Origin of the sequence: Salinispora mooreana (assembly GCF_000379065.1) — a bacterium.
GTDB classification, from domain to species: Bacteria; Actinomycetota; Actinomycetes; order Mycobacteriales; family Micromonosporaceae; genus Micromonospora; species Micromonospora mooreana.
The window spans coordinates 458,850-570,000 of record NZ_KB900614.1; the positions used below are offsets into that span (position 1 = coordinate 458,850).

121 protein-coding genes, 1 tRNA gene, 1 other RNA gene and 2 pseudogenes (1 of these 125 running past the window's edge) are annotated in these 111,151 nt (G+C 69.0%); 77 read left to right on the plus strand and 48 right to left on the minus strand.

Annotation, left to right across the window (positions count from 1 at the left end; translation table 11 throughout):
- The first annotated feature begins 119 nt into the window (after positions 1–119).
- The 3 genes from lipA to SALPAC6_RS0102100 all read left to right on the plus strand — a co-directional run bounded on the left by lipA (position 120) and on the right by SALPAC6_RS0102100 (position 3,704).
- The gene (gene lipA, locus SALPAC6_RS0102090) at positions 120–1,169 is read left to right on the plus strand and encodes a lipoyl synthase (protein WP_018251795.1); all 1,050 of its coding nucleotides are present in this window, start codon (positions 120–122) and stop codon (positions 1,167–1,169) included.
- Between the two features lie 139 nt (positions 1,170–1,308).
- Positions 1,309–2,919 (plus strand): hypothetical protein, encoded by a 1,611-nt coding sequence (locus SALPAC6_RS0102095; RefSeq protein ID WP_018251796.1) that lies wholly within the window; start codon positions 1,309–1,311, stop codon positions 2,917–2,919.
- A 95-nt stretch (positions 2,920–3,014) separates the two neighbouring features.
- Positions 3,015–3,704, plus strand: a complete 690-nt coding sequence (locus SALPAC6_RS0102100; RefSeq protein ID WP_018251797.1) for a DUF4191 domain-containing protein — start codon at positions 3,015–3,017, stop codon at positions 3,702–3,704.
- A 72-nt stretch (positions 3,705–3,776) separates the two neighbouring features.
- Here the strand turns inward: SALPAC6_RS0102100 and SALPAC6_RS0102105 are convergent, their stop codons facing one another.
- Positions 3,777–4,172: an RDD family protein gene (locus tag SALPAC6_RS0102105; protein ID WP_026189248.1), complete on the minus strand. Its 396-nt coding sequence runs from the start codon at positions 4,170–4,172 to the stop codon at positions 3,777–3,779.
- Positions 4,173–4,434: 262 nt separating this feature from the next.
- Here SALPAC6_RS0102105 and glnA point away from each other — a divergent pair, with 262 nt between their 5' ends.
- Positions 4,435–5,859, plus strand: coding sequence for a type I glutamate--ammonia ligase (glnA, locus tag SALPAC6_RS0102110; protein ID WP_018216482.1), 1,425 nt, complete (start codon positions 4,435–4,437; stop codon positions 5,857–5,859).
- A 64-nt stretch (positions 5,860–5,923) separates the two neighbouring features.
- Here the strand turns inward: glnA and mptB are convergent, their stop codons facing one another.
- A complete protein-coding gene (gene mptB / locus SALPAC6_RS0102115) occupies positions 5,924–7,426 on the minus strand; it encodes a polyprenol phosphomannose-dependent alpha 1,6 mannosyltransferase MptB (RefSeq protein ID WP_033666315.1) in 1,503 nt (500 codons plus the stop codon).
- A gap of 108 nt (positions 7,427–7,534) precedes the next feature.
- Here mptB and SALPAC6_RS0102120 point away from each other — a divergent pair, with 108 nt between their 5' ends.
- On the plus strand, positions 7,535–9,157 hold the full coding sequence (locus tag SALPAC6_RS0102120) for a hypothetical protein (RefSeq protein WP_018251800.1): 1,623 nt from the start codon (positions 7,535–7,537) through the stop codon (positions 9,155–9,157).
- A gap of 100 nt (positions 9,158–9,257) precedes the next feature.
- Here SALPAC6_RS0102120 and SALPAC6_RS0102125 read toward each other — a convergent pair whose 3' ends face one another.
- Entirely contained in the window at positions 9,258–12,305 is a 3,048-nt protein-coding gene (locus SALPAC6_RS0102125; RefSeq protein ID WP_018251801.1) for a bifunctional [glutamine synthetase] adenylyltransferase/[glutamine synthetase]-adenylyl-L-tyrosine phosphorylase, read from the minus strand.
- On the minus strand, positions 12,302–13,096 hold the full coding sequence (locus SALPAC6_RS0102130; RefSeq protein ID WP_018251802.1) for a type 1 glutamine amidotransferase: 795 nt from the start codon (positions 13,094–13,096) through the stop codon (positions 12,302–12,304). The genes SALPAC6_RS0102125 and SALPAC6_RS0102130 overlap by 4 nt, the downstream gene beginning before the upstream one ends.
- Before the next feature lie 26 nt (positions 13,097–13,122).
- Here SALPAC6_RS0102130 and SALPAC6_RS0102135 point away from each other — a divergent pair, with 26 nt between their 5' ends.
- Both SALPAC6_RS0102135 and SALPAC6_RS0102145 read left to right on the plus strand, forming a co-directional pair.
- A complete protein-coding gene (locus SALPAC6_RS0102135; protein ID WP_018251803.1) occupies positions 13,123–14,052 on the plus strand; it encodes a S66 peptidase family protein in 930 nt (309 codons plus the stop codon).
- Positions 14,053–14,219: 167 nt separating this feature from the next.
- Complete coding sequence (locus tag SALPAC6_RS0102145; RefSeq protein ID WP_018251805.1) at positions 14,220–14,714, plus strand: hypothetical protein; 495 nt, start codon at positions 14,220–14,222, stop codon at positions 14,712–14,714.
- Between the two features lie 185 nt (positions 14,715–14,899).
- On the opposite strand, the gene SALPAC6_RS0102150 is transcribed toward SALPAC6_RS0102145, so the two are convergent.
- Positions 14,900–16,249 (minus strand): glutamine synthetase family protein, encoded by a 1,350-nt coding sequence (locus SALPAC6_RS0102150; protein ID WP_033666331.1) that lies wholly within the window; start codon positions 16,247–16,249, stop codon positions 14,900–14,902.
- Positions 16,250–16,454: 205 nt separating this feature from the next.
- On the opposite strand from SALPAC6_RS0102150, the gene SALPAC6_RS0102155 reads away from it, so the two are divergent.
- The 4 genes from SALPAC6_RS0102155 to SALPAC6_RS0102170 all read left to right on the plus strand — a co-directional run bounded on the left by SALPAC6_RS0102155 (position 16,455) and on the right by SALPAC6_RS0102170 (position 20,491).
- Entirely contained in the window at positions 16,455–18,251 is a 1,797-nt protein-coding gene (locus SALPAC6_RS0102155) for an NAD+ synthase (RefSeq protein WP_018251807.1), read from the plus strand.
- A 154-nt stretch (positions 18,252–18,405) separates the two neighbouring features.
- Positions 18,406–19,251: a 3-methyl-2-oxobutanoate hydroxymethyltransferase gene (gene panB / locus SALPAC6_RS0102160; protein ID WP_018251808.1), complete on the plus strand. Its 846-nt coding sequence runs from the start codon at positions 18,406–18,408 to the stop codon at positions 19,249–19,251.
- A 78-nt stretch (positions 19,252–19,329) separates the two neighbouring features.
- Entirely contained in the window at positions 19,330–19,809 is a 480-nt protein-coding gene (locus SALPAC6_RS0102165) for a hypothetical protein (RefSeq protein WP_018251809.1), read from the plus strand.
- A gap of 196 nt (positions 19,810–20,005) precedes the next feature.
- A complete protein-coding gene (locus SALPAC6_RS0102170; RefSeq protein ID WP_026189249.1) occupies positions 20,006–20,491 on the plus strand; it encodes a hypothetical protein in 486 nt (161 codons plus the stop codon).
- 162 nt (positions 20,492–20,653) lie between these two features.
- Here the strand turns inward: SALPAC6_RS0102170 and npdG are convergent, their stop codons facing one another.
- Together npdG and SALPAC6_RS0102180 are read right to left on the minus strand one after the other, a co-directional pair.
- The gene (gene npdG, locus SALPAC6_RS0102175) at positions 20,654–21,352 is read right to left on the minus strand and encodes an NADPH-dependent F420 reductase (RefSeq protein WP_018251811.1); all 699 of its coding nucleotides are present in this window, start codon (positions 21,350–21,352) and stop codon (positions 20,654–20,656) included.
- Between the two features lie 65 nt (positions 21,353–21,417).
- Positions 21,418–21,873, minus strand: coding sequence for a VOC family protein (locus SALPAC6_RS0102180; protein ID WP_018251812.1), 456 nt, complete (start codon positions 21,871–21,873; stop codon positions 21,418–21,420).
- Positions 21,874–21,960: 87 nt separating this feature from the next.
- Between SALPAC6_RS0102180 and SALPAC6_RS0102185 the strand changes: the two genes are divergently transcribed.
- Positions 21,961–22,749: a TetR/AcrR family transcriptional regulator gene (locus SALPAC6_RS0102185; protein ID WP_018251813.1), complete on the plus strand. Its 789-nt coding sequence runs from the start codon at positions 21,961–21,963 to the stop codon at positions 22,747–22,749.
- A 42-nt stretch (positions 22,750–22,791) separates the two neighbouring features.
- On the opposite strand, the gene SALPAC6_RS0102190 is transcribed toward SALPAC6_RS0102185, so the two are convergent.
- From SALPAC6_RS0102190 to SALPAC6_RS0102200, 3 genes are all read right to left on the minus strand, one after another.
- Positions 22,792–23,397: a class I SAM-dependent methyltransferase gene (locus SALPAC6_RS0102190; protein ID WP_018251814.1), complete on the minus strand. Its 606-nt coding sequence runs from the start codon at positions 23,395–23,397 to the stop codon at positions 22,792–22,794.
- A gap of 200 nt (positions 23,398–23,597) precedes the next feature.
- Positions 23,598–24,188, minus strand: coding sequence for a hypothetical protein (locus tag SALPAC6_RS0102195; RefSeq protein ID WP_026189250.1), 591 nt, complete (start codon positions 24,186–24,188; stop codon positions 23,598–23,600).
- Between the two features lie 570 nt (positions 24,189–24,758).
- Entirely contained in the window at positions 24,759–27,044 is a 2,286-nt protein-coding gene (locus SALPAC6_RS0102200) for an FG-GAP-like repeat-containing protein (RefSeq protein ID WP_223874367.1), read from the minus strand.
- Positions 27,045–27,299: 255 nt separating this feature from the next.
- On the opposite strand from SALPAC6_RS0102200, the gene SALPAC6_RS0102210 reads away from it, so the two are divergent.
- Entirely contained in the window at positions 27,300–27,536 is a 237-nt protein-coding gene (locus SALPAC6_RS0102210) for a hypothetical protein (protein WP_018251818.1), read from the plus strand.
- A gap of 186 nt (positions 27,537–27,722) precedes the next feature.
- Here the strand turns inward: SALPAC6_RS0102210 and SALPAC6_RS29895 are convergent, their stop codons facing one another.
- The 3 genes from SALPAC6_RS29895 to SALPAC6_RS0102215 all read right to left on the minus strand — a co-directional run bounded on the left by SALPAC6_RS29895 (position 27,723) and on the right by SALPAC6_RS0102215 (position 30,705).
- Positions 27,723–27,998 carry a hypothetical protein gene (locus SALPAC6_RS29895; protein WP_162561550.1) on the minus strand — a complete coding sequence of 92 codons (276 nt, stop codon included), beginning with the start codon at positions 27,996–27,998 and terminating at the stop codon, positions 27,723–27,725.
- 273 nt (positions 27,999–28,271) lie between these two features.
- On the minus strand, positions 28,272–28,868 hold the full coding sequence (locus tag SALPAC6_RS29295) for a hypothetical protein (RefSeq protein WP_162561549.1): 597 nt from the start codon (positions 28,866–28,868) through the stop codon (positions 28,272–28,274).
- 202 nt (positions 28,869–29,070) lie between these two features.
- Entirely contained in the window at positions 29,071–30,705 is a 1,635-nt protein-coding gene (locus SALPAC6_RS0102215; protein ID WP_018251820.1) for an IS1634 family transposase, read from the minus strand.
- 96 nt (positions 30,706–30,801) lie between these two features.
- Here SALPAC6_RS0102215 and SALPAC6_RS0102220 point away from each other — a divergent pair, with 96 nt between their 5' ends.
- Positions 30,802–31,740, plus strand: a complete 939-nt coding sequence (locus SALPAC6_RS0102220) for a glycosyltransferase family 2 protein (protein WP_223874413.1) — start codon at positions 30,802–30,804, stop codon at positions 31,738–31,740.
- A gap of 620 nt (positions 31,741–32,360) precedes the next feature.
- On the opposite strand, the gene SALPAC6_RS25235 is transcribed toward SALPAC6_RS0102220, so the two are convergent.
- From SALPAC6_RS25235 to rnpB, 3 genes and pseudogenes are all read right to left on the minus strand, one after another.
- Positions 32,361–32,672 carry a hypothetical protein gene (locus SALPAC6_RS25235; RefSeq protein ID WP_018251822.1) on the minus strand — a complete coding sequence of 104 codons (312 nt, stop codon included), beginning with the start codon at positions 32,670–32,672 and terminating at the stop codon, positions 32,361–32,363.
- Positions 32,673–32,676: 4 nt separating this feature from the next.
- A pseudogene (locus tag SALPAC6_RS25240) lies at positions 32,677–34,478 on the minus strand (IS481 family transposase).
- Between the two features lie 292 nt (positions 34,479–34,770).
- An RNA gene (rnpB, locus tag SALPAC6_RS27015) (RNase P RNA component class A) lies at positions 34,771–35,185 on the minus strand.
- 125 nt (positions 35,186–35,310) lie between these two features.
- On the opposite strand from rnpB, the gene SALPAC6_RS0102235 reads away from it, so the two are divergent.
- Positions 35,311–36,072, plus strand: coding sequence for a sulfite exporter TauE/SafE family protein (locus SALPAC6_RS0102235; RefSeq protein WP_018251824.1), 762 nt, complete (start codon positions 35,311–35,313; stop codon positions 36,070–36,072).
- Positions 36,073–36,141: 69 nt separating this feature from the next.
- Here the strand turns inward: SALPAC6_RS0102235 and SALPAC6_RS0102240 are convergent, their stop codons facing one another.
- From SALPAC6_RS0102240 to SALPAC6_RS0102260, 5 genes are read right to left on the minus strand one after another with little or no spacing between them, the layout of a single operon-like run.
- Positions 36,142–37,350, minus strand: coding sequence for a bifunctional RNase H/acid phosphatase (locus SALPAC6_RS0102240; protein WP_026189251.1), 1,209 nt, complete (start codon positions 37,348–37,350; stop codon positions 36,142–36,144).
- A 2-nt stretch (positions 37,351–37,352) separates the two neighbouring features.
- Entirely contained in the window at positions 37,353–38,090 is a 738-nt protein-coding gene (locus SALPAC6_RS0102245) for a zinc ribbon domain-containing protein (RefSeq protein WP_018251826.1), read from the minus strand.
- Positions 38,080–38,952: a Nif3-like dinuclear metal center hexameric protein gene (locus SALPAC6_RS0102250; RefSeq protein WP_033666845.1), complete on the minus strand. Its 873-nt coding sequence runs from the start codon at positions 38,950–38,952 to the stop codon at positions 38,080–38,082. The genes SALPAC6_RS0102245 and SALPAC6_RS0102250 overlap by 11 nt, the downstream gene beginning before the upstream one ends.
- A gap of 58 nt (positions 38,953–39,010) precedes the next feature.
- Positions 39,011–39,607, minus strand: coding sequence for a flavoprotein (locus SALPAC6_RS0102255; RefSeq protein ID WP_018251828.1), 597 nt, complete (start codon positions 39,605–39,607; stop codon positions 39,011–39,013).
- Positions 39,604–40,827, minus strand: a complete 1,224-nt coding sequence (locus tag SALPAC6_RS0102260) for a helix-turn-helix domain-containing protein (RefSeq protein ID WP_018251829.1) — start codon at positions 40,825–40,827, stop codon at positions 39,604–39,606. The genes SALPAC6_RS0102255 and SALPAC6_RS0102260 overlap by 4 nt, the downstream gene beginning before the upstream one ends.
- Positions 40,828–41,057: 230 nt before the next feature.
- On the opposite strand from SALPAC6_RS0102260, the gene SALPAC6_RS0102265 reads away from it, so the two are divergent.
- Positions 41,058–41,741: a bifunctional DNA primase/polymerase gene (locus SALPAC6_RS0102265; RefSeq protein WP_026189252.1), complete on the plus strand. Its 684-nt coding sequence runs from the start codon at positions 41,058–41,060 to the stop codon at positions 41,739–41,741.
- A gap of 460 nt (positions 41,742–42,201) precedes the next feature.
- Complete coding sequence (locus tag SALPAC6_RS0102270) at positions 42,202–42,459, plus strand: DUF3040 domain-containing protein (protein ID WP_018251831.1); 258 nt, start codon at positions 42,202–42,204, stop codon at positions 42,457–42,459.
- 26 nt (positions 42,460–42,485) lie between these two features.
- Here the strand turns inward: SALPAC6_RS0102270 and SALPAC6_RS0102275 are convergent, their stop codons facing one another.
- Both SALPAC6_RS0102275 and SALPAC6_RS0102280 read right to left on the minus strand, forming a co-directional pair.
- Positions 42,486–43,400, minus strand: coding sequence for an SWIM zinc finger family protein (locus tag SALPAC6_RS0102275; RefSeq protein WP_018251832.1), 915 nt, complete (start codon positions 43,398–43,400; stop codon positions 42,486–42,488).
- On the minus strand, positions 43,397–46,678 hold the full coding sequence (locus SALPAC6_RS0102280; RefSeq protein ID WP_018251833.1) for a DEAD/DEAH box helicase: 3,282 nt from the start codon (positions 46,676–46,678) through the stop codon (positions 43,397–43,399). The genes SALPAC6_RS0102275 and SALPAC6_RS0102280 overlap by 4 nt, the downstream gene beginning before the upstream one ends.
- Positions 46,679–46,830: 152 nt before the next feature.
- Here SALPAC6_RS0102280 and SALPAC6_RS0102285 point away from each other — a divergent pair, with 152 nt between their 5' ends.
- Positions 46,831–47,037, plus strand: a complete 207-nt coding sequence (locus SALPAC6_RS0102285) for a hypothetical protein (RefSeq protein WP_018251834.1) — start codon at positions 46,831–46,833, stop codon at positions 47,035–47,037.
- Between the two features lie 5 nt (positions 47,038–47,042).
- On the opposite strand, the gene SALPAC6_RS0102290 is transcribed toward SALPAC6_RS0102285, so the two are convergent.
- Both SALPAC6_RS0102290 and SALPAC6_RS0102295 read right to left on the minus strand, forming a co-directional pair.
- Complete coding sequence (locus tag SALPAC6_RS0102290; RefSeq protein WP_018251835.1) at positions 47,043–48,191, minus strand: polysaccharide pyruvyl transferase family protein; 1,149 nt, start codon at positions 48,189–48,191, stop codon at positions 47,043–47,045.
- Between the two features lie 134 nt (positions 48,192–48,325).
- Positions 48,326–49,123, minus strand: a complete 798-nt coding sequence (locus tag SALPAC6_RS0102295; RefSeq protein WP_018251836.1) for an alpha/beta fold hydrolase — start codon at positions 49,121–49,123, stop codon at positions 48,326–48,328.
- A 336-nt stretch (positions 49,124–49,459) separates the two neighbouring features.
- On the opposite strand from SALPAC6_RS0102295, the gene SALPAC6_RS0102300 reads away from it, so the two are divergent.
- Entirely contained in the window at positions 49,460–50,383 is a 924-nt protein-coding gene (locus SALPAC6_RS0102300; RefSeq protein ID WP_026189253.1) for a polysaccharide deacetylase family protein, read from the plus strand.
- A 245-nt stretch (positions 50,384–50,628) separates the two neighbouring features.
- On the plus strand, positions 50,629–51,267 hold the full coding sequence (locus SALPAC6_RS0102305; RefSeq protein ID WP_018251838.1) for a TMEM175 family protein: 639 nt from the start codon (positions 50,629–50,631) through the stop codon (positions 51,265–51,267).
- A gap of 375 nt (positions 51,268–51,642) precedes the next feature.
- Here the strand turns inward: SALPAC6_RS0102305 and SALPAC6_RS0102310 are convergent, their stop codons facing one another.
- Positions 51,643–52,062, minus strand: a complete 420-nt coding sequence (locus tag SALPAC6_RS0102310) for a transcriptional regulator (protein ID WP_223874375.1) — start codon at positions 52,060–52,062, stop codon at positions 51,643–51,645.
- Between the two features lie 207 nt (positions 52,063–52,269).
- Here SALPAC6_RS0102310 and SALPAC6_RS0102315 point away from each other — a divergent pair, with 207 nt between their 5' ends.
- The 40 genes and pseudogenes from SALPAC6_RS0102315 (at position 52,270) to SALPAC6_RS0102505 (ending at position 77,118) form a co-directional block, all read left to right on the plus strand.
- Positions 52,270–52,521, plus strand: a complete 252-nt coding sequence (locus tag SALPAC6_RS0102315; RefSeq protein WP_018251840.1) for a hypothetical protein — start codon at positions 52,270–52,272, stop codon at positions 52,519–52,521.
- The gene (locus SALPAC6_RS0102320; protein ID WP_018251841.1) at positions 52,518–52,775 is read left to right on the plus strand and encodes a hypothetical protein; all 258 of its coding nucleotides are present in this window, start codon (positions 52,518–52,520) and stop codon (positions 52,773–52,775) included. The genes SALPAC6_RS0102315 and SALPAC6_RS0102320 overlap by 4 nt, the downstream gene beginning before the upstream one ends.
- Positions 52,772–53,248: an HNH endonuclease signature motif containing protein gene (locus SALPAC6_RS0102325; protein WP_018251842.1), complete on the plus strand. Its 477-nt coding sequence runs from the start codon at positions 52,772–52,774 to the stop codon at positions 53,246–53,248. Before SALPAC6_RS0102320 ends, SALPAC6_RS0102325 begins: the two co-directional genes overlap by 4 nt.
- Complete coding sequence (locus SALPAC6_RS0102330) at positions 53,245–53,454, plus strand: hypothetical protein (protein ID WP_018251843.1); 210 nt, start codon at positions 53,245–53,247, stop codon at positions 53,452–53,454. The genes SALPAC6_RS0102325 and SALPAC6_RS0102330 overlap by 4 nt, the downstream gene beginning before the upstream one ends.
- Positions 53,455–53,526: 72 nt before the next feature.
- Positions 53,527–54,027 carry a hypothetical protein gene (locus SALPAC6_RS0102335; RefSeq protein ID WP_018251844.1) on the plus strand — a complete coding sequence of 167 codons (501 nt, stop codon included), beginning with the start codon at positions 53,527–53,529 and terminating at the stop codon, positions 54,025–54,027.
- On the plus strand, positions 54,024–54,281 hold the full coding sequence (locus SALPAC6_RS0102340) for a hypothetical protein (RefSeq protein ID WP_018251845.1): 258 nt from the start codon (positions 54,024–54,026) through the stop codon (positions 54,279–54,281). The genes SALPAC6_RS0102335 and SALPAC6_RS0102340 overlap by 4 nt, the downstream gene beginning before the upstream one ends.
- Complete coding sequence (locus SALPAC6_RS0102345) at positions 54,278–54,481, plus strand: hypothetical protein (protein ID WP_018251846.1); 204 nt, start codon at positions 54,278–54,280, stop codon at positions 54,479–54,481. The genes SALPAC6_RS0102340 and SALPAC6_RS0102345 overlap by 4 nt, the downstream gene beginning before the upstream one ends.
- Complete coding sequence (locus SALPAC6_RS0102350; protein ID WP_018251847.1) at positions 54,478–54,702, plus strand: hypothetical protein; 225 nt, start codon at positions 54,478–54,480, stop codon at positions 54,700–54,702. The genes SALPAC6_RS0102345 and SALPAC6_RS0102350 overlap by 4 nt, the downstream gene beginning before the upstream one ends.
- Before the next feature lies 1 nt (position 54,703).
- Positions 54,704–54,928 carry a hypothetical protein gene (locus tag SALPAC6_RS0102355; RefSeq protein WP_018251848.1) on the plus strand — a complete coding sequence of 75 codons (225 nt, stop codon included), beginning with the start codon at positions 54,704–54,706 and terminating at the stop codon, positions 54,926–54,928.
- A complete protein-coding gene (locus SALPAC6_RS0102360) occupies positions 54,925–55,212 on the plus strand; it encodes a hypothetical protein (protein ID WP_018251849.1) in 288 nt (95 codons plus the stop codon). Before SALPAC6_RS0102355 ends, SALPAC6_RS0102360 begins: the two co-directional genes overlap by 4 nt.
- Positions 55,209–55,367, plus strand: coding sequence for a hypothetical protein (locus SALPAC6_RS29615; protein ID WP_162561551.1), 159 nt, complete (start codon positions 55,209–55,211; stop codon positions 55,365–55,367). The genes SALPAC6_RS0102360 and SALPAC6_RS29615 overlap by 4 nt, the downstream gene beginning before the upstream one ends.
- Positions 55,364–55,699 (plus strand): hypothetical protein, encoded by a 336-nt coding sequence (locus tag SALPAC6_RS27095; RefSeq protein WP_162562057.1) that lies wholly within the window; start codon positions 55,364–55,366, stop codon positions 55,697–55,699. The genes SALPAC6_RS29615 and SALPAC6_RS27095 overlap by 4 nt, the downstream gene beginning before the upstream one ends.
- Positions 55,700–55,763: 64 nt before the next feature.
- The gene (locus SALPAC6_RS25245; RefSeq protein WP_018251851.1) at positions 55,764–56,114 is read left to right on the plus strand and encodes a hypothetical protein; all 351 of its coding nucleotides are present in this window, start codon (positions 55,764–55,766) and stop codon (positions 56,112–56,114) included.
- Between the two features lie 221 nt (positions 56,115–56,335).
- Positions 56,336–57,034, plus strand: a complete 699-nt coding sequence (locus SALPAC6_RS0102375; RefSeq protein ID WP_223874365.1) for a PD-(D/E)XK nuclease family protein — start codon at positions 56,336–56,338, stop codon at positions 57,032–57,034.
- Positions 57,035–57,119: 85 nt separating this feature from the next.
- Positions 57,120–57,740 carry a hypothetical protein gene (locus SALPAC6_RS0102380; protein WP_026189255.1) on the plus strand — a complete coding sequence of 207 codons (621 nt, stop codon included), beginning with the start codon at positions 57,120–57,122 and terminating at the stop codon, positions 57,738–57,740.
- Positions 57,741–57,859: 119 nt separating this feature from the next.
- Positions 57,860–60,181: an AAA family ATPase gene (locus SALPAC6_RS0102385; RefSeq protein ID WP_018251853.1), complete on the plus strand. Its 2,322-nt coding sequence runs from the start codon at positions 57,860–57,862 to the stop codon at positions 60,179–60,181.
- The gene (locus SALPAC6_RS25250; RefSeq protein WP_018251854.1) at positions 60,178–60,507 is read left to right on the plus strand and encodes a hypothetical protein; all 330 of its coding nucleotides are present in this window, start codon (positions 60,178–60,180) and stop codon (positions 60,505–60,507) included. Before SALPAC6_RS0102385 ends, SALPAC6_RS25250 begins: the two co-directional genes overlap by 4 nt.
- Entirely contained in the window at positions 60,507–60,866 is a 360-nt protein-coding gene (locus tag SALPAC6_RS0102395) for a hypothetical protein (RefSeq protein WP_018251855.1), read from the plus strand. Before SALPAC6_RS25250 ends, SALPAC6_RS0102395 begins: the two co-directional genes overlap by 1 nt.
- Positions 60,859–61,335: pseudogene (locus tag SALPAC6_RS0102400) on the plus strand (hypothetical protein); the annotation flags it as partial. The gene SALPAC6_RS0102395 and the pseudogene SALPAC6_RS0102400, both read left to right, overlap by 8 nt.
- 9 nt (positions 61,336–61,344) lie before the next feature.
- The gene (locus SALPAC6_RS0102405) at positions 61,345–62,937 is read left to right on the plus strand and encodes a DNA cytosine methyltransferase (protein ID WP_018251857.1); all 1,593 of its coding nucleotides are present in this window, start codon (positions 61,345–61,347) and stop codon (positions 62,935–62,937) included.
- Positions 62,934–63,560, plus strand: coding sequence for a hypothetical protein (locus SALPAC6_RS0102410; protein WP_018251858.1), 627 nt, complete (start codon positions 62,934–62,936; stop codon positions 63,558–63,560). Before SALPAC6_RS0102405 ends, SALPAC6_RS0102410 begins: the two co-directional genes overlap by 4 nt.
- Before the next feature lie 81 nt (positions 63,561–63,641).
- On the plus strand, positions 63,642–63,992 hold the full coding sequence (locus tag SALPAC6_RS0102415) for a PadR family transcriptional regulator (RefSeq protein ID WP_018251859.1): 351 nt from the start codon (positions 63,642–63,644) through the stop codon (positions 63,990–63,992).
- Complete coding sequence (locus tag SALPAC6_RS29900) at positions 63,989–65,047, plus strand: hypothetical protein (protein WP_018251860.1); 1,059 nt, start codon at positions 63,989–63,991, stop codon at positions 65,045–65,047. The genes SALPAC6_RS0102415 and SALPAC6_RS29900 overlap by 4 nt, the downstream gene beginning before the upstream one ends.
- Before the next feature lie 120 nt (positions 65,048–65,167).
- A complete protein-coding gene (locus SALPAC6_RS0102425; RefSeq protein WP_018251861.1) occupies positions 65,168–65,437 on the plus strand; it encodes a hypothetical protein in 270 nt (89 codons plus the stop codon).
- Between the two features lie 138 nt (positions 65,438–65,575).
- Positions 65,576–66,175, plus strand: coding sequence for a hypothetical protein (locus tag SALPAC6_RS0102430; protein ID WP_018251862.1), 600 nt, complete (start codon positions 65,576–65,578; stop codon positions 66,173–66,175).
- A gap of 62 nt (positions 66,176–66,237) precedes the next feature.
- On the plus strand, positions 66,238–66,750 hold the full coding sequence (locus SALPAC6_RS0102435) for a hypothetical protein (protein ID WP_018251863.1): 513 nt from the start codon (positions 66,238–66,240) through the stop codon (positions 66,748–66,750).
- Positions 66,740–68,005 (plus strand): PBSX family phage terminase large subunit, encoded by a 1,266-nt coding sequence (locus SALPAC6_RS0102440; RefSeq protein ID WP_018251864.1) that lies wholly within the window; start codon positions 66,740–66,742, stop codon positions 68,003–68,005. The genes SALPAC6_RS0102435 and SALPAC6_RS0102440 overlap by 11 nt, the downstream gene beginning before the upstream one ends.
- 15 nt (positions 68,006–68,020) lie before the next feature.
- Entirely contained in the window at positions 68,021–69,631 is a 1,611-nt protein-coding gene (locus tag SALPAC6_RS0102445; protein WP_018251865.1) for a hypothetical protein, read from the plus strand.
- Positions 69,632–69,635: 4 nt separating this feature from the next.
- Positions 69,636–71,546 (plus strand): phage minor capsid protein, encoded by a 1,911-nt coding sequence (locus SALPAC6_RS0102450; RefSeq protein ID WP_018251866.1) that lies wholly within the window; start codon positions 69,636–69,638, stop codon positions 71,544–71,546.
- Positions 71,543–71,803: a hypothetical protein gene (locus SALPAC6_RS0102455; protein WP_223874359.1), complete on the plus strand. Its 261-nt coding sequence runs from the start codon at positions 71,543–71,545 to the stop codon at positions 71,801–71,803. The genes SALPAC6_RS0102450 and SALPAC6_RS0102455 overlap by 4 nt, the downstream gene beginning before the upstream one ends.
- 85 nt (positions 71,804–71,888) lie before the next feature.
- The gene (locus SALPAC6_RS0102460; protein WP_020493532.1) at positions 71,889–72,602 is read left to right on the plus strand and encodes a hypothetical protein; all 714 of its coding nucleotides are present in this window, start codon (positions 71,889–71,891) and stop codon (positions 72,600–72,602) included.
- Between the two features lie 29 nt (positions 72,603–72,631).
- Positions 72,632–73,693, plus strand: a complete 1,062-nt coding sequence (locus tag SALPAC6_RS0102465) for a major capsid protein (RefSeq protein ID WP_018251869.1) — start codon at positions 72,632–72,634, stop codon at positions 73,691–73,693.
- Positions 73,693–74,010 carry a hypothetical protein gene (locus tag SALPAC6_RS0102470; protein WP_018251870.1) on the plus strand — a complete coding sequence of 106 codons (318 nt, stop codon included), beginning with the start codon at positions 73,693–73,695 and terminating at the stop codon, positions 74,008–74,010. Before SALPAC6_RS0102465 ends, SALPAC6_RS0102470 begins: the two co-directional genes overlap by 1 nt.
- 12 nt (positions 74,011–74,022) lie before the next feature.
- The gene (locus SALPAC6_RS0102475) at positions 74,023–74,430 is read left to right on the plus strand and encodes a hypothetical protein (protein ID WP_018251871.1); all 408 of its coding nucleotides are present in this window, start codon (positions 74,023–74,025) and stop codon (positions 74,428–74,430) included.
- Entirely contained in the window at positions 74,417–74,758 is a 342-nt protein-coding gene (locus SALPAC6_RS0102480; protein WP_018251872.1) for a hypothetical protein, read from the plus strand. Before SALPAC6_RS0102475 ends, SALPAC6_RS0102480 begins: the two co-directional genes overlap by 14 nt.
- Before the next feature lie 2 nt (positions 74,759–74,760).
- On the plus strand, positions 74,761–75,114 hold the full coding sequence (locus SALPAC6_RS0102485; RefSeq protein WP_018251873.1) for a hypothetical protein: 354 nt from the start codon (positions 74,761–74,763) through the stop codon (positions 75,112–75,114).
- A gap of 7 nt (positions 75,115–75,121) precedes the next feature.
- Complete coding sequence (locus SALPAC6_RS0102490) at positions 75,122–75,574, plus strand: minor capsid protein (protein ID WP_018251874.1); 453 nt, start codon at positions 75,122–75,124, stop codon at positions 75,572–75,574.
- Between the two features lie 19 nt (positions 75,575–75,593).
- Positions 75,594–76,364, plus strand: a complete 771-nt coding sequence (locus tag SALPAC6_RS0102495) for a phage tail tube protein (RefSeq protein WP_026189257.1) — start codon at positions 75,594–75,596, stop codon at positions 76,362–76,364.
- The gene (locus tag SALPAC6_RS0102500) at positions 76,364–76,912 is read left to right on the plus strand and encodes a DUF7426 family protein (protein WP_018251875.1); all 549 of its coding nucleotides are present in this window, start codon (positions 76,364–76,366) and stop codon (positions 76,910–76,912) included. Before SALPAC6_RS0102495 ends, SALPAC6_RS0102500 begins: the two co-directional genes overlap by 1 nt.
- Positions 76,909–77,118, plus strand: coding sequence for a hypothetical protein (locus SALPAC6_RS0102505; protein ID WP_018251876.1), 210 nt, complete (start codon positions 76,909–76,911; stop codon positions 77,116–77,118). The genes SALPAC6_RS0102500 and SALPAC6_RS0102505 overlap by 4 nt, the downstream gene beginning before the upstream one ends.
- Here the strand turns inward: SALPAC6_RS0102505 and SALPAC6_RS0102510 are convergent.
- Positions 77,112–77,762: a hypothetical protein gene (locus SALPAC6_RS0102510; protein WP_223874414.1), complete on the minus strand. Its 651-nt coding sequence runs from the start codon at positions 77,760–77,762 to the stop codon at positions 77,112–77,114. The two genes, SALPAC6_RS0102505 and SALPAC6_RS0102510, sit on opposite strands and share 7 nt — an antisense overlap.
- A gap of 140 nt (positions 77,763–77,902) precedes the next feature.
- On the opposite strand from SALPAC6_RS0102510, the gene SALPAC6_RS0102515 reads away from it, so the two are divergent.
- From SALPAC6_RS0102515 to SALPAC6_RS0102540, 6 genes are all read left to right on the plus strand, one after another.
- Positions 77,903–79,831, plus strand: a complete 1,929-nt coding sequence (locus SALPAC6_RS0102515; RefSeq protein ID WP_018251878.1) for a phage tail tape measure protein — start codon at positions 77,903–77,905, stop codon at positions 79,829–79,831.
- Positions 79,832–79,873: 42 nt separating this feature from the next.
- Positions 79,874–82,090, plus strand: coding sequence for a hypothetical protein (locus tag SALPAC6_RS0102520; protein WP_317889026.1), 2,217 nt, complete (start codon positions 79,874–79,876; stop codon positions 82,088–82,090).
- Between the two features lie 9 nt (positions 82,091–82,099).
- Entirely contained in the window at positions 82,100–82,408 is a 309-nt protein-coding gene (locus SALPAC6_RS25255) for an H-type lectin domain-containing protein (protein WP_018251880.1), read from the plus strand.
- Between the two features lie 141 nt (positions 82,409–82,549).
- Complete coding sequence (locus SALPAC6_RS0102530; RefSeq protein WP_018251881.1) at positions 82,550–83,368, plus strand: peptidoglycan-binding domain-containing protein; 819 nt, start codon at positions 82,550–82,552, stop codon at positions 83,366–83,368.
- 20 nt (positions 83,369–83,388) lie between these two features.
- Positions 83,389–83,706: a hypothetical protein gene (locus SALPAC6_RS0102535; RefSeq protein WP_018251882.1), complete on the plus strand. Its 318-nt coding sequence runs from the start codon at positions 83,389–83,391 to the stop codon at positions 83,704–83,706.
- The gene (locus SALPAC6_RS0102540) at positions 83,703–83,957 is read left to right on the plus strand and encodes a hypothetical protein (RefSeq protein WP_018251883.1); all 255 of its coding nucleotides are present in this window, start codon (positions 83,703–83,705) and stop codon (positions 83,955–83,957) included. The genes SALPAC6_RS0102535 and SALPAC6_RS0102540 overlap by 4 nt, the downstream gene beginning before the upstream one ends.
- A 205-nt stretch (positions 83,958–84,162) precedes the next feature.
- Here SALPAC6_RS0102540 and SALPAC6_RS0102545 read toward each other — a convergent pair whose 3' ends face one another.
- From SALPAC6_RS0102545 to SALPAC6_RS25270, 10 genes are all read right to left on the minus strand, one after another.
- A complete protein-coding gene (locus SALPAC6_RS0102545; protein ID WP_018251884.1) occupies positions 84,163–84,624 on the minus strand; it encodes a type II toxin-antitoxin system VapC family toxin in 462 nt (153 codons plus the stop codon).
- On the minus strand, positions 84,611–85,417 hold the full coding sequence (locus tag SALPAC6_RS0102550) for a hypothetical protein (RefSeq protein ID WP_018251885.1): 807 nt from the start codon (positions 85,415–85,417) through the stop codon (positions 84,611–84,613). Before SALPAC6_RS0102550 ends, SALPAC6_RS0102545 begins: the two co-directional genes overlap by 14 nt.
- A gap of 109 nt (positions 85,418–85,526) precedes the next feature.
- On the minus strand, positions 85,527–85,661 hold the full coding sequence (locus tag SALPAC6_RS30675) for a hypothetical protein (protein ID WP_018251886.1): 135 nt from the start codon (positions 85,659–85,661) through the stop codon (positions 85,527–85,529).
- A gap of 62 nt (positions 85,662–85,723) precedes the next feature.
- Entirely contained in the window at positions 85,724–85,915 is a 192-nt protein-coding gene (locus tag SALPAC6_RS0102560) for a DUF397 domain-containing protein (protein ID WP_026189258.1), read from the minus strand.
- Positions 85,916–85,917: 2 nt separating this feature from the next.
- Complete coding sequence (locus SALPAC6_RS25260) at positions 85,918–86,139, minus strand: hypothetical protein (RefSeq protein WP_018251888.1); 222 nt, start codon at positions 86,137–86,139, stop codon at positions 85,918–85,920.
- On the minus strand, positions 86,136–86,363 hold the full coding sequence (locus tag SALPAC6_RS0102565; RefSeq protein WP_018251889.1) for a hypothetical protein: 228 nt from the start codon (positions 86,361–86,363) through the stop codon (positions 86,136–86,138). The genes SALPAC6_RS25260 and SALPAC6_RS0102565 overlap by 4 nt, the downstream gene beginning before the upstream one ends.
- Positions 86,363–86,593: a hypothetical protein gene (locus tag SALPAC6_RS25265; protein ID WP_018251890.1), complete on the minus strand. Its 231-nt coding sequence runs from the start codon at positions 86,591–86,593 to the stop codon at positions 86,363–86,365. Before SALPAC6_RS25265 ends, SALPAC6_RS0102565 begins: the two co-directional genes overlap by 1 nt.
- 80 nt (positions 86,594–86,673) lie before the next feature.
- The gene (locus SALPAC6_RS0102575) at positions 86,674–87,534 is read right to left on the minus strand and encodes a helix-turn-helix domain-containing protein (protein WP_018251891.1); all 861 of its coding nucleotides are present in this window, start codon (positions 87,532–87,534) and stop codon (positions 86,674–86,676) included.
- Entirely contained in the window at positions 87,515–88,033 is a 519-nt protein-coding gene (locus SALPAC6_RS0102580) for a DUF6879 family protein (RefSeq protein ID WP_018251892.1), read from the minus strand. The genes SALPAC6_RS0102575 and SALPAC6_RS0102580 overlap by 20 nt, the downstream gene beginning before the upstream one ends.
- Positions 88,017–88,235, minus strand: a complete 219-nt coding sequence (locus SALPAC6_RS25270) for a hypothetical protein (RefSeq protein ID WP_018251893.1) — start codon at positions 88,233–88,235, stop codon at positions 88,017–88,019. Before SALPAC6_RS25270 ends, SALPAC6_RS0102580 begins: the two co-directional genes overlap by 17 nt.
- A 610-nt stretch (positions 88,236–88,845) precedes the next feature.
- Here SALPAC6_RS25270 and SALPAC6_RS29905 point away from each other — a divergent pair.
- Positions 88,846–89,037: a hypothetical protein gene (locus tag SALPAC6_RS29905; RefSeq protein ID WP_223874388.1), complete on the plus strand. Its 192-nt coding sequence runs from the start codon at positions 88,846–88,848 to the stop codon at positions 89,035–89,037.
- A 12-nt stretch (positions 89,038–89,049) separates the two neighbouring features.
- Here SALPAC6_RS29905 and SALPAC6_RS0102595 read toward each other — a convergent pair whose 3' ends face one another.
- The 7 genes from SALPAC6_RS0102595 to SALPAC6_RS0102625 form a co-directional block, all read right to left on the minus strand.
- Positions 89,050–89,880 carry a tyrosine-type recombinase/integrase gene (locus SALPAC6_RS0102595; protein ID WP_018251895.1) on the minus strand — a complete coding sequence of 277 codons (831 nt, stop codon included), beginning with the start codon at positions 89,878–89,880 and terminating at the stop codon, positions 89,050–89,052.
- Positions 89,881–90,122: 242 nt separating this feature from the next.
- Positions 90,123–90,194 (minus strand) — tRNA-Val (locus SALPAC6_RS0102600).
- 78 nt (positions 90,195–90,272) lie between these two features.
- On the minus strand, positions 90,273–90,740 hold the full coding sequence (locus tag SALPAC6_RS0102605; RefSeq protein ID WP_018251896.1) for a peroxiredoxin: 468 nt from the start codon (positions 90,738–90,740) through the stop codon (positions 90,273–90,275).
- 74 nt (positions 90,741–90,814) lie between these two features.
- The gene (locus SALPAC6_RS0102610) at positions 90,815–91,252 is read right to left on the minus strand and encodes a DUF3052 domain-containing protein (RefSeq protein WP_018251897.1); all 438 of its coding nucleotides are present in this window, start codon (positions 91,250–91,252) and stop codon (positions 90,815–90,817) included.
- Positions 91,253–91,360: 108 nt separating this feature from the next.
- Entirely contained in the window at positions 91,361–93,760 is a 2,400-nt protein-coding gene (locus SALPAC6_RS0102615) for a thiamine pyrophosphate-dependent enzyme (protein WP_018251898.1), read from the minus strand.
- 51 nt (positions 93,761–93,811) lie between these two features.
- Complete coding sequence (locus SALPAC6_RS0102620; protein ID WP_026189259.1) at positions 93,812–94,294, minus strand: MarR family winged helix-turn-helix transcriptional regulator; 483 nt, start codon at positions 94,292–94,294, stop codon at positions 93,812–93,814.
- Positions 94,295–94,462: 168 nt separating this feature from the next.
- Complete coding sequence (locus SALPAC6_RS0102625) at positions 94,463–94,867, minus strand: YjbQ family protein (RefSeq protein WP_026189260.1); 405 nt, start codon at positions 94,865–94,867, stop codon at positions 94,463–94,465.
- Between the two features lie 192 nt (positions 94,868–95,059).
- On the opposite strand from SALPAC6_RS0102625, the gene aceE reads away from it, so the two are divergent.
- Positions 95,060–97,798 carry a pyruvate dehydrogenase (acetyl-transferring), homodimeric type gene (gene aceE, locus SALPAC6_RS0102630; protein ID WP_018251901.1) on the plus strand — a complete coding sequence of 913 codons (2,739 nt, stop codon included), beginning with the start codon at positions 95,060–95,062 and terminating at the stop codon, positions 97,796–97,798.
- Between the two features lie 173 nt (positions 97,799–97,971).
- Here the strand turns inward: aceE and SALPAC6_RS0102635 are convergent, their stop codons facing one another.
- Positions 97,972–98,418, minus strand: a complete 447-nt coding sequence (locus SALPAC6_RS0102635) for an SRPBCC family protein (RefSeq protein WP_018251902.1) — start codon at positions 98,416–98,418, stop codon at positions 97,972–97,974.
- A gap of 189 nt (positions 98,419–98,607) precedes the next feature.
- Here SALPAC6_RS0102635 and gltX point away from each other — a divergent pair, with 189 nt between their 5' ends.
- Both gltX and SALPAC6_RS0102645 read left to right on the plus strand, forming a co-directional pair.
- Positions 98,608–100,017, plus strand: a complete 1,410-nt coding sequence (gltX, locus tag SALPAC6_RS0102640) for a glutamate--tRNA ligase (protein ID WP_026189261.1) — start codon at positions 98,608–98,610, stop codon at positions 100,015–100,017.
- A gap of 256 nt (positions 100,018–100,273) precedes the next feature.
- Positions 100,274–100,924 (plus strand): hypothetical protein, encoded by a 651-nt coding sequence (locus SALPAC6_RS0102645; protein ID WP_018251904.1) that lies wholly within the window; start codon positions 100,274–100,276, stop codon positions 100,922–100,924.
- A 75-nt stretch (positions 100,925–100,999) separates the two neighbouring features.
- Here the strand turns inward: SALPAC6_RS0102645 and SALPAC6_RS27100 are convergent, their stop codons facing one another.
- A complete protein-coding gene (locus SALPAC6_RS27100; RefSeq protein WP_026189262.1) occupies positions 101,000–101,317 on the minus strand; it encodes a hypothetical protein in 318 nt (105 codons plus the stop codon).
- 273 nt (positions 101,318–101,590) lie between these two features.
- Here SALPAC6_RS27100 and SALPAC6_RS0102655 point away from each other — a divergent pair, with 273 nt between their 5' ends.
- The 7 genes from SALPAC6_RS0102655 (at position 101,591) to SALPAC6_RS0102685 (ending at position 108,884) form a co-directional block, all read left to right on the plus strand.
- Positions 101,591–102,817: a PucR family transcriptional regulator gene (locus SALPAC6_RS0102655; protein WP_018251905.1), complete on the plus strand. Its 1,227-nt coding sequence runs from the start codon at positions 101,591–101,593 to the stop codon at positions 102,815–102,817.
- A 105-nt stretch (positions 102,818–102,922) separates the two neighbouring features.
- Positions 102,923–104,092 carry an acyltransferase domain-containing protein gene (locus SALPAC6_RS0102660; RefSeq protein ID WP_018251906.1) on the plus strand — a complete coding sequence of 390 codons (1,170 nt, stop codon included), beginning with the start codon at positions 102,923–102,925 and terminating at the stop codon, positions 104,090–104,092.
- Between the two features lie 40 nt (positions 104,093–104,132).
- On the plus strand, positions 104,133–105,077 hold the full coding sequence (locus SALPAC6_RS0102665; RefSeq protein WP_018251907.1) for a beta-ketoacyl-ACP synthase III: 945 nt from the start codon (positions 104,133–104,135) through the stop codon (positions 105,075–105,077).
- A 72-nt stretch (positions 105,078–105,149) separates the two neighbouring features.
- The gene (locus SALPAC6_RS0102670) at positions 105,150–105,389 is read left to right on the plus strand and encodes an acyl carrier protein (protein WP_012183711.1); all 240 of its coding nucleotides are present in this window, start codon (positions 105,150–105,152) and stop codon (positions 105,387–105,389) included.
- Positions 105,390–105,391: 2 nt separating this feature from the next.
- On the plus strand, positions 105,392–106,618 hold the full coding sequence (gene fabF / locus SALPAC6_RS0102675; protein WP_018251908.1) for a beta-ketoacyl-ACP synthase II: 1,227 nt from the start codon (positions 105,392–105,394) through the stop codon (positions 106,616–106,618).
- Between the two features lie 22 nt (positions 106,619–106,640).
- Positions 106,641–108,065 (plus strand): acyl-CoA carboxylase subunit beta, encoded by a 1,425-nt coding sequence (locus SALPAC6_RS0102680; protein WP_018251909.1) that lies wholly within the window; start codon positions 106,641–106,643, stop codon positions 108,063–108,065.
- Between the two features lie 135 nt (positions 108,066–108,200).
- Positions 108,201–108,884, plus strand: coding sequence for a lipoprotein (locus SALPAC6_RS0102685; protein WP_026189263.1), 684 nt, complete (start codon positions 108,201–108,203; stop codon positions 108,882–108,884).
- 24 nt (positions 108,885–108,908) lie between these two features.
- On the opposite strand, the gene SALPAC6_RS0102690 is transcribed toward SALPAC6_RS0102685, so the two are convergent.
- A complete protein-coding gene (locus SALPAC6_RS0102690) occupies positions 108,909–110,645 on the minus strand; it encodes a glycoside hydrolase family 3 protein (protein WP_018251911.1) in 1,737 nt (578 codons plus the stop codon).
- A 97-nt stretch (positions 110,646–110,742) separates the two neighbouring features.
- Positions 110,743–111,151: the 3' portion of a DUF3145 domain-containing protein gene (locus tag SALPAC6_RS0102695; protein ID WP_018251912.1), read on the minus strand. It continues 83 nt past the right edge of the window; only the last 409 of its 492 coding nucleotides appear in the window; its start codon lies off the right edge, out of view; its stop codon occupies positions 110,743–110,745.

Sequence of the window (111,151 nt, forward strand, 5' to 3'; positions counted from 1 at the left end):
GCTGTCGGTCAGGTTCCACCGCTCCGCGGGGAACTCCCCGCAGCACCGTGGCGGCACGGCGCCACGGCGGTGGGGCATCGGGGCGGCACGGTGTCCGGCGTCACCGCTGCAGCGGCGTGATGCCCGTCGCCCAACACGCATCGACGGTGGGCGACGGGCGTAGGCTCGACTTCGTGACGATCGAGCACTCTGCGCCGACGGCCGGTCAGGCAGCGCGTACCGCGACGCCCGCTCCCGAGGGGCGGCGCCTCCTGCGGATCGAGGCGCGCAACGCCGAGACGCCGATCGAGCGGAAGCCACCGTGGATCAAGGTCAAGGCCAAGATGGGGCCGGAGTACACCCAACTACGCGGGCTCGTCACGCGGGAGGGGTTGCACACCGTCTGCCAGGAGGCCGGCTGCCCGAACATCTACGAGTGTTGGGAGGACCGGGAGGCCACCTTCCTCATCGGCGGCGACCAGTGCACCCGCCGCTGCGACTTCTGCCAGATCGACACCGGCAAGCCGGCCGAGTTCGACGCCGACGAGCCCCGCCGCGTCGGCGAGTCGGTGGTGTCGATGGGGCTGCGCTACGCGACCATCACCGGAGTCGCGCGCGACGACCTGCCCGACGGCGGCGCCTGGCTCTACGCGGAGACCGTCCGGCAGATTCACGCCCTCCAGCCGGGCTGCGGGGTCGAGCTGTTGATCCCCGACTTCAACGCCGTCCCCGAGCAGCTCGCCGAGGTCTTCGGAGCTCGGCCGGAGGTGCTCGGGCACAACGTCGAGACCGTGCCGCGGATCTTCAAGCGAATCCGGCCGGCGTTCCGCTACGAGCGGTCGCTGGACGTGATCCGACAGGCCCGCGCCGCCGGCCTGGTCACCAAGAGCAACCTGATCCTCGGCATGGGCGAAGAGCGCGCCGAGATCTCCCAGGCCCTCCGGGACCTACACGAGGCGGGTTGCGAGCTGATCACCATCACGCAGTATCTGCGCCCCTCCCCCCGCCACCACCCCGTCGAACGCTGGGTCAAGCCGGAGGAGTTCGTCGAGCTCCGGGAGGAGGCCGAGGAGATCGGCTACGCCGGCGTGATGAGCGGGCCGCTGGTCCGCTCGTCGTATCGTGCCGGCCGACTCTACCGACAGGCACTCGCGGCCCGCGGCGACGCCCCGGTCAACGTCGTCAGCTGAGCGGCACCCCGGGTGGGCCGAGCACCTCGGCCCGTACCGCGGTTCGGCTTCTGCGGCGGCACTCGGCCAACGTCACCCTATTGAGTGACGCCAACCTGCAACACATCACCCAAAGTCGGACAAATGCCATGATCCGCTCATGGCCATTGATGCCGGCGAGCGAAGCCGGGTCACGTCGCGGGCCGCCCACCGGCCCCGGCTGCCCACCGCGCTCGCCGGCACGGCCCTCGTCGTCGGCGTGGGCTACCGCCTCCTCCTGCTGCTGACCGACACGCCCCCCACAAACAGCGACGAGGCGACGATGGGGCTCGCCGCCCTGCACATCGGGCAGGGGCAGGAGTTTCCGATCTGGTTCTACGGCCAGGCGTACATGGGGACGCTGGAGGCGTACCTGGCGGCACCGCTGGTCGCGCTCATCGGCCCGTCGACGCTGGCGTTACGTCTGCCCACCCTGGCTCTGTACGCCGTCTTCGCCCTGCTGGCCTGGCGACTCACGCTCCGCCTCACCGGGGACCGCTGGTACGCGCTACTGGTCACCGTGCTACTCGCGTTCGGGTCCGACCGAATCGTGAAGAACCAGCTGATCGCCGGTGGCGGGTACCCGGAGATGAATGCTGTCGGGGTGGCGCTCGCGCTGCTCGCGTACGACCTGGCAGCGGGCCGGCCCGGCCGCCGACCGGCCCGCTGGGCCGGATGGGGGTTCCTCGCCGGGCTGATGGTCTGGGTGGATCCACTGGTCCTGCCGTACGTGGTCGGCACCGGGGTGGTGCTGGTGGCGTTCCGGTGGCGGGAGCTCACGGGACGGGCCGGCGCGCTACTCGGCGTCGGCGCACTGTGCGGGGCGGCGCCGCTGCTGCTGGACAGCCTGGTCACGGGACGCAGCCCGTTGACCGCGGTGCTCGCCGCCAGTGGCGCCGGGCAGTCGACCAGCTGGGCGGAGCGACTGTTCGGGGGGCTGGTACTCGGCCCGGCGCTGGGCATGGGCTTCTGCTCCCCCAGTGCCTGTGCGCGCTGGCAGCTCTGGTGGTCCGTCGCCCTGCCGCTCCTTTTGCTCGCCGCCGCCGTGATCGCGTGGCGGCAGCTCCGGGGGTACCGGCAGTGCGCATCCACCCCGAACGGCAGCCGCCCGCTCGCGGACGCGATCGCGGCGGCCCTCTCCCTCGCCCTGGTCGCGGCGGCGGTGGCCACGCTGGCCAGCTACGCGGCCAGCAGCGCCGCCGGACGCACCCCGGTGGAGAGCTCCCGATATCTGTCCTGCCTGCTTATCTCGGTACCGGTGCTGCTCTGGCCGGTGTGGCGCGCGGCCCGACGACGGTCGCCAGGACTACCGGGTCCGGCACGCGCCGCCGCGATCGGGGTACTCGCCGGGACGGTGGGGACCGCTGCCGTCGGCACCGGGGCAACGATCGCCGCCGTACCCGCCTACCGGGCCAACCAGGCCCAGCACGCCGAGTTGGTGGCGACCCTGCGGGCGCTGGACGTGCGACATGTGTACGGCGGCTACTGGACCTGCAACCGCCTCACCTTCGCCACCGCGGAGGAGATCGTCTGTGCCGTCGTGAATGACGACCTGAGTCCGGGCCACGACCGCTACCCGGCCTACCGCCGGGCGGTCGCCGCCGCCACCAGCCCCACCTGGGTCGCACCAGCCGGTTCGCCGCTGGCTGCCCGCCTGGACGAGCAGGTGCGCACCGCCCCCCTCACGCTGCACCACATCCCCGGCTGGCGTCTCTACCTGCCCCACCGGTAGGGACGGACCTGCCCAAGACCGCCGGGAGCACTGCCGCCCAGCAGGACCAGTACGCCCGGGCCGCGCGAGATTCGTTGACCACTAGACTCGGGAGCATGGCAAAGCCCCAGGAGAAGGTCTCGTTCGGCCAGCGGCTGAAGCAGATCGGGATGGTGTTTCGGTTCACCGCCAAGCAGGACCGGTGGTTCGCGCCCCTGGCCTTCGCCGCGGTGGTCATTCCACTCGCCCTGACCGTGGTGGCGTTCTTCGTGTGGGGCTGGCTCTGGATCCCACTGGGCATCCTGTTGGCGCTGCTCTCTCTGCTGATCGTGCTCAATGTGCGCTCCAACCGGGCGATGATGAACGCCGCCGAGGGACAGCCAGGCGCGGCCGCGCAGATCATCGAGAACATGCGCGGCGACTGGCGGGTCACCCCGGCGGTCAGCTCGACCACGCAGATGGACATGGTGCACCTGGTCATCGGCCGTGCGGGAGTGATCCTGCTGGCTGAGGGGAACCCGCAGCGGGTGCGCGGCCTGCTCGGCCAGGAGAAGCGTCGGTTGGTCAAGGTGATCGGCTCGGCGCCACTCTACGACTATGTGATCGGCCAGGAGGAGGGTGAGCTGCCGGTCCGCAAGCTGCGGATGACGCTGATGCGGTTGCCGCGCAAGCTCAGCGGCCGGGATGTCAACGCCCTGGACAAGCGCCTGAAGGCGCTCAGCGCCCGGCCGCAGCTACCCAAGGGCGCCATCCCGAAGAACATGCGTCCGCCGAAGGGTGCCTTCCGCCAGGCCCGCGGTCGCTGACCTGCCGTAACCGCGGCGGATCGCCCGCTGAGCCGCCGCGGTTAGGGATCGTCCGCTGGCCCCCGAGCTGGGTCAGCGGGCGACGGGTGCGATGACCGAGCCCGCTGCTCGGTCATGCAGGCCACGACGGTCGGCATCCATGATCAGGGCAGGTATCACGAGCGCGAGCAGGCCACCGCGGAGCAGCGCACGGAGCACCCCGATCCGACCACCACTGGCCCAGGAGACACAGCGGATCCGGGTGAGGTACATCCCAGGAGTCTGGGCGAAGAGGCCGATGAAGAAGCCGTACTCGGCGATGAGCACGAGCACGGGGGCCCACCCGTCGTGGAACGGATCGGCGAAGATGCTGGCGACCAGCACGCAGAGCACCCAGTCGATCACTAATGCGCCGAAGCGCGGGCCCAGGCCCGGACTGGCGGAGACGCTGGAGCGGGGCGGTACGGGCTGGTCAGCCGAGGTCGTCACAGCGCCCAAGGGTAGCCAGTGCCGCAGACAGCTACTCGCCGACCTACATCATAAAAAGGGACCAAGCGTCGCAAGTTTCACTACACTGGCACACTGGCCCTCCCGGAAGCACCAGGACCGATCGCTCCAGTCAGCGAAGGCTTCATGGGGCCCTCCGCGGGGGACGTAACACGGCAGAAACATTGAAGACATGGCCGGGCAACCGCTCGGTCATAGCGTCGCCAGAAGCCTAGCCACTTCAGTGGACGAGCCAGGAGGACGAGTGTTCGCCAATCCCGAGGAACTCCTGCGTTACCTCAAAAACGAGGACGTGAAGTTCGTCGACGTACGTTTCTGTGATCTGCCCGGCGTGATGCAGCACTTCAACCTGCCCGCCGAGTCGATTGACGATGAACTCCTCACCGACGGCCTCGCATTCGACGGGTCGTCCATCCGCGGCTTCCAGGCGATCCACGAGTCGGACATGCTCCTGCTCCCGGATGTCGCCACCGCGTTCATCGACCCCTTCCGCGCGCAGAAGACCCTCGCGCTCAACTTCTTCATCCACGACCCGTTCACTCGCGAGGCCTACTCCCGCGACCCCCGGAACGTGGCGAAGAAGGCCGAGGCGTACCTGGCGGCCAGCGGCATCGCCGACACCGCCTACTTCGGTGCGGAGGCCGAGTTCTACATCTTCGACTCGATCCGCCACGAGACCTCGGCGCACCAGTCGTACTACTACATCGACTCGGTCGAAGGCTGGTGGAACACCGGCCGCGACGAGGAGGGTGGCAACCGCGGCTACAAGACCGCGTACAAGGGCGGCTACTTCCCGGTACCGCCGGTTGACCACTACGCCGACCTGCGCGACAAGATCGTCCGTAGGCTGATCGACGCCGGCTACACCGTGGAGCGCTCGCACCACGAGGTCGGCACCGCCGGCCAGGCTGAGATCAACTACAAGTTCTCGACCCTGCTGCACGCCGCAGACCAGCTCCAGCTCTTCAAGTACATCGTGAAGAACGAGACCTGGGTCAACGGCAAGACCGCCACCTTCATGCCGAAGCCGCTCTTCGGGGACAACGGCTCGGGCATGCACACCCACCAGAGCCTGTGGTTGAACGGTGATCCGCTCTTCTACGACGAGACCGGCTACGCCGGCCTCTCCGACACCGCGCGCTGGTACATCGGCGGTCTGCTGCAGCACGCACCGTCGCTGCTGGCCTTCACCAACCCGACGGTGAACTCGTACCGCCGGCTGGTGCCGGGCTTCGAGGCGCCGGTCAACCTGGTCTACTCGCAGCGCAACCGCTCCGCCTGCACCCGCATCCCGGTCACCGGGAGCAACCCGAAGGCCAAGCGGGTCGAGTTCCGCGTGCCGGACCCGTCGGCCAACGTCTACCTGGCCTTCTCGGCGATGCTGATGGCCGGCCTCGACGGCATCAAGAACAAGACCGAGCCGCCGACTCCGATCGACAAGGATCTGTACGACCTGCCGCCGGAGGAGTGGGGCGACGTCAAGCAGGTGCCGGGCTCGCTGCCGGCGGTGCTCGACTCCCTCGAGGCCGACCACGACTACCTGCTCGACGGCGGCGTCTTCACGCCGGACCTGATCTCCACCTGGATCGACTGGAAGCGGACCAACGAGGTCGACCCGGTGCGGCTGCGCCCGACCCCGCACGAGTTCGCGATGTACTTCGACTGCTGAACCCTGCAGCGACCGGCCCGGGTTGCCGCCGCATGTTGCGGCGGCAACCCGGGCCGGTTTTGGTTCAGCGCGACGAGAACGGGGCCCGGCTGGCCCGGGACCGCCACAGCCGCGGTACCCCCCACCCGGCAGCCGCCACCACCAGCCCGGTCATCACCAGCGCCCCCGGCGCCTTCACCAGCCGGGCCAGGTTGGTGCCGTCCGGCATGGTGAGAAAAGCCGCCGCCGCGCAGGGCAGCACGAACCAGGTCGTCCGCGTCGCGGCCGCCGCGAGCAGGACCAACGGCCAGGTCGCATACCAGGGGTGGAAGACGGGGGCGAGCACCACCGTGGCGACCAGCGCCAGGCCGGCACCGAGCAGGGCCACCCGGGGCCGAGCCGCCTCCAGCCGGACCACCCGCCGCCGGACGTCATTCAGCGCGCGCAGGGCTGACCAGGCCCGCCACCACAGCACCGCCAGGACCACCACCAGCAACGCCAACGCCAACGTCCGGACCACCGGCACCGCCACGGGGCGCCCGCCGAAGAGCTCACCGACGTAGTCCAGGACCATGCCGACCGCCGTGGGTGGTGATGTCCACTGCTCCAGGTCGCCGCTGCGGCGCAACCCGCCCACCCAGCCCAGGCCGAGGCCGGAGAACACCGACACACCCCCCAGGGCGAGCAGGGTGCCCACGGCCAGCCAGCCACCATCGCGCAGCACCGACCGCATGGTGAACCGACCGAGCACCGCGGCGAGCGCCGCGAACGGCAGCACCACCACCGCAGTAGCCTTCACCCCCACCGCCAGCCCGAGCAGCGCCCCCGCCACCACCAGCGGCCACGGTCGACCCGGGAACCGCACCACCACCAGCAGGCCGAGCAGCAGCAGCCCGAGCATCACCGCGTCGTTGTGCGCGCCCGCCACCAGATGCACCCCCACCAACGGGCACGCCAGCGCCAGCCAGACCGCCCGCCGAATCGGCACCCCCGCCGCCTGCGCCAACCCGGGCAGACACACCGCGACGAGCAGCACCCCGGCCACCGCGATCAGTCGCAAGACCACCACCACGCCGACCAACTCACCGCCGAACGCCACCGCCAGCGCGGCGAGCAACAGGAAGCCCGGCCCGTACGGCGCGGGCGTGTCCCGCCAGATCGGCGCGACCGCATCCACCCAGGGACAGCCCGCCACCGCCACCCCGACCGCGTACGGGTCAACGCCCTGCCCGTATGCCCAACCCTGACAGGCGTACGAGTAGACATCCCGGCTACCCAGCGGTGGCGCGACGAGCATCGGCATCGACCACAGCCCGGCGGTGCGGTACGCCCACCCCGTCGACGGCGTACCGTGCCGCAGCGCCCACCACGCGCCGGTCAGCAGGCCGGTGCCGACCAGCCAGAGCAGAACGGTCAACGGACCGTCGGCGGCGTGCCACACCCGCTCGAGGGTCGCACCGGGCAGCGCTCCCCCGACGTACCCGGCGACGGCCAGCAGCACCGCACCGACGAAACCGACGTACCGGAGCGCTACCGCCCGAACCGGTGTCCGCACGGCCCCACGCGGAGGCACGCCTGCTCCGGTCACCGGGGCACCCCGGCGGTGGGGAGCGTCGTCGCACCGGTCCCGGCGACGAGGTGGATAGACACGGTAGAACATGCTGCCAGTACGGTGGGCGCGGATACGGAGGTAAGCATGCGGGGCACCCGGACGGTGGTGGCGACGGCCGCCGCGTTGGCCGTGGTGCTCGGCGGGACCTACCTGCTGCTGCCGCCAATGGGCTCGGACCTCGCCGCCCAGGTGGCGCGGGCCGACTTCTTCGCCGCCCACGGCGCCACCCCGGTCGACCTGCGGTGGTACGGCGGGGTCAACCAGTTCGGCTACAGCCTGCTCTCCCAGCCGGTGATGGCGCTGCTCGGCGTCCGGGCGACGGGGGCGCTCGCACTGGTGGCGTCAACCGTCGCCTTCGCTGCCCTGCTGTGCCGCGTTGACGTACCCCGGCCGTTGACCGGCGCCCTGGTGGGGGTGGTCAGCTTCGCCGGCAACCTGGTCGCCGGCCGGGTCACGTACGGGCTCGGGGTGGCCTTCGGCCTCGCCGCCCTCCTCGCTCTCACGCTGCCGGCCGGGCGACGACGACTCGTGCCGGCCACGACGGGAGCGCTGCTGGCCGCCGCGACCAGTCCGGTGGCCGGGCTCTTCGTCGGGCTGGCCGGTGCCGCACTGCTGCTCGGCCGCCGCTACCTTGACGGCCTCACCCTGGGGCTGGCGGCAGCGCTGCCGCTCGGGTTCACCGCTCTGCTCTTCGGCGACGGCGGTTGGATGAACATCAGCCGCACCGACACCGTGCGGGCGGTGGGGAGCAGCCTGCTGGTGGCGGCGCTGGTGGCGTACCGGCCGGTGCGGATCGGTGCGCTGCTCGCCGCGGCCGGGGTGCTCGCGGCGGCACTGCTGCACACCCCGGTCGGCCTGAACGCGACCCGCCTGTCGGCGATGTTCGCGCTCCCCCTGCTCGCCGCCGCCGCAACCGTCGGTGATGGCCGCTGGTTGCCGAGGCACACCGGCGAGGGAACGCACCCCCGTTGGCCGGCCCGACCCGTTCCCGCCGGCAGCGCCGGGCTGCGCCGGCGGGTCAGCGGCGGACTCACCCTGGCTGTCCTGCTCGCCGCCGTGTTCTGGTGGCAGCCACCGGTCGTCCCGGCGGACCTGCGCAGCACCACCGACCCGGCCGCCCGCCCCGTCTACTACGCTCCCCTGCGCGACTTCCTCGCCACCCAACAGCTCACCGGGCGGGTGGAGATCCCACCGACGCGTACCTACCGGGAGTCGGCGGCGCTGGGCGAGATCCCGCTGGCGCGGGGCTGGCTGCGCCAGGCGGACATCGACCGTAATCCGCTCTTCTTCACCACGGTGCCGGGCGCCACCGGCACCGGGGTTCCACTGACCGCCCAGACCTACCACGGCTGGCTGCTGGCGAACGCGGTGCAGTTCGTGGCCGTACCCGACGCGCCGCTGTCCTGGGTCGGCCGGGCCGAGGCGGAGCTGGTCCACAACGGCCTGCCCTACCTGCGCGAGGTGTGGTCCGACCCGCACTGGCGGGTCTGGGCGGTGGTCGAGCCGACACCCCTGGTCGGCGCCCCCGGCACGATCCTGCGGGCCGATGGCGCGAGCGTGACGTTCCGGACCGACGGGCCCGCCACGGTCCCGGTGCGGGTCCGACACAGCCGCTGGTTGACCGCTGCCGGCGGCACCGTCACGGCGGACGGCGAGTGGACCGCTGTCACCGTCCCGCGCGCCGGGGTGTGGATTCTCGGCAGCTGAGGAGAACGAGACCACCGCCAGCAGCAGCATCCCGGTGCCGCCGCTCGCCCGGCCCGACGCCGCCGGGTCTGCTGCGCCCCCGGCATGCCGGGGGCGGTCCTCAGAGCTCGAAGACGCGTTGCATGGCGGCGCGGGAACGGCGACCGGTACGCAGATACTCGTCGAGGAACTCACCCGGATCGTCGCGGCCGAGGAGCCGAACCACCCCCGCCAGGTCCACCCCGTGCCGGGGAAGCTGATCAGCAGCCCGACCGCGCACCAGCATCAAGGCGTTGCGGACCTGCGCGGCGAGGGTCCAGCCGGCTGCCATCGCCGCGGCGTCGTCCGGGTCCACCAGGCCCGCGTCCCGGGCCGCCGTGAGGGCATCGAGGGTACGCGTGCCCCGCAGCCGCGGAAGCTGCCCGGCGTGCCGGAGCTGCAACAGCTGCACCGCCCACTCGACGTCAGCCAGCCCGCCCCGGCCCAGCTTGGTGTGGGTGGCCGGGTCGGCACCCCGGGGCATCCGCTCGGTCTCGACCCGTGCCTTGATCCGCCTGATCTCGACGACCTGCTCCCAGGTCAGGCCGGCCGCCGGATAGCGGATCGGGTCGACCATCGCCAGGAACTCGGCGCCCAGTTCCTCGTCACCGCAGACGAACCGGGCCCGCAGCAGCGCCTGCGCCTCCCACACCCGCGACCAGCGGGCGTAGTACTGCTGGTACGCGGCGAGGCTGCGGACCAGCGGCCCCTGCCGCCCCTCGGGGCGTAGGTCGGCGTCAACGCCGAGCGCCGGGTCGGGCGCCGGCATCCCGAGCAGTCGACGTAGCTCCTCGGCGACCGCCCGCGCGGCGGCGCTCGCCGTGCTCTCATCCATCCCGGCCGGCGGATCGTGGACGAAGAGCACGTCGGCGTCGGAGAGATAGTTGGACTCGTACCCGCCGAGCCGGCCCATGCCGATCACGGCGAAGCGCAGACCCGGCATCAGCGGCTGGGACGCCCGGGCGGCGCGCAGGGCGGCGGCCAGGGTGGCGTCGGTGACATCCGCCAGGGCGGTACCGACCGCGCCCACGTCGGTCAGGGCCGGAGCGGCCCGCCCCTGCACGCTGGGGGGCGACGGGGCCAGCGAGCCGGCCCGGCTCAGCACGTCGGCGCAGGCGAGGCGGAGTAGTTCCCGGCGGCGCAGCGCACGGACCGCGCGGATCGCCTCCACCGGGTCACCGGCGTGTCGGGCCGCCGCCGCCACGAAGCCCTCGCAGAGCACCGTGCGGGGCCGGGCGGCCAGCTCACTCTCCTGCGCGAGTAGGCGCAGCGCCTCCGGCTCGCGGGCGAGCAGGTCGGTTGCGTACCGGGAGGAGGAGAGCACGCGCGCCAGCCGGCGGGCGACCGGCCCCTCGTCGCGCAGCAGCCGCAGGTACCAGGGGGTGCTGCCGAGCTTCTCGGAGACCTTCCGATAGCTGAGCAGCCCACGGTCCGGCTCGGGAGCGTCCGCGAACTCGCTGAGCATCACCGGCAGCAGGGTGCGCTGGATGGCCGCGGTGCGGCTGACCCCGCCGGTGAGGGTCTGCAGGTGGCGCAGCGCCCCTGCCGGGTCCGCGAAGCCGAGGATCTCCAGCCGGTTGCGGGCCGCCGCCGGGGTGAGTCGCAGCCCGTCGGCGGGCACCCGGGCGACCGACTCCAGCAGCGGCCGGTAGAGCAGCTTGGCGTGCAGCCGGCGTACCTCGGTGGCGTGGGTGACCCGCTCGACCCGGAACGCCTCGACGGCGCTGCGTCCCGGTACCGCCGAATAGCCGAGCGCCCCCGCCAACCAGCGCAACGAGTCCGGGTCGGTGGGTACGGTGTGGGTGCGACGCAGCCCCTGCAACTGCAGCCGGTGCTCGACGGCCCGCAGGAAGTGGTAGCCGCGCAGCAACGCCTCCCCGTCCACCCGCCCGACGTAACCGCCGTTGACCAACGCCCGCAGGGCGGGAATGGTGCCCGGCACCCGCAGCGCCTCGTCGACCCGACCATGCACCAGTTGCAGCAGTTGCACCGCGAACTCGATGTCGCGTAGCCCACCCGGGCCGCGCTTGATCTCGCGCTCCTGTTCCGCCGGCGGAATGTGATCGATGATCTTGCGCCGCATGGCCCGGACGTCCTCAACCGCCTCCGGCCGCTCCGCGGCCCGCCAGAGCAGCGGTGCGAGCTGGTCAATCCACTCCTGGCCCAGCGCGAGGTCACCGGCCGCCGGCCGTGCCTTGAGCAGTGCCTGAAACTCCCAGGTCCGGGCCCACCGCCGGTAGTAGGCGAGATGACTGGCGAGGGTGCGCACCAGCGGGCCCCGCTTCCCCTCGGGGCGCAGCGCGGCGTCTACCGGCCAGGCGACCAGGCCACAGACGTGAATCAGGCGGGTGGCGATCGCGGTTGCCGCGGGAAGGTCGTCGTCCTCGGCAGCGACGAAGATCACGTCGACGTCGGAGACGTAGTTCAACTCGCCGCCGCCGCACTTGCCCATCGCCACCACGGCCAGCCGGGGCCGGGGTGTACCCTCCGGCAGCTCACCCTGCGCGAGGTCGTAGGCAGCGGTGAGAGTCGCGTCGGCCAGCGCGGAGAGCGCGGCCATCGTCTGCTCCACACCCCGGTTACCGGTCAGGTCCGCCGCGGCGATCCGGAGCAACGCCAGCCGGTACGCCGACCGCAGCCGGGCGATCGAGCCGTCCCCGCCGGTCAGCTGGAGCCGGCCGTCGGCGATGGGTGCCAGTCCGTCCGCGGTGCTCCGCAGGTCAGCCCACTGGCCCGGGTTGGCGACCAGGTGGTCGCCGAGCGCCGAGGAGGCGCCGAGTACGGCGACCAACCGCCGCCGCAGCCCCGGGTCGTCGTACAGGTCGGCGAGGAGCCCGGATGCGGCACCGATCCCCACCGGGTCAGCGCCATTGGCTGCTTCCCCGGCTCCCGCGGCCCGGTGTTCGGCCTCCACCAGCCGGTGTAGCTGGCGCAGCGCCAGGTCCGGATCGGCGGCCCGAGACAGCGCGGCGAGGAGCTCCGCTGCCCGCTGGTCCACGGGCTCCTGCGTTTCCGGCTGCCAGAGCGCCAGGCCCGTGGGGCCGAGCAGGTCACCGGCGCGGGCGCTGTTGTCGCTGGTGCCGAAGCCGTAGCGGGCGAGCCGTCCCGCGGCCCGGGTCGGCCGGTTCATTCGTGCCCGAGCAGCGGCAGGCTACGGCGGGTCCCCTCGTCGAGCTCGCCGCGGGCCAGGGCGGCGAACCGCGCCGCGAAGGGCTGCCAGACCTCCTCGACATCGACCATCACCGCGGCGCAGGCCGCGACGACCACCTCCGGGTCGTAGCCCAGCTCGGCGAGCAGGGTCGGATCCGCCACCCAGTCGGCGATCATCGCGGTGTCGCATTCGATGTGGAACTGCAGACCCCAGGCCCGGTCGCCGAGGCGGAACGCCTGATGCGGGTAGCGGGTGGAGGCGGCCAGCAGGGTCGCCCCGACCGGCAGCTCGGTGATCTCGTCGGCGTGCCACTGGAACACGTCCGGGATCAACGGCACGTACCGGAAGAGCGGATCCGTCTCAGCGGCGTCCCGGCGGCCCACCACCGCGGGACCGACCTCCGGCCCGGACTGGCTGCGCTCGACCGTCCCGGCGTGCGCCGTCGCGAGCAGTTGCGCGCCGAGGCCGATCGCCAGGGTCGGTACCCGGTGCCGGACCGCCTTGCGCGACAACGCCTCCGCCTGCGGGAGCCAGGATGCCGACGGCTCGCCGTCGGGCAGTGGGTACGCCTGCTGCCCGCCGCCGAGGACGACCAGCGCCGCATATCCGTCCAGGTCAGCTGGGAGCTCGTCGCCGGCGTGCGGCCGGGCTACGTGCAGCCGTAGCCCGGCTTCGGTCAGCCACTCCCCGAGCCGACGCGCGTCTTCGGTCGGGTCATTCTCGATCACCAACGCGGTTGCCACGCCGTCGAGGCTATCCCGTACGACCACCGGAAGGCTGATTAGGCTCGACTGTTGTGATCACCGACGAGGTACTCCGTCCGCCCGCGCTGTGTCCGGGCGACACCGTGCTCCTGGTGTCGCCATCCGGGCCCACCCGGCCGGAGCGGGTCGCCCGTGGCATCGAGTTGCTGACCAGCTGGGGTCTGCGGCCGGTGCCCGCCCCGAACGCGTACGCCCGGCGGGGCTACCTCGCCGGCGCCGACGAGCTGCGGGCGGCGGACCTGAACGCCGCGTTCGCTGACCCGGCCGTCCGGGGGATCATCTGCACCCGGGGTGGGTACGGTGCCCAGCGCATGGTGGACGCGATCGATATGGCAGCCGTACGCCGGGACCCGAAGGTGGTGGCCGGCTTCTCCGACATCACCGCCCTCCAGTTCGCGCTCTGGCGGGGTGCCCGGTTGGCGGGGCTACATGGCCCCGGCGCGGCGTGGCGGGACGAACGGACGGCGTTGGACTCCGCGCAGTCGCTGCACGCCGCGCTGACCACCACCGAACCGGTGACGGTGGCCGCCCGGGAGGACGAGGAGACCTTCCGGGTCCGGGTCCCGGGCCGGGCCAGCGGCCGGCTGCTCGGTGGCAACCTCTGCCTGATCGTGGCGTCGATCGGCACGGTTGACCTGCCGGATCTGACCGGGGCGGTGCTGCTGCTCGAGGAGGTACAGGAGCCCCCCTACAAGATCGACCGGATGCTCACCCAACTTCGCCGGGCCGGGGTGCTGGCCGGGCTGGCCGCGGTGGCGGTCGGGCAGTTCACCGACTGCGCCGACGGGTGGGCGGTTGACGTCGCCGATGTGCTCACCGACCGCCTGGGGGACCTCGGCATCCCCATACTCGGTGGGCTACCGATCGGGCACGGGGTGGGCCAGCTCACCGTTCCGGTCGGCACCGAGGCGGCCCTGGACGCGGACGCCGGCACTCTCACCGTCGCCCCGGCTGTCCGCTGACCCGGCTGTCCACCGCCGACCCGCCACAGCGGTGGTCGGTTCACCGACCGCCCCGGGCAGTCGCCCACAATTGCCAGCTGGCTCATAGCTTCGCCACGGTGTTCCTCCAGCGAGCGCGGTCACTGTCGATCGCGTACCGCACCACCCTGCCGAGTTGGAGGATAACCATGTCCCGCACGATTCGTAGGAAGCACCTGCTGGCCGGGCTCGCCGCGGCGGGCGTGCTCGGCGTCGGCGTGGCCGCACCGACCATGGCCATGGCCGCTGACAACACCTCGCCCTCCCCGAGCAGCAGCACCAGCACCAGCACCGACGCGGAGAAGGGCACCGACAAGGAGCAGAAGCGCTCCGACCGGCAGGCCGCGTTCGCCGAGGCGCTCGCCGAGAAGCTCGGCGTTGACGTGGACAGGGTAGCCACGGCGCTGAAGGAGCTGCACGAACAGCGGGCGGCCGACCGACCCGAGCGGGGCGACCGGGGCGAGCGCCCGGACTCCGCTGACCGGCAGGAGGCGCTCGCGCAGCGTCTGGCGCAGGCGGTCGAGGATGGCACGCTCACCCAGGAGCAGGCCGACGCGATCACCGCGGCGGCCGAGGCCGGCGTCCTCCGGGGCCCCGGCGGGCACGGCGGACCAGGCGGACCGGGCGGCTCCGCGGGTAAGTAGTTCGCCCCGCCCCGACGGCGGACTTCACGGGCGGCGCGCCGGTAACCCGGTGCGCCGCCTTTTCGCGGGAACGAGCCGCCCACCTCGCCCGCACCGCGGTCATCGTCGGATCCCGGTCGGATCCGACGACAACCGGGCCAGCGCGCAGGGCCGACGCCAGGAGCAGGACCAGCCGGGGCCGGAGATCAGAGCGAGAGGTAGTGCTGCCGCTCGTACGGGGTGACCTCGCGGCGGTACTGCTCCCACTCGGACCGCTTGTTGCGTAGGAAGAAGTCGAAGACGTGCTCGCCGAGCACCTCGGCGACCAGTTCGGAGCCGGCCATCACGTCGATCGCCTCGGCGAGGTTCTCTGGCAGCGGCTCGTACCCCATCGCCCGGCGCTCGGCGCTGGTCAGCGACCACACGTCGTCCTCGGCGCCCGGGGGCAGCTCGTACCCCTCCTCGATGCCCTTGAGGCCGGCGCCGAGCATCACCGCGAAGGCCAGGTAGGGGTTGGTCGCCGAGTCGGGCGACCGGACCTCGACCCGGGCCGAGTTCGGCTTACCGTACGCGGGGACCCGGACCAGCGCGGAGCGGTTCAGGTGCCCCCAGCAGACGTACGCGGGGCTCTCGGTGACCCGGTTCGGCAGGGCCTGCGGGAACAGCCGTTTGAACGAGTTGACCCACTGGTTGGTGACCGCCGTGTACTCCCGGGCGTGCACCAGCAGGCCGGCGATGAACGCGCGGGCGACCTTGGAGAGCTTCATCGGGTCACCGACGTCGTGGAACGCGTTGCGCTCCCCCTCGAACAGTGAGAGGTGGGTGTGCATGCCACTGCCCGGCTGGTCGGTGAAGGGCTTCGGCATGAAGGTGGCCTGCACGCCGGTGGAGAGCGCCACCTCCTTGACCACGTGCCGGAACGTCATGATGTTGTCGGCGGTGTTGAGCGCGTCGGCGTAGCGCAGGTCGATCTCCTGTTGACCGGGAGCGACCTCGTGGTGGCTGAACTCGACGGAGATGCCGATCCGTTCGAGGGCGAGTACCGCCTGGCGGCGGAAGTCCCGGGCGACCGCGTGGGTGGTGTGCTCGAAGTAGCCGCCGGTGTCGACCGGGATCGGCACCGAGCCGTCGGACACCCCATCCTCCAGCAGGTAGAACTCGATCTCTGGATGGGTGTAGTAGGTGAAGCCCTTCTCCGCTGCCCGGGACAGCGCCCGACGCAGCACGTGACGCGGGTCGGCCCAGGACGGGCTACCGTCGGGGAGCAGGATGTCGCAGAACATCCGGGCGCTCTCACCGCTGACCCCGCCCTCGAAGGGGAAGACCTGAAAGGTGGTCGGGTCCGGCATCGCCACCATGTCAGACTCGACGACCCGGGCGAAACCCTCGATCGCCGAACCGTCGAACCCGATGCCCTCCTCGAAGGCGGACTCCAACTCCGCGGGGGCCACCGACACGCTCTTCAGCGTGCCCAACACGTCGGTGAACCACAGCCGGACGAACCGGATGTCCCGCTCTTCCAGCGTACGGAGGACAAACTCCTGCTGACGGTCCACTTCCACCCCTCACAACCCTATTGTCCGCATTCGGCCCGCGAACGACCCGGCCTGACCGATCAGTCTCCACCGGCCTCGTTACGCCGACGTTACGCGACCTTCCCACGCCCGCACCGGCCTGTCCGACCCCCGCCACAACCGTGCTGGGAGCACCTCTCCCAGCACGCGCCGTCCCCCGCTCGGAGGGCTGCGGCAAGATAGGGACATGACCACCCTGCGTCTCGCACTCTGCCAGGTCAACCCGATCGTCGGTGACCTCGTCGGCAACGCCACGATCATTCGGGAATGGGCCCGACGCGCCGCCGACGCCGGCGCCCAGCTGGTCGCCTTCCCGGAGCTGACCCTGACTGGATACCCGGTCGAGGACCTGGTCTTCCGCCGCTCCTTCATGGAAGCGTCGAAGGCAGCGCTGGAACGGCTCGCAGCCGACCTCGCCGCGGATGGGTTGGGCGACCTGCCAGTGGTGGTCGGCTACCTGGACGCGGACGGCCCACCACAGGTCAACGGCGACGCCGAGCCGGGGCATGGGGCGCGTAACGCGGCGGCCCTACTGCACGACGGGAAGACCGTGGCCACCTACTTCAAACACCACCTGCCGAACTACGGCGTCTTCGACGAGGACCGCTACTTCGTGCCGGGCGAGACGCTGTCCGTGGTGCGGGTCGGCGGAGTCGATGTCACGCTGACCATCTGTGAGGACCTGTGGCAGGTCGGGGGGCCGTTCGCCGCCGCCCGGCAGGCGAACGTCGGCCTCGTGATCAACATCAACGGCTCGCCGTACGAGCTGAAGAAGGACGACGTCCGGCTACCGCTGGTCCGCCGCCGGGCCGCCGAGGCCGGGGCCACCATTGCGTACGTCAACATGGTCGGCGGCCAGGACGAGCTGGTGTACGAGGGCGACTCCATGATCGTGACGGCGGAGGGGGAACTGCTCGCCCGGGCGCCGCAATTCGTCGAGCACCTGCTGGTACACGACGTGCATCTCCCCGCCGCCGCCGACGGTCCGCCCGCCGACATCGAGCTGGCCGACGGGATGCGGGTGCTCCACCACTGCATCGGGTCGCTGCCGGCCGCCACCACCGACAAGTCGGCGGTCGGGGAACTCCTCGAACCCGCGGCCGACGAGGCGGAGGTGTGGCAGGCCCTCGTGCTGGGGCTGCGTGACTACGTCGACAAGAACCGCTTTCGCTCCGTGGTGCTCGGCCTCTCCGGCGGCATCGACTCGTCGGTGGTGGCGGCCCTGGCCGTTGACGCGCTCGGCGCGGACCGGGTGGTCGGGGTGTCGCTGCCGAGCCAGCACTCCTCCGAGCACTCCCGGGAAGACGCAGCGGAATTGGCCAAGCGCACCGGACTGGACTACCGGGTCGAGCCGATCCAGCCGATCGTCGACACGTTCCTGGCCAACCTTTCCCTCTCCGGCCTCTCGGTGGAGAACCTCCAGGCCCGGGTCCGCGGGGTGATCCTGATGGCCCTGTCGAACCAGGAGGGCCACCTGGTGCTGACCACCGGCAACAAGAGCGAACTCGCGGTCGGCTACTCCACCCTGTACGGCGACTCGGTCGGCGGCTTCAACCCGGTCAAGGACGTCTGGAAGACCCTGATCTGGCAGCTCGCCCGGTGGCGAAACGGCGAGGCGGTCCGCCGCGGCGAGACCCCACCGATCCCGGAGAGCTCGATCAGCAAGCCCCCGTCAGCCGAGCTGAGCCCCGGCCAGCTGGACTCGGACACACTGCCGGAGTACGACCTGCTCGACCCGATCCTCATCGGCTACATCGACGGCGACCTGGGACGGGATGGGCTGATCGAGGCCGGCCACGACCCGGCGCTCGTGGACCAGGTACTGCGGATGGTGGACACCGCCGAGTACAAGCGGCGCCAGTCCGCTCCCGGTACGAAAATATCGATGAAAGCCTTCGGGCGGGACCGCCGCCTGCCGATCACCAACCGCTGGCGCGAGGACGGCCGAGCGGCCGGAGCAGCCGGGCGGCTCGGGGGCGAATGAGTGGCTCGGGGGCGGGGCGAGGGCTCCGGCCGGGGCGGGTGAACGACCGGGGAGTGACATCCTGCACTGCCCCCTGCCGCTACCCCGCCGTGCGGTGCGACGATCGCGGCAGAGCCCGGGGACCGCGTACGCGGCCTCGAGGAAGGAGAGAACCATGCTGGAATCCAGCCCCGCCGAGGTGACCGCCCTCTACGGCGGACCGGCGACCCGACGGGTCCGCGCCCGTGACCTACTCGCCGCGAAGGAGCGTGGCGAGCGGTGGGCGATGCTCACCTCGTACGACCAGTACACGGCGGGAATCTTCGACGCCGCCGGCATCCCGGTGCTGCTGGTCGGTGACTCGGCCGCGAACAACGTCTACGGCTACGACACGACGTTGCCGGTGACCCCCGACGAGCTGCTGCCCCTGGTCCGGGCCGTGGTCCGGGCCACCCGGCAGACGCTGGTCGTCGGCGACCTGCCGTTCGGCTCCTATGAGGAGGGCCCGACCGCGGCCCTGCGCACCGCCGTGCGGTTCATGAAGGAGGGTGGTTGCCACGCCGTCAAACTCGAGGGTGGCCGCCACTGCGCCGAGCAGATCGCCGCGATCGTTCGCGCCGGCATCCCGGCGATGGCGCACATCGGCTTCACGCCGCAGCGGGAACACACCCTCGGCGGCTACCGGGTCCAGGGCCGGGGCGACACCGCCGAGGAGGTGCTCGCCGACGCCCACGCGGTCGCCGAGGCGGGCGCCTTCGCGGTGGTGCTGGAGATGGTCCCCGGTGACGTGGCGAAACGGATAACCGCCGAGCTGACCATCCCGACCGTGGGCATCGGCGCCGGACCGGACACCGACGCCCAGGTGCTGGTCTGGCAGGACATGGCGGGTCTCCGTACCGGCCGGATGCCCCGCTTCGTGAAGCGCTACGCCAACCTCGCCGACACCCTGGGCGAGGCGACCCGTCGCTTCGCCGACGAGGTCCGCGACGGCGGTTTCCCCACCGCCGAGCACACCTTCTGACCGGGTTGGCGGTGGCCCGGCCAACACCGGGCCACCGCCGACCAGCCACTCAGGAGGAAAGAGGTAGGATCCTCGATCGTGCTGAAAACGAGTTTCTTCCGGGCCCTGCTGATCCCTACCGCCGTCCTCGCCCTCACCGCCTGCGGCGGCGGAGACGACTCGGAGTCGGCCGCCTCCGAGTCGAACTCCCCCTCAGCGGCTTCCTCGCCGGCCCCAGCCGCAGCTGCGGCCAAGAGCGACGAGGAGGTCTGCGAAGCGCTGGCGGCAAACCTGAAGACCTTCCAAGAAGGCATGATGCAGACCCTCGCCTCCGCCGATGGCTCAACGGACGAAGCAATGACTGAGGTCTTCCGCGAGATGGCGACGGGAATGACCGAGATCGCCGCCACCGGCAGCGCCGACAGCGAGGTCACCGCCGCCATGCAGGTGATGAGCGCGGAGGCCGAGAAGATGGTTGCCGACCCGAACCTGATGGAAGGCGCGGACAACCCCGCCTTCGAATCGGCCGCCGACGTCGTCACCGAAGCTTGCCAGAAGGTCGGCGTCGAAATCGAATGATAGCGACCTGATCGGCAGGTCATAGGCAGCCGTGGGCTGACCAGAGCCATATCGCTCGTGTGCTCCGCCGGGATTCCGGCGGAACACACACTCATCGCCCACGTCCACCCACAACCCGGCGGCAGCAGGCTCCTACCCGGAGCTCACCGCCCCGACGGGTCTCCATTGGGGATCAATCCGAGTAGCATTCCCTTCCGTGCGTAAAACAACTCTCTTCCAGGCTCTGCTGGTCCCCGCCGCTGTCCTTGCCCTCACCGCTTGCGGAGGAGACGACCCGGAGCCGACGGCATCCGGGACACCGACGACCGACCCCACGACGGCCTCCTCCTCGGCGCCACCTGCGGCTGCCGCCGGCAAGGGCGACAAGGAACTCTGCGAAGCGGCCAACAAGGCCAGCATGGAGCTCAAGCAAACCCTGCTCGACGCCGTGTCGGCGGGCGAGGAGCCGACGACGGAGATGTTCCAGGAGATCTTCACCGGGCTGGCGACGGAGTTCGCCACCATCGCCGCCACCGGAGACGCCGACAGTGCGGTCACCGCCGCGCTGACCGCGTACAGCGAGGAGGCCGGCAAGGCGGCTGCCGCCGCGAGCCCGGAAGCCGCCGACAACCCCGCCTTCGACAAGGCCACCGACACCGCCATTGAGGCCTGCCAGGCGGTCGGTGTCTCGGTCGACTTCTGACCCACGGCAGCTGGGGCTAACCGACGGACATCCGCCGGCTAACTATGGCCCGGTAGGACATTCGTGTGGCCCGCTGGAAGCCCAGCGGGCCACACGCACGTTTCGTCCAATCTCCGAACGCCACCCCAATGGAGGGCCGGTGCGTCCGGACCCGCGCCACCTTCAGAGGTCGGTGACGCGGATGCCGGCGTGGGCCTTGTACCGCTTGTTGATGGCGATCAGGTTCGCCGTGAAAGCCTCGATCTGGTGGGCGTTCCGCAGGCGACCGGCGTAGATGCCACGCATGCCGGGGATCCGGGCGGCGAGGGCACCGACGATCCCGGCCAGTTCCCGCTCCTCGGTGCAGATCAGCACGTCCAGCTCGATCCGCTCGATCTGCGGATCCGCCAACAACGGGGCACTGACGTGGTTGAACGCCGCGCACACCCGGGACTGCGGCAGCAGCGCGGCTGCCTGCTGGACAGCGCTGCCCTCCGCCACGGTGAGGGCGTACGGGCCCTGCTTGTCGAAGCCGAGCGGGTTGACGCAGTCGACCACGATCTTGCCGGCGAGGGGCTCGGCGAGCGCGCCGACGATGCTGGCGTGGCCGTCCCACGGCACCGCGATCACCACCACATCGCTACGCCGGGCGACCTCCTCGTTGGCGGCCCCGGTGACGCTCGCCCCAGCGGGCACCCCCGGCAGGGCGGCGATCTCCGCAGCGGACTGGGCAGCGCGCTCGGCCGAGCGGGAACCGATCAGCACGGTCTGGCCAGCACGGGCGAACCGGTAGGCGAGACCACGCCCCTGGTCGCCCGTGCCGCCGACGATACCGACAGTGAGCCCGGACACATCGGGTAGGTTGCTCGCGTCGTAAGCCATGCGAACATCCTCGCAAACCGCCGATGCACGAGCAGCAGTCGATGCTGTGACAATCCCCGCTGGGGTCAGGCCCGCTCCACCGGAGTCCACAGTTCGGACTCCGTGGTCGCGGCGCTACTCCGCGTTGCGGGACCAGGCTCCGGCGCACCGTTCCAGTCGACGAGCTGGACGATGACACCGTTCGGATCGCGGACCTGGAAGGCGCGCTCGCCCCACTCCTCGGTGGTCAGCGGCATGGTGATCCTGACGCCCTCGGCCTGTAGCCGCGCCAGCTCGCCCTCAAGGTCATCAACCACGAACGCCAGGATCAGACCGCTGGCATGGTCGTCACGCTGGTCATCGGGGAGGGTGGCGAGTCCGCGCCGCAGGAAGACAACGTGGACACCGGCGTCGTCGCGGGTCAGCGAGGCAAACCCGTCCGCGGCCATCTCCTGACGAAACCCGAAGTGCTCGGTCAGGAAGGCGGCAGCGGCGGGGACATCCTCGACATTGAGTGATACGGCAGTGGAGGTGATCTTCATGGAAGAGTCCTTCTCGCGATGATCCGAATACCTCGTACGTCGTACGCTGTACATTGTACAGCGTACGGAGAAATTGCGGAGATGACTATGCGTGCACCTGACGTAACCAGCAGCGGAGACCCCACGCGTACGCTCGCCCTGCTCTGGCGAGAGCCATCGACCGCAGCGCGCCGAGGCCCGCAACGGGGGCTCAACCTGGACACGGTGATCGAAGCGGCGACCGCCGTCACCGACACCGAGGGGCTGACCGGTCTGACCATGCGTCGCGTCGCCCAGGAGCTGCGGGTCTCCCCCATGACCCTCTACACGTACGTGCCCGGTAAGGCGGAGCTACTCGACGTGATGCTCGACGCCGCGTACGGCCGGATGTCGCGCACCGACACCACCGGACAACCCTGGCGAGTACGGCTGACTGCCGTGGCCGAGGAGAACCGGGCGCTCTTCGCGACCCATCCGTGGACCGCCGCAGTCTCCACGTTGCGGCCCCCGCTCGGACCGGGCGCGATCGCCAAGTACGAGCACGAACTGACCGCGCTGGACGGCTTGGGCCTCGACGACGTCGAGATGGACGACTGCCTGACCCTCCTGCTGAGCTTCGTCCAGACCAACGCCAGAGCCGCCGCCGACGCCCGGGCCACTGCCCAGCTCACCACCATGACCGACGAACAGTGGTGGGCGGCCGCCGGGCCGCTGCTGGCCCGGGTCCTCGACCCCGCGGCCTACCCGCTGGCCAGCCGGGTCGGCAGTGCCGCCGGCGCGGCGCACGGCAGCGCCCACGACCCTGCCCACGCCTACGAGTTCGGCCTCCGCCGTCTCCTGGACGGGCTCGCCGCCCTCATCGAACGCGCAACACCCGCAGCATCAGGGAGGTCCTGATGCTGCTCCAGGATGGTCAACTACTGGTGATATCCCGAATGTTCACTCGGCGGGGCGCCGGAGCAGAGTGACGGCGAAGTCACTCTCCTCCCGCCACGGGCGCAGATCCCAGGTGGCGAAACGGTGCTCCCGGCGTAGCCCGGCAGCAGCCGAGTCCTCGTCGAAGGCCGACAGCGGGTAGCCCCGGTCCGTGCCGAAGCCAACCGCCACGATGCCGTCGGGGCGCAGGTGGGCCGCGATCCGGCGGAGCACGTCGGCTTCGGTGCCCGCAGCGACGAAGGTCATCACATTGCCGGCGATCACGGCGGCGTCGAAGGGTTCCGGCTCGTCGGCGGCGGCCAGATCGAGCTCCGCCAGGTCGGCCACGAGCCAGCGCGGACCGGGATAGGCGGCCCCCGCCGCCTCGATCAGCATGGGGTCGGCATCAACACCCACCACGGTGTGACCCCGCAAGGCCAGCGCGGCCGCGACCCGACCAGTGCCGCAGCCGGCGTCGAGGACCCGAGAGCCCGGCGCTACCAGGGCGTCGATCAGCCGGGCCTCGCCGGCGAGGTCCGCCCCCTCCGCCGCCAACCGACGGAATCGGTCGATATACCACTGGGAGTGCTCTGGGCCGGTGTCGGTCACCCATCGGGTCGGCTTTGCCATGACGACAACCGTATCCCCTGGGACCTTCACCCAGTCCGGCACCGGGCACCGCTGACCCCGGCCCCAACCAGCGGCTTCCCACCCGTGGCGGGCCTGGTCTTCGCCCAGATATGACTGGTGGCCGGCGCCCTGGTTCGGGTGCCGGCCACCAGCTTCTTTCCCCCTTGCGTGGGTTGGGTCTTGTGTGTGGTGCGGGTGGGTTAGCTGGTCCAGTGCTCGGCGACGAGGTCGGCGGCCTGGGTCTCCCACTGGGCGTAGTGGAACGGGAACGCCGACACCTGCACCGTCTGCGCGGCCTCGGTCAACGGCATGTCCTGCCAGCCCTCGACCTGCTTCAAACCGTTGAGGAAGGCGGTGGTGGAGTAGGCCGGGTCGGTGATCTGCTCCACGCTGCCCCAACCACTGGACGGGCGCTGCTGGAACAGGCCCTGCGAGTCATGGTCGTTACGCGCGCCCAGGTGGCCCAGGTTCTCCAGCTTCGACTCCTGCAAACTGGTCGCGATCGCCACCACGGCGGCCCGCTCGTCCATCCCGGCGGCCTTCGTGGCCTCGATGATGGCCTTCACGTTCGACACCTGCTCATCGCCCAGGGCGATGCGCGACTGCGTGCCCTGGGTGCCGTGCGGGATCAGCGTGCCCATGTCCGGCTTCTCCGCCCGCACCACAGCCGAAGCCGAGGCCGAGGCGGGGGTGGGGTCGGTGAGGGTGGCCAGCGGGCCGGCGACAACACCGGTGGACAGGGCCAGACCAGCGAAACCAAGCACACTACGACGCAGAATCGTGTTCATCAGGGGATGCTCCATTCGGGGGTCGACACCCCACACCCGAGGGGGTTCGGGGTGGGTGCGAGCACCGTCCGGCGCTCAACGAAACTAAGGAGAAGAGGTCGGCGACCGCGGGCCTCATCGGGGGCACACGCACGGCGCCGGGTCCAGATGTAACGACCGACCGGCCACCATCATTCCCGGCGACCCGCACCCGGCGTCACCCGCCCGAGCGGGGCACCTCCACGGCCGTACGCAGGGTGTAACGCCCCCACGCCCACCGAGATTCCACCACCACCGTGCCCCCGACCACACCCCAAACCGGTATAGACCAGATGGTAATGATGTTCGACCGTTACACATCTACAAATTGGGCTAGATCCGACTGTAATCCGTCCGCCCCCGAGATAGGGATATGGAGTGCAAAAACCAGATATGCCCGGTGTAGCACCGTAACGGGTGCACCTCCCGCGCCCAGCCGTACAAACAGACCAGGAGGCAACACCCGTTCGGCAACGAACCGGGCCCCAGCATCCTCCGGGCGAAATCAACAGACCAAGTCCGCAGAACCCGACCGGATACGCTCGGCCGCGTAGATCAGAAAATTGGGCCGAACTCGGTTGGGTCATCCCACCCCGGATCGCCTGGTGTCGTCGCGGGGTAGAGCCACACCTGCCCGCTCGCCGACGCGCCTGCAATCAGCGCGTCATACCCGTCCTGATCGGAGCGAATTGAGACGAGTTCGTCGCGTTCGGCCCAACCGCCGCTCGCGACCTCAACTCGGTCGTTGAAGCCGCCACCGGCCTTGCCCGGATACAACCATAGTTTTCCGGTGTCTTCCTCCACCGCCACCAAGTCGTCGTACGAGTCGTCGTTGAACTGGCCTCGCGCCAGAGCGCCAAGCATGTTCCAGTTCGTGGTGTCGAGGTCGACGCTCGTCGCCCAGGTGGCATTGCCGCGCCCTGCCCACATGCGCAGCTTGCCGGTATTCTTATCTACAGCCACAAGGTCGTCGTAGGCGTCGTCGTCGAAACGGCCAGCGGTGAGCCGTTCGTTTCCATGCCAACCCCATCCGACAGGATCCGTGCCCTTGTAGCCCCAGTCGGTTCCGCTCTCCGTGCCCGGCCATAGCCAAAGGTCGCCGGTGCTGGAGTTGATGGCTAGCAGGTCGTCGTAGCTGTCCGCGTTAAACCGGCCCACCGTCAAATCCCGGAACCCGATCCAGCCTGTACCCACCTGGATTCGGGGAGCCCACAGGCCGGTGCCCGTGCCCGGGTAGAGCCAAAGTCGGCCGGTACCCTTCTCGACGCCGATCAGGTCCGCGTACTCGTCGCGGGTGAACTCGCCGGTGACCGCCTCCAACAACCCGTGAGGCTGCAGTACTGGAACACGCCCGATCGGTGCTACCCGCTCGCCAAGCAGGCCGCCAGCCACAGTGCCGGGGTAAAGCCAGAGCTGGTCGTGCTCGGTGGCGATCAGGTCGTCGTAACCGTCGGGATTGAGCTTGCCGGCTGCGAGCGAACCATGTGCGCTACCGCCCCCGGCAATCGTGATCTCCTGACCCCAGACTGCACCGCCAGCGGCGCTACCGGGATACATCAGGAGATCACCGGTGTCCTTCGCCAATGCCACGATATCGTCGTAGCCGTCCCGGTTGAAGCGGCCGACGACCAGTTCGGTGAGGCCTCCCCAGCCCTTGCCAATCCGCGTTGACGCACTGAAACCACCAGCACCGTTGCCCGGCCACATCCGCAGTTCGTTCGTGGAACGCGCGACCGCTGCGATGTCGTCGTAGCCGTCCCGGTTGAACTGGCCAGCGACCAGGTCGGTTTTGCCTTGCCAACCGCTGCCGACCTGCACCCGTTCTCCGAGCCCTCCGGCACCGTCGCCGGGGAACAGCCAGAGATTCTCGGTAGCGGTTTCGATGACAAGCAGGTCTTCGTTGGCGTCCCCGCCGAACTGGCCGACAGCAAAGTCACGGTAGTTGGTCCAGTTGACATCCGATCGGACCTGGATCCGGTCGTCCCAAAACCGGTCGGTGGCGGTCCCAGGGTAGAGCCAGAGCTTGCCGGTACCCGGCTCGACCGCCATCAGATCATCACGGCCGTCCCCCGTGAACTCTCCTGTGACCGTGTTGGTCAATGCATACGGCTGCAGGCGGGTGCTCTCCCGGAACCAGTCGGCCAGATCATCGAGGCGAGTCTGGGTAGCATCGGTCCGGGTTTCGGTCTCACCGAGACAGCCACCTTGCCAACTGGTGTTGTTGATCGCAACGAGTTCGACACCGGACTCGGTCTCACGAAACGCTGGCCCACCACCGTCGCCCTTACAGATCGTTGCTGCGGCCGAGGTGCCGATGACCCCGATTGTCGTGGCTGCCACCTCGGAAACCGTAAAAGTAGCGGTATGCAAACGGTCGGGCACCCACTCGGTCGCAGTGCGGCCATACCCGGTAACCCTCAGCGTTTCCTGCGCCAACGGTGCGACAGTTGACCATTCTACTGGCATCACATTAGTGACCGGCGCCGACAGCTCAACCAGCAGAACATTACGGGTTGGATGCGGAACCAGAGTCGTCACTCCGAGGCGGTGGCCCGCATTACCGGCAAGATTGGTTCGCCCAACCAGTACGCTGGTCGGACGGCTGGGAACAGCCTCAGCAGGCGCTGACCCTCCTTCGGCAAAACAGGATTTCGCTGTAACGACCCATCGGCTGGCAACGAGAGCACCGGTACAGCTGTGCAGTTCACCGAAGTTCACCTTGACCGAAAAGGGATACCCCCCGTCAGGGACCTCCTCTCCGTCAGGGACCTCCTCTCCGCCGGAGACTGCAGATACAGCGCTACCCGTCAGCACGCCAGCGGCCAGCCCGACCACCAGCATGACGCCAACGCTGACCCGTGAAGATCTACTAAACAATTTTACTCCAAACTATCAAATACCGTATAGATCATCAATCAACGACACCCAAGGGTAGCCTCCCGCCAAAAAGCATCTCACTCACGGGGAAAGCTGGGGCAAATCACCCAGAGCTAAAATTTTAGACAAAATTTATATCGGCGGAAATTTGCCTAAATACACACCTAGCGCGTCTACCTCAATCAGTGCAGGGAGCCGATACCGCGCACTCAACAGACGATGGCGGTAACCCTCCCCAAGGCCGGGGATGTCGTACATCTGACCCGAGCCGCGAGCGTCCAGTTCATCAACCCCATCATGTTCCGAGTCATCCGCGTACTCGATTGGCCCACCTACGACCACTGGGTATGGCTCGACGGCTACCAACTCGACCGTAAGGGAGACGCCGTCGCCAGGCGGAGTGTTTACGTGCAGAAGGAAGGGTTGAAGGTCATGCGTGTCGGTTCGACCACCTAACCCCAACGCCGAAATCCCGACACTTTGTCCGCGCAAGCTCGACTGATCGAGTTTTTTCCTGAACAGCTAACAACCAGGACAGCCCATTAGCGACGGCGAAGTGCTACAGCACCAAGCTTAGCCAACTTAGCGACCTGTCTCGACACCACCGCCCGCTACTTTCGCCGTGTCCAAGGCGGTTCTTAATCACTCTTCCTGTTCTATCCGCATGTTCCAGCGCACATCCTGTGGAGCTTCAACACGGATCGTAAGCTGGCGGGCAGACGAGTATGCAATGCGATTTCCGGAAGGAGTTAGATCGGTTTTGTTGCATTCGATCGGAAGGCGAAGATCATTATTCAAGATGATTTCAAGCCGACCGCCTATACAATCGGTATTTATCCAAATTACGCCCGCTTCGGCCTGCACCGTACCGACTGCTGCTGTTCCATTAGTCGGAGGCGCGATCAAAAGAGTCTTCATTCCCAATTGCGGGTTGGGCGCGGGAGGAATTTCCGGCGTGGGTAGAGGCGAGGGTGCACTTGGCGCAGTCGCAGCGGGTGTAGGCGACTGTTCTACATCAGGGTCTTTGGGCTGGTCGCACCCCCCCCATGGCAGCCATGCACGTTAAAGCCGCTAGGATAGTGACAATATTGCCGCGCTTCCGAAGATACAAATTGAGTTCCTTAGTTGTGGTGTCTGGTGCCGCAAAGGCGCCGCCGGTCCGATGAGGACCGACGACGCCCCTAGCCTCGCTTATCCGCCCCAGACATTCCACCCTACCCGGGCAGGCAAGTAGCTGGTCACCCACGCTGACTGGCTGTTGCACGACGGGTATAGGATGCCGTAGTTGCCGTATACCTTCTGCCGCCAAACGCCGTAGTCACCGTAAACAGTCGTTTTTGCTCGCGCGGTAACCCGAATGCTGTTCGTGACGCTCGCGGTGAGGGACGTAGAGAGGTTGAGCCCCAAGGTTCCCTCGGCTTCAACCACCAGCACTGAACCCTTGACTGCAAGTGAGGTGGATGCGCTCCAAGACACCGTGCCACCCACAGTGGCTGTCAGGGTAACGGTCGCCGTGCTCGACGTGCCGTTATAGTTCTGGTAGCCAGGTCCCAGCCGGAAGTGAGTCTGACCCTTATTCGAGATGCTGGCATAGGAGTGCTCCTCGACGCACGCCAACGGCTTCACGTCTCCATCCGGGTCGGCCGCTTGTGCGGGCGCAGCCAGACCTAAGAGGACGACGACGGCTATAGGTGCAGCCGTCAGCATTGTTCGCCATTTTGGCATCCGTTCACCTTTTCCATTTGAGGATGTGTGCTCAAACGCATCAGCGAACATCGATGCTTTCAAGAGTTTGAATTGTGCTAGATATTCTCGGAAGCCGCACTTTCCGATCTGGTTCGCGACTATTCTTCTCCCCTGTACGGGGCATCCATCCGCTGCGCGTCCGACCGGAACCGCCAATATACGGGAAGCGCGCGGCTCCTACAGCCCCGTCGTAGCGACAAACGGGCCAGTGAGGTGATCTCAACACCTGAGTTCGGTCATTCCGTTAGTGCCTGAGGTTTGCTTGGGTGAGGGCGTCGAGGATGGCTTGTTGTTCGGGGTTGATCTCGGGTGGGAACGTCTGGATAGCGCCGTTGATCGTGAGGGTCGCGGAGCATAGTGGGCGCAGTTGGCGCAGGACGTTGCGGATCGCGAGTCCGGTGCGGGTTTGGGCTTCGCGAGTGACGGCCAGGGCGGTGAAGACGATGGTCAGGTGCGCTTCGATGGCGGCCCTCGTGTGGTGGAACATGGGTCGGGCGGCGAGATCGGTTTTGGACATGCGGAAGGACTGCTCGATGTGCCACAGGTCGTGGTAGTTGGAGATCACGTCGCTGGGGCTCATCACGGTGTGGGGGATGTTGGTGACGTAGCCCTTGAGGCCGACGAGCTTTCGTGCCCTGGTCAGGGACGCTTCGTCGAGGGTGCGGGCGTCGCCGTTGGTGGTGACGAACCTCGGGTTTCGGGTCGTCTTGTCTCCGGCGATGACGGCTCGTGTTTTCGCCTCTTGGGCGTTGAGGGTCTTGTTGTCCCGGACAGCGCGTGCGGTGGAGTAGGCCCATACCGCCCGCCATGCCGAGGTGTGTGTTTGGGGGTTCCACACCGGTTCGGTCTTGAGTGCGGGGTCGTTGTCTCGGTTGACGCCGGTGCGGGGGGTGATCGTGTCGATGGTCTGCCCGTTGGTGAAGTAGTCGCCGTGCCAGCGGTAGTGCGACTCCAGGTCGATAGGTGCCTTGGTGGTGCGCGAGCCGACGATGAAGCCGAGGCCGGCGTCGTCGAGTTCGCGTAGGTTGGTCGCGGAGAGCATGCCGGCGTCGGCGACGATGACCATGCCGGTGATCTGGTGGCGGGCCTGGAACTGGCGGATGACTGGCAGCAATGTCAATGTCTCGGCCTTGTTGCCCTCAAAGCAGCCGATCTCCAACGGGAACCCGTGCCGGTCAACCAGTAGCCCGACGACGATCTGCGGGTCCACCCGCCGTTCCTTGGAGTACCCGACCTTGCGTAGGTCGTCTTCCTTGTCGGCCTCAAAGTACAACGTGGTCACGTCGTACAGGCACAGACTGACGTCGCCGCTGCCCGTGGCGTGGGCGAAGCACAACCGCGCGACCTGGTCACGGTATGCGCCCTCATGGGCGCGGGCCAGGCTACGGCGCATCGTCTTCTCGCTGGCCGGCTTACGGCCTAAATCGATCAGTACCCGGCCGGTATCGCGGATCGAGGTCGGCTCCACGATCCGCGCGATCACCAAGTCCCGGAAGACCCTGTCACCCACCGCGTCGAATCCCAGCGACGTGAACACCGACACCAGCACCTCATACAGCACCCGCGACGCCGTCGCCACCACCCGCGGCGCAGCGACCAGCGGACTGCGTTCCCGTGAGCCCTCGACATCGAACAACGCCGCGTCACCGGCCGGGCCGACCAGCGCCGCTTTCGGCGCCACCGCATCGATGCCGAGCTCCAACTCGCCCTGCCCAGGATCGGCAATCAGCTCACGAGCCCGCACCATCAACAGCCCCAACTCAGCCTCGGTACGCGCCGAGCCGACATGAGCAACGATCCGCCGACGCCCACCGACGGACTCAGCGATCTGCACCGCCGTCGCGCCCGAGGCCGTCCGGACCCGCCGAATCCACGCCACACACCGAGCGTAAGACACCAATTAGTGCCTCAAAACCAGCCCATCAGAACCCATCACCCCAGGTCAGCGCGCCGCGCCCCGAAACTCCGAGAACCGATGACCAAACTCAGGCAGAAACGGACGGCTGAAATGACACGGCCCGAAATCAACCCAGCGCTCGGCCTGAACCTAGTTTCTCAACGCACCCTAGAACGCAACACCGGCAGGGTGAGCGTCGTCATCCCCGCACACAACGAGGCAGCAACGGTCGCGGAAGTCGTAGCCGAATCTCGACGTGGACTCGACCTCATCGGAGCCCAGGGGGAGGTGATCGTCAGCGCCAGCGGCTGCACCGACGGCACAGCGAAAGTCGCAGCCGACGCCGGGGCGAACGTCGTGGAGGCACCAATCGGGAAGGGCTCCGCAGTCCGGGCTGGGCTCGACGAGGCTGACGGCGACATCGTCTGCCTTGTCGACGGAGACATCCGATACTTCGGGGACCGGCCCCTCGTAGCCATCCTCGTGGAACCCATCCTGCAGGGCATTGCCGACGCCTGTATCACTGACCTCTACTGGCGTCCGCTCTACCCACAAATGTGGCTGCACGGATTCTTCGCCCCCATAGCAGGATACCTTTTCCCCGAAATTCTACCCAAGGTTGGCTCAACTCCATGGTCCGGACAACGCGCGGCAGTGCGCGAACTATGGCCCACGAATCTGCCGGACGGATTCACCGTCGACCTTGAAATTCTGATGCACTGGAACCGTCGTGCCCTACGCCTCCGGCCAGTACTCGCCGACGACTGGGTTAACCCACAAAGACCAAAGCCCGAGCTGATGGCGCAGGAGCTTAAAGTCATATTCCAGCACGCCATCGAAACAGGGCGAGCCCAGAACAACTCTTGGCCTGCCCTGGAACGTTGGTACGACCGCATTCACGCCGCCATGGTCGAGTACCAACCAGATAGCGACCAACCACAACAGTTCGAACAAGACCTGCTACTCAAATCACTGAACTGGCTTAAGAGCGAAATCGGCAAGATCCAAGAATCGTGAACACCCCTTCAATCCGTAACGCGACTCTGAGGCGGTTGTTGCGCGAAGGCGTCGGGCTCGGAATCACCCCCGCGAATGCGGGGAGCAGAAATGCGCGAGTACCGCCAGGTCGAACTCGCCTGGATCACCCCCGCGTGTGCGGGGAGCAGGAGGGGCTGCCGGTAGTCGTGGTCGCGCAGCAGGGATCACCCCCGCGTGTGCGGGGAGCAGGACAACGGCGCACTGGCCGCTCAGGTGGACAACGGATCACCCCCGCGTGTGCGGGGAGCAGGCTTCCTGACCTGCACCTCTATAGATCAACTATGTAGTTTTCGTTCACTTCGACCCGGAAGATCAAAAGTCAGGCACCCTTTGTAAAGCCATGGAGTCTGGATGCAGCATAACGAGCCCTCCTCAAGGGAGGATGACCCATGGCTGCCCCCTCGTCACCGTGAGCCCCCTGGCCGAACCTTCAACACAGCCCGATGTCGCTGTTCGGTCACACTCATCTCCACCAGCACTCGGCGGAGTGTCACCCATCAAGACGTGGCTGAAGCGTTGTCGGGTCTCAGGACCTGCGTGACAGATCAGTCTCGGGACGTGGGTGACACGTCCGGCTAGACGATCTTGTTTCTTGGTGTTCAGTCTGTCTCTTGGAGGGCCTGCACGAGGGTGTGGATGGTGCTGTAGAACTCGGTCCTTGGCCAGGGCGGTATCTCCGGGGTGCCTTTCCAGGTGAGGTGGATGAGTGCCCAGCGTTCGGGAAGTTGAACGAGGATGTCGTCCGACGCCTGGGACCTGGCAACGATCCTGGTGGGCTGGCCGTGCAGCGGGTGGCCGGGGGCCACCTCGTTAAGAAGTTCGGTGTGCAGGGCTTTGCGTTGTTGTCGTTCGACGGAGTCGTCTCCGCGTAGGTCCCACCACGGGTCGGTGAAGGTGGGTTGTTTCTCCATGGTCTCATTCTTGCGCAGTTCGTGGTGGTTCGGGCTTGCGGACCTTGAGGCGGGTGATGTCCTTGCCGGTGGTTCGGGGGACCTCGGTGAGGAGTTGATCGCCGTCGTAGACACGGAAGGTGGTGTCGCCGGCTTCGACGGTCAGTGTTCGACCGGCTTGGATTTTACCTACCTGGATGCGTTGGCCGGCGGCGACGAGGGTTCCTCGGTAGCTGACTCGACGTTCGACTCGCAGCGGTTCGGCTGGTGAGGTTGGTGGGGGTCCGGCGGGGCGGGCGTCGCGGATGTCGGCGATTTTGGCTGACGTCAGCGGGTTTGGCAGGCTTCGCAGCAGGATCCCGTCGGCGCTGATCTGCATGAGGCCGCGGTCGAGTCGGACGGTGACGCGGCGGCCGGCCAAGTGGTAGCCAACGGGGTGTTGCCGGCCGGCGAGGCTGATCAGGCCGGTGGCGTTGACGAGCCGTTCGACCTCGATGGGGGCGCCGGGCTGGGCGGTGCCAGTGGTGATCGGTGGTCGCCCGGCAGGTCGGCCGTCGTCGGTGAGGAGTTGCCGCAGGTTGGCGGAGGTGAGCCGGGATGGGACGGTCTTGAGTCGGACGCCGTTGATGAGCAGGTGGACGACGGTGGCGTCGGCCCAGAGGGTGACTGGAAGTCCGGCTCGGGTGGGGCTGAGCCAGAACTGTTGCCCGCAGACGGTGAGGTTGCCCGAGGCGGGAACGAGGCGGGTGAGCTCCACGGCTAGGCCGACATCATCGCCGGTCGTCACTGGTGCGGCGGCAATGGTGGCTGAGGCGGCGGATGACGTCGGTGCTGATGGTGGGGGTGGCAGCGGTTCTCGGGGGGCGGGGGTTGTGCTGGTCAGCGTCGGGGGCAGCCGCAGCGGCAGTTGCTCGTCAGCTAGCGGACTGGGGAACCGGTCGACCGGGAACGCCATCGCGAGGGATTGGTGCGGTCGTTGGGTGTTGTATTCGTGCCGGAACACGTTGATGGCAGCCTGGGCCTCCTCCGGGCTGGCCCAGACCTCGACATCGTCGAGGAGTTCGCGTTGCAAGGTCTGGTGGAACCGTTCGACCTTGCCGGTCGTAGCCGGGGTGCGGGGTTTGGTGTTGCGGGCCGCGATGCCGTTCTCACGGCAGATGCGTTCGAATAACACCTCGGCTGGGCGGGGCTGGTTGAACCGGCCGGTGAACTGCTTGCCGTTGTCCGTCAGGACCTCCTCGGGCATCCCGAACCGTTGCAAGGCTTCGGTGAAGGCCAGACACACGGCCCGGCCGGTTGCTCGGCGGACCACGGCCGCAATGACGCAGAACCGGGAGTGGTCGTCAACGCCGGTGACGACCTTGCCTCACCACCGTCAGCGAGGCGGATACCACCGACGATGTCCAGCTGCCACAGCTCCATCGGTCGACTGCGTTCCCACCGCTTGTAGTCCTCACGACGACGGCGGCGAGGTGTCGGGGTGACCAGCCCGTGTCGGATCAGTACCCGATGCACCGTGATCCGCGACGGAACCGGCCCAGGACAGTCCCGGCGGCCTAGCTCGAAGACGAGACGACGGGCACCCCAGCGAGGATGGTTCCGGCGCAGCTCACAGATCAGCGCCTCCACCTCTGACGGAATCTGACTGGGCGAGGTATGTGGCCGGCTGGATCGATCGGACAGCCCTTCCAGCCCCTCGTCGGCATACCAGGCCAGCCAGCGATGCACCGCCTGGCGGGAGACGCCGAACCGTTCGGCGACATCTGTGACCGTCGAACCGGCGAGCACGTCCTGGACGGTTCGATACCGCTGTTCCATCACGCTCATCTCCACCAACACTTGGCGGAGTGTCACGCAGGTCCTGATACCGATGTGTCACGCAGGTCCCGAGACCGGACAACGACATCCGAATGGTCGGCACCATAGATCGACATACGCAATCACAGGCGAGCCTCGCTGCCTCCAAGATCAGGCCGTCTCCAGGCCGTCAGGCCGTCGTCAGGCCGTCAGGCCGTCGTCAGGCCGTCAAATGCTGGCCAATCTTGACCGAGGCCGACCATTGACGCCCGGGTATAGGGCCAGCTCAGAGCCTTGATCAGAACTCTGAGCTGGTGGGCGACGGACGAGTCGACCTGTACGCCGGATTCTGTGCGCGACGCGAACCCGAGGGCACGCGCCGGCGGCGGTCATCCATCTCGGCCTGCCGTCACCGACAGGCTCCAGCGGCCTACCCGCAGACATCGGGCGGGCCGCCCTCGATCGCCTGCGCGGGTCGTCGTCTCAGCAGATGACGCCCCTTCTTGGCCTTGCTCCGGGTGGGGTTTACCGAGCCACCCCGGTCACCCGGGGTGCTGGTGGGCTCTTACCCCACCGTTTCACCCTTACCGTCCCCGTCCGGAGACGGCGGTCTGTTTTCTGTGGCACTGTCCCGCGGGTCACCCCGGGTTGCCGTTAGCAACCACCCTGCCCTGTGGAGTCCGGACGTTCCTCGACGGCGGGTCGGAACCCGCCGACGCGACCGCCCGGTCGACTCGTCCGTCGCGCACACATCCTAACGACGTGGTCGCCGCACCCATTTCCGCCCCAACCACCACACCGACCCGCCGCACCGGGTGCCGCGGGGTTGACGGTGCACCGCGGCGTACTAGCGTGCCTGACCATGCACATCGCCGACGTCGCGCTGCTCGTCCCCGCCGGCCTCGCCGCCGGCATGCTCAACGCGGTGGCCGGTGGAGGTTCTCTGATCACCTTCCCGGCGATGATCGCCGCCGGGTTGCCGCCGGTATCGGCGAACGTGAGCAACTCGGTGTCGGCCTTCCCGGGGTACGCGGCGAGCGTCGCGGGCAGTCACGCGGAGCTGCCGCGTGGTCGGGGGCTGTTGGCTCTGCTGCCCACCGCCGTCCTCGGGACGGCCGCCGGCACCGTGCTCCTGTTGGCCACGCCGGCCCGGGCGTTCGAGCTGGTCGTACCGTTTCTGGTGCTCGGGGCGACGGCGGTGCTGGCGTTCCAGGGGCCGCTGCGCCGGTTCGTCGGGCATCCCCGCGACCGGTCGACGCGCCACCGTACCGTCTGGGTCCAGGCCATGGTCGCGCTCGCCGCGGTGTACGGCGGCTACTTCGGCGCGGCGCTGGGGGTGATGTTGGTGGCGGGCCTGGCGCTGGTCCTGGATGCGTCGCTGGTCCGGGTCAGCGCCGTCAAGAACCTGCTCTCGGCGGTGGTCGGGCTCACCACGCTGGTGGTGTTCGCACTGTTCGGGCCGGTGAACTGGGCGGCGGTTGCCGTGGTCGCACCGGCGACGCTGGTCGGTGGGTACGCGGGCGCGCGACTGCTTCCCCGACTGCCACCGATGGTGCTCAGGACGGTGATTGTGGCCTTCGGGACCGTCATCGGCCTGTACCTGCTCTGGCGGACCAGAAGCTGAATGAACCAACCGGTGAGTAGGCCAACGGCTAAGTAGGCCAGTGGCGGAGTGGGCCAGCAGCCGGGGTGATCAGCTGGACGGGAGGTGGGCGGTGTCGTTGACGGAGCGGACGGCCACTCCACCGTCGGGCCACAGGTCCACCACGGAGATGCCGGCCGCATCGAGGAACAGCCGATGCAGCAGCGTGTCTCCGCCTCCGAGCGCATCCCGCAGGATCAGTTTGATCGGCGAGACGTGCGAGACCACCACGACGGTCTCCCCCCGGTACGCCTTCTGCAGCGCGTCAACGGCCCGGCGGCTGCGCGTGGCGACTTCGGCGAATGACTCTCCCCCGGGCGGGGCGGCCGTCGTGGCGGCGAGCCAGGCGTCCATCTCTCCGGCCCACCGCTCCCGCACCTCCGCGAAGGTGCGGCCCTCCCAGACCCCGAAGTCGCACTCGACGAGGTCGTTGTTGTCGCGGACCGGCTTTCCCCCGAGCGCCGCGGCGATGACCTCGGCGGTGTGCCGACACCGGCTCAGTGGGGAGCTGACCACGGCCGCGGCCGACGGGGCCAGCGCGGCCACCCGGTCGGCGGTGGCTTCGGCCTGGGCCCGACCGCGGTCGGAGAGGGGCACGTCCTCCCGACCGGAGTAGCGGCGCTGTTCGGTGTACTCGGTCGCTCCGTGCCGGACAAGCACCAGCCGCGTTGCGGTGAAGCTGGGCCGCGGTTCCCAGGAGGCGGGAGTCGTGGCCGGGTCGGTCCCGCTGGTACGGGGAGTGGCGGCGCGGGCCGCGGCCTCGCGGGCCGCCGCCCGGGCGGGCGAGTCGGCGGCGGCCACCGGTCGTGGTTCCTCGGCTGCTCGTGTTGCTGGCCGGGCCGGCGCTTCGGCGGCGGCGTCCATGGCGGCGTTGGCCAGGGCGTCGGCGTGCCGGTTTCGGTTTCGCGGAATCCAGGTGAACCGGACGGCGGCGAATTGGCCGACCAGCCCGGCTGCCTGCGCGGCGAGCGGACGCAGGCCGGGGTTCTTGATCTGCCATCGGCCGCACATCTGTTCGACCACGAGCTTGGAGTCCAACCGGGCTTCCACCTCGGCGGCCCCCAGCTCGGCGGCGGCCTCCAGGCCGGCGATCAGGCCGCGGTACTCGGCGACGTTGTTGGTGGCGGTGCCGATCGCCGCTGAGCGTTCGGCGAGCACCTCGCCGGTACCGGGGTCACGGAGCACCGCGCCATATCCGGCCGGACCGGGATTGCCCCGAGATCCACCGTCGGCCTCTACGACGACCACCTGTGGCGCCACGACTACAGCCCGGACTCGTGGGTACGGATCATGATCCGGCGGCACTCCTCACAGCGCAGCACGTCGTCCGGATCCGCCGCGCGGATTCGGGCCCGGTCAGCGCCGGAGAGCTCCAGCCGGCACCCGCCGCACCGACCGGCGGTGAGCAGGGCCGCGCCGAGTCCACTCTCCGCCCGAATCCGGTCGTAGAGCGCGACCAGTTCGCCGGGAAGGTCGGCGGCGAGGGGCTGGCGGGCGCCGCGCTTGAACTCCTCCTCCTTGGTGATCTCGCTCAGGCTGTCATCGCGGCGCTGCTCGACGGCATCCCGCTTCTCCCGGGCCTCGGTGATCCGTTTCTCGATCCCGGTCAGGACGCCCTGCGCGGTCTCCCGCTGCTCCATCAACTCCAGTTCGGCATCCTCGAGGTCGCCCTGGCGACGGTTGAGGGAGGCCAACTCGTGCTGGAGCGCCTCCAGCTCCCGGGCCGGACCGACGCCGGCGGCGAGGCGGTCCTCGTCCTTGCGCTTGCGGGCTCGTACCTGGTCAACGTCCTGTTCCAGCCGGTCGATGTCCCGGTCCAGGTCATCGATGGCCACCTGGGCGCGGGCGCGTTCGTCCTCCAGCGCGGACAGCTCCCGGGCGAGGGTGTCCAGTTCGGCCCGCTCGGGCAGCGTCCGGCGGCGGTGCGCGAGTTGGGCGAGGGTGGTGTCGATCCCGGCCAGGTCGAGCAGGCGGCGCTGGACTAGCGGTTCAGCCTTCACAGTCGGGCTCCTTGTCGTCCGCCGCGGGCGGGGCGGCGTGTACGGTCCACGGGTCAGTCTCCAGGTCGGACACGAGCGTCTCTACGCCCATCATCTCCCGCAGGGCGGCGGCCAGGTCGTCCAGCCACGGGCGTTCGGTCGCCCAGTGGGCGGCATCGAGCAGCGCCGGACCGCCGGTGGCCAGGTGCTCGCTGGTGGGGTGGTGCCGCAGGTCGGCGGTGAGGTAGGCGTCCACCCCGGCGGCTGTCGCGGCGGCGAGGAAGCTGTCACCCGATCCGCCGCTGACGGCGAGCGTGCGCACCGTGCGTTGCGGGTCGCCAGCGGCGCGTACGCCCCAGGCGGTGGCGGGCAGCACGGCGGCGGCGTGCCGGGTCAGCTCGGCGAGGGTCATCGGCTCGGGTAGTTCGCCGATGCGGCCGATTCCCCGGCCGGCACCGTGTGCGGGTGCGCCGACGGCGGGGGGCGCCAGCGGCCGGAGCCCGGTCAGCCCAAATCGGGCGGCCAGTGCGTCGGAGACACCCGGTTCGGCGACGTCCGCGTTGGTGTGCGCCACGTACAGCGCGACATCGGCCTTGATCAGCTGGTGGACGATCCGCCCCTTGTAGGTGGTCGGGGCGACCGACGACACCCCCCGCAGGAACAGCGGATGATGCGCCACGACCAGGTCGGCCCGGGCATCAATCGCCTCGGCGACCGTCTCCGGCACCACGTCCACCACGCAAAGCACCCGGCGGACCGGCGCGTTCGGGTCGCCGAGGACCAGACCGACGCGGTCCCACTCCTGCGCCCACGCAGGTGGGTAGCGTTGCTCCAACTCGGCCACCACGTTGGCGACGGTCGGCGGGAATTCGGGTGTCCTCACGGCGGGCCAGCTTACCGGCGAGGGTGGGGACAGGACGCGTCGCCACCCGGGCGGGCGGTCAGGCGACCCTGGTCGCCGCCGATGGTTCCGGCAACGCGGCCGCCACCGCCTCCCAGGGGAAGGCGGGCAGGTGACGCTCGCCGGATCCGGGTGGGTGCAGCGGGACGACGTGGTCACCGAAGAGCACGGTGACGCCCCACTCGGACAGCCTGCCGAGGGCCGCCTGGAACGCGGGGTGGGCGGCCATCGCCGCGTTGGTGAAGGGGACCGCGACCAGCGGTACCCCGCGGCCCTGCGCCTCCACGAGCAGGCCGAGGGGGAGGGTGTCGGCCATCCCCACCGCCCACTTGGTGACCGTGTTCACCGTGGCGGGGCAGACGATCATCGCGTCTGCCGGCGGCAGGACATCCGGGTCACCGGGGTTCTTGTAGTGGCTACGGACGGGATAGCCGGTCTGCCGGACCAGCGCCGGCCGGTCAACGAACTTGGCCCCGTCGGGGGTGGTGACGACGCAGACCTCCCACCCGGCCTGCTGGGCCAGTTCGACGAGCCGGCCGACGCGGCGGGCCAGCGGCGAACCGCAGGCGATCACGTAGAGAACTTGGCGGGAAGCGCCTGTCGGCGGTGCGGTGGCCAGCGGAGCGTCCAGACTCATATCCCGACTCCCATGTGTTCAGCCAACTCCGCGATCGAGGCGGACGGGGTGCCCCGGGTACGACGCAGGATGTCGGACATCACCTCGTGGGCGATCGGCCGACAACGGATCTCTGACGGAGCGAGCCGGTCGCCTTGCAGCAGCATCTCGCCGGCGTTCACCACATCACCAACCTGTGCGTAACCTCGGGCGACGTCGAGCAGGTGGTGGGCACGGCGCTCGGGTAGCAGGGCGTTGAACTCGGGCCCGATGCGCTGGTGGACCTCCACTGCCCGGCCGCCGTCGCCGAGCTCGACGGCCGCTGCGGCGCGGTGCAGCTCCACATTGGTGGGCCCGAAGGAGGTCCAGTAGTGGTTCTGGTCGCCACCGAGCAGGGTGGCCGCCTCGTCGGCACCGCCCAGCAGGTCGTCCACTGTGGCGGTGTCACCGATCCGGGAGGCGGCCATCGCCCCCTGGAGCAGCAGCATGCCGTAGACCGACAGCCGATCCGGGGTAGCGTCGTTGTTCCCACCCGGGGCCAGCCGGTTCGCGATTGCGACGTTTACCTCCAGCGCCGGTAGGGGGCGTCCCATCGCCACTAGGGCGTTACCGACCCGGGTGGTGGCGATGCCGGCCAACAGCGGATCGTCGGCCCGCTGGGCGACCGCCATCGCCCGGTCAGCGGCGAGCCAGGCCAGGTCGCACTCCCCCAGCTTGCGCAGGACCGACGAGGCGATCTGGTAGACCTGCCCGAGCAGGTGCGCGGCCTCACGGTTGTCGTCGCCGCCGAAGCCGGCGTCGGCCGCCTGGGCGTCCCGCAGCAGCTTGGGTAGCGAGCGAGTCAGCATCCCGTATCGACCGTACTGATAGGTCAACCAGGCGTGGCTTACGGCCTTGCGCATGTCGGGCAGGGGCGGCGGGTACGGCGCCGCGTCGAAGTAGGCACTCATCGCGTCGTACCGCTCCAGCGCCGCCCGAATCTCCTGCACCTCGGTCTGGTCGATGCAGTTCAGCACATCAGATCGCCGTTCCGGGTCTTTGCCAAGCAGTAGCTGCACGTCAACCCGGAGGGTGTCGGCGATCTCGTAGATGACGGAGAACTTGTCCAGCCGACGTACTCCGCGCTCGACCTTGTCCACCCAGCTCTTCGACTTTCCCAGCCGGTCCGCGAAGACCTGCTGGGACATCTTGCGTCGTCCCCGCCAGTAGGCCACCCGACGCCCGATGGGTAGCTCATCCATGTCCCATCCCTTTCCTACGCATCCATTCCAGCCGATAGGCCGGGTTTGTCGCGGGCACGGCACATTGTTCAGGTTTCTTCTGGTCGCACAGCATGTACGTCAGCCGATCAGTCGGCGCTCCTAGCGTTCATGCAAGTTGCATCGGCTGTTCGTCAACTCAACGATCGCGGATCGAGGCAGTGACGGTGCTCGACAGACGCCACCGGCACGGCCGGATCCGGCGAGGGGAGATGGCACATATGTGGGGGAATATCGGACCGCGGGTCGCTCAGCTGTCACCCCTGGAACGGGTACGGCTGCGCCGCGTCGCCGTACGCTACGCGCTGCACGGTTGGGAGGTGACCCCCGGCGCGTGTCTGGCCCGCAGCCGCTTCGTCTGCGGGCGGGCGGGCTGCCCCACCGTCGGCTGCCACCCTGCGCTGGTGGATTGGGAACACTCTGCCAGCGCCGATCCGGCCCGGATCGCGACCTGGTGGCGCACCCGGCCACACGGCATTCTGCTACCCACCGGGCGCTCCTTCGACGTCCTGGAGGTGTCGGCTCACGTCGGCCGAGACGTCCTCCTCGCCGTCCAGAGCCATCCGGCCGGCCCGGGGGTACGTGGGCCGGTGCTGTCCACCCCCACCGGCCGGTGGATGTTCCTGGTCCGGCCCGGCGACCCGCTTCGACCCGAACTTGAACACTGCTTCCACGTGGTACGACACGGCCCGGGTTCGTGGATCCCGGCCCCGCCGACGCGGCTACCCGAAGGGGCGGTGCGCTGGGTGGTCGCCCCGGAGCAGGCGCGCTGGCAGCTCCCCGACTCGTACCTGGTGCAGAACAGCCTGATCGCGGAGTTACAGGCGAGTGGGGTGCCGCTGGCGGCGGAACAGCTGGTCCCCGGCCACCTGCCGCTTCCTCGACAGGGACGCTGAGCGGCACCGCACCAACCGGCCGGAGCCCGGCGGGCCGCCTCCCAGAGGACACGTCGGCGGGCTGCTGACCGACACACACCTGACAGCCAAGATGAGCCCACTCCGGTGGACATCGACACACCCGTCGCACTGCCCATCACGCCCTCCGGACATACGGTACTCAGCAGGTGGAAAGCACATTTCCTAGAGCCATATTCCCCCTAGAGTTCCAAGCCACCCCTAATAGGATTTAGTCATCCCTACAATATCGAGCCAGGCCAAAAGCCCCATCAAACTGGCCGCCGGCGCCGAGCAGCCGGCTCAGGGCACGCCGGCCCAGCCGCAGGGCGCCAACAACGTAGCCCCCTCAACTCGGGGCGGCACCGGACACGGTGCGCCGGAAAGTGTCAGCAGCAGGAGCGTGATCCGCTACCGCAGCGGGTATGCGCGGCGAACCGCTGAACACGTGAGGGGATGGCACATGCTCAGCAAAGAGGATCAGCGCAGGTTCGAGCAGATCACCCGCAACCTCCGGGAGAGCGACCCGGCATTCTTCGCCCGGCTGGACCATCGGGCGAAAGGACACCGCGGCCGATGGTTGATGTTGTTGACCATCGTGCTCTGGGCGGCGCTCCCGGCGACAACTGTGCTTGCCGGCCCGATGGCTGGCGCGATCTGCGCGGTGGTCCTGGTAGCCAACGCCGTGGTCATGTGGCGCTTCCGGCGCCGCTGGCTATGAGTCGCCCGGCGTTCCGCCGCGGACGGTCAGTCGGTGCCCTGCTCGCCGAGCCGCCGATAAGCCCGGCGTAGTCGCTCCACCAGCCCGGGGCCACCGATGGCCGGGGCAGGCGCACCGAGCTGCCGCAACAGCAGCTCAGTCCCGGTCGCCAAGGTCGGCGGTCGGTCGGGCAGCGGAACCGGAGGGGACCAGAACCGGTCCACCGCGTCGGCCAGCGACGCCGCCGGCAGACCCGCCACCGATCGCGCGGCACCGGTCACCGGCGCCGAGGAGATCTCGTCCGAGTCGGACGGCTCGGGTACGGCGTCGGCGCCACCCCGGCGCACCCGCAGCCGGTCCAGCAACTCGTCTCGCCCACGGCCGCGCCAATGCAGCAACGCGAACGGGTCGGCGTCGAACGCCTCGGCGAGCAGGTAGAAGGTCGCGGCGAGATGCTTGCACGGCACTGCGCCGTCGGGGCAGCTACACCACTGGCCCAGCTCGGCCAGGCCGGCGGGAAACAGCGGCGCACCCGCCGCGATGAAGAGCTCCTCCAACTCAGCGGGGAGATCACCGGCGAGTAGGCGCGCACTGAAGAACGCCTGCGCGGTCAGCTCCTCCTCCACTCGGGACCAGAGCGTCGCCGGAAAGGGTGCCAGCGTGATCCGCACCTCGTACGGCCGGGATCGCGAGCCCTGCACCGCGGCCGTCACCTCGCCCGGTGTCACGTCCAGCCGCAGCACCTGCCCCGCCCGGGCGTACGACCGACCACGGGTGAGGCGGGTGCCCAGCGCGAAGGACTCCAGCACCTCCAGAAACCGCCGGGACCACCAGGAGGTGCCGATCGCGCCACGGGTGCTGCGCGCTCGCAACCCACCGGCGACCCGGCGCGGCGGACCGTAGTCGGCGAACCGGTCGGCCGCGCGGCCCGGCCTGTCGCTGCCAGCGGCCCGCGGACTCATTCGGCCACCGCCCCGGCCTCCAGCTGGAACAGCTCCCGCAGCTGCGCCGTGGACAGCTCGGTCACCCACTGCTCACCGGTGCCCACCACGGTCGAGGCGAGCCGGCGCTTGTCGGCGATGAGGGCGGCGACCTTCTCCTCCACCGTGCCGGCGCAGACGAACTTTCGGACCTGAACGCGCCGCCGCTGCCCGATCCGGAACGCCCGGTCCGTGGCCTGGTCCTCCACCGCCGGATTCCACCAACGGTCAACGTGCACAACGTGGTTGGCCGCGGTCAGGGTGAGACCGGTACCACCGGCCTTGAGCGAGAGCACGAAGAGCGCGGGGCCGTCCGGTGCCTGGAACCGGGTCACCATCGCGTCCCGGTCGGCCTTACCCACGCCGCCGTGCAGGAACAGGGTCTCCTGTCCGAACCGCGCCGACAGGTGGCCGCGCAGCATCCCGCCGAACTCGGCGTACTGGGTGAAGAGCAGAGCCTTCTCCCCGGCGGCAAGCACCTCGTCGAGGATCTCCTCCAGCCGGGCCAGCTTGCCGGAGCGGCCGGCCAGCGTCGAGTTGTCCCGCAGCAGGTGCGCCGGATGGTTACAGACCTGCTTGAGCCGGGTCATGGCGGCCAGCACGAGCCCACGCCGCTCGATGCCCTCGCTGGACTCGATCTGGGCCATCATGTCGTCCACCACCGCTCGGTAGAGGGCAGCCTGCTCCGCGGTCAGACTGCACACCACCTCCATCTCCAGCTTCTCCGGCAGGTCGGAGATGATCGAGGAGTCGGTCTTGAGTCGACGCAGCACGAACGGGCCGGTGATCCGGCGCAGCCGCTCGGCCGCCTCCGCGTCGCCGTGCCGCTCGATCGGTTCGGCGTACCGCTTCTTGAACTCGGCGGCCGGGCCGAGCAGGCCGGGATTGGCGAACTGCATGATCGACCAGAGGTCAGCGAGCCGGTTCTCCACCGGGGTGCCGGTGACCGCGATCCGATGCCGGGCGGGCAACGCGCGAACCGCCTCGGCTTGCCGGGTCGAGGCGTTCTTGATGGCCTGCGCCTCGTCCACCACCACCCGATGCCAGTCGATCCCGGCGAGTTCCCCCGCATCGCGGGCAGCCACCGTGTACGTGGTGAGGACCAGGTCCGCGCCCGCCACCGCCGCGGTGAGTGCCGCCCCCCGGGCCCGCTCAGCGCCGTGATGCACATGGATCCGTACGCGGGGGGTGAAGGTCGCCGCCTCCCGCTGCCAGTTACCGACCAGTGACATCGGAGCGACCAACAGGGTCGGGCCGACGCCCGGTGGATCGCTGGCGAGCAACGCGAGTAGCTGCACCGTCTTACCGAGACCCATGTCGTCGGCGAGCACGCCGCCCAGGCCGAGGGACTGGAGGAAGGCCAGCCAGGCCAGTCCTCGCCGCTGGTAGGGGCGGAGCACGCCGTGAAAGGACGGGGCCGGGTCCACCGGGGTGAGTTGCCGCTCCACGGCTCCGGCGAGCAGATCCCCCAGCGCACCGTCGGCCGCCACCTCGAGTACCGGCAACGCGTCGGCGGCGGGGTCGGCGAGGCCCTGCCGCAGCAGGTCGCCGACGGTCAGCTCGCCGGTTGAACGGAGCAGCCGCAGGCCGGCGGCGAGACGCTTCGGGTCCAACTCCACCCACCGCCCACGCAGCTGAACCAACGGGGATTTCAGCGCGGCCAGTGACTCCAGTTCCTCGGCGGTCAGCGGCTGTTCGCCGAGGGACACCTCCCAGCGGTAGTCCACCAGGGCGTCCAGCCCCACCCCTCCGCCCGCCCCGGCCACGGTGCCCGGGGCGGTACGGCTCTGGGCATGTAGTCGAGCGCCGAGCCGGGACGAGGGACGCCGCCACCACGAGGGCAACAACACCGCGAACCCGGCTGCGTGCAGCACCGGCGCGCCGTCGCGGAGAAAGCGGTGCGCGCCCGCGGCGTCCAGCTCCAGCGCCTCCGGGGTGGCGGTGCGCAGGGACGAGTTCAGCTCCGGCCAGAGCCGGCTGGCCCGCCCCAATTCGGCCAGCAGGGCCTCCTGCGGAGCGGCTGGGCCGGGTAGGTCCACCGGCTCGTGCCAGATCCGCGCGGCATCAACGTGCAGGCCCGGCTGGTCAGCGGGCTGTAGGCCGAACTCGACCCGCCAGGGACCCTCGGCCGCGACCAGCCCGCCGGCCACCAGCTCGGAGAACCCGTCTGTCGGCGGCTCCACCAGCCGAAAGCTGGCCCGGACGGAACCTCCCACCGCATCGCGCTGCCAGGCGTCCAACTCACCACGCAGGGTGTCGAGCTCCACCGGGTCGGCGGCAAAGTCACGACGCGGGCCGGTGAGCGCCGCCAGCCACGCCGTGACCGCACCCCGCGGACGAGCGCCCCGGGCAAGGGAGGTATCCGCGAGGGCGACCCGCACGGCCGCATCGGTGAGCGCGTCAAGCGCCTCGGCCACCAGTTCCCCGGGCTCCCCGGCGGCGGCCCTCGGTCGCCTCGCGCCCCGAGCCCGCGGCGGCGCGCCACCGTTGGCGGGCGCTTCAGCTCCGCTGGATACAAGCGCATCCGGCGCGCCGGTCACGACGAGCGGATCCGGATCGACCTCGACGGCGGCGCGGGCCGCGGGCGGCAGGGCGAGCGCGAGGGCACGGACCCAGCCGGCGTCCACGCCGGTGAGCAGCGGCCGCCACACCGCCCACGCGGCGGCGCTGGCCCGCTCCCCCGAAGTCGGTGTCAGCCGGGCCGGGGCGGCTCGACCAACGCGGGTGGCGCCCGTACGTTGCCGCCGTGTCGCTGAGACCGGCCGCAGTGCACCGCCGGGCTCCGGCCGGACGCCGGGCAGGACCCGACCGCGGGCGGCGAGGTCCACGGCGAAGGCCGCCAGCTCCGCAAGGTGACGCAGGGTGGCGCCGGGTACGGCGTCCGGTAGCGCGCCGGCCGCGGTGACCCGCGACAGCAGCGACAGGGCGGTGTTCGGGGCGTACACCAGGGCGGGCACCCGCCACCCGGCCAGGGTGACCGGCCCACGGAGCGGCTCCACCGGCGCGGTGCGGACCAGCTCCGGTGAGTCCAGCGGCGAACCAGCTCGGGTGGGCAGGGTGAGCAGCGCCGTGCCGGGCGCGGTCGGCTCGGCGACCTCGGCCAGGGCTGCGGCGAGCACGGGGTGACCGGCGGCGAACGGGTGTGGTCGCTCGCGGGGCGCCCGCCCGGCCCGGCGAGCTGCCCGCGGCGAGGACGTGCTGTCCTCGGCCCAGATGGCGAGCCCGCTGCCGAGCCGCCACGACCCGTGGACAACCAGCACGCGGCCTCCCCTCGTCGGCGCCCCGGCCCAGGATAGGCGGGATGGCTGCCAGGCTCGTCACCGCCGTAGCAGACCCGCTCCTGCCCCGTACCGGTTTTCCGGGGCCGACGCTTCCGCTCCGCCGACGCGTCGGTCGGGGCAGGATGGGGCGCATGGCGCCAACCGTGGAGATTCCGCTGGCCGGTGGTTCGTCCGACGGGCAGACCGTCACCGTCGAACTGGACCCGAACGGTCGCCCACCGCTGACCCACCACCACCTCGGCGACGGCGGACTCGCCGACGCCGAGATCTACGAGTTGGAGACAGTGGCGGGAGATGCCCGGAGGTGGCGCTACTGCTGGCGGGGTACGGCGGTCTGACCGGCTCACCCGTCCACGGAGACCATCGACTGGGTCCGGAGACTCTCCAGCACCACGCGAGTCACCTTCGAGGTGCCCCGGGCCTCCTCGCACACCTCGGCGACCCGCCGGGCGGTGGCCTCGGCGCGCTGGTCCCGCTCGTCCCACAGCCGGTCGACCTCGGCCAGCAGCGGGCCCTCGACCTCCCGCTCCACCCCGCGCAGGGCGGGGACGCCGAGGCGCTGGGCCAGATCGAAGACCTTGCCGGCATACGGCAGAGGAAGAAACGGCGTGTTCACCATCGCGGCGAAGATCAGAAAGTGCAGCCGCATGCCAACCGCCAGGTCGAAGTGACGCATCAGGCCGAGCACCTGTTGGGGTGAGTAGCTTCCGTGCAGGATGCGCCCCCGTTCGGCGGCGACCATGTGTGACAACACGCCGTGGGAGTGCCGAATATCGTCCCGCTCCATCGGGACGAAAAGAACATTGGCGTCGATTCGGTGCACCAAGAAGTCACCGATCTGGGCCAGGAGCCGGTGGTAGCCGTCAACATCGAGCCGTTCGGCGGCCCGCCCCGGTTCACGCACACTCATCCCAACCAGATGCCGACCCGCCGGCACTCCCTCCTCCCGAAGCAGGTGCACGGGGAAGTCCTCCGGCTCCAGAAGAAACGCCGGATCCGCGGTGACCGTGATCGGGTTGAGCAGCCCGGCCTCCTCCAGGAGCATCCGAGACTCCTGGTCCCGCACCGTGACCTGGGTTGCCCCGGCCAACGTCTCGCGGACCATCCCGGTGTCCACGATCTCACTGAGCGGGCCGACCCCCACCGCGTAGGTGAGCAGCGGCAGGCCACGCTCCTGGGCGACCCGGACGACCCGCAGGTATCGGCGGGCCTCCTGGTCGTAGAGGATCCCGCCGCCCCCCAGGATGAGCAGATCGAGCTGGGCGAGCAGCGGGGACGAGTCGGTGCGGCTCACCCCCTCCCACGGCACCGCCTCCACCTCCGGGTGAGCCGCCCGGGTGTGGTCGGGGTTGCGGGAGAAGACAATGATCCGGGCGTTCGGCTCCTGCTCCCGCAGGTCGGCCAGGAGGCCGGTGAGGATTGCCTCGTCACCGAGGTTACGACCGCCGTACGAGCCGAGCACACCGATGGTCAAGCCGGTGCCAGCTGTCATCCGTCGCTCCTCCCGGGTGCGTCCACGCGGACTTCCCGGAACGCCGAGGAACAGTCCTGCCTCGGCGGCCGGTGGGGGCGCAGGAGCGCGACCGGGCCGACGGCGGATAAAACGTCGTCGGGCCGGGGCCGGTGTCAGCCGGGAGGACCGGCGGGGTGGGTGAGGAAGGGCAGCACCGCCGCCGGCAGGGCCGGGGACGAGAGGATGTCGTAGTGGGTGAGGCCGGGCAGCACCGCCAACCGGGCGGCCGACCGGCCGGTACCGTCCCAGTCGGCGTCCCGGTGACCGCCACCGAGCAGCCCGAAGAACTCCACCATGTGCGCAGTGGCCACCGAGTCCGCGTCGGCGAAGACCAGCAACGTGGGCAGGACGAGGGCGGCCACCTCCGCCGACCAGTCGTACTCGCGCCGCAGCAGCTCCCCCGACTTCGCCCATAGCTGGGGCCACTCGGCTGGCCGGGGCGCGATCCGGAGGTACCGTTGGTGCGCTGGGGTGCCCTGCATCCGCTCCCCAACCGCCTCGTCCTGCTGCGCCATCGCGGTGCGGGTCGCTTGATACCAGCCCTGCTGGCGGCAGGGCGCGGAGACCACCACCAGCCGGCCGACCAGGTCCGGATGCTGGATCGCGGTACGCAGCCCCACCCCGCCGCCCAGCGAGTATCCGAGCACGTCAACCTTAGGCAGACCAAGCGTCGTGACCAACGCGGCGACATCGTCGGCCAGTGACTCGTACCGGAGCGGACGGTCCACGTCGGCGGTGCGGCCATGCCCCTGAAGATCCACCGCGAGGACGCTGCGCCGCTCCGTCAGGGCTGGCAGAAGCGGGGCGAACGCTTCGGTCGACCCGAGGCCGCCGTGCAGCAACACCAGCGGGTGTCCGGCGCCGTGCCACTCATACCACATTCGAAGCCCGTTGACATCGGCGTAGCTCACGGTTCCCCACCCGTCCTCTGGCGGCCCGCATCACCGTGCATACCGGCGATCCTATTGCCCAGTTGTCGCCGTCGGTGCTGACCGTTCCAGGTCCGTCGCGGAACCGGACAACCCGTTCCGACTGCTCGCCTGCGTCCCGGCGGCCCTGGTGGCCGAACACCGTTGGGCGTCGGCTCGTCGGGAGCTGCTCGGCGCACCGGCCGCGCGCGGGGGCGACGCCCTCGACGAAATTCGAACTTACCTCACGTTGATGGGTATGATCCGTGAATGACAGGCAGGCCGGAGGCGACTAACGGTCGGAACCGACCACCACAATCATTCAGCCGCAGAAAAATGATGGCGCTGACCGGCGTCGCGGCACTTGGCGGGCTAACCGCCATCGCCGGGACGAAGAAAGCCCCATGGTGGACCGACCGCGGTGCCCACGGAAGTGATCCTGCCTGGATAGAGCCCCCCGTCGACACCATTGCCACCCCGGCGCCACCATCACCAACGGCTACCGCCACCGGCACGCTGCCGTCCCGACAAGAAATCATCAGTCGGTATGGCACCCGGACGCCACACTATTGGGGATTACATCCGGACAGCTCCTGGTCGACATTTCCGACCGACACCTCCCTGACTCGCAACTCCGCCTGCCTGACATTTGACGCGTGCAGCGACAGCAGCGGATACGACGAACGGCTGATCAACACGCTGCGGGAGCACCACATACCGGCGACGCTGTTTGTCAACCAGCGCTGGGCAACCACTCATCGACAGGAATTTGAGAGCCTCGTGGCCGACCCCCTGTTCGAGATCGGCAATCACGGCACCAACCATCGCCCGCTGTCAGTTTCCGGTCGCTCTGCGTACGGAATCGCCGGCACGAAAGACGTTGCCGAGGTGTACGACGAAATTGCCGGAATGCACACGTGGATGGCCACCAACTACGACCTCCGACCAAGGTTCTTCCGCCCTGGAACAGCCCACGCCGACAACGTGGCCACGCAGGTGTCCCGAGCGATGGGCGAGTGGATCGTGATGTTCAGCGTCAACGGCGACTCCGGCGCCACCGCAAGCGCCAACCAGGTCTACCAGCAGTTCCTACTGCTCCGCCCCGGCGGAATCCTGCTGGCACACTTCAACCGCCCTGGGTCGGGGACAGCCGCCGGCGTCGAACGCGCACTGCCAGCTCTCACAGCCCGCGGCTTACGCTTCCGAAGACTCGACCACGTGCTCCCCGCTGCCACTTCTCCGGAGCAACCTCCCCGCTGGTGACCGTCCACACCAGGCTAGGTCGACGCCACGACGCACTTGTCGGAGCACGCTGGTAGCCGCTGCCGACCGGCGCCTGCCCCTGCTCAGTCACCTCGAAAGTGGGTCGCTCCGGTCCTCTGAGAGTGCTTTCGGCACTCGCGCCGCCCCCGCCGGGTGACGATCAGGTGTCCGGATCTGGCGGAGACAGGGATGACGTGACGCAGACGGGTGGAGGACCGAGACACCGGTTTCGGCGAGACAGCGAGATGTCCCGGGACACTGCCCGGGTAGAGGCCTTCAGCGACGCCGTGATCGCCGTCGCACTGACTCTGATGGCGGTGGAGCTGCTCCAGTTCAACCCGGAGGGAGCGGCCGACACAGACCTGGTGTCGCGGCTACAACAGGAGTGGCGAGCCTTCCTCGCCTACGTCATCACCTTCGCCGTCGTCGGCCAGATCTGGCTGGCCCACCACAACAGTTGGCGATACGTGGTCCGGGTCGACCAGATGCTGTTGGTGCTGAACCTGCTGATGCTGATGTTCGTGGCGGCCATCCCGTTCACGGCCAACCAACTCTCGGACCACCTTCGGGGCAGCGAACTGGACCAGCGGTTGTCGGCCGCGATCTACGTCGGCGCGGTGCTCGGCGAAGCGCTGTTTTTCAATCTGTCCTGGTGGTGGGCGCGCTGGCGCGGACTGCTCAACCCGGATCTCGATCCCCGACTGGCGGCGTCGGTCTCCCGCCGCTACCTCATCCGCCCGCTGCTCTACCTGATCGCCTTCGCGATCGTCTTCATCAATCCAACCCTCAGCCTGCTGTCCTACCTACTTCTGGTGGCGATCTACGTCATCCGCGGCCCGGGCGACCTCCCGCCTTCCGGCCGGGCGAAAGACGAGTGTGACTAGCCGTCGGGTGGAGGCCGTGTCACAAAACGACCACGTCACTGTCGACCGGTCCATGTTGTCGACCTGCCCCGCCGGTAGGACCGGCACCGGGGGCAACCCGGGGAGACCCCCGGCGCCAAGGCAAGCCACCTGCCCGCTTCAAGGTCCGCAAAATCGACGGCCAGGTCTTTCCGAACCGCCGTGGCTGTCACGGCCTGGGAGGCGACCTCCAGGCCCGTCGTCAGTGCTGGTGGTGCAGGGTGGGCGCGGCAGGTTTCGAACCTGCGACCCCTCGCTTGTAAGGCGTCCAGCTTCGAGCGGCCAAGCAACACGCGCTCACCGTGTTAGGAAGATGAGCGACAACCCTATAGGCGAGTTCTGCCTAACGCGATGAGCCTATCCTGCTCGCCGACGACGGCTCGGCTCCGTCGGCCGCCCTGTGCGAAACTTCAGGTATTGGACCCACTCGCGCTTCTCGATCTCAGACACAGAGGGATCTTGGAGGATCTGAACGACTTCCTCCACCGTTGCGTCAAACATCCGCGGAGGCTCCGGCCCGAGCCCAATCTCTTCCCGCGTGAGGTAGCCGAGCGCAACGGCCGCCTCCCGCGGGTCGATGTGCAGCACGCGGCAAACCGCGCGGACCTGATCGGGGTCTGGGCGCTCCACCCTGCCAGCCTCCCACCGCAGGTACGTCGACCGAGACAGGCCGGCCTCTTCGATGACGTCCTCTTGTGTCCAGCCTATTGCCTTGCGGCCTGCACGCAGGAGCTGCGCGAAGTCGTGACTTCTTTGCTCTTGCTCGGGAGAGGCCATGCGAACACGGTAGGTCCGTTGCGCGGACATTGTCGTCGTCATACATGACACGTGTCGCCTTTGAGACGAAGGTCTAGACCGCGCGATACAGCAGTTCGGGAGCGCTACATCTAGTGTCATGGATGACACTCTCCATCGACCAAATGTCATACTAGGAACTTTGAGGTCTTACTTGCGTCTCACCCATGAGACGTGCATGATGGTGCCATGCATGAGACCTCAACGGTCGCTCGCAGTGTCACCTCAGACACATGGCGACTGCGCTGGGACATCGTCAACAAGCGTTGCGCCTCCCTCGGCGCACAGACCGACGACGAGCGCGCCACCTTAATGGGTATCTCCCGAGCCACCCTCAACCGCTGGCGCCGGGGTATCGACACCACCGCCCGTCAGGAACGCCGGGCCGCAGAGCGCCTCGGCCTCCCCCGTGACGCCATGTGGGAACGGGCGGCCTCATGAACCAGCAGCTCCGCAAGGACCGCGTCGCCGCCGGCCGTATCGGTGGGCTCCGCCGCGCCGCTCGCGACCTTGATCCCAAGGCCACCGGTCAACGCGGTCAGCGCGGCCTCGCTGCCCGCTGGGACGCCCAGGTTCCCGCCGAGATCACCGACCCCGCCGAGCGGGCCCGTCGAATCGATCTGTTGCGTCGCGCGCACATGGCGGATCTTGCCCGCAAGTCCGCTAAAGCCCGCACCCGTCAGGCCGCCGCATGAACGCCGTCAACCCGCTTCGGCTTCGCGCCTTCATCGCCCAGGTCGACACAGCCGCCGGACTTGACGCCTGCTGGCCCTGGCGTGGCCACACCAACCCCGACGGCTACGGGATCTTCGGCAAGAGTGGTGGTGGCGCGCACCGTGTCGCCTACCAACTGATGGTCCGGCCAATCCCCGATGGGATGAGCATCGACCACACCTGCCACAACACTGACACCACCTGTCCTGGTGGTATCGAGTGCCGGCATCGACGGTGCGTGAATCCGACCCATTTGGAGGCGGTAACGCAGCGGCAGAACCTGCTCCGCTCGCGCCACACCATGCCCCATCACAACGCGGCGAAGACCCACTGCCGGCAGGGCCACGAGTACACGCCACAGAACACCTACTCACGGCGCACTCCGAAGGGCTACGCCCGGCGCGAGTGCAAGACGTGCCGCCGTGAGCGGTTGGGCAGCAAGGCCGCCCAATGACCACCGCCGCCCTTCTTGCCCGCGCGGTCGCCCTGATCGCGGTCGGTCTGGCCCTGATCGCCATCGGCCTGGCCTCGCTGTCCGCGCCGCCAGCCTCGGTGCCGGAGCCGCGGTGGATGCGGCCGGCCACGCCCGCCGAGGAGCGGGAGTGGCAACGGCAGCGCCTCGAAGACCTCATTGACGAGGCGCACGCCGGAAGTAAGTGAGCCCCCCGCCGACCGCAGATCGGCGAAGGGCTCGACACCCGCACCAACCAACCATCAAAAGGAGAAGTGCAGATGCACACCGATCGTACCGACACCACCGAGCGGCAGATGTGCGCCGCCGCCGCGGCTGGCGTCTACTGCTCGCCGGCCTGCTTCCGCAGCCGCGGGCGGGACTGTGAGCACCCGCTGCCCACGCCGGCCGCCGAGCCGCAGCCGGACTACTGGCTGTCCCTCGCCGCTGACCTGCGTCGGGCGGCTGACCGGGTGGCCTCTCTCGCCGGCACGGCGGCCCCCCGGGTGAGCGCGACCCTGTCGCTGCATGTCGGGCTGTACGTGGAGCAGGGTCACGAGGAGCGCCAACCCGTTGTGGATGCGATCGCCGCCGCCCTCAACGTGACGGCCACCGATGGGCGGGTGGCGTCTCTCTGGGAGCGTCAGGCAAACGCCGCGGTCGGCGGCCTGTCCGTCACCGCGTCGACCCGGATCCCGGCGCCGGAGGATGCGGAGCTGGTGGCGTTGCGGGCCCGGGTGGCCGAGCTGGAGGCCGAGCGTGCCGAAGGCGGTGCCCGATGAGAGCCCTCAACCAGCCGATCACCCTCGACTTCGGTGTCCTCGGCATCCCGGCCGCCGTGGTCGACGGTGGCGACGGGATCCTCTACAGGATCGTTGACGAGCTGAGCTCTGCCGGTTACGACCTCGATGTCATCGGGCTGATATTCGGCGGGAACGGGCGGATCAACGTCGTTGACGGCGACGACACCGCTCTCGGCACGATCACGATCAGCCAGCCGGAGCAGCCCGAGCACGCCGAGGGCGGTGCCCGATGACCGGCCTCAACCCCATCGACCCGGTGGACGCGGTGGTCCTGCGGCATCTCGCCTGGGATCTCGACCGCGCCAGTGACGACGTACTCGCCGACCGCGCCGCCGAGTACGCGGCACTCCCGCCGAGCCCGGTCGGCGACGGGCTGCGGCATCTGGCCGAGTGCGCCCAGGAGCAGCACCGCATCACGGGCGGTGCCCGATGAGCGCCAAATCCTGGCCACTCACTGCCGACGATGTCCCGATCACGGTCCCGGACCCGCTGTGCGGGCACCTGCCCGGGGAGCCTCATGACGAGGCGTGCACCTACTGGCGGGGCGTGGCGGACGGGACCTACCCGCCGCCGCCGGAGATGCCGGTGGTGTTGCCGCCGCACTGTCCCGGCCTGGTCCCACTGCCGGACCCGGCGCTGCGGGAGGTGGCCTGAGATGGCACGCCACCAGCAGACCCACTCCGGCCCCGGGCTGTGCCCCGGCTGCCTGACCGTTCCCGGCCGTGACCACGGTCTGGCCTGCCCGGCGGTGGAGGGTGCCCGGCACGCTGCCGACTCCGTCCCGGGGTCCGTCCGCATCCTCGCTGGCCTGCTAGTCGGGCTGCTCATCGGCGTCGGCCTGTACCTGCTGCTCGCACTGCTGATCTGGAGCCTCACATGACCGACGACATGGTGCGGGAGCTGCGGGAGCTGGCCGCAGCCCTGGACGCGGCCGACGCCGAGCGGGCCCGGCTCCAGGACGAGCTGGACACCGCCACGGCTGCCTACGAGCGGCGTACCCGGCAGCTCCGCCTGTGGCGGGATCTGGCCCGCGGGCTCGGCGCCGACCTGCGGCAGGCCCGCACTGATCGGGACCAGGCCATCAGCACCTCCCAGCAGCTGCGGGTGGGTTTGGTGGCCGCGCGGGAGCGGCTCGGCGCCGGCCGTGAGGAGGCGGGCCGGTGAGCCTCATCGACGCGATCGTCCTGCCCATGGCCGCGCACCTGTCCCGGCCGGTGCGGGTGACGGGCCGGCACCGGCGTACGCCTGGGGATCTGCCGCGGGCGGTCCGGGTGCGGACGGTCCGCTCTCACCGTTGGCCGAAGGCGAGGCCGCGGTGAACGACAGCAGTGAGCAGTTGGGCTTGTCCGCCGCGCCGCGGCCCGTCGAGGTGGCCACGCCTCGTGGCGGGGTGGGTGTGCAGGCCGGGGCAGTGCGATGGGGCGGCTATGGGCCTGCCCGGCGGGTGCAGTGTCAGCACTGTGTCCTGGTCGCCCATGAGCGGGGCGGAGCCGGTGGGGTCGATATCCGCACTGCCAGCCGGCGGCGAGTCAGTGGTGACGGGGAGCTGCTGCTGTGCGTGGCCCACGGCGATGTCCAGCATGCGGCTGACGTGCAGGCCGGGCTGATCGGCCGCAAGCCTCGCGTCAGGCGGCGGGTGGGCGCGTCATGACCGGCAGGTGGGCGGTCCGGGCAGGAACGGTCCGCTCTCACCGCTATCCGAAGGAGAGGAATTGATGAACCCGATGAACCCGGTCCACCTGGATGAACTGGCGCCGCTGGTAGACGCGCTCAATCACGCTGAGGCTGAGGCCAAGAAATGGGGTGGGGCTGCGGAGACGCTCCGTAAGCGCATCCAGTCCGTGATGGGCGACCGCACCGAGGGGCACATTGGTGGGCGGCCAGTGTTCACGTGGCGGCACACCGGCCAGTTCAACGCACGCCGCTTCGCCCAGGACCACCCCGACCTGGCGGTCAAGTACACGGTCACGGTCACCCGCGATGAGGTGGATGTGGACGCGCTCAAGGCGGAGGTGCCGGAGCTGTTCACCGCGTACCGGGCTCGCCGTTTCGAGCGGAAGGCGTGACCGTGACTCGCGCCGTCAAGTTGTCGCGTGTTGCGTGCGCCGCGAACTGTGGTGAGCCGCTGGACCCTAGCCTGTGGGCCCACGGTCTGCATGTCGGGTGTGTTCGGCCTGCTGCGGTTCCCGATCAGCCTGTTCTTACTGCTGGCGCTGGGGTGTTCGCGGCGCCAGCAGGGCCGACGGCGCATCCGATCAAAGCCGAGCTCATCGATATGGTGCGGTGGGTGTCGGCCAACGCCCCCCGGTCGCGTCAGCGTGCTGTCGGCCCGTCGGAGATCGGCGTGGACTGCATGCGCCGTCTCGCCTACCGGTATGCCGGGGCGGAGCCGGTCAATACGGCCGCTGACCCGTGGTTCGCGTTCGTCGGTACTGCGGTGCACGAGAACCTGGCTATCGCTATCGACCGGTACAACGCGGAAGTGTTGGGGCCACCGAACGGCAGCCGAGACTACGGGCAGCGCCGGTACTGGGTGGAGGAACGCGTCACGGCCGGCGCGGATCAGCATGGGGTTTCCGGGTCGTGTGACCTGTACGACGCCGACCGGCACGTTGTCATCGACCACAAGGTGGTCGGCGCGACCGCCCTGAAGAAGTACATCAACCACGGACCCTCCAACCAGTACCGGACGCAAATCCACCTGTACGGGCTGGGCCACGCGCAGGCCGGGCGGCCGGTCCGGGAGGTCGCGATCGCGTTTTACCCGAGGTCGGGGTACCTCACCGATCTGCATGTCTGGTCGGAGCCCTACCGGCCGCAGATCGCCCACGATGCGCTGCGGCGTGCCACCACCGTGCGGCAGCTCGCCGCGGCCCTACCCATCGGGCACATCCCCGCCCACGCGGACCAGGTCGCCTGTACCTGGTGCCCGTTCTACCGGCCCGGCGGGCCCGCCGACACCACCGGCTGCCCCGGACCGGGATAGCTCCGGCCAATCCGTGGCCGGGAGCCACGCAACAAACCCAGTAGCCGCAGCAGACGCCGCAGCTCATACCGAAAGGGACACGACAGTGCAGTTCAACGCCCCCAGCAGCAGCGGAGACATCCTCGCCGCGAAAGACCTCGTCGGTCAGCTCCTGATCGTCCGGCCGACCGAACACGCCCAGGGCATCAAGACCAGCTTCGGGGAGAAGGACGGCATCCGCTGCGATGTCGCCGTGCTCACCCAAACCAACGCCGACGGCAGCCACGGTGTCATCTACCGCGATGTCTTGTGGTTGCAGGGCAAACTCGTCGGCGCTCTCAAGCGGCAGCTCGGCGAGCTGGTCTTGGCCCGGATGAGCATCGGCACCGGCAAGCCTGGACAGCAGCCGCCGTTCGAGCTCGACGACGCCACCGGCGACGCGCAGGCCGTGGCTTTCGCCGAGCAGTGGATGGCCGCGAATCCTGGGTTCGTTACCGCGTTGACGGCGCCCACCCCGGCCGCCCAGCCCGCCGCGGCCCTGGCGCCGGTTCCCGCCCCGCCGGTCTCCACTCCTGCGGCGGTTCCCGCCCAGGTCCCGGCGGCCATACCAGCCGGCCCCGCGCCCGCGGCGGTCCCGGCGGCCACGCCGCCGGCCGCGCTGGACCCGGCGGTTCTGGCGCAGCTCACCCCCGAGGCCCGGGCGCAGCTCGGCGCCCTCGGCGCCTGACCCGCACAGTTCAACCCGCCGGCCCCCGCCCTTTCGATCCGGGGCGGGGGCCGGCATGACCCGAAGCGGAGCAAAGAGTCGATGACCAGCACGGCGACCGAGACACGGCAGGCCAGCACATGACCGCACTCGTCGCCCCCACCCGCCCCGCCGACGACGACATCGAGCGGGCTCTCACCATCGCCCGCGGCCTCGTCCAGGCCGGGGTGCCGCTGTTCGTCGCCCCACCCCACGTCGACGGCGAGTGTGTGCCCTGGTGTAAAGGCACATCGGTTTCCGGCTTCCACTTACCTAGGCGCTGGGAGACCAGCACCCCTACCCTCGACGTGGTCAACCGGTGGCGGCCCGGGTGGGCGCTGTGTGCCGTCATGGGCCACCGCATCGACCTACTCGACGTTGACCCCCGCAACGGCGGCGACACCACGGTGGGTGGCCTCAAAGCCGCCGGGGCGTGGCCGACCAGCTACGGCCAGGCCGCCACCCCGAGCGGCGGCACCCACGACTTCATCGCCGCTCTCGCCGTCGGCTCCCGTGACAACATCGCCCCCGGTGTTGACGTCAAGGGCGGACGCCCCGACGGTGACGGCCGCGGGTTCGCGTTCATCGCGCCCACCGTGCGTGTCTCGAAAACCACCGGCCAGCCCGAACGCTACCGGTGGTTGATCGAACCCAACCTCGACGAGCTGGACGACGACGACAGCGGCGCCACCATCGCCGACATGATCCAACGCGCCCGCGGTAACCCCGCCGAGGCGACACCCGCTGCTCCGGTCAGCCTCCCCGACGGGCTGACCGGCCCGCACAACCCACACTCCGGCCACATCCCCGACGGCACCCGTCACGCCGCCCTCGTCTCCTACGCCGGGCACCTACGCAACCTGCCCGGGCTCACCCTTGCCGAAGCCGGAAACCTGATGCGGGCCCGATGGTCCGACTGCGCCCAGCCACCCGCCGCCCGCTACCCCGTCACCTGGGAAGAAGCCCACGACAAGCTCACCGACGTCTGGTACCGCTACCCCACAACCTCGCAGCAGCCCGCCACCCTCACCCCCGCTACGCAGCTCACCGCCGAAGCAGAAGCCGCCCGCCTCGCCCAGCTCACCGACAACGAACTCGTGCGCCTCCGCGCCCGCCGCGCCGCCGAAGCCACTCTCCGAGCCGAAACCGCGGCCCGCCTGCCACCACCGGATTTCGTCGCCCTCCCCGACCTACTCGCCGAGCCCGACGAACCCGTGCGCTACCTGGTCGACGAGCTGTGGCCCCGCCACGGCCGGGTCATGCTCGTCGCCCAAGCCAAAGCCGGAAAGACCACCCTGCGCGACAACCTGATCCGCAGCCTGGCCGACGGCACCCCGTTCCTCGACCGCTTCCACGCCGACCCGGTCCAGGACGGAACCATCGTCGTATTCGACGTCGAGCTGTCCCGGCAGAATCTGCGCCGCTGGCTGGCCGACCAAACAATCACCAATCAGCAGCGCGTCATTGTGGTGCCCCTACGGGGCGCCGTGTCCTCATTCGACCTGTTCGACGAACAGCGCCGCAATGAATGGGTTGAACGCATCCGGTCGGTTTCCGGTCGGACAGTCATTCTTGACTGCCTCGGTCCGGTACTCGCCGCGTTCGGCCTCGACGAGAAAGACAACCGCGATGTCGGTCGGTTCCTCGTCGCCTTCGAAGCCCTTCTCAAAGAGGCTGATGTAGAAGAGGCGCTTGTGGTTCACCACATGGGCCATAACGGAGAACGGGGGCGGGGAGCATCCCGGCTGCGGGACTGGCCCGACGCCGAATGGCGGCTTGTGCGCGCCGATGAAGACCGCGAGAACCCCGACCCGGCCCGCTACCTGACCGCCGTTGGTCGTGACGTCGAGCTACCCGAGACGCAGCTGGAGTTCACGGCCGCGAGTCGGCGCCTGACGGTGACCGGAGGCGGGTCCCGCAAGGAGGTGAAGGACGCGCGCTACCTCGACTTGGCGGTCGACTACGTGACCGTGAACCCGGGCCTGAGCCAAACCAAGATCGTGGCCGGGTTGGAGGAGAAGCACGGTGTCGTCCGGGACGATGCCCGCGCCGCGATCCGGTACGCAGTACAGATAGGGGCCATAAGGCAAGAAAAAGTCAACAATCGGGACACAGCACACTACCTAGAAGCCGACCGCGCGGACCGCGCGGAACCCCGCGACCGCGCGGTTCCGCAACCGCGCGACCGCGCTTATATGGAAGCGCGCGGTTCGGTTCGCAGCGAACAAAGATCAAAAAACAGCGACCGCGCGGTCGCCACCTTCGCCGCCCCCGCCACCACCGGCTGCCCCTGCCACCGCCACACCCACTCACAGGGCGACTGGGGCACCTGCCCACGATGCGGCAGCCGCTACCACCGACACGGCCCCGGACGGCTACGCCAATGCCCCCACTGCCACGGCCAAGGCGGCAGAACGCCATGAGCCACCTCCACACCACCCCCGTCAAGGTCCACACCTGCCACCGCTGCCGCACCGTCGTCCTCACCGGCTGGGCCGAAGGACTCCACACACGAGCCGACCCCACACCCCTCAACAGGGCCGGCATCATCGCCGCCATCCTCACCACCCGAACCATCTACCGACTCACCCGAACCGGCCTCATCCACCTCGACCAAGAACGCATCAAAAGCGCCAACCGCGCCCCCGTACTCCCAGAACACCACTGCGGGAACCCCACCCCCACCGAACACCACGCCACCACCACCGACGACACCACCGAAACAACAGAAGAGGTGATCCCGTTCTAATGAGCGCCAGCAAACGAAAAGGAACCGCCTGGGAAACCGCAGTCGTCACCTACCTACGCGACAACGGCGCACCCCACGCCGAACGCCGCACCCTCAACGGGGCAAACGACCGCGGCGACATCGCCGGAATCCCCGGCGTCGTCATCGAATGCAAAAACGAGAAAACCGTCACCCTCGCCGCCTACGCCGACGAAACCAGCACAGAAACCGCTAACGACGGCGCCCGAATCGGCCTTGCCTGGATCAAGCGGCGCGGCAAAACCAGCCCCGCCCACGCCTACGTCCTCCTCGACGGCGCCACCGCTGTACGTCTGCTCTCCGACGCCGGCTACATCCCCAACGGAGCCACCGATGCCTGAGCCCACCCGCCTACCCATCTACGGCGAATGCCGCCACGACCACCACGCCACCACCACCGCCCCCGACGACTGCCAGCAGGCGCTCGAAACCCTCACCGACGTGTGGGCCGCCCTCAACCGCGCCGGCTGCCACAACCCCCTCGCCACCGCCGCCGAACTCGTCGACCAACTCGCCGCCGAGCGCGACAGCTTCCGCCATGCCCTCTCCGTCGCGGGTGACCTCATCGTCGAGATCCGCGACGACACAAAGCGCACCGACCAAGAGCGCGTGTCTGCATGGGACATCCTCGGTTCCCGGCCCAGCAGCGCGCACGACGCGGGCACCCTGATCCGCTACTGCGTCTACCCGGGATGTCGCCGGAGTTATCGCGCAGATGTCGGCCCATCGGATCGGGGCTGGATGCGTCTGCGTGGCCTCACGGTGCTCTGCCCGGACCACAGCACCGCCGCCGCCGGCAGCACGCAGGAGGGCTGACTGGTGCTGACCATCACCGACCTGTTCTGCGGCGCCGGCGGGTCGTCCTCCGGCGCGATCCAGGTGCCCGGGGTGCGGGTGCGCATGGCCGCGAACCACTGGCGACTCGCGGTGGACACGCACAACACCAACCACCCCGACGCCGATCACGACTGCGCGGACATCTCCCAGACCGACCCGCGCCGCTACCCGGCCACCGACATCCTGTGGGCATCCCCGGAGTGCACCAACCACTCACAGGCCAAGGGCAAGCGGCGCGGCGACCGGCAACCCGACCTGTTCGACCAGACGTTGCCCGACGAGGCCGCCGAGCGGTCCCGGGCGACCATGTGGGACGTCTGCCGGTTCGTGGAAGCGATGAAGCTGCGCGGGCGGCCGTACCGGGCGTTCATCGTGGAAAACGTCGTGGACGTGCGGCAGTGGCTGTACTTCGACGCCTGGGCCACGGCGCTGCGCACCGCCGGCTACTGCCTGCACTTCGTCTACCTGAACTCGATGTTCGCCCAAGCCATCGGCGACGGCGCGCCGCAGTCGCGGGACCGCTGGTACGCCGTCGGGCACCTGACCGGCGACCGCTGCCCCGACCTCAACCGGTGGACCCGCCCCGCCGCGTGGTGCCCCCGCTGCGAGAAGACCGTCCGGGCGGTGCAGGCGTGGAAGCGGCCCGACGCGCCGTGGGGCCGCTACCGCCAGCAGTACGTCTACCGGTGCCCCACCGCCCGCTGCCACATCGAGGTCATGCCGGGGGTGCTGCCGGCCGCCGCCGCGATCGACTGGACGTTGCCCGGCGAGCGCATCGGCGACCGCACCCGCCCCTTGGCCGCGAAGACCATCGCCCGCATCGAGGCCGGGCTCAAGCGGCACGCCGGGCAGCGGTTCGTCACCATCCACCGCGGCGGCCCGCACGAGCGGCGCACCACCGCGCCGGAGGTGCCGCTGCCGACGCTGACCGCCTCCGGCAACCACCTCGGACTCGTCAACACGATGCTCGTGCCCGCCGGTGGGACCTGGAACGACGAAGCCCGCACCGTCGCCGAGCCGTTCCGCACCCGCACCACCCGCGACACCGAGGCGCTGGTGGTGCCGATGCGGGCGAACAACACCGCCAAGCCCGCCCACGCCGCGCCGCTGGACACCGTGGCGGCGGCCGGTAACCACCACGCCCTCGTCATGCGCAACATGACCGCCCGGGGCTGCCCCGGGCAGATGTCCACCCCGGTCGGTGAGCCGCTGCGCACGCAGACCGCATCGTCGGTGCAGTCGCTGATCCGCTGGGATCACCTGCTCGTGCCCTACTACGGCAACGGCCACGCCCGACCCGTCGGCCAGCCCGCCGGCACAGTGACCACCGTCGACCGCAACGCCCTCGTGGGCGCCGCCGACGTCGGGGTCGACGACTGCACGTTCCGCATGCTGGAGCCCCACGAGATCCAGGCCGCGATGGCGTTCGACGCCGGTTACCGGGTGCTCGGCAACAAACGCGAGAGGGTGCGCCAACTCGGCAACGCCGTCACACCACCTACCGCCCGCGACTTGATCGCGGCCGTTGCCGAAGCCATCACCGGCCATTCCCCACGACCGGAGGCCATCCCGTGACACCGCACCACCTGCACGCCACCGCCGCCGCCTGGTCCATCCACACCGCCAGACAACACCTGAACGCGCTCGCCACCACCGAGGCCCGGCACCGAGGCGACACCCTCACCGCCGCCGCCCCCATCCTGCGCAGCCCCATCCACGGCACCATCCACCCCATCGGCGGACACGCCGACCCTGTCGCCACGCTGACCGCCGACCGGCCCCCACCGCGCACCCAGACGTGGGCGCAGCGGACCCGACGCCTCCACGACCGGCTGACCTGGCTCGCCGACATGTACCGGCTCCCACCCGGGCGCGACCCGCTGGAGCGCATCCTCACCGCCCTACCCGGACTCGGCCTGCCGCCCCGCGCCCTCGGCCTCCTCGCGGTGCACCTCGCCGACGAAGACGAGCTGGCCCGCGGCTGGATCGACCAACCGCCCTACCGCACGCGGATCCCCGGCGACTGCCCCGGATGCCAGCGCCGCAGCCTGGAGGCGACCACCGTCGGGCCCGCCGCCGCCCGCACCGTCGTATGCTCCGCCGACTGCCGGCACACCCCCGACTGCCGCTGCCCCGGCGGGCTGGAGGGCGTACGGCACATCTGGCCCCGACATGCTGTCGTCACCGCACCACCGTGACCGCCGCCTGGGCGGTGATCACCTCACTGATACAGCTTGACGGCATATACCGTCCAACGTAATCTGTTCTGCATGGCATCAATGCAGGAACCAACGTTCCTGATCCTCACCGCGTTGGCGACGGGGCCCAAACATGGCTACAGAGTGACCCAGGAGGTCGCCGAGATCTCCGAGGGGACGGTGAAGCTGCGGGCCGGCACCCTCTACGGAGCCCTCGACCGCCTAATGGAGCAGGAACTCATCGCGGTCGACCGCCAGGAGGTCGTTGACGGGCGGCTACGTCGCTACTACCGGCTCACCGACGCGGGCGCCGGCCGGCTTGCCGAGCGGGCCCGCCGCCTGCGCAAGCAAGCGGAAGTGGCGGAAAGCCGACTACAAGCCCGACCCGACTCGACACTCGGACTCCCCAACGCCTTCGGTACTCCCGCATGACCGCCTCGGGGGAGGTCATACCAGAGCACACCGAATTAGAACGCTGGCACCGGCGACTCTTGTGGGCATACCCGATCGGCTACCGCCGGACCCACGGCCAGGAAATCCTCACCACGCTGATGGACTCCGCCGAACCGGGCCAACGAAAGCCCCACCAGGCCGACGTAGCGGACCTGCTACGCGGAGCACTACGGCAGTGGTTCCGACTACCAACCGGCAAATCAGCCGTCATAGCAGCCGTACTAACGGCCATGACCCTCGGCGCCGTGGGCGCAGCCTCGGCCTCCTGGCTGGCATGGCACACAACTGTCGATCTCCCGTCGGACACAGCAGCCGTACAGACCGCCGAAACCGTCAGCGGAGTCCCACTGACCACACCGGAAGTCCACCGATATGACAGCCCGCGGACGCTCTGGCGCGGGGTGACCGTGTCCGCCGCGCAACCGCTCTCAGTCCCGAATTGGTCAGTTGACCATGCGCAGGAACGACTGCGGGCCGACGGCTGGACGAGCGGGCCCGTCACGACCATTTCCGACTCAAGCCGAAATGAGGGATGGGACGAGCGACGGGAAAAACTCGTCCAAAGGTTTCAGGCGACCCGGGGTGGCCTTGTGCTCACCGCCACCACGGTTACCACCCCTTCCGGTACGGTCCTGTCAACCGGAGAGATCTCCCCGGCGCAACCGACGTGGGAACCGGGAGCTATCCTGCTGGGCTGGCTCGTTGGAGCGGGCACCGGCTGGGTCCTTACCGGCTGGACGATGTACCGCCTCCGACGTCGGTCGCTACCGCACCGGCTGGCGGCTTTCGCGCTCGGCATCACCGCACTCGGATTCGCCGCCACATCCACCGTCAGCCTGTACGGGACGCTGGCCGAGCCCGTATTCACTGACCCCCCTGGCATCTACCCCTTCGCTCCGACATATCGATGGATAGTGGTTAGTCCCGCCGCTGAATATGTCGGCGTAGCACTGGTCATCGGACTCACGATCCTCGTCCTAGCGGCCACGGGCCGCAACCAGACCACAGTGCAGCCCACGGCAACGACAACCTAGAGCGGCCCCGGGTTCAGCCCGCCGCACTCGCCGGCTGAACCCGGGGCCACCGCCACTGCTAGAGGAGAGGCCACCCGTCCTCACCGTGCCGCCCTATGCACAGGGACATACGCTCGAATCATGATCAGTCTTGTCGGTCACCGCTACGGCACCGCCGCGCAGATCGCCCACGCCCTCGGCCCCGACATCACCGCCGCCCGCGTGCGTGACTGGGCCCGCCGGTCCCGCGACTCCGGTGACAGGCTGCACGGCCTCCTGCCCGCCCACCACCTACCCGGGCAAGGACGCGGCACCACCTGGTACCGCTACGACCAGGCCGCCCACGTGGAGATGCTCACCCGCACCACCGGCCGGGGCCGCACGCGTGTCGAGTTGACGAGAGCCGCCTAACCGAGCAATCATGTTTTCACACATCCACCGCACAGGCGGAGTGTGCCCAAGCCCCGATACCATGCACATGTGTGGAACTTTCGTCGGCCGCCGACGGGTTTGAGCAGACGTGCTCGCTCGTTCGTCGACGTTCACGGAGTGTGGCTCGATGCGCCGCCGGTGAGCCAGTTTCGAGGCGCATGGCAGAAGGCGCAGGTTCCTGACGAGGTCATCGACCGCGCCGAGGCGTATCAGGCCCGGTGGGGTGGTCTTGTCCTGCCGTCCGCGCCGGGCATACCCGAAGATGCGGCGGGTCCACGGATGCTCAGCGTGGACACGCCGGAGTGGGAAGACACGTTTGCTCCCAAGGGGTGGCTTTTCGAGGCCGGTCCACAACGCACTGCTGTGCCGTATTCGTTCCTGATCGGACCGGACGGCACGATCGGAATCGCCGGTGGCGACGATGGGCAGTGGATCCCGTTGTATTGCAGCATCGACGGGTGGGTTGAGGCCCTGGCTCTGGCATGGGCGGCGATGGACATCGCGGACACGGTCACCAGGCTGACCGGTTCGGCCGTCGACCAGCTCGACCTGAACACCATGCAACCGGTCGCAGAGGTTGGTGGCATTACCAACGGCTGGTGGTATCGGCCGGGTCTGCTCGTTGCCGTGTACGCGGGCGAGTCAGCGCTGTTCGCGAGGCCGGACTACCGCACCGCCTACCTGTACGCCGGCAACATCGATGAGCAGTGGTTGTAACGCCGCTACGACATCTGCACGTGGAGGCGGGCAGGTCGCAGACCGGGACGGAGCGACACACCATGACCGCCCGACCAGTCACCCAGGCCGACTACGACCGGGTCCGCGAACTGCACGGCCAGGGCCTGTCGCGCAACGAGATCGGCCGGACAATCGGCCGTTCGGGACGCACCATCAGTCGCCTCGCTCAGGAGCTGGGTCTGTCCTTCGAGCGGTCCGGCGCGACCGCCAAGGCCACCGAAGCCTGCAAAGCCGACGGCGCTGCCCGCCGCGCACAACTCCACGTTGACGCCCTCCAAGCCGCCCAGAAACTCATGGCACAAATGTTCGCTCCGGCCCTGGTCTACAACTTCGGCGGTCGGGAAAACGACTACAACTCGACCACGTTGGAAGAGCCGCCGTTCGCCGACAAACGCAACATCGCCAACGCGATCCAGGCCCTTGCGGGCACGGCGCTCAAGCTGGCCGAGTACGACAAGGCCGCCGGCAGCGACGACGAAAAGGGCATGCTGTTGGAGCTGCGCGACCAGCTACGCGCCGCCCGCGACCAGGCGGGGTCCACCGATGGTGGTTAACCTGCGCGCCCTGCCCCTGTCCGAGAAGCAGATCGACTACGTGGTTGACTCCGACGCGTTCGTGAACCTCGCCGAGGGTGCCGTCCGATCCGGGAAGACCGCCTCCGGGTTGCTGCGCTGGCTGATGCAGGTAGCCGATGCTCCCACCAGCGGCGATCTTGTGGTGTGCGCGAAGACCTACGACACAGCCGTACGGAACATTTTTAACCCGCTACGTGACTCCCGGCTGTTCGGCCCGCTGTCCAAGGCCACCACCTACACCCGGGGAGCACCGACAGCGACGATCCTCGGCCGCATCATCGAGGTCATCACCTTCAACGACGAGCGCTCCGAAAACCGGCTCCGTGGCATGACCTGCGCGTCGGCCTACGTTGACGAGTGGTCGCTGATGCCGCAGAGCTTCCACGAACAGCTACTCGCCCGCTGCTCTCTCGACGGCGCCCAACTGTTCGGCAACACGAACCCGGACAACCCGCGGCACTGGCTGAAAGCCAACGGCATCGACGAAGCCCGCCCCGGTGGGCGGCTGCACGGTGACTGGGCGATCTGGCATTTCGGCCTCGATGACAACCCGTTCTTATCTGAGCGGGTCAAGGATCGGTATCGACGGCAGTACACGGGCCTGTGGTATCGGCGGATGATCCTCGGCCAGTGGGTCATGGCCGAGGGCGCGGTCTACGAAGGCTGGGACCCGGACCGGCACGTGGTCAGCGAGCTACCGTACATCACCCGTTGGGTTTCCCTCGGCGTGGACTACGGAGACGTCAACCCGTTCGCCGGACTACTACTGGGCGTTGGTGACGACGGCCGCCTGTACCTGTGCCGGGAGTGGCGGTGGGACTCGAAGCAGCGGATGCGGCAGCTCACCCAGGCCGAATACTCGGCGCGGCTACGTAGCTGGCTGGACAATATGCGTGTCCAGCCTGAGTGGGTGTGCGTCGACCCGGCCGCCGCCGGCTTCCGCCACCAGCTCTTCCGCGACGGCCTCATGCCGGTAGCCGCCGACAACGACGTACTCGATGGCATCCGACTCATCGCCTCACTGCTCGCCGAGGGCCAGCTTTTCGTGCACGACTCGTGCGAGGGCTGGATCGCCGAAATACCCGGCTATGTGTGGGACGACAAGGCTGCCCTCCTTGGTGAGGACAAGCCGATCAAGGTCGGCGACCACTCGTTGGATGCCGGCCGGTACGCGATCAAAACCCCCGAGGTGCTGTGGCGTCCGCTACTGCGGGGTGCGCTCAACCTCACCTGACCGAAGGGATGCCCGGTGCCGATCCCCACCGGCGGCGCCTGGCCGCCTCCCACGCACGCACCCGCCTACACGGCCTACAGGGACTGGGACGCGTGGTACACGGGCGACCCTGACCGGCTTCGCTCCGTATACCTGAACCGGGCTGTCACCGGCACCAGACTCGCCCCGTCGGACCGGGTGCGGGCCAGCCAGTACGCCGGTGGTGTTGTGGGCTACCTGTCGCGCTGGTTGTGGGGCACTCCGCCACCGGCCGGGCAGCGTGACGGTCGCCTGCATGTGCCGCTGCCCGCTGACCTGGCCGCCACGGCAGGGAATCTGCTGCTCGCTGAACCGCCCGCCCTGACTCACGAGGACCGTGGTGTGATGGCGCGGCTGGAGCAGCTCCAGGAGGACGGCCTTAACGCCGTCTTGCTGCACGCTGCGGAGGCTGCGTCGGCGCTCGGCGACGTGTACCTACGGCCGGTCATCGACCGCGACGTCTTCCCGGATCGGGCGTTCCTCGCCGCGGTGCACGCCGACGGGGCCCTGCCGGCCTTGCGGTGGGGCCGGCTGATCGAGGTCACGTTTTGGTCCGAGCTGGAGCGTGACGACCGGACAGTGATCCGGCTACTGGAGCACCACGATGTGGTCACCGGGGCCGCCGGATCCCGCACCGGCCGGATTACCTACGCCGTGCACGAGGGCACCCCCGACCAGCTCGGACGGCCGCTGAGCCTGGCAGACCACCCCGACACCCGCCACCTGGCCGACCTCGTGGATGAGACAGGTGCTCAGGCCACCGGCCTGGACCGGCTGGATGTCGTGCGGATCCCGAATACTGGCCCGCAGAGGCTGTGGCGCAGCATGCCGGGCCTGAAGTACCTCGGCCGTAGCGATTTCGACGGAAATGAACAGACCTTCGACACCGCCGACGAGGTGTGGACATCGTGGATGCGCGACATCCGCCTCGCCCGCGCCCGCATCATGATCCCGGACTACATGCTCCAGTCCAACGGGCCCGGCCAAGGCGCGACATGGAACGCCGACCGGGAGGTGTACACGTCGGTCAACGCGCTCCCCGACCAAGGACAGGGCATCACCCTCAGCCAGTTCGCCATCCGCCACGCCGAGCACAAGGCATCACTCGACGAGGCTATGAAAATCGCGATGCGGCACGCCGGCCTGAGCAGCCAAACCCTGGGCGATGAGGGCGATGTCGCCGTGACAGCCACGGAGGTGCAGGCCCGAGAAAGGATGTCCTTCACCACCCGGGGCAACCGGATCCAGGCGTGGAAGCCCGCCATCGCCGAGGCAGTGGAGCTGCTCCTCGCGGTTGAGCGCGCCCAGCTCGGCGGTAGCCGGCCCGACCCGGTGCGGCCGAGCGTCGAGTTCGGCGACAGCGTGTCCGAATCACCGGAGACGGTAGCCCGGACGCTCCAGCTCATCGAGGCAGCGCAGGCAGCCTCGACCGACACCAAGGTACGGATGCTGCACCCCGACTGGGACGACACCCAGGTCCACGCCGAGGTGGCCCGCATCCGCGACGACCAGCCCACCCCCGTTGAGGTCGGGCCGGCGTTAGGGGCGCTCGCCGGCAACACCCAGGACAACGACCAGGCCGACGAGGAGACGACGGTGGAGGCGTAGCCCGATGGCCCTGTCCGGCGAGCAGATCGAGGCCACCACCCGCACCCTGGTTGACCTGTACCGCGACGCCGAACAGGCAATCCTCACGGAGGTCACCCGGCGCCTGGCCACCGGGATCGACGCCGCCGACTGGCAGGCGCAACGCCTCGGCGCCCTCGCCACGGTGCGTAGCACGGTCGAGCAGGTGCTCGCCCTGGTCGCCGCAGACACGTCCGGCCACATCCGCGGCATGCTCGCCTCCGCGTACCGCAGCGGTCAGGCCACCGCCACCGCCGGCATCCCCGCCCGGTTGCTGCCCCGCGACCCGGACGCCGGCCGGGCGGCTGGAGTGATCCGGGCGCAGGGCATCCGCGCCGGGGTGATGGAGTCCCTCGCCTCCGCGCTACTCGACGATGTGGGGCAGCGGCACTCCAACGTCTTGCGGCACGTGATGGACGTGTACCGGTCGGTGGTGCAGCGGGCGACCGCGGTATCGGTGGTCGGGGGGATGACCCGCCGGCAGGCATCCCAGTGGGCGTACCAAAAGTTCATCGACCAGGGGGTCACATCATTCACTGATGTCCGCGGCCGGCAGTGGCGGCTGTCGTCGTACGTGGAGATGGCCGCTCGCACCGTCACCCAACGCGCCGCCGTGCAAGGGCAGACCGATCGGCTCACCAGCCTCGGTATTGATCTTGTCATCGTGTCTGACAGTCCCCGCGAGTGTGAGCGCTGCCGTCCCTGGGAAGGCGCCATCCTGTCGATATCCGGCGCCGAGCGGGGTCGGGTTGAAATGCCCAGCGCACTCGACGAGGGCCGCATCGTGACCGTGGACGTGGCCGGGACGGTGGAGCAGGCCCGAGCCGCGGGCCTTCAACACCCGAACTGCACACACAGTCTCCGCGCGTACCTGCCCGGGGCGACCCGCCGACCGGCCAAGCCGACCGCCAACCCCGACGGGTACGAGGCCAAAGACCGACAGCGTGCGATCGAACGGCAGATTCGCCGCTGGAAGGAACGCGAAACGGGTGCGCTGACACCGGAGGCGAAGACCGCCGCCCGCGCAAAGATCCGCGCCTGGCAGAAGACGATGCGCGAGCATCTCGCCGCGAACCCGGAACTGAAGCGGCTGCGCTACCGGGAACAGCCCGGCGCCGGGAACCAGCCAGCCAGTAGGCCATCACCGGCCGCTACACCTACACCGGCGGCACTGCCGCAGTGGATTCGCGCACCCCAACCGCCGCCCCGGGTGGATGACCTACCAGGGCTGCTGGAGGTAGACCTGGATGAGGCTGCGGGCCGAGACATGGCCGGCGATGTCATGGCCGAGATAGTCGGAGGGGAGTACGCCGGCCTGATCGTGGAAGTGAACGGCGTCGAAAGCTACGACGAATTCGGCCATGCCGGCGACCTCCATGGCATCCTGGTCCGCGCCAAGATCTACGCGGACGCGTTGGATGGCACCGAGGTCGGTAATGTTCAGCGAGCGTTTTACCGCGACGACGATGGGCAACTTGTCGCCGTGCACGCCTTCCTCCAACTCGGCCGGGAGCAACGGGGGAAGGGCTTCGCCAGTGAGTTCAACGCCCACTTGGAGGGCTGGTACCGGTCGCAGGGCATTACCCGCATCGAAGTCCACGCCAACATCGACATCGGCGGCTATACGTGGGCTAGTCACGGCTACGACTTCGCCGACGAGGAATCAGCCGACGAGATCCTGCACCGCCTCCGCCGCGAGATCAGATCCACGACCGACAAAACGCAAATCGAGCAGGCTGAAGCTATCCTGGAACGCGCCGAATACGAGGCGTTCGGCAGCGACGACTACCCGTCGGCGTGGGAGATCAGCCAATGCGGCCGATCTGCCGACGACGCTGACTGGATCGGTAAGCGCGCCATGCTCGGCTCGGACTGGGAAGGGGTGAAGTGGCTATGACAGACCCTGACCCCCACATGCCCCGACCTCGCCGCCGCCCGGTCCGGCCCTCCGCCGACCGGGTCCGCCGCCTGGCCGAACTCGGCGAATGGCACCGCAACTGGGTAGCCCGTCACGCCGACAGCGCGGGGTTCCACCCTGACGAGCATCCGACGCCGGGCAGCGACTACAACCTGCACCACGTCGACCTCGAGGCCCCGCCGGCCGCCCAGGACGAATTCCACGCCCGGGCCCGGCAAATCATGGGCCTGGACTGACCTACGCCAGCCCGGCGCACCCAACCCCTGTCACCACCCCGGTAAGCCCCCGGGGTGCTTACTGCGCCCTCAAGGAGGGAAACCTGTGGAGCACACCCGTCCCGGCCTGAGCGCCCGCGCCGGCCAGATCATCGGCTACCGCCGCAACGGCCTACCGATCCGCCTCGCTGCCGGCGGCTCCGAACCCGGCGACGGATCCGACGGCGCAGACGACACCGGCGACGGTCCCCCGACCGGCGAGTCCAGCCAGGACGACGCCACCAGCAGCAGGCCTGAGATCAAGGGCGAGTACAACCCTGACCGCGCGATGCGTGACCTGGGCAAGGCCCGCGACGACGCCAAACGCGAGAAGGAACTCCGGCTCAAGACCGAGCAGGACCAGCAGGCCAAGCTTGATGTTGTCCTGGTCGCCCTGGGCCTGAAGCCCGACCCGAAGACCGATCCGGCCGCCACCGCGGCGAAAGTCGCCAAGGAGCTGACCGACGCCCAGGCCCGCATCGGCGAACTGACCATCGAAAACGCGCTGTTCAAACTCGCCGGCAAGGCCGGCGCGGACGTGGACGCGCTCACCGACAGCCGCACATTCATGCGCCAGCTCGCCGCCCTGGATCCGTCCGCGGTCGACTTCGAGAAGACCGTCGGTCAGGCGATCCGTGACGCGGTGAAGAGCAACCCGAAACTCGCTCTGGGAGGCCAAGGGCCGGCCCGACAGGGAGCGGACCACAACGGCGGCACCGGCGCCCGGCAGCGCCCCGCCGGACTCGGCGCGGCCATCGCCGCCCGCATGAACGGCAACTAACCACACACCCAGGAACAGGAGTCACAGCAATGGCTGTCACCCTCGCCCAGGCCCAGGTGAACACGCAGGACGACGTCGCATTCGCGGTGATCGACAACCTGCGCCGGTACTCCTGGCTCCTGGACCGCATCGTCTTCGACGACACCGTCAACCCCACCGGTGGATCCACCCTCACCTACGGATACACCCGGCTGACCGCCCCCCGCACCGCCGCGTTCCGGGCCATCAACACCGAGTACACGCCCACCGAGGCGACCCGGACCAGGCACACCGTCGACCTCAAGCCCCACGGCGGTGCGTTCACCGTCGACCGGGTCCTGGCGAACCTCGGCCAGGCGCAGACCAACGAAGTCACGTTTCAGATGCAGCAGCTTCTGACCGCCACCCAGCAGCGGTGGCAGGAAGAACTCATCAACGGCGACACCGCCGTTGACGTCAATGGCTTCGATGGCCTCGACAAGTCCCTGACCGGCACGGCCACCGAGTACGACCCGCTCGCCAACGGGGTCGCCGACGGCTACCTGGACTGGCGGTCATCCACCGTCACCACCCAGGCCCTGGCGATGGCGGCCCTGGACCAGCTCGACGCGATGCTCGCCGAGATCGTGCCGTCGAAGACCGGCGGTGGTGACCTCGGTGCACCCGGCGCCCTACCTCCCGGTGAGCGGGCCCTGCTGGGTAACACCAAGTCCATCACCCGTATCCGGGCGCTCGCCCGGTGGGCTGGTCTTTACACCGCCGACAAGGACGACCTGGGCCGCCGGGTCGAACGCTACGGCGACTGGACGCTGGTCGACCTGGGCGACGGCATGCAGGGCTCCGCTCCGATCGTGCCGATCTACACCGCCGACGCCGACGGTGGTGGGGGCGGCGGCGACATCACCGGCCTGACCGACCTGTACGCCGTCAGCCTCGGACTTGACGCGCTGCACGGCGCATCCGTGGCGGGTAAGCCGCTGGTGGAAACGTGGATGCCCGACTTCATGCGGGCGGGCGCGGTCAAGACCGGCGAACTGGAGATGGGCCCGACCGCGATGGTGCTCAAGAACACCAAAGCCTGCGGTGTGCTCCGCAAGGTCAAGGTGCAGTGATGGCGATGGCGACTGTCAGGGTTACCGCCCCGATTGCGGTTACCGGCGAGGTCGTTGGAGTGGCATTCGTCCAGGGCATGGCTGAGGTTGACCCGGCTGACTACCGCCGGGCCCTGGCCTACTTCCGCCGACACGGCGGCTACCAGGTCGAGCCCGCGACCGCCAGCGTGGGCTTCGCCGACGAGCCGCCCGCACCATCGGCGGTCAAGGCCGAATGGGTCGGCTACGCGGTCAGGGTGCACGACGCCGGTCCGGACGAGGCCGAGGCGATGACCAAAACCGACCTGATCGACAGGTACGGGCCGAAGCCCGAGTGAGGAGGCAGCAGCGTGGCGTACGCAACCGAGGCAGAGTTGGCCGCCTACCCGGTGACGGTGCCGTCCGGCGCGTTCGCCGCGCTGCTGCTCACCCGCGCTAGCAGGGATGTCGACCGGGCGCTGCTGTGCGCCGTCTACGACGCGACGGATGCGAATGTGATCGCTGCCCTGCGGGATGCCACGTGTGAGCAGGTCGCCGGGATGGTCGCCGCCGGGGACATCACCGGCACCGGCGCCATGCCCCCGACCGCGAGCTTCGCGATCGGGAAGGTCAGCGTGGTGCGTGGCGGGCAGGGTGCTGGCGGATCCAGCCAACAAGCACGCAAGATTAACGGGCTGTGGCCGCAGGCATGGCAGACACTCCAGGCCGCCGGACTGACCGGGCACGGACCGCAGGAGCCCTGGCATGGACTGGACTGAATTCGTCGCCGTCCACGTCCCCACCCCCGCCACGGTCAGCCTGCAGGCGTACGAGGGATCCGGCGCCTACGGGGACGTGTTCGCCGACCCGGCCGATGTCACGCCGTGCGTGGTAGAGCAGACCCGCCGCCTGGTGCGGGTACAAACCCAGGACGCAGCCGGCACCGAACAGGTCAGCTCCACCACCGTCTACTGCCCGCCAGGCACCGTCTGTCCCCCCGGATCCCGGGTCACCTGGGCCGGCCGAACCTCACGGGTCCTGGCCCGCTCCGACCTATTCGCGCACGGGCTGCCCCTACCAGAGCACGTCGAGCTGAACCTGGAGTAGCCATGACTGAGGGGTACGGCCTGACCTGGGACGGAGACAGGGTGCTCGCCGCACTATCCGACGCCAGCATGGACGGCCTCCTGGTCGCCGGGGAGCACCTGCTCCAGACATCTTCCGGGCTCGTCCCGCACGAGGAGGGCGACCTGGAGCGCTCCGGTGAGGTATCCAGCGACCCCGGCTCCGGCACCGTCGCCGTGTCCTACGACAGGCCATACGCCGTCAGGCACCACGAGGACCTCACCCTGCGGCACGACGACGGCCGCCAAGCCAAATACCTAGAGCAGCCGATGACGACGGAGCGGGACGTGATGCTCGCCCTCATCGCGAGGGCTGCTGGGAAGCCGCTGAAGGGATGAGGGCGCAATGGCACTCGGTGACGGCTGGACCTCGCAACTGCTGACCGGCCTCGCCGAGCTGCTCCACACTGGTGGCGCCGGAACCTGGCGGACAACCGGCGCCTACACGGACGGTGAGACGGCCATCGTCATCCGCGCCATCCCGCAGCACCCGGACCGGCTGATCACCCTCGCCGCCTACCCGCTCGGCGACGACCTGCCCGGCATGGCCGACCACACGATTGGCGTGCAGGTGCGCTGCCGCGGCGTGCCCGATGACCCGCGCAGCGTCGAAGACATCGCCGACGCCGTCTTCGAGGCGCTTGACAGCCTCGGCCGGACCGCCCTCGGCACGGTGCAGGTCGTGGACGTGACCCGCCGCAACCACACCTCCCTCGGCCAGGACACCAACCGCCGGTGGGAGTCGTCCAGCAACTACTACGTCGAGGCGATGCGCCCGACGCTCAATCGCACCGACTGACGAAAGGCAGGGCCATCCCATGGCGACCACCCCGACCACCCGGGTCACCGAGCTGGCCCGCACGCACCGACTCGACATCGACACCGCCACCTACCCGACCGTCGCATACCAGCAGCTCATGGGCATCGAGGAAGCCAAGCTGCTGGAAGAGCTGCGCACCGAGGACGACGAGGTCTACGACGACACCGGCGCAATGCGGGAAGAGGTCACAGGCTACGCCTGGCGCATCGAGGCCAAGATCGCCTGGTCGACCAACCTCGCCGGAACCGCCATCGACGCCGTGCAGGCGTTCCTCCGCAGCCGATTCAAGGCTCTCCGGACATCCAGCACCGGGAACGCCGAGTTCGGGGTCCGCTGGTACAACCGCGAGGGCCTCGACGACGGCAACTCCCACGAGGGCCGCGTCTACGTCAAGTCGTGGGCACCCAGCGGCGGCAAGGGCCGGGAGACCATCGACATCGTGTTGCAGGGGCAGGGCCAGCTCACCGACATCACCAACCCTGCCGGCTCCTTGGTTCCGACGGTCACCAGTATCTTCCCGGCCACCGGATCGACGGCCGGATCCGACCAGGTCGTAGACATCTACGGGCAGCACTACCGGCCCAACGGCGTCACCGATGTGACCGCGGTTGAGTTTGGCGGAACACCGGCCGTTGGCTACACGGTCGTCTCCGACAGCCACATCGTGGCGATCCCGCCCGCCGGCCTCGCCGGCACCGTCCAGGTCCAGGTCACCACCACGGCCGGGACCAGCACGGACACGCCCGCCGACGACTACACCTACGCCTGATGGGCACCCGGCTTCACGACCTGGACGCCTACTGGTCGCCAGGGCTCACGCTGACAGTCCGAGGCCGCGAGTACACGCTGCCGCTGCCCTCAGCCGAGCTGGGCCTGTGGTGCCGCCGTCTGGCCGAGGTAACCGGAGAGGTACACAACGCCAGCAGCGAGCAGGAGATACAGGCCGCTGTTGACCGGATCGAGGCCCTACCGCAGTTGCCGGGTGACCTCAGTCTTCCGGAGCGGGTCCTCGGCGACGTCTACAAGCAGATGGCCGCCGACGGTGTCGAGGACCCGTACATCCAGTTTGCCGGGCAGACCGGCTACATCTGGATCATCGGCGGCGAAGACGCCGCCGAACGGTACTGGACCTCCGGGGGCCGCCCGGAAGCCCCACGCCCGACGAACCGACAGGCACGTCGGGCGCAGAACCGGGCCCGGACTGGCGGAAGCCCTACGGCCGAGGCCGACACGACCCCGCCACCGACCTCTACGAGTGGTACGACATCCCCGCCGAAACCCGGGCGCAAGAGCAGGGGGCGCCGGAAGGCGGGGTGACCTGGAGTGCCCTACTCGCACAGTGGGCGCTTATCGAGGCCGACCTGCACGACGTGTACGGCATCGACGTTGAGGACCGGACTCTGATGCAGACCCGGTCCTGGCGGTGGCTCCAGACACGCATCCGCGGCCTACTCGCCGCCGACACCCGCACCTACCGAGCCCTCGCACCCGAGCCCGAACTCCCCGAGATACCTGGTCAGTAAGTCGGGCAGATGTACGTACGCACCACGGCAAGGATCTTCTCGGCCTTCGCCTCGCCGAACCCATCCGGGTAATCGGGTGCGGTGAACCGTCGGTTCGTCGACTCAACAAGTCCAGAATGATCGTCCGGCCGATTCTTCACACTGTCGCACTGGCTGCGACCTCGGCTAATCAAAGCCCTCTCGTCCTTGGTTCCGACGATCGCAGGGTCGATCTCCTTGAGAGCGGCGATGTACGCATCCCAGCTTTCCTTGTCGGGCATAGGTAGACCTGTGGCGTTGACGGCGGGGGGAGCCGATGCGGGGCAGGTTCGGTCCTGGTTCAGCTGGGCGTCGATCTGCCCGTCGTCCAGACCGGTTCGGGCCCTGCCGAGCGTGCCGATCCCGAACCGGACGTTCGCCAGCCGGTTGTCGACCGTCGCGCTGCCACCGGTGGAGCAGTTGACGGTCACGATGTAACCGGTCTCCCTGGTTTGCTTACTCCGCAGATCGGCGCCGATGGCCTCTACCTGGTCGGCGGTAAGCACCTGATCCACCTCGACGGTAATGTGCCCACCCTCCTGATCGACCACGGTGTAGGCGGGAAGGTTCTCGAGTTCGGTGTCGTCGCTGAACAACAGGCCGCCAATCAGGCCGGCGAACAGCACGAGCGTCAGCGCCCCGGCGACGGCACTGAGTACGACGACGGCTGTCGACGGTTTCCGTTTCTGACTCATCTTCAACCTTCCGTGACTCGCTGGTGACGCGAGCACCGTACTCAAGGCGCACCCCGTTAGAGGTGACCGACATGGCATTAAAGCTCGGCGAGTTGGTTGCCTATCTCGAGGCAGACGACACGCACCTTGCCAAAGGCATGCAGGCCGCCGAGGGCAAGATGCGGCGGCTCGGTGACCGAGCCAAGCAGTACGGTCCCGTCCTCGGTGCCGCGCTCGCCGCTGGCCTCGGCGCCGGCCTGCTCGGGGGCCTACAACTGGACGCAGCCCGGACGAAGCTGACCGCACAGATCGGTGACCCGGCGCTGGCCGCGCGCATCGGTGAGGCCGCCGGGGCGGCCTATGGACGAGGGTTCGGCGACACCGCTACTGCGGTGATGGACGCCGCACGCGCGGTCATGGCCTCTGGCCTGCTGCCAAAGGACGCCGACGCGCAGGTCATCGAGGACATCACTGTCAAAACACAGGCCTTGGCCACCACCTACAGCCAGGACGTCACACAGGCCGCACGGGCCGCGGGGCAGATGGTCAAGGCGGGGCTGGCGGGCAGTGCGGTCGACGCCTTGGACATGCTCGCCCGTGGCTTTGACGGCACGCAGGATCTCTCCGGCGATCTGCTGGAAACGATGGTCGAGTACGGGACCCAGTTCCGGGCGGTGGGCCTGGATGGCGCCGCCGCGCTCGGACTCATCCAGCAAGGGCTGCAGGGTAGTGCTCGTGACGCCGACGTGGTCGCCGACACGATCAAGGAGATCAACGACCGGGTGACACTCGGCGCCGCCGCCGAGGGGCTGACGGCACTGGGATTGAGCGCCGACCATATGTCCGCCGACTTCGCCGCCGGCGGCCAGCGCGCCGCAGGTGCGTTGGACACCATCCTCGACCGACTGCGGGGGGTGAAGGACCCGGCGAAACGCGCAGAGATCGCCGCGGAGATCGCTGGCGAGAAGTTTGTCGACATGCAAGACGCGCTGTTCGCGCTAGACCCGTCATCGGCCACGTCGGCCCTCGGCGCGGTTGAGGGGGCGGCAGGTCAGCTCAGTAAGACGCTTGAGGACTCCACCGTTCAGCGGCTGCTGTCGTTCAAGCGCACGGTCCTGACCGTGTTTGGTGACATGCTGGGTTGGCTGTCTCGAAACAGTGATTGGGTGGTGCCGCTGGCGACCGGGCTGGGCATCCTCGCCGGGGTGATTGGCACGATCATCGTGGTTACCAAGGCGTGGGTGGCGGTGCAGACGGCCCTCAACGTGGTGATGGCGCTCAGTCCAATCGGGTGGATCGTGCTGGGCATTATCGCCCTCGTTGCTGCGATCGTGTGGATTGCGACGAAAACGACGTGGTTCCAGGACCTATGGCAAACCGCGTGGGGTGGTATCAAGGCCGCCGCTGAATGGGTGCTGAACTGGATTGTTGACGGCTGGGAATGGGCGATAGGGATACTCGCTTCCGGGGTACGGAAGTGGTGGTCGTTGTTTTCGGGGACCTGGCGCAAGGTCGGTAACTTGGGCCGCGCCGTCTTCGACTGGATCGTCGATAAGGGCTCGGCGTGGCTGCGTTGGGTGACCGGGCTTCCCGGGCGGGTTGGACGGGCGACGCGGGGACTTTTCGACGGGCTCAAGGCCGCCTTCAAGTCCGCCCTGAACTGGATTATCGGTAAATGGAACCGGCTGTCATTCCGCATTCCCGGGATTTCCGTGCCGGGTCTGGGCCAAGTGTGGGGTGGCGCGAATCTATCCACCCCGGACATTCCGTACCTGGCGAAGGGCGGTACCGCTCTCGCGCCCGGTCTCGCTGTAGTCGGCGAACGCGGGCCCGAGCTGGCGTACCTCAACCGTGGGGCCACGATCCAACCCCTCACGTCGGGGTCGGCCGTGGCCGGGTTGATACGGCTGCTGCTCACCGGGGAGTTCCGGATTCGCGGCGGGGACTTGGTCCTAGTGCTGCGGGAGCAGGTCGCCGGCCGCGGCGGCAACGTGCAGCAGGTCATCGGATCCAACCAGTAGGGGGCCGCAGGTATGGGCTGGGCTGACGGGGATTCGCTCGGTGTGCGGATCAGGCTGGCTTTCGGCGCGACCATTGCCGATGGCGCCGACGCCTGGACGTGGACCGATGTCACCGAATACTGGCACGCCCCCGATCCAATCGAAATCGAGTGGGGTCGCCAGCCCGGCGCGGAACAGGCGGAAACCAGCACGCTTCAAATCACGCTGAACAACACCGACGGCCGATTCACCGCCGGCAACCTCGATTCCCCACATTGGCCTCACATCGACACCTGGGTGCCAATCAGTGTGGATATCGACCTCGGAGACGGCGGCGGCTGGCGTAACCGGTTCTCCGGCTATGTGCGGCGGTGGCCGGTAACCTGGCCGGGCCGCTCCGGCAAGCTGGCGGTGGCCCGTGTCGAGGCGGTGGGCCTGCTCGGCCGGCTCAGCCGCGGCACCCCGGCCAGTGCATCCCCATGGCGACGGATGATCACCTCACGGTCCCTGTCGGGGCTGCTCGCGTACTGGCCGTGCGAGGATCGCGTCAACGCCACGCAGGCTGCCTCTGGGCTACCTGACGGACGCCCGATGGCAGTCACCGGCGACGTGCGGTTCGCCGACCTGGCCAGTGACATCGTCGCGAACTCCAGCGGGCTGTCACTGGGTTTCGGGTCACGCTTGCTGCCCGCGACCGCCGGGGGGAACCGGGCCGCCAGCATGAGTGGGGGAACCTTGACGGGGCTGGTGCCGGCGGGCACCTCGGACCCGCTCGAATGGTCGGTGTGCTGGGTGGCTCGCCCGGTCACATCGGTGTCTACGTACGCCATGCTGCGGTGGGAAACGCCTGGCGGGTCATTCACCCAGTGGGAGTACCGGCATGCCACCCCCATGAATGAGTCGGGACTCTGGGGGCGGGCTGCCGATGGTACGTGGGTCCAGTTCGTGAGCCTGTATGACGACTCGCCAACACTGCGCGAATACCGGGTTGAGGCATGGCAGGACTCGCCCATCTGGCTTGGGCTGAGACTCTGGGTTGACGGCATCAAAGTCGAAGACGACAGATGGGTGGTAACGCTGGGCCGGGTCACGCGGGTGACCGTCAATCCGCGTGCCACCGACGTAACGGCGCTCGCGGTGACGCAGGTGCAGGTGTGGGACACCGCAACTCCCCCACATCTCGGCGTGCATGGCATGACCGCGACAGTCCAGCCCATTGACGGCTATGGGGAAACGGTCTACCCGCATCAGCGGTGGGTCAACGAAACGGCGCATGACCGGCTGGCTCGGCTGTGCGCCGAGGACGGCGTTCCCCTTGACATGCCGGCCGTGGACAGGTCAATGGTCATGCGGATGGGGCCGCAGCCGGACGGAGCGCCCCTCGCCCTGTACCAGCAGTGCGAAACAACCGACCTGGGTCTGATCTACGAGTCCGGCTTTGGGCTCGGATACGTGCCTCGTGCGTCCCGCTACAACCAGGAGCCGGCACTCACCATCGACAGCGCGGCCCGGCGCCTCGGCGGGGACCTCGAGCCGGTCGCCGACGACCAGCGGCTACGCAATGTCATCACTGTGGAGCGGATCGGCGGGTCATCAGCGACTGCCATCGACAGGGAGTCGGTCGCTGTCAGGGGTGAGATCGCTGGGTCCGTGCCGGGCGGAATCAGCCTGGCGACGGATGATCGGCTCCAGGACCACGCTGCCTGGCGGCTGCACATCGCGAGTGGTCTGAGTGTGCGCTACCCAAAGATCAGCATGCGGCTACACAACCACGCAAGCCGTGCGCTAGCCGCCGACTGGGTAGCATGCCGACCTGGCTCCAGGGTGCGGGTAGTTAACGCCCCAACTGCGGCACCTGCGTCAACGATCGATCAGGTGATCGTGGGTGCTCGGGAAACGATTACCGGCCGGCGAGATTGGGTGGCCGAGCTTGCTACCGAGCCGGCGGCCCGATGGGACGTGGCCGCAGCAGACGGCGCTCAGCGGGTCGCTGCTGACGGGTCAACCATCGCAGCCGTGTCCGAAAGCGGACTGACACTGACGATGACGTCAACCATCGCAAATGGTCCGTGGACAACGGATCCATCAGACTTTCCGCTCGACTTACGGATCGGCGGCCACCAAGGCACTGGTGGAGAACGTGCCACTGTGGCTGCCATATCCGGCAATGGGCTCACGCAGACGGTGACTCTGTATGTCCGGGCGGTCAACGGCATCTCGCGGGCGTGGTCAGACGGCACCCAAGTGGACGTATGGGCGCCAGCGGTAGCGGCCCTGTAAGGAGACAGCATGACGCACTGGCAGTCGGGGATGCGGCTTACGTCAGCACGGCTGGGGAAACGCGAATCGGGCGAGGTGAAGGTGTCTTTCACCAACGAATCCGCAGTCATTCGGCCCGTCATATTCGCCCAACCGTTCACGGCTCCGCCGCACGTAACAACACAGATCGCAACCTTCGACTCCGTTGCCCTCCGCTGGGATTCCCGGCCGTTCGACGTCACCACAACGGGATTCACGCTGTATTTGTATGACGGTGACGGCTTCACTACAGCGGTCGATTGGCAGGATATTCCAGTGTATTGGATTGCCGTCCTATAAGGCGCTAAAGGAGCGACATGGCCACCAATATTCCACACCCAATCCCGAGTGAGAACCCGGAGCAGCACATCGGGAAACCGATCCCGGACCCCTGGTCCGACCCCGAGCAAACCGACTGGCCAGACCTGGAGGTGAGCACTGATGGCATGGACAGTAGTACCTAACCTGGATGAGGCCCGTGATCAGCTCAACCGGCGGTTCCCCAAGCGGGACACCAGATCGGACGGTGCGATCGGCGACACCGCCCACCAGCGCTACCCGTCGAGTCACAACCCGGACCGCACCGGTCGGCCGGAGTATCGCGACGGCGACAACGTCGACGAGGTACGGGCCCGAGACTTCGACGCCGACCTACGCGACCCGGACGGGGTCACGATGGAGCAGGTCGTGCAGTTGTGGGTGAAGCTTGCCCGCTCCGGCGCGCTGTGGTGGGTGCGGTACATCATCTACCAGGGCCGGATCTGGCACCGCCGCAACAACTTCGCCACCCACGCGTACACCGGCTCGAACCGGCACACGAGCCACTGCCACGTGAACTCTGACTTCACCCAGGCCGCCGACACGGTACGGGGCACAAACTGGCGGCTGGACCAGCTCGGCAAGCCGACCCCGGCACCGGTACGGCCGGCACCCGGCCCGGCGGTGACGTTTCCCCTGCCGGGGGGCTACTACTTCGGCCCTCGTGATGGTGGGCATCGGTCGGTGTCGGGCTACTACCGGCGAGAATTCAACGGCAAGTCGGACCGACAGTGGCTGGCCGCTTGGACTAAGCAGCTCACTCGCCGGGGCTGGCCGGCCGGCAAGGGCAAGCGGTACCTGCGCAAGAGCGGCGCAGATGGCCTGTACGGGCCGGAGTACCAGGAGCTGATCACCGCATTCCAGGCCGACCAGGGGCTCCGCGTGGACGGGCTGCTGGGCCGCAAGACGTGGGACGCCGCCTACCGCAACCCGATCACCTAGCCGCACGTCAGGAGTCCGCGGTGGAGACACTGCTCTACATCTCGGCGGTAATCGCCGCCGTCGGCGCCGCCGGCGAGGTGCTGCGCCGCGCCGGCCGCGGGACGCTGACCACCAGCCGCAAGGTGTCCCGGCTCGTTGACGACCTCGTCGGCGAGCCACCCCGCCCCGGCCTCCCCGACGGGCGGCCCGGACTCATGGCCCGAGTCGGCCGCATCGAGGGCCGCCTGGACGCCCTCGAGGAGCTGCGCCCCAACGGCGGCAGCTCGCTCAAAGACCAGGTCGGCCGGATCGCCGAGCAGGTCGGCGCCGACACCACCCCCGAGAGGAAGCCCCGATGACCCACGACTACCTGATCAGCGTGATTCGTACCGCCGTCCCCGCCGCCGTCGGCGCCCTACTCGCCTGGCTCGCCTCGCAAGCCGGGATCGTCCTCGACGGCGACTCATCCACCGCCCTCACGGCCGGCGTGGTCGCGTTAACGATGGGCGCCTACTACGCCCTCGTCCGGGTGGCCGAGGCACGGTGGCCGTGGCTGGGGGTGCTGCTCGGCACGCCGGCAGCGCCCCGATATGAGGCGCCGGGGCGGTAGGATCGCCGATGCGGTGCCGCCGGTGACGTCCCGGCCGGCGCCGACCAAGCCGCGCGACCCCGTCTGACGAAAGAGCCCCGAGGCTCTGGCCATGCATGGCCTAGTTGGGCGGGGGTTCGTGCTGTAGACAGCGCCCCGCCTAGCCTCAGGGCCAGGCGGGGCGTTTCGTCGTGTCGGGCCATCCGAGACACGCTCTTTGCCGGGTTCAGGCAGGAAACAGGGTCGGCTCGCCGATCTCGTACGGCTCCTCGATCCAGATGCCGTCCACACGCCTCGTCCGCAGCAGACCTTTATCCCAGGTCATCATCACGTTGACGCCGGCCTCCGCAGCCGATGCAAGGTGGATTGCGTCGTAGTTGCCCAGGTGGTGCACGTAGGCATACTCCCGTGCCCGTAGGGCGATCCGCCGGGAAAACTCGACCCGCACCAAGTTGGTGCTGTCTAGGGCATCTCGGCACCTGAGGTCAAGTTCGGGTGGGTAGGGATCGTTCTTACCCCAGCCCCTCACCTCGACGTACGACAAGTCGGAGATCACGACCTCCAACTTCCTGGCTTCCGCTAGGCGCAGCACCGCAAGGACCGGCTCGCAGCCATCCTTTCCAGTGATGGCGTAGATGAGGGTGTCCGAGTCGAGGTAAACCGAGGAAGGACGGTCAGGACGCGTCACGGATCTCCCTCAGGTAGTCCACCGGGTCCATGCCGCCCGTGAGATTGGGGTCAAGGCCGATCAGGTCAGTAACCGGTGCCCCTTGTAGCACGTCAAGTGACCTCATCTTGATGCTAATGGGATGGTCCTCGGCGTCGCGGGTGAGCCGGCCGGCCACCTCGACGCGTTCACCCAGCGCCGACCGGATCTCGTCGGTCTGGCTCGAGTCGAACGTGACCGCGATCCTGTCCCCAGTACGCTCGTGCCACAGCCCGGCTTCGCGGCTGCCGTGTACCGAGATCGCGTCGAGGCGGCCAACTACTGACCCAATGGAATACCGCCGAGTCCTCACCGCCGCAGCCAGGTTCTTAGCGGCCTGTCGCGTCACCATGGCCCGCGGGCCTCGAGGTTCGCCGTCCTCGAGTAACTCCACGACCAAGCCGTCGGATACGACAAGGCCGAGCAGTTGCGCCAGATCCGCCCCGGACCGTGCGGCCTGCAGGGTCCACCCGGAGGGCAACCCTTCCTGATCTTCAGCGGTGGCTAGACCCATAATCGTCGTGCCGGCAAGCTCCTTGATCGTCACGGACGTAGCGCCGTCGGCGAGGCGGTTCGGGGCAAGCGTGGTGACGAGGCTACCGAGGCGCACCTCGGTGAAACTCCACGTGGTGTGGCCGCGGGAGACAGGCCGCTTGAGGGCGGCGTCTTCGAGGCGTGTAAGCAGAGCGAGGAACCGGTCAAGCACCGCGAGCGCGCGCCGTGCATCTGCCGATCCCTCCGGACCCGGCAGCGTGACCCGCAGTTCCGTGCTCATACCACCCACCATGTCACAGTCGTCCGACCCGGCGTACCGGCATAACGGCCCACCGCACCCTGAGGTCACGCGCAGCCCAGAAAACGGGGCGCTTCGTCGTGTCCGGCGGCTATCCCGCCGTGCGCTCTTCAAGGTCCGCGCACAGCTCGGCGTACGCCTCGGCCAGCACCGCGTCAACCGTCTTCGGCGCCCACGGCTGACCACAGCCCAGGCACTGTACGGCCGGATCGGTTGCGGGTTTCACGTCGCCTCCCTGATAGCGGGGGTGACCCGGGGCCAGCATCACGCTGGCCCCGGGCCTGCGGGTCAGAAGGTCTGCCCGCCGCGGATCGAGCCCTCGAACGCGTCCCACTCGTCGGGGGTGAAGGCGAGGGCGGGGCCGTTGGGGTTCTTGCTGTCGCGCACGAACCGGCGGCCGGTCTCGTCCGCAGCAACCTCAACGCAGTTCGGGCTGCTGTTGTCGCAGCGCATCGGCTTCTTCCAGGTCAGCTCGTTCATGCTCATGAATCAACCTTTCGTTCGCCGGCCGTCTCATCCGGCCGGACATCTGTACGGGGTGGTGGGGGCGGTCCGAGTAGGTCATAGGTGAGGAGTCCGGCGTATGCCTCCGCCCAGGGCCAGCACCGCCGCGGGGTGCCACACACGGGGCAGCGGCCGTCGACCTGCTGGTGCTCGTTCAGGTCCCGCCACCAGCGGCGGACGGTCACCTCGGCCGGTGTCACCGCCGGCTCCCGGCGCGCTGCGGGGGCGCCCAGTTGCCCTGCCCGACCGAGGTCAGGTAGCCGTATGCGGTCTTGGTGGGCGGGCACGGCCACCCGGACCCGCAGGTCGGGCACCGGTCCACGCGCGGCCAGTGCTCGGTGATGATCCGCCGGGCGGACAGGATCATCCGATTACGCAGCTGGACCGTCGACAGGCCGGGGCGGGGCCGGGCACCGGTGGCCATCACCGCTGGTTGGCCCGTTGCCAGGCGAGCGGGGTCAGCAGCGGACGGCTGTCGAAGATCACCGTCGGCTGGTCCCACAGTGGGCGGTAGGCGCCGGCCCGCGCCGCGTACCGGGTGGCGGGGCCGACCGCGTCCAGCCGTGCGGGTCGGCTCCGGGGTCGGCGGAATATGGTCGGTGTAGGTGCGGTATGGCCAGTGAGCCACCGCCAAGCGTTGCGAATGGTCGTCACGAATTCGCCTCCGTCACCGTGGAATGCTCCGTGATCAGAAGGCTACGAATCGTGCAGGTTGGTGCTCAACGATGTTGCGACTAGTTGCGTCCGTCGAGCTGGGATAGCACGGTGATGACCAACGCGCGGGCGGGAGCCCCGTAGAGGGCGCTCGCCTGAAGCTGTTCGAACATCTGGCCGTAAAGGTCAATTTCCTGCGACCGGGTGACTTCGAGGCTGGCGGTGGGCGTCTCCAGCGCGACAAGCGAGTTGTCGAACATCCAGAAGCCAGCGGACGCTACTGCCGGGCGTTCGATCATCATCGGGATTATCCCCACCGATACGTTTGGCAGGGACATCACCGCGAGCAGCCGGTCGAGCTGTCCGGCCTGGGTTTCCGCCGACCCGAACCACGTTCGCAGTGCCTGCTCCTCCAAGACGACGACGAACCTCTTGCCCCGCTGGTAGATCACACGCTGGCGTTCCATGCGCACGGCGATGGCCTCGTCGAGGTCATTGGGGGCCGAGAGGATGCCGATCCAAAATGACAGCATGGCGGCGGCGTAGTCGGCGGTCTGGAACAGGCCGGGGATGACGTTGTGCTCATAGATGCGGAACTGGGTGGTCTGCTCGTACCGCGCCACCGTGTGCGCTCCGAGAACCCGTTTCATGCCCGCTCGGGCCTGCCGCCGGAACTCCAGGTAGGCGGACTCAACCGCCCGCAAGGTGGCGATCAGGTCGTCGGCCTGGTCGTCCGCGCCGCACGCCTGACACCAGGTCCGAATGTCATGGTCGGTTGGGGGCTGCACCCCATGTTCGATCTTGCTGACTCGGGTGAAGTGTTGGCCCGTGGCCGTGGCGAGTGCCCGCCCGGTGAGCCCCGCATCCTTGCGGAGCTCACGCAGACGAACACCCAGCGCCTCTTGTGCCTGCTGAGCGGCGCTAGGCGGGTTGGTAGCCATGGTGAGGTACGGCCACCTTCCACACGGCATCAAACGACGTGCGACACAACTTGATGTCCGCCGGATCGGTTGACGTCTCGTAGGCGGCGTTCAGCCCATCGCCGCTGTAGATCAGGAAGACCACCAGGCGGTCATCGAACAGGTAGAAGTCGTTACCGGGGATGCCGATGGACGACACGAGGCGCCGGGGAACCCAGCGAATGTCTTCGCCCGCGTCGACCATCGGGTGGGCGATGCTGAACGACCAACGCTGATAGTCACTAAGGGGCTCGGAGACAATCCGCGCCCGACGTGCTGTTCTGCCAGCCGCTACATGCCGGCGCAGGGTCGCGCACCAGTCGTCCAACCAGGCAAGGTCGTCGGGCTCTCCGGCCGCCCACTTGGCCATGTACGGCAGCTCAACCGAGGTTCCGTAGGAGTCCCGGGTTTCCAGGTGACTCGACTCGTGCTCGAAGGTCCGCAGCAGGCGGTCGAACTCGTCGCTACTGATCGAGGTCACGGTTGTCCTGCCTGAAGAACTGGAGCATCCGATCCGGGATCTCCACGCACGTCTCCCCCTCTGGAATGTCCATCTGCTCCAACGCCACTGGGTCCTCGACGATCCACCCCTGAACGACCCAGCTTCCTCGGTCAGTGCGGTACACGGTGGGCGAGCCTGTGGGATTCGACTTCGGGTCCTTGCCCATGAACGTTAAGCGCATGATCGTCCCCTGTCATGCTCGTTGCGATGAATTGCGATGCCGCCAGCGTGGTTGCAGCACTGCCTTGACGTCAAGAGCCCGGGCTGTCCGCTCGCAGCTGCCAGCACTCCCGCCCGCACGTCACGCCGTCACCTGTGCGTGTGGTCGCCTCAGGCGCGTCGCACTGTATGCATTCCCGTACACCCGCGGCCCTTGGATCTAGCGGATTTCGCCTCAGCCTATGCGTGTCGGACATTTAATTAGCCACAAAAGACGCGAATCCCGCTCGCGCGTATTGCCTGTCGATTGTGGATCTGCTATTACAATTGACCGGCAATGTGATCAAGCGGTGACGGGTCGTCACAAGCCGACGTGACCCCGTCGCTCACCACCACCCCCAATCCAGCACTCATCCACGACACGCCACGAGAACCCTGGCCATCTGGGTAGCACATATGTTCGACTCACGTTCCTTGTCCGACACTCAGCGGAGGTCATCTACCACGCCATGCGTCAGCCTCAGCCACCTCGCCGCCGCCCGCCCCTGATACTCATTGGCAGTCTCACAGGGTTCCTTACGATCGCGATCCTCGCCGTACTGGCCGCCACGGTCTACAGCCACGATGCGCCTATGACCGTTGGGATGGGGGGCCTCATGCTCGCCGATGCCCTACTTGGCATCGCCAGCTCCGCCCTGCTCGTGGTAGGCCATATCCGTCGCTGGATTGATGATGCGGGCGATATCCGCTGGTGGTGTGGCTACAGCGCCGCCGTCAAGGATCTCGCCGACCATGGCGCGCTACCCAAGTCAGCTAATCGCTGACACAGCAACTCGCTAAGTGCCACCCATCACATCGACGCGGTCATACGCCCGGCGAGCCCGGGCCGCCCTAGCGGATGCCCCGTAGTGCCGCAGCATCTGCGGTGAGTCCCACCCGGTCAGTTCCATTAGGTCGCCTTCCGCGCCGCCGGCATCCAGCCAGCGGTGTGCGAAGGTGTGTCGGAACATGTGCGGGTGCAGTTTGATGCCGAGTCGTTCGCCACGGCGGGCGATGACCTGGTAGATGCCAGACGGCGTCATACCCTGCTCAAGACGACGCACTCCCAGCCATAGAGCTGACAGATTGGCCGCCTTGTGGCTGGCTCGGATTCGCTTGTACCGGTCAACCGCCTGGGCGCATTTGTAATCAAACTTGACTGTTCTCTGCCGGTCGCCCTTACCAGTGACGATTGCGGTCCGGTCCGCTACCGATACGTCGCCAATCTCCAGGCCGGCGAGTTCGGCGAGGCGAACCCCCGTACAGGCGAACATGCGCAATACGGCGGCATCCCGACGAGACTCGAAGTCACGCCCGTCCTCGGCGTCCTTGACCAGGCGCTGCATGTCGGCAAGCTCCAGAACCGGTACCAGCTTCTCCCCCAGCTTCGGGGCGGCTGGCGGCACGAAGCGCTCGAACGGGTCCGGTAGATCTTCTTCCTCCGCGTGCCACTTGAAGAACTGCTGGAGGCAACGAGCGATGTTGTTGCGGTAGGACGCGGCGTACTCCTGGTCAGCGAGCCAGAGGAAGAACGCGCGCAGATGATCACGAGTAACCTCCGCCCAGGACTGCACGGGCTTGTGCTGGATCAGCCAGCCACCGAACCAGGAAACAGCGTCGGCGTACATCTCGCGAGTTCGGGCGCTCCTGCCGCGTATCCGTAGGTCCAAGACGAACGAGTCGATGAAGGGGCGAAGATGGCCCGGGTCGGGCCGGGAATGTCTCACCATCGACACATGGTACGCCCATGAATTCTTCTAAGCGAGTACTGCGTGAGCGGCTAAGCAAGATCGAGACAGTGTCCGGGGCGAAGAAAAGGCCCGATGACCTTGGCGTTTCCGCAGGTCATCGGGCCTTTGTTGGTACAGGGTGGGCGCGGCAGGTTTCGAACCTGCGACCCCTCGCTTGTAAGGCGAGTGCTCTCCCACTGAGCTACGCGCCCCGGGCGCCGGTGAGACGGGCCGGAGGCTGGCAAGCTTACCCTGCCGCCACCGGCGCCGCCCCGACGGCCGATCCGGTGTCAGGCGGCCGCCACCTCGGCCAGCGCCTTACGCCAACCCTGCTGGTCACGGGCCTCACCCGGCATGTTCATCTCGGCGAAACGGACCACACCCGCCTTGTCGATGACGAAGGTGCCCCGGTTGGCGATGCCGGCGACGTCGTTGAAGACCCCGTAGGCCTGGGCGACCGAGCCGTGCGGCCAGAAGTCGGAGAGCAGTGGGAACTGGTAGCCCTCCCGGTCTGCCCAGATCTTGTGGGCATACACCGAGTCAACGCTGACGGTGAGCACCTGAACGTCGTCATTGACGTACTGGTTCAGGTTGTCCCGTACCTCGCACAGCTCACCCTGGCAGACACCGGAGAAGGCGAGTGGGTAGAAGACCAGGAGCACCGCGCGCTTGTCTCGGAAGTCGGCGAGCCGAACCTCCTGGTTGTTCTGGTCCTTGAGCATGAAGTCCGGCGCCTGCGCGCCAACCTCGATGGACATACGGAACTCCTTGCGGTCGGGTCAAACGTCAGGAAAGCCTGCCATACGGCGGGAGTTGAGCGGTACGGAGTCAGCTACTTCTTGCTCTTCGACCCACGGCGCAGCACCAACCGCGCGCCACTCCAGTCCCGGCCAGCGTTGATCGTGGAGGTCTGCTGCAGACCGGCGGTGGGCGCGGACTCGGCGATCTCGCCGGGCTCCACGTGCCCCTCACGTCCGGCCTTCGGCGTCAGTAGCCACACGATTCCGCTGTCCGCCAGCGGGCCGAGGGCATCAACGAGCAGCTCGAAAAGGTCACCGTCGCCGTCCCGGTACCACACCAGTACCGCGTCGACCACCTCGTCGGTGTCCTCGTCAACCAGTTCCCCACAGCGGTTGGTCAGTGCGTCTCGGAGATCCTGGTCGACGTCGTCGTCGTACCCCATCTCCATGACGACCATCCCCGGCTCGATTCCGAACCGGTCCGCCAGGCTGCGTACCCCGTCGGCGGCCTGACCAGCGGTCGCGCTCACTGTCGCGTGCCTCCTCTTTCGTCCAGCTCACGGCGTCGGTCAACGTCGTGAGCCAAGTCCACACAGTTGCGGCTCGGCGCGCAAGTGGCACACCGGGTGGAACGGAATTTACCCTGCCAGAAGCGTGCGGGCACCCTGGGTGATGGCATCCTCGGTGACCAGAACCTGACGGGCCGCCGGGCCTAATGGTACGAACGAGTCAGCTGCCGCAACACGCCGCACCGCTCCGACGTATCCGGCATCGACCAAGGCCGCGATAACCCCCTCTCCCACACCGCCGGACCGCCGGGTCTCGTCCACAATCAGGACCCGGCCGGTAGCGGTGGCCTCCCGGATGAGGTCGGCAACCGGCAGCGGCGCCAGCCAACGCAGGTCAACCACGCGGCTGCCGACCCCCTCCTCGGCGAGCACCGCGGCGGCACGCAGCGACAACCGCACCCCGTTGCCGAAGGTGATGATCGTAATGTCTCCGGCCGAGCCGACACCGTAGCCGCGGGCCCGACCGATCGGCACCTGTGCGCTCGCCCAGGAACCCGGGCCCGCGTACTCGGCGAGCCACTCGCCGTCGCCCTCCGCGCGCAGGTCGCGGGTGTGGTAGAGGGCGATGGGTTCCAGGAAGACGCAGACGCTACCGTCCACCGCCGCGCTGGCCAGGCAGGTGCGCAGCATGGGTGCGGCGTCGTCCGGCCGCGCCGGCACCGCGACCACCAGACCGGGGACGTCCCGGAGCACGGAGACCGAGTTGTCATTGTGGAAGTGACCACCGACCCCCTGCTGGTACGCCAGCCCGGCAATCCGGACCACCATCGGATTGCGGTAGGCGCCCTGCGAGAAGAACTGCATGGTGGCGGCCTCGCCGCGCAGTTGGTCCTCGGCGTTGTGCAGATACCCGAGGTACTGGATCTCCGGCACCGGCAGCATCCCGGCCAACCCGGCGCCCAGTCCAAGCCCGAGGAGCGAGGTCTCATCGAGCAGGGTGTCGAAGACCCGGGCTGCTCCGAAGCGCTCCCGCAGCCCCTTCGTCACCCCGTACACCCCGCCCTTCGCCCCGACGTCCTCGCCGAACACGGCCATTCGTGGGTGGTCGAGCAGACCGTCGGCGAGGGCGGCGTTGATGCTCTGCGCGAGGGTCAGCGGGCCGGCCAGTTCGGGCACCTCTCCGCGGAAGGCCGTGGCCCGCGCAGCGGCGCCGGGGCCTTCGGCACGGGCCGCGGCGGCGGCGATGGCCCGGCCGACCCGGCCCGGCCGTCGTGGTGCCAGCGGGGCGAGGACCGCCGCCGGATCGGCCAGCTTCGGCTCCTCCAGCACCTCCTCGGCGATCCGGCGGACCTGCCAGCCGATCTCGTCGTACCGGGCCAGCAGTGCCGCGCCGGTGGCGACGCCCGCCCCGGTGAGCAGCCGGGCGGTGACCAGCAGCGGATCCCGCTCGAGGTCGGCGGCGATCTCGTCGGTGGTGCGGTACACGCTCTCAGCGTCCGCACCGGCGTGCCCCATCAGTCGGACGGTCGACAGGTGCAGCACGGCCGGTCGACGGTGTTGACGGACCCACTGCACCGCCTCCGCCGCCACCGCGTACGTCTCGACCAGGTCAGTTCCGTCGGCGGTGAAGTAGCGGACCCCCGGCTTCGCGCGCAGGGCCGCCCCGACCCAGCCCTGCGGTGACCGCACGCTGATGCCGAGGCCGTTGTCCTCGCAGAGGAACAGGACGGGCAGGCGTAGCCCGGTGTGGTCGTACCAGCCGGCGGTGTTCAGGGCGGCGGTGGCGCTGGCGTGGTTCACCGACGCGTCGCCGAAGGAGCAGAGCACGATGGCCTCTGGCGGCCACGGCGCGCTGTCGGGTGCGGTGCCCTGGTCCGCCCCGTCGACCCGGCGCGACCGCTCCAGCGCCAGCCCCAGGCCGACCGCGCGGGGCAGGTGCGAGCCGACGGTGGAGGTGGTTGGCACGACGGCGAGGTCGGCGCGGCCAAAGACTTTGTGCCGGCCGCCGGCGATCGGCTCTCGAGCCGAGGTGACCATCCCACGCAGCACGTCGCGGGCCGCCTCGGCATACCCCGGGGCGAGGGAGCGTTCCGCGCCGTCTGCCGGCGCACCCCAGGTGCTCGCGACCGCGCCGCCGGTGGCGGTAGCGGCGTGGTCGTACTCGTCCGGCGTGTGATCACCTTCGGCCTGGGCAGCGCGGACGCAGTAGAACGCGCCGGAGCGGTAGTGCAGCAGGGCCGGGTCGGTCGGCGCAAGTACGGCGGCGACAGCGGCGTTGCCCTCGTGGCCGGCCGAGCCGATGGTGTAGAAGCCCTCGCCGAAGCTACGGAGCCAGCGGCCGGCCAGATCGAGCTGGCGGCTGACGATCTGGGCGTCGAACAGCTCCAGGACCCGCACGCCGGTCAGCGGCGCCTCCTCGCGGACCGGCCGGGAGGGATCCCGACGACGACGTCCGCCGGCGACCAGTGTCCCCAATGTCGCCCGGAGTCGCTCGTCAAGATCGTACTGGGTAGTCACGCCGGACAGCATTACCGACCGAGGCCCGGAGCGCCCAGTGGGACACGACGGAGGCGGACCGGTCTACTCCGCCTCGCCGACTTCCGGGCAGCCGCAGTCGGACATCTTGGTCACCAGGACGCGCAGGTCGCTGATTTCCTGATCGCTGAGACCCGCGAGGAGCCGGGAATCGGACATCGCTTGGTGGACGCGCACGCGCACGCGCCGCCCGGCTGTGGTCACCACGAGTGACTTCTGCCGCCGATCGGCAGGGTCGATCCGGCGCTCGACCAGACCCGCCGTCTCCAACCGGTCTACCAGCGCGGTGACGTTGGACCGGTCGCAGCGCAGCTGCTCGGCGAGTTCGCGGGCGGGCAGTGGCCGGTCTGGGTCGAGTTCGTACAGGGCGCGGGCCACGGCGGGGGTGAGCCCCAGCCGGGTGATGTCGGCTTCCTGGTCCTGCTGGATGGTCGAGGCGACCTGCATGATCCGGCGGATGGCGTCCCCAGCCAGCTCCGACCGGTTGCCCTCGGGGGAGTCGGCCCGCCGGATGGTGCGATGCGCCATGACCGGCACCCTACCCGCCACAGCAGTTGAGGTGGTCAATTCCTCGAAACGACGGGTATCGGAACCCACACCCGGCCCGAGGATTCTGCTCGTCGAGGCCGACCAGCCGGGTCGTCGGGGCCGGTTGCCAAGGTCGTTGGGACCGGTTGCCAAGGTCGTTGGGACCGGTCAGCCGGGCAGGAATGAGAAGCGGACCTGGCGGGTCGGGTTGTCCCCGTTTGGGTCAACCAGGCACAGCGACTGCCAGGTGCCGAGCGCGAGCCGCCCGGCACATACCGGCAGCGTCGCGTACGGCGACAGGAAGGCGGGCAGCAGATGGTCCCGCCCGTGACCGGGGGCCCCGTGCCGGTGCCGCCACCGGTCGTCGGCGGGCAGTAGGTCGTTGAGCACCCGACGTAGGTCGTCGTCGGACCCGGAGCCGAATTCGATGAGCGCGAGCCCGGCGGTGGTGTGGGGCACGAAGACGTGCAGCAGGCCGTCCCCCTGTCCGACCACGAACCGGTCCGCCTCGGCGGTGATGTTCCGGACGGTGAGGCGTGACCCGGTCTGCACGGTTATCACTTCGGTACGCATGTGCTGAATTCTGCCCCGCAGCCCGTCCCGGCCGACCCGTGACACCGAGACACCGTCAGGCCACCCCCGAATGAGGTTACCGACGAGTACCTGTGTCGAGCATCGCGTCTCCTGCGAGTGAAGTGACGGGGAGCGCCTCGACGAGGCAGGATGACGCTATAACCTGACCAAAATCCAACCGAGGGAACGCCTGTGGCCACGGAACGCAAGCGCCCGGTGATCAGTGCCGGTCTGCCGAGCCAGCTTCCGGATATCGACCCCGACGAGACTGGTGAATGGGTCGAGTCGCTCGACGGTGTCATCGACGAGCGCGGGACGAAGCGCGCCCGCTACGTCATGCTGCGTCTGCTGGAACGAGCCCGCGAGCGTCAGGTCGGGGTGCCATCCCTGACGACCACGGACTACATCAACACCATCGCCCCAGAGCAGGAGCCCTGGTTCCCCGGCGACGAGCACATCGAGCGACGCATCCGTGCCTACATCCGGTGGAACGCCGCGATGTTGGTGCACCGGGCCCAGCGGCCGGAGATCGGCGTCGGTGGGCACATCTCGACGTTCGCCAGCTCGGCCTCGCTCTACGAGGTCGGCTTCAACCACTTCTTCCGGGGTAAGGACCACCCGGGGGGCGGCGACCACCTCTTCTACCAGGGGCACGCCTCCCCCGGCATGTACGCCCGGGCGTTTCTCGAGGGGCGGCTCAGCGAGCACCAGCTCGACGGGTTCCGCCAGGAGCTGTCGCACCCCGGCGGTGGGCTGCCGTCGTACCCGCACCCCCGGCTGATGCCAGACTTCTGGGAGTTCCCCACCGTTTCGATGGGCCTCGGCGGCGTCAACGCCATCTACCAGGCCCGGTTCAACCGCTACCTGCACCACCGCGGCATCAAGGACACCTCCGACCAGAACGTGTGGGCGTTCCTGGGCGATGGCGAGATGGACGAGCCGGAGACGCTGGGGGCGATCGGGACCGCCGCCCGCGAGGAGCTGGACAACCTCACCTTCGTCATCAACTGCAACCTGCAACGCCTGGACGGGCCGGTCCGCGGCAACGGCAAGGTCATGCAGGAGCTGGAGGCGTTCTTCCGGGGTGCCGGTTGGAACGTCATCAAGGTCGTCTGGGGCCGCGAGTGGGACCCGCTGCTCGCTCGGGACACCGACGGCGCGCTGGTCAACCTGATGAACACCACGCCCGACGGTGACTACCAGACCTACAAGGCGGAGTCCGGGGCGTACATCCGGGAGCACTTCTTCGGCCGCGACTCGCGGACCCGCAAGATGGTCGAGCACCTCAACGACGACGAGATCTGGAACCTGAAGCGGGGTGGCCACGACTACCGGAAGCTCTACGCGGCGTACAAGGCCGCGGTGGAGCACACCGGGCAGCCGACGGTGATTCTGGCCAAGACCATCAAGGGTTGGACGCTCGGCTCGCACTTCGAAGGGCGCAACGCCACCCACCAGATGAAGAAGCTGACGCTGGATGACCTGAAGACATTCCGTGACCGGCTCTACCTGGATATCCCGGACAAAGCGCTGGAGGAGAACCCCTACCTGCCGCCGTACTACCGGCCGGAGGCGAAGTCCGACGAGATCGAGTACCTGCACGAGCGCCGCCGGCAGCTCGGCGGCTACCTGCCCTCGCGGCGGCCCGGCACGAAGCGGCTCACCATCCCCGGGCCAAAGAGCTTCGGCGACGTCAAGCGCGGTTCCGGCAAGCAGAAGGTGGCCACCACGATGGCCTTCGTCCGCCTGCTCAAGGACCTGATGAAGGACAAGGAGTTCGGCCGACGCTGGGTGCCGATCGTCCCGGACGAGGCCCGTACCTTCGGGATGGACTCACTCTTCCCGACGAAGAAGATCTACTCGCCGCACGGCCAGCGCTACACCTCCGTTGACCGGGAGCTGTTCCTGTCGTACAAGGAGGCGAGCGGCGGGCAGATCCTGCACGAGGGTATCAACGAGGTCGGCTCGGTCGCCTCCTTCACCGCGGCGGGCTCCGCGTACGCCACGCACAACGAGCCGATGATCCCGATGTACATCTTCTACTCGATGTTCGGGTTCCAGCGGACCGCGGACGGGCTCTGGGCGGCGGCCGACCAGATGACCCGGGGCTTCCTGCTCGGCGCTACCGCCGGACGGACCACGCTCAACGGCGAGGGCCTCCAGCACGAGGACGGTCATTCGCTGTTGATCGCCGCCACCAACCCGGCGGTGGTCGCCTACGATCCGGCGTTCGCCTTCGAGATCGCGCACATCGTGGAGGACGGCCTGCATCGCATGTACGGCGAGGCGCAGGAGAACGTCTTCTACTACCTGACGGTCTACAATGAGCCGATCGTGCAGCCGGCGGAGCCGGCGGAGGTTGATGTCGAGGGCATCCGTAGGGGTATCTACCGGTACGCGCCGGCACCCCAGGTGGACGGCCCGTCAGCACAGCTACTCGCCTCCGGCACCGGCATGCAGTGGGCGCTCAAGGCGCAGGACCTGCTCGCCCGGGACTGGGGGGTGGCTGCCAACGTCTGGTCCGTGACCTCCTGGACCGAGCTGCGCCGCGACGCGGTCCAGACGGAGGAGCACAACCTGCTCAACCCGACCGAGCAGCAGCAGGTGCCGTACGTGACGACCAAGCTGGCCGACGCCGACGGGCCGAAGGTCGCGGTCAGCGACTGGATGCGCGCGGTGCCGGATCTGATTGCCCGCTGGGTGCCCGGCGACTACACCTCGCTCGGCACCGACGGGTTCGGCATGTCGGACACCCGGCACGCGCTGCGTCGATACTTCCACGTGGACGCGGAGTCGATTGTGGTCGCGACGTTGCGGCAGCTCGCGCTCCGCGGCGCGGTCCCGACGGGGGTTCCCGCCGAGGCGGCCAAGAAGTACGCCATCGATGACATCGGGGCCGCCCCGGTCGGTGAGACCGGCGGCGACAGCTGACCGATGGTCAACGGCCGGCCCGGCGTGGAGTGTTCCGCGCCGGGCCGGCGTCGTCTCTCCAGGTGTTCCATCCGCCCCCTACTGGGGTGCGGGCTACCCAGTGGCGGTGGCCCGGATCCCTGGCTAGGACCCCAGGCCACCGCCGGAACGGGTGACGCCAGGACAAGACCCGGTCAGCCGACGGCGGCCAGGTCGGTCAGCCGGGCGAGCGAGTCCTCCAGGTCGGCGCCGACCCGACGCAGACCGAGCCGGAGCAGGGCAGCCTTGACCGGACCGGCCGGCCAGCGTACGACGATCAGCCGCACGACCGTCCCGCCCTCCGCCTCGTCAGCGGTGAGCTGGACGTAGATCTCGGTGCGCGCCTCCGCCCGGGCACCGGCGCCCTTGGCGCGTTCCCGCCAGCCGATCAGGGTCGGCTCCTGGTAGGCGATCACCTCGGCATCATGTGCCGCGCCGCGCCCCGCCTGGACCCGCTGCCGCCGGCCGAAGCCCTCCCCAGAGAGCACTTCCGCCGCACGGACCCCGGCCAGCCAGGCCGGTAGCTGTTCAGCCCGCTGCACGACGCCCCAGACCGCTTCGATCGGCGCGGTTACGTGCGAGCTGCGTTCCACGAGGATCATTTTCCGTCTTCCTCCAGTGCGGACAACCCACGATATCGGCACTCTATGCGCTATTTCGGACGTAAACGGACAGGTGGGTAAAAGACACGCCGAAGACCCTTGCCTCTATCCGTGCGGTACGGGTATGGCCGCCACCGATGGCAAGGGGCCCTTCCGAAGGCCGGTACGGCCGGCCGTAGGCTTGGGGGCGTGACGGTACGTGTACGCTTCGCCCCCTCCCCAACCGGCATGTTCCACGTCGGCGGTGCCCGTTCGGCCCTACAGAACTGGATCTTCGCCAAGCAGCAGGGTGGGGTGTTCGTACTCCGGGTCGAGGACACGGACGCGGCCCGCAACAAGCCCGAGTGGACCGAGGGCATCCTGGCGGCGCTGGACTGGATCGGCATCGCGCGCGGCAGCTACGAAGGGCCCTACTTCCAGTCCTCGTACGCGACCGAGCACCGCGCCGCCGCCAGCCGGCTACACGAGGGCGGGCGGGCGTACTACTGCGACTGCACCCGAGAGGCGGTACAGACCCGTACCGGCTCACCACACACCGGCTACGACGGTTTCTGTCGGGATCGGAACCTGGGGCCGGGCGCCGGCCGCGCCCTCCGCTTCCGGACCCCGGACGAGGGTACGACCGTGGTGGTCGACCTGATCCGCGGTGAGCCCACCTTCGACAATCGGCTGATCGAGGACTTCGTGATCGCCCGGAGCGACGGTTCACCGGTCTTCCTGCTCGCCAACGTGGTTGACGACATGACGATGGGGATCACCCACGTCATCCGGGCCGAGGAGCACCTACCCAACACGCCGAAGCAGCAGCTGCTCTGGGAGGCACTCGGCGTGAAGCCGCCGGTCTGGGCGCATGTCCCGGTCGTCGTCAACGAGAAGCGGCAGAAGCTGTCCAAGCGCCGCGACAAGGTGGCCCTGGAGGCCTACCGCGACGAGGGCTATCTCGCCGACGCCATGTGCAACTACCTGATGCTGCTCGGCTGGGCCCCGGCCGGCGACCGGGAGATCGTCCCCTGGCCGACGATCGAGGCGGAGTTCCGACTGGAGGAGGTGAATCCCTCCTCGGCTTTCTTCGACGAGAAGAAGCTACGCGCGTTCAACGGCGAGTACATCCGCGCGCTGCCGGTCGCCGAGTTCATCGCGGCTTGCCAGCCATGGTTGACCGGCACCGCGACGATCGCACCTCCGCCGTGGCAGCCGGATGAGTTCGACGCCGAGGCGTTCGCGGCGGTGGCACCGCTGGCGCAGACCCGGATCGCGGTGCTCAGCGAGATCGTGCCCAACGTGGACTTCCTCTTCCTCGACACACCGCTGATTGACGAGGGAGCATGGGCCAAGGCGATGAAGGAGGGCGCAGGCGACCTGCTCGACGCCGTGATCGCCGCCTTCACCGCGGTGCCTTCGTGGGACGCGGATTCGACCAAGTCGACACTGGAGGCGGTCGGCGCAGAGCACGGCCTGAAACTGGGCAAGGCCCAGGCGCCCGTCCGGGTGGCGGTGACCGGCCGCCGGGTCGGTCTCCCCCTCTTCGAGTCGCTCGAGGTCCTGGGCCGCGAGCGCACGCTGACCCGGCTACGGGCAGCCCGGCTCCGCCTCCCCTGAGCGGTGAGACACACCCTGCTGTCCGGTTGTCCGGCGCGGTAGGTAAAATGCGCGGGTCGACCGACCCGCGATCGGCGACTCCTCGGTGGAAGATCACAGATAGCTGAAATTTCTTCACCAGGAGATGTGGCCAGCTATCGCGTGACGGAGTCTATTGAGGTGGAGGGCGTCCGGCCTGGCATCCGGGCGTCCACGGCGATTCGCGTGCACGAAGCCACAGCGATGCCATCCATCGAACGGGGGCGAGGAGGCAGCGATGGTCCATCGGATACGGCGGTTGGTCGCGATCATGGCCAGCGGTCTCACGGCGGGAGTGCTCTCACTCGGCCTGACCGCACCCGCGTCGGCGACGTCGACGGCATCGCCCGCGGGCGTGGACATCACCGGCGTCGGGATAGCCGAGCCGCTACACCTACGCGCCGAAACCCACCCGTCCCAGATGGCGGCCGTCATCGACCAGGTCAACTTCCTCGGCGACGCCGGCCAGAGCAGCGAACCGAAGCAGGCCGACCTCGGTCCGAAGTACACCGTCGTCGTGCTCTCGGGCGACACCCCCAAGCAGACCTACGACCTGTACCCGAAGGCCGTCGGCGGGCCCCGCATCTACCGACCGGCCAAGCAGCCGGACTCTCAGCAGACCACTGCCGGCTGGTTCTTCGGCCGGCTCACCATGTCGGAGACGCTGCGGACATCTGGCGTTCCGTTGGAACGGCAGGTGGACACGGTTGCCGGTGGGGCTGGCGGCAGCGAACGGATGATTCCGGAAGATGCGCTGGACCCCGCTGGAAACATCGACGAGGCCTTCAGCGGGTTTCCCCGGCTGCTCCTGGTCAACGTAGCCGTCGTACTGACGATCACCATGGGGCTGGCCGGGATCGCACTGCTGATCCGGCGTCGAACCCGCTGACGCCTTCGGAGTGAATTCGGGGCCCCGCCGGTCGGCGCGGCCCCGTCCGTCAGCGACCGTTTCCCCGCCGCTGGGTCAACACCAGCGGCGGGGCGGTCGCCCCGGTCGCCCAGCGCGCGATCGGGGTCGCACCGGTCCGTGGCGGTGCGCGCCAGCCCAGCCCGGCAGGCCGCTGAGACAGCCCCCAACCGGGCCCGGCGACGAGCCGAACGACTCGGCGGCCCGTTGGCGTGGCACCGCTGCATCGTCGTCAACGCGCTCCGGTAGCTGCCCGCTCGGTGTCTCGCCCGGCACGCTGCCGCCAAGCCACCGCTGGTTCTTGGGCAACTCGTGGTGGCCCGGCCGGCAGTGCCCGTCCTGGGCGCAGCCGCGCTCGGCCTCCCCGTGCGCCATCCAGGTCTCCTCACCCTCGCCGTCGCCCACCGGCGCTGCCCCGGCGTGCCCTGTCACCGTACTGGCCGGGGCCGACGGGCGGTGCGGCACGCGTACCAGGTCACAGTTGGAATCGACGCGAATCACCGAGCTCGGGCGCACCGACCGGGTGATACGCGTCACCGAAGGCGGGCGCGACCGACGCCAGACCTGCGGGAAAGGCTGACCGTGACCGCCGCGCAGGCCCGCTCACCCGACCCAACATCGCCGATAGCGACGTGTCAGGCTAGGGCGGTGAACGAGCCGGGAACCGAGCTGGCGGCCACGTTGCGCCGGATCGAGCGGGCGGCGGGAGTGCTCGCCACCGCCAGCGTGGCGCGGATGGACGAGACACTGCCCTGGTTCCGCGAGCTCCCGGCCGACCAACGCTCCTGGGTCATGTTGGTGGCGCAGGCTGGTGCCCGCTCCCTGGTGCAGTGGCTGCGCACCGGCGGCGGCACCGCGGACAGCACCCAGGAGGTCTCCGACGAGGTCTTCGCAACCGCACCGCAGGCCCTGGCCCGCTCCATCAGCCTCCAGCAGACGGTAGCCCTGATCAAGGTGACCATCGACGTGGTGGAGGAACGAGTCCCGACCCTCGCCGCTCCCGGCGAGGAGCAGCAGCTGCGGGATGTGGTGCTACGCTACTCCCGGGAGATCGCGTTCGCCGCCGCCCGGGTGTACGCGCGGGCCGCCGAGTCGCGGGGCTCCTGGGACGCCCGACTCCAGGCCCTACTGGTTGACGCGCTGCTGCGTGGCGACTCACCAGACGTGTTGGCCAGCCGGGCGGCGGCGCTGGGCTGGGCGGACGCGCCCCCGGTCGCGGTAGCGGTGGGCCGCTCCCCGGGCGGGGAGGTCTCTGCCGTGCTGCACACCGTCTACCGACTGGCCCGACGAATCGGCGCCGAGGTGATCGGCGGCGTGCACGGCGACCGCCTGGTCATCGTGCTCGGTGGGGTGGCCGATCCGGTGGCCGCCACCGGCAAGCTGCTCGACGCCTTCGGTACCGGCCCGGTCGTGGTAGGCCCGGCCGTGCCGAGCCTGGACGAGGCCACCGACTCCGCCCGGGCCGCCCTCGCCGGCTTCCGGGCCGCCCCTGCCTGGCCGGCCGCGCCCCGACCGGTGCCCGCCGCCGACCTGTTACCGGAGCGGGCGCTCGCCGGAGATGCCGAGGCCCGCCGCCGGCTGCGGCACGACGTGTACGCCCCGCTGGTCCGCTCCGGCGGGGAGCTGCTGGAGACGCTGGATGCCTTCTTCACCGCCAGCGGCACCCTGGAAAGCGCAGCCCGGGCGCTCTTCGTGCACCCGAACACGGTGCGGTACCGGCTGCGCCGGGTGGCGGAGGTGACCGGGCTCTCTCCCCTCGCGGCACGGGACGCGTACGCGCTCCGGGTGGCGCTCACCGTCGGCCGACTCGACCCGGTAGTCGCCCTGACGCCGAATCGGACAACAAGCCCGGCTACTCCCAGAGCAGGGCAATAGGCTGACCGCATCGGTGGGCCTTTGTAGGATTCCTCCAAAGGTTCTAGTGTGGTTTGGTGCAAGGCGACACAGCGCCACCCGCACGGATCCGGGAGAGTCATACCCGTGCTTGCTGTACTCTCCCCCGGCCAGGGTTCACAGAAGCCCGGCTTCCTGACCCCTTGGCTCGACCTACCCGGCACCGAGGCGCGGTTGCGCTGGTGGTCCGCGCTCGCCGGGGTTGACCTGGTGCACCTCGGCACGACCGCGGACGCTGACGAAATCAAGGACACCGCCCGCACCCAGCCGCTGCTCGTCGCGGCGGCGCTGCTCGCCGCCGAGCAGCTGCCGATGCACGAGGTCACACTCACCGCCGGCCACAGCGTCGGCGAGCTGGGCGCGACCTCGCTCGCCGGAGTGCTCACGCCAGAGGCCGCGATCACCCTGGCCGCCGTCCGGGGGCGCGAGATGGCAGCCGCCTGCGCGCTGGAACCGACCGGGATGGCCGCACTACTCGGGGGCGACCCCGAGGGGGTGCTCGCCGCCATCGAGAAGCACGGGCTACACCCGGCCAACCGCAACGGCGCCGGCCAGGTCGTGGCTGCCGGCTCCCTTGGTGGGCTGGAGAAACTCGCCGCTGAGCCCCCCGCCCGGGCCCGCGTCCGCCAGCTACAGGTGGCCGGTGCCTTCCACACGCCGTACATGGCCCCGGCAGAGGCCGCCCTGGCCGCCGTGGCTGCCGGCGTCACCCCCACTGACCCGACTCACATCCTGCTGTCAAACCTCGACGGTGCCGCCGTGAACCACGGCCGGGAGATGGTGCAGCGGCTGATCCGCCAGGTCACCGCCCCGGTCCGTTGGGACCTGTGCCTGCGCACCCTCGCCGACCTCGGCGTGACCGGGGTGATTGAGCTACCCCCGGCCGGCACCCTCGCCGGCCTGGTCAAGCGGGAGCTGAAGGGCGAGGCCACCCCCGAGATCGTCACCCTCAACACCCCGGACGACCTGCCCGCTGCGCGAGATCTGATCGCCCGGCACAGCGGCCTCGGTGGCCACGAGCCGAGCATCCAGTTCCGGGTCGTGGTCTCCCCCGCCGCCGGCACCTTCGCCCCCGCTGACGAGCTGGCCGAGGGCGTTGACCTGCGCGCCGGTCAGATCATTGGCCACGTCGCCACCCGACAGGGCTCGGTCGAGGTCACCGCCCACCACAGCGGACTGCTCACCGAATGGCTCGCCCACCACGACGACCCGGTTGCCCCGGGCCAGCCGCTGGCCCGAATCGGTGGCCACACATGACATTGCGGTACCCATGGCCGCATAGGGAAGGACAGCCTTGATGACGGGCAGCCGGATCGTTGCGCTCGGCCACTACCAGCCATCCCGGGTGGTGACCAACAACGAGATCGCCCAGCTGGTGGAGACCAGCGACGAGTGGATCCGCGACCGGGTCGGCATCGCCACCCGCCGGATCGCCGACGGCGAGACGGTCACCGACATGGCCGCCGCCGCCGCTGGCAAGGCGCTGGCCGGTTCCGGCCTGACCGCCGCCGACATCGACCTCGTCGTGGTCGCCACCTGCACCGCGGTCGATCGCAGCCCGAACGTCGCCTCCCAGGTCGCGGCCCGGCTCGGCATCACCGCGCCCGGCGCGTACGACCTCAACACCGCCTGCTCCGGCTTCGCGTACGCCCTCGGCACCGTTGACCACGCGGTCCGGGCCGGCGCGGCGCGGAACGCCATCGTCATCGGCGCGGAGAAGCTCTCCGACTTCACCGACTGGACGGACCGTTCGACCTGCATCATCTTTGGCGATGGAGCGGGGGCCGCGGTGGTCACCGCCACCGGGGCGGATGAGCCGGCCGGCATCGGCCCGGTGGTGTGGGGCTCGGTGCCGGAGCGCGGCGACGCGGTCCGGATCGAGGGATGGCGCCCGTACGTGCGGCAGGAGGGACAGACCGTCTTCCGCTGGGCCACCACCGCGCTGGCGCCGCTCGCACTCCAGGCATGTGAGCGGGCCGGGGTCGCCCCGTCGGAGCTGGCGGCGTTCGTGCCGCACCAGGCCAACACCCGCATCATCGACGGCATCGTCAAGCGCCTCGGCATCCCGCAGGCGATCGTCGCCAAGGACCTGGTCGAATCCGGAAACACCTCGGCGGCGAGCATTCCCCTGGCCCTGTCGAAGCTGATGGAACGGCGTGAGGTGCCCTCCGGCGCGCCAGTGCTGCTGTTCGGCTTCGGCGGTGGCCTGACCTATGCCGGTCAGGTCATCCGCTGCCCCTGAGACCCGGCGTGCCTCGCCACGCCACCCTTCGCCACCGTGGCGAAGCAACCCCGATGAGAGGAACCAACAGCAATGACCCGTGACGAGATCACCACCGGCCTCGCCGAGATCCTCGAAGAGGTTGCCGGGGTGACCCCGGACGACGTGGCCGAGGGGAAGTCCTTCACCGACGACCTGGATGTCGACTCGCTGTCGATGGTGGAGGTCGTGGTGGCCGCCGAAGAGAAGTTCGGCGTCAAGATCCCGGACAACGAGGTGCAGAACCTGAAGACGGTCGGGGACGCCGTCAGCTACATCGAGGCGCAGTCCTGACCATGACCCACACTGACGTCGTCGTCACCGGTCTCGGCGCGACCACCCCGCTGGGCGGGGACGTCGCGTCAACCTGGGACGCCATGCTCAATGGCCAGTCCGGGGTGAGCGCGCTCACCCCGGACTGGGCCGAGCAGCTACCGGTCCGGATCGCAGCCCAGCTCGCGGTCGACCCGGCTGAGCTGCTGGACCGGGTCAAGTTGCGCCGGCTGGACCGCTCCGAGGCGATCGCGATCATCGCCACGAACCAGGCTTGGGCGGATGCCGGTCTCGCCGATTCCGGGCTGGACCCGGAGCGGCTCGGCGTCAGCGTCGGCTCGGGCATCGGCGGCGCACTGACCCTGCTCGCCCAGGACGACATCCTGGAGGCCTCCGGCCCGCGGCGGGTCTCCCCGCACACCATTCCGATGCTGATGCCGAATGGCCCCGCCGCCTGGGTCGGCCTCGAGCTGGGCGCCCGTGCGGGCGTGCACTGCGTGGCCAGCGCCTGCGCCACCGGCGCAGAGGCGATCACCCTCGGCATGGACATGATCCGTGCCGGGCGCGCCGATGTGGTGGTGGCCGGTGGCACCGAGGCGGTCATCCACCAGCTGCCGATCGCTGGCTTCTCCTCGATGCGGGCGATGTCCACCCGCAACGACGAGCCGGAGAAGGCCTCTCGCCCCTGGGACAAGGCCCGCGACGGCTTCGTGCTCGGCGAGGGTGCCGGGGCGATCGTGCTGGAGCGCGCCGACCACGCCGCGGCCCGCGGCGCCCGGGTGTATGCACGGCTCGCCGGTGCCGGAATAACCTCCGACGGCTACGACATCGTTCAGCCACACCCGGAGGGCGCCGGCGCGGTCCGGGCCATCACGAAAGCGATCGCCGACGCGGACATCGACCGGCGCGAAATCGTGCACGTCAATGCCCACGCCACCTCAACCCCAGTCGGCGACCTGGCCGAGATCAAGGCACTGCGCCAGGCACTGGGTGACCACCCCGTCCTGACGGCGACAAAGTCGATGTCCGGGCACCTGCTCGGCGCGTCCGGCGCGCTGGAGTCGATCGCCACGATCCTGGCGATTCGGAATGGTGTGGTACCGCCCACGATCAACCTGGACGACCCGGACGACGGTCTCGACCTGGATGTGGCCGCCAACAAGGCGCGCCACCTGGAGATCCCCGCTGCGCTGAACAACTCCTTCGGCTTTGGCGGGCACAACGTGGCTCTCGTCTTCACGCGGGCCTGAGACCACAGCCTTGGAGGCTCACGTGACCACCACTGTTGCCGGCCCCGAAACGTCTACCGTGGATTATCGGGATCCGGAGCTGCGGCTCCGGTCCCTGTTCGACGCGGGCACGCTCCGCCTACTCGCCCCACGCGACACCTCCGGTGTGCTCTGCGCCCGCGGTGAGATCGAGGGCACCCCGGCCATCGCATACGCGACCGACGCCACGAAGATGGGCGGCGCGATGGGCGTTGACGGTTGCCGACACATCGTCGACGCGATTGACACCGCCGTCCGGGAGCGGGTGCCCGTACTCGGGATCTGGCACTCCGGCGGAGCCCGACTCGCCGAGGGCGTGGTCGCGCTCGACGCGGTCGGTCAGGTCTTCGCCGCCATGGTCCGCGCCTCCGGTCGGGTACCACAGATCTCCGTCGTGCTCGGTCCCGCCGCGGGGGGCGCCGCCTACGGGCCGGCGCTCACCGACATCGTGGTGATGAGCGGCGCCGGCCGGATCTTCGTGACCGGCCCGGAGGTCGTCCGCAGCGTCACCGGCGAGCAGGTCGACATGGCCCGCCTCGGTGGCCCCGAACCGCACGGCCGGCGCTCCGGCGTCGTACACGTGACGTGCCGGGACGACGAGGAGGCGCTGGCCCAGTCACGTCGGCTCGCGGCCCTCCTCGGTCACCAGGGCCGACTCTGCCCCGACGATGTACCGGTCACCGCCGAGGACGGGCACGACCTGGCCGCGAAGATGCCGGCCGAGGCGAACCGGGCGTACGACGTCAAGCCGGTGGTCAAGGCGCTGCTCGACGCGCCCGGTGTCGAGCTGCACGCCAAGTGGGCCCCGAACATCGTCACCAGCCTGGGGCGGTTCGCCGGCCGGACGGTCGGAGTGATCGCCAACAACCCGCTGCGGCTCGGCGGCTGCCTCGACGCGTCCAGCGCCGAGAAGGCGGCCCGCTTCGTGCGGATGTGCGACTCGCTCGGCGTACCGCTGATCGTGCTCGTTGACGTCCCCGGTTACCTGCCCGGTCTGGGCCAGGAGTGGGACGGGGTGGTCCGGCGCGGAGCGAAGCTGCTGCACGCCTTCGCCGAGGCGGTCGTGCCACGGGTGACGCTGGTGACCCGCAAGGCGTACGGCGGCGCGTACATCGCGATGAACTCCCGCTCCCTTGGCGCGACCGCAGTCTTCGCCTGGCCGAATGCGGAGGTCGCGGTGATGGGCGCCAGCGCGGCGGTGAACATCCTGCACCGCAAGAAGCTGGCCGCCACCCCACCGGACAAGCGCGAGGCGCTGCGCGCCGAGCTGATCGAGGAGCAGATCCGGGTCGCGGGTGGGGTGAACCGGGCGTTGGAGATCGGTGTGGTCGACAACGTCATCAAGCCGGCCGAGACCCGCCGACAGATTGCTGAGGCCCTCGCGGTGGCACCGGCCGGCCGCGGCGCGCACGGCAACATCCCGCTCTAGCGGACATCCGCCGGCCCCCGGGCACCGCCGACCGCGGTGACCGGGGGCTGCGGTATAGCTCTATCCCGGTGGGTGGCCGGCACGCTGCACGGTGTCGGCCCACGTTACAGTGTCGGTCCACGTTCGAGCCTAGGGATGTGTACTGTGCTGCGTCATCGTCTACCGGCCGCACTGGCCGTTCTCGCCCTCCTGGTTCCGGCCGGCTGCGGCGCGGAGGAGGAGCCGGCGGACCCCGGCTCATCGGCTGGAAACTCCACCGTCGGCGAGCCCTGGTACGACGAGATCACCTCGGCCAGCGCCGCCGGTGCCGCCGGTGGCGCGGACGGGCCGTGCCCGCTGCCGGTCACCTTCCCGGTCGCCGAGGGTTGGCAGGCCAAAGCCGTCGAGTTGGACCCGGCGACCGCCGAGGATCCGGAGCTGGCCGCCGAGATCCTTGCCACGTTGGGCACCCGGGGTGGCGCCACCATACGATGCGAGGTGGACGGACGCGATCACCACGCCGGTTTCCTCCGGGTCTGGACCACCGAGCAGGGTGTCGCGCCCCGGGCAGCCCTGGACGCCTTCCTCGCCGACACGTCGCTCGAGCAGACCGCCGAGGCGCAGTTCCGCGACGTGACCGTCGGTGACCTCCCCGGTGTGGAGGCGACCTGGACCAGCCACAACGAACTGCTCGACGAGGCCCACCGGAGCTGGGCGGCGGCCATACCGGCGGATGGGCAGTCCCTGCTGTTCACGGTCAATGAGGGTCTCATCGCCGAGGCATCCGATGTGCTGCCGGTGTATCGGTTGGCGGTACAGGGGCTACGAACGACGGGCTGACCGGCTGGGCCCCGGCCGGGTGACTCAGCTGCCGCAGGTCGTGGCCGGCAGGCCGGATACCGGCACCGGTGTGCGACCGGTCGGGGTGACTTCGCCGGCCAGCACCTGCGCCAGTCCGGTCATCGACGCCGGGCTCGACGAGTAGGTCGCCAGCAACGCCGGGGAGTCCGCCTCGGCCAACAGGTACGGGGTGTCCATGGCGATGGTCACGGCGGCGTCGGCGCTCAGGTCGTCGGCGCCGTCGCCGTAGCCGACCAGGTGGATCACGGCACCGCCGCTGTCGGTCACCGGCACCCCAGCCGCGGTCAGCTTCTCGATCAGCATCGCCCGGGTGTGCTCCCTGCCGGCGGAGGCGGTCACGGTGACCGGCCCGGAGACCGGGCTGCCACACGGGCCGCGCAGCGCGGTCACCGCGGCGGTGGCGAGTTCGGTGGCCGCCGCCTGGTGGGCCGGCGCACCGACGACATCCAGTTCCGGAGTGGCCGCACCGGCCAGGGTGAACTTCATGGTCAGCACCCGGGTCACCGCCTCCACCAGCCGGGTTCGGGGCAGCGAGCCGTCGCGCAGCGCGGCGAGCAGTCCGTCGTACGCCTGGCCGACGTTCGGCGGCATGAGGATCAGGTCATTGCCGGCCTTCAGCGCACGGACCGCCGCCTCCCCGGGCGACCAGCGCTTGGCAGGAGCCATGTTCATCCCGTCGGTGATCACGACACCCTGAAAGCCGAGCTCGCCACGGAGCACCTCGGTGAGCAGGGTGTGCGAGAACGTCGCCGGGGTGCCCGGGTCAACCGCGCGGACGTCGAGGTGCCCGGACATCACGGCGAGGGCGCCGGCCCCGATACCGGCCGCGAAGGGACGCCAGGCCTCCAGCTCGAGCACGGTGCGGGGCTGCGGCAGCACCGGCAGTGCCTCGTGGGAATCGGTGGCGCTGTGCCCGTGGCCGGGAAAGTGCTTCAGGGTGGCCGCGACGCCGGTCGCCTGCAGACCGCTCACCACCGCACTGACCTGCTCGGCCACCATCGCCGGTTCGGCGCCGTACGACCGGGACCCGATCACGGTGCTGGGGGTGACCAGCACGTCGGCGACGGGAGCGAAGTCCACGTTGACGCCCATCGCGGCGAGCTCGGTGCCGGCAGCCCGCCAGGCGGCCTCGGTCAGCTCAGGTCTGCCGGCTGCTCCCGCGGCCAACGCGCTGGGCAGCATGGTGACCCCGTCGGTGATCCGGGTGACCACCCCGTACTCCTGATCGGTGCCGATCAAAAACGGCGCCGCGCCGGTGGCCAGGTCGGCGGCGGCGGACCGCAGCCCGGTGGTCAGCGCCCGGACCTGTTCCGGGTTGTCAACGTTGGTGGTCTCCTGGTTGCCGCTGGTCGGGTCGTCCGCGCTGAAACCAACGAGGATGAGCCCGCCGAGGCGGTACTTCGCGATCATTTGGGCGGGGGTGTCGACGCCGGCCAGTTCCTGGTTGCCGGCGGCCGAGCCGGCCGAGACCTGATCGGCGGCGGCACCGTAGGCGTACGGCATCAACACCTGGCCGACGAGGTCCTCATCCGCCAGCGAGTTGGCCAGGGCGACGGCACTGGCCGCAGGATCCTCGTCCGGGCCGATGGACGGTGGGCCGGCCGTCGGGCCACTCGTCGCCCGGGTCGACTGGGCGCGCCCCGGATCACCGGTGCAGCCGGCAAGAAGCAGGGCAGTGAGTGCGGCCAGCGCGATGACCGCGACACCGCCACGTCGTGCAGGTATCGACACGCGAGCCATCCCACTCTCTCGACACCGGTCGGGGCAAGTCGACCCTACCCGCGCCGAATGGCCGCCACCGAAACACGTGACGCCCTCACCTTTGTGGGTACAGACGTCAGCCGACGCGGGTGAGCAGCGTCACCGGAGCGCCGTCGCCGGCGTACCGGTAGGGCTCCAACTCGGCGTCCCAGGCCGCCCCGAGGGCCTTCTCCAGGGCGTGTGCGAGGGCCTCGGGCCCCCGGGCATCCGCCATGATGCTGCGCAACCGGTCCTCACCGAGCTGAATGTCGCCGGCCGCGCCGATGGCCGCCTGGAAGAGCCCGCGGCCCGGGACGTACATGAAGCGTTCCCCGTCGGCGCCGGGACTCGGCTCCTCCGTGACCTCGAAACGAATCATGGGCCACTGCCGGAGGGCAGCAGCCAGCTCGGCGCCCGTTCCGGGGCGACCGGTCCACCCGCACTCAGCCCGGCGCGCACCGGGGTCTACGGGCTGAGCTGTCCACTGCAGGTTGACCGGCGCCGCA

Coding starts and splice junctions, on each gene's coding strand:
- SALPAC6_RS27100 (WP_026189262.1), bottom strand. CDS start 101,317: ATGGCGCACGGGGAGGCCGAGCGCGGCTGCGCCCAGGACGGGCACTGC.
- SALPAC6_RS0102345 (WP_018251846.1), top strand. CDS start 54,278: ATGACCGGCCTCAACCCCATCGACCCGGTGGACGCGGTGGTCCTGCGG.
- SALPAC6_RS0102310 (WP_223874375.1), bottom strand. CDS start 52,062: ATGGCCTCTCCCGAGCAAGAGCAAAGAAGTCACGACTTCGCGCAGCTC.
- SALPAC6_RS0102455 (WP_223874359.1), top strand. CDS start 71,543: ATGACAGACCCTGACCCCCACATGCCCCGACCTCGCCGCCGCCCGGTC.
- SALPAC6_RS0102125 (WP_018251801.1), bottom strand. CDS start 12,305: ATGAACCGGCCGACCCGGGCCGCGGGACGGCTCGCCCGCTACGGCTTC.
- SALPAC6_RS0102210 (WP_018251818.1), top strand. CDS start 27,300: ATGGCGGTAACCCTCCCCAAGGCCGGGGATGTCGTACATCTGACCCGA.
- SALPAC6_RS0102360 (WP_018251849.1), top strand. CDS start 54,925: ATGACCGACGACATGGTGCGGGAGCTGCGGGAGCTGGCCGCAGCCCTG.
- SALPAC6_RS29895 (WP_162561550.1), bottom strand. CDS start 27,998: ATGAAGACTCTTTTGATCGCGCCTCCGACTAATGGAACAGCAGCAGTC.
- SALPAC6_RS0102290 (WP_018251835.1), bottom strand. CDS start 48,191: ATGACAGCTGGCACCGGCTTGACCATCGGTGTGCTCGGCTCGTACGGC.
- SALPAC6_RS0102265 (WP_026189252.1), top strand. CDS start 41,058: ATGGCACATATGTGGGGGAATATCGGACCGCGGGTCGCTCAGCTGTCA.
- SALPAC6_RS0102670 (WP_012183711.1), top strand. CDS start 105,150: ATGACCCGTGACGAGATCACCACCGGCCTCGCCGAGATCCTCGAAGAG.
- SALPAC6_RS0102625 (WP_026189260.1), bottom strand. CDS start 94,867: ATGCGTACCGAAGTGATAACCGTGCAGACCGGGTCACGCCTCACCGTC.
- SALPAC6_RS0102270 (WP_018251831.1), top strand. CDS start 42,202: ATGCTCAGCAAAGAGGATCAGCGCAGGTTCGAGCAGATCACCCGCAAC.
- SALPAC6_RS0102325 (WP_018251842.1), top strand. CDS start 52,772: ATGAACGCCGTCAACCCGCTTCGGCTTCGCGCCTTCATCGCCCAGGTC.
- SALPAC6_RS0102495 (WP_026189257.1), top strand. CDS start 75,594: ATGGCGACCACCCCGACCACCCGGGTCACCGAGCTGGCCCGCACGCAC.
- SALPAC6_RS25250 (WP_018251854.1), top strand. CDS start 60,178: ATGAGCCACCTCCACACCACCCCCGTCAAGGTCCACACCTGCCACCGC.
- SALPAC6_RS0102685 (WP_026189263.1), top strand. CDS start 108,201: ATGTGTACTGTGCTGCGTCATCGTCTACCGGCCGCACTGGCCGTTCTC.
- SALPAC6_RS0102340 (WP_018251845.1), top strand. CDS start 54,024: ATGAGAGCCCTCAACCAGCCGATCACCCTCGACTTCGGTGTCCTCGGC.
- SALPAC6_RS25235 (WP_018251822.1), bottom strand. CDS start 32,672: ATGGAGAAACAACCCACCTTCACCGACCCGTGGTGGGACCTACGCGGA.
- SALPAC6_RS0102615 (WP_018251898.1), bottom strand. CDS start 93,760: ATGCTGTCCGGCGTGACTACCCAGTACGATCTTGACGAGCGACTCCGG.
- SALPAC6_RS0102320 (WP_018251841.1), top strand. CDS start 52,518: ATGAACCAGCAGCTCCGCAAGGACCGCGTCGCCGCCGGCCGTATCGGT.
- SALPAC6_RS0102565 (WP_018251889.1), bottom strand. CDS start 86,363: ATGGCCACCGGTGCCCGGCCCCGCCCCGGCCTGTCGACGGTCCAGCTG.
- SALPAC6_RS0102415 (WP_018251859.1), top strand. CDS start 63,642: ATGCAGGAACCAACGTTCCTGATCCTCACCGCGTTGGCGACGGGGCCC.
- SALPAC6_RS0102425 (WP_018251861.1), top strand. CDS start 65,168: ATGATCAGTCTTGTCGGTCACCGCTACGGCACCGCCGCGCAGATCGCC.
- SALPAC6_RS0102515 (WP_018251878.1), top strand. CDS start 77,903: ATGGCATTAAAGCTCGGCGAGTTGGTTGCCTATCTCGAGGCAGACGAC.
- SALPAC6_RS0102530 (WP_018251881.1), top strand. CDS start 82,550: ATGGCATGGACAGTAGTACCTAACCTGGATGAGGCCCGTGATCAGCTC.
- SALPAC6_RS0102450 (WP_018251866.1), top strand. CDS start 69,636: ATGGCCCTGTCCGGCGAGCAGATCGAGGCCACCACCCGCACCCTGGTT.
- SALPAC6_RS0102560 (WP_026189258.1), bottom strand. CDS start 85,915: ATGAACGAGCTGACCTGGAAGAAGCCGATGCGCTGCGACAACAGCAGC.
- SALPAC6_RS29900 (WP_018251860.1), top strand. CDS start 63,989: ATGACCGCCTCGGGGGAGGTCATACCAGAGCACACCGAATTAGAACGC.
- SALPAC6_RS0102330 (WP_018251843.1), top strand. CDS start 53,245: ATGACCACCGCCGCCCTTCTTGCCCGCGCGGTCGCCCTGATCGCGGTC.
- SALPAC6_RS25255 (WP_018251880.1), top strand. CDS start 82,100: ATGACGCACTGGCAGTCGGGGATGCGGCTTACGTCAGCACGGCTGGGG.
- SALPAC6_RS0102200 (WP_223874367.1), bottom strand. CDS start 27,044: ATGCTGGTGGTCGGGCTGGCCGCTGGCGTGCTGACGGGTAGCGCTGTA.
- SALPAC6_RS0102155 (WP_018251807.1), top strand. CDS start 16,455: ATGACCACCCTGCGTCTCGCACTCTGCCAGGTCAACCCGATCGTCGGT.
- SALPAC6_RS0102690 (WP_018251911.1), bottom strand. CDS start 110,645: ATGGCTCGCGTGTCGATACCTGCACGACGTGGCGGTGTCGCGGTCATC.
- SALPAC6_RS0102305 (WP_018251838.1), top strand. CDS start 50,629: ATGTCCCGGGACACTGCCCGGGTAGAGGCCTTCAGCGACGCCGTGATC.
- SALPAC6_RS0102540 (WP_018251883.1), top strand. CDS start 83,703: ATGACCCACGACTACCTGATCAGCGTGATTCGTACCGCCGTCCCCGCC.
- SALPAC6_RS0102465 (WP_018251869.1), top strand. CDS start 72,632: ATGGCTGTCACCCTCGCCCAGGCCCAGGTGAACACGCAGGACGACGTC.
- SALPAC6_RS29905 (WP_223874388.1), top strand. CDS start 88,846: ATGACCGTTGGGATGGGGGGCCTCATGCTCGCCGATGCCCTACTTGGC.
- SALPAC6_RS0102335 (WP_018251844.1), top strand. CDS start 53,527: ATGCACACCGATCGTACCGACACCACCGAGCGGCAGATGTGCGCCGCC.
- SALPAC6_RS0102500 (WP_018251875.1), top strand. CDS start 76,364: ATGGGCACCCGGCTTCACGACCTGGACGCCTACTGGTCGCCAGGGCTC.
- SALPAC6_RS0102635 (WP_018251902.1), bottom strand. CDS start 98,418: ATGATCCTCGTGGAACGCAGCTCGCACGTAACCGCGCCGATCGAAGCG.
- SALPAC6_RS0102350 (WP_018251847.1), top strand. CDS start 54,478: ATGAGCGCCAAATCCTGGCCACTCACTGCCGACGATGTCCCGATCACG.
- fabF (WP_018251908.1), top strand. CDS start 105,392: ATGACCCACACTGACGTCGTCGTCACCGGTCTCGGCGCGACCACCCCG.
- SALPAC6_RS0102485 (WP_018251873.1), top strand. CDS start 74,761: ATGACTGAGGGGTACGGCCTGACCTGGGACGGAGACAGGGTGCTCGCC.
- SALPAC6_RS0102490 (WP_018251874.1), top strand. CDS start 75,122: ATGGCACTCGGTGACGGCTGGACCTCGCAACTGCTGACCGGCCTCGCC.
- SALPAC6_RS25270 (WP_018251893.1), bottom strand. CDS start 88,235: ATGCGCTTAACGTTCATGGGCAAGGACCCGAAGTCGAATCCCACAGGC.
- SALPAC6_RS0102100 (WP_018251797.1), top strand. CDS start 3,015: ATGGCAAAGCCCCAGGAGAAGGTCTCGTTCGGCCAGCGGCTGAAGCAG.
- SALPAC6_RS0102275 (WP_018251832.1), bottom strand. CDS start 43,400: ATGAGTCCGCGGGCCGCTGGCAGCGACAGGCCGGGCCGCGCGGCCGAC.
- SALPAC6_RS0102605 (WP_018251896.1), bottom strand. CDS start 90,740: ATGTCCATCGAGGTTGGCGCGCAGGCGCCGGACTTCATGCTCAAGGAC.
- SALPAC6_RS0102575 (WP_018251891.1), bottom strand. CDS start 87,534: ATGGCTACCAACCCGCCTAGCGCCGCTCAGCAGGCACAAGAGGCGCTG.
- SALPAC6_RS0102145 (WP_018251805.1), top strand. CDS start 14,220: ATGTCCCGCACGATTCGTAGGAAGCACCTGCTGGCCGGGCTCGCCGCG.
- SALPAC6_RS0102620 (WP_026189259.1), bottom strand. CDS start 94,294: ATGGCGCATCGCACCATCCGGCGGGCCGACTCCCCCGAGGGCAACCGG.
- SALPAC6_RS0102235 (WP_018251824.1), top strand. CDS start 35,311: ATGCACATCGCCGACGTCGCGCTGCTCGTCCCCGCCGGCCTCGCCGCC.
- SALPAC6_RS0102315 (WP_018251840.1), top strand. CDS start 52,270: ATGCATGAGACCTCAACGGTCGCTCGCAGTGTCACCTCAGACACATGG.
- lipA (WP_018251795.1), top strand. CDS start 120: ATGCCCGTCGCCCAACACGCATCGACGGTGGGCGACGGGCGTAGGCTC.
- SALPAC6_RS0102550 (WP_018251885.1), bottom strand. CDS start 85,417: ATGAGCACGGAACTGCGGGTCACGCTGCCGGGTCCGGAGGGATCGGCA.
- SALPAC6_RS0102385 (WP_018251853.1), top strand. CDS start 57,860: ATGACCGCACTCGTCGCCCCCACCCGCCCCGCCGACGACGACATCGAG.
- SALPAC6_RS0102480 (WP_018251872.1), top strand. CDS start 74,417: ATGGACTGGACTGAATTCGTCGCCGTCCACGTCCCCACCCCCGCCACG.
- SALPAC6_RS0102285 (WP_018251834.1), top strand. CDS start 46,831: ATGGCGCCAACCGTGGAGATTCCGCTGGCCGGTGGTTCGTCCGACGGG.
- SALPAC6_RS0102595 (WP_018251895.1), bottom strand. CDS start 89,880: ATGTACGCCGACGCTGTTTCCTGGTTCGGTGGCTGGCTGATCCAGCAC.
- SALPAC6_RS0102220 (WP_223874413.1), top strand. CDS start 30,802: ATGACCAAACTCAGGCAGAAACGGACGGCTGAAATGACACGGCCCGAA.
- SALPAC6_RS0102355 (WP_018251848.1), top strand. CDS start 54,704: ATGGCACGCCACCAGCAGACCCACTCCGGCCCCGGGCTGTGCCCCGGC.
- SALPAC6_RS0102470 (WP_018251870.1), top strand. CDS start 73,693: ATGGCGATGGCGACTGTCAGGGTTACCGCCCCGATTGCGGTTACCGGC.
- SALPAC6_RS0102180 (WP_018251812.1), bottom strand. CDS start 21,873: ATGAAGATCACCTCCACTGCCGTATCACTCAATGTCGAGGATGTCCCC.
- SALPAC6_RS25245 (WP_018251851.1), top strand. CDS start 55,764: ATGAACCCGATGAACCCGGTCCACCTGGATGAACTGGCGCCGCTGGTA.
- SALPAC6_RS0102185 (WP_018251813.1), top strand. CDS start 21,961: ATGCGTGCACCTGACGTAACCAGCAGCGGAGACCCCACGCGTACGCTC.
- SALPAC6_RS0102645 (WP_018251904.1), top strand. CDS start 100,274: ATGGTCCATCGGATACGGCGGTTGGTCGCGATCATGGCCAGCGGTCTC.
- SALPAC6_RS0102095 (WP_018251796.1), top strand. CDS start 1,309: ATGGCCATTGATGCCGGCGAGCGAAGCCGGGTCACGTCGCGGGCCGCC.
- SALPAC6_RS0102440 (WP_018251864.1), top strand. CDS start 66,740: ATGGTGGTTAACCTGCGCGCCCTGCCCCTGTCCGAGAAGCAGATCGAC.
- SALPAC6_RS0102260 (WP_018251829.1), bottom strand. CDS start 40,827: ATGGATGAGCTACCCATCGGGCGTCGGGTGGCCTACTGGCGGGGACGA.
- npdG (WP_018251811.1), bottom strand. CDS start 21,352: ATGGCTTACGACGCGAGCAACCTACCCGATGTGTCCGGGCTCACTGTC.
- SALPAC6_RS0102255 (WP_018251828.1), bottom strand. CDS start 39,607: ATGAGTCTGGACGCTCCGCTGGCCACCGCACCGCCGACAGGCGCTTCC.
- SALPAC6_RS0102395 (WP_018251855.1), top strand. CDS start 60,507: ATGAGCGCCAGCAAACGAAAAGGAACCGCCTGGGAAACCGCAGTCGTC.
- SALPAC6_RS0102190 (WP_018251814.1), bottom strand. CDS start 23,397: ATGGCAAAGCCGACCCGATGGGTGACCGACACCGGCCCAGAGCACTCC.
- SALPAC6_RS0102665 (WP_018251907.1), top strand. CDS start 104,133: ATGACGGGCAGCCGGATCGTTGCGCTCGGCCACTACCAGCCATCCCGG.
- SALPAC6_RS0102300 (WP_026189253.1), top strand. CDS start 49,460: ATGGCGCTGACCGGCGTCGCGGCACTTGGCGGGCTAACCGCCATCGCC.
- panB (WP_018251808.1), top strand. CDS start 18,406: ATGCTGGAATCCAGCCCCGCCGAGGTGACCGCCCTCTACGGCGGACCG.
- SALPAC6_RS0102435 (WP_018251863.1), top strand. CDS start 66,238: ATGACCGCCCGACCAGTCACCCAGGCCGACTACGACCGGGTCCGCGAA.
- SALPAC6_RS0102120 (WP_018251800.1), top strand. CDS start 7,535: ATGCGGGGCACCCGGACGGTGGTGGCGACGGCCGCCGCGTTGGCCGTG.